Genomic DNA, 115,343 nt, shown 5'->3' on the forward strand with positions numbered 1-115,343 from the left:
TATTAACGCAGAAGAGGAAAATAAAGTATCTTGATGCATAGCAGATAACCGAAAGGGGGTGAGAGTATGACTATTTGTGGATCTAAAGAAGAATGTACGAGTAATCCTTGTAACGGTAGAACGCAAAAATATCGACACGATTATGCATGTAGCCCAGTAAGAAGAGATACAGTAACTTGTTCGACATTTGGTTACGCGTGTGATGGTGTTTGTTCAACTTGCAATACTTATGTAAGTTCTACCTATCTTTCATGTTGCTAGTATAAAAGGTCACTTCGGTGGCCTTTTCATTTCTTTTATGTCGTTTACGGGATAAAAAAGCGAGGGATCTATAAATGAAAAAATATAATTTAATATGGATTGTATTATTATTTTTGGCAGGTTGTCAAACTGCAAATAAAGGGCCTCAAGAAGAGCAATCCTTAAAGGTGCTTGCCTTTAATAGTCAAGCTTTTAACCAGACCTATGGAAACTTTTTCTTGGCAACACATCCAAACTACACATTAAATGTTGTGTCGATAATGGAGAGGCTTGAAAATAATAAAAATATAACAGATACCATTCAAGAGTTGATCACCACCGAAAATCCGGATGTAATAGCAATTGATATGGACTCTTATGCCATTCTTTCTGATCAAGATGAGCTATCCACTTTGGAAGGTTTTGTTCAAAAAGATAAATTTGATCTTACAACGTATACCCCTGCAGTGATTGATTTTCTAACCGATGATCAAAATCAGTTGCATGGACTTTCAGCAGCTTTTACAGGAAAAGCGTTATACTACAACAAAAAGCTCTTTGATCAAAATGGCGTCGCTTATCCGAATGATCAAATAACGTGGGATGATGTTTTTGAATTGGCACAGCGATTCCGAGGCGAAGATGGTCAAGAAGATCGCCAGATGGGTTTATATTATAAAAGCATATCTACACCTTTTATGATGGCGCTAACCATTGGTGAAAGCAGTGGGTTATCCTTTTATAATCAGAATACCTTTACATTGAGCTCCCCTTCGTGGGAGAAAATATTTGACGGGGTCACGAAGTGCTTCAAGAATCAGGTTTGCTATGATGGAAGTCAAAGCATAAGCAGCAACTCAACGGTAATTAGTGAAATGGAGAAACAGACCTACCCTTTCCTTGTAGGCAATATTGCGATGGCAATCGATGAATCGACTATGTATCAGACATTAATGAAGAATAAAAATGCTGATAATCAGTTCGAATGGGGGGTTGTACCCTTTCCAGCTAGTCTAGAGAACCCTGGCATGGGGAATGGAATATACATGAATACGATTTTTTCCATACCTAAAAACTCCAATAAAGTTGATCAGGCATGGGAACTTATAAAATATATTGCCAGCAACGATTATGGGAAGATTCTTCCTCAAATCAATGTTACAGAGCTGCCCGCTAGGGTTATTAGGGAAGAACAGGATGAAAACATAGCGGCATTTTATAAGCTTACTCGTGTAAATAACACATTAATTAATCAATTTCGCGAACTTCCACTTCCACTAATATCTAAATTGGATGAAATTGCACCCACATATATGTCTGACATTGTCGCTAGTGACATAAGCGTTCAGGATGCTTTAAAAGCATTTGAAGAAGAACTGAATGTGTCATTAAAACAGGCGAATGGTAAATGAGGCTTTTGAATAAATGAGGATTGATAGTAGCAGTGTTTAAATCTCCCGGAAGTGTCGGGAGATTTTTGTGTTTAAAATGAATGAAAATGATAAAAGGGGTGCTTGACGCTTGCGGGCGGTTTTTGATATAGTTCTATCAGTGAACTATTTCATTATCGAATATTTTATAGGGAAAGCATAAATGGAAAGGAGAAAGCAGATGGTAGAGCGAAAACTTATGCTGGACATTATTGCGCGCTATGAGGCGACCTATTTTGCCGTCAATCGTCAAATAAACAGCTTGTTCCGGGAAGCGATGCCGGAGGGGCTTACGGTCGAACAATATTCGGTGCTTCGTTATTTGCGGAAGCAGGGGAAGACGAACTCTTCCGAGCTTGCGGATACATTTTGCGTAGGACGAAGCTCCATTACGGCACTTACGACACGTTTATTCGATAAACAGCTCATTGAACGGCAGCAGGACCCAAAGGACAGGCGAGTTACGTATTTAATGCTAACGCCAGCGGGCAAGCAGTTGACCGATCAATCCGAAATAAAAATTCAAGAAATGCTGGCCTTGCATATTCAGCATTTTGATGAACAGGAAGCACTGCAGTTTATTACTACCTATGAGAAGCTGGCTAAAGTTATGTCTGGCACGTACGGGATAGAAGGAGGAGAAACAGAGCAATGAAGACGGTAATAAAGCTAAGATGGGTACTCATGCTCGTATGGCTGCTTGTCACAGTCGGATTAATGGTGAGCGCGCCGAATATGGAAGCACTCGTTCGTGAAAAAGGGCAAGTAGCTGTCCCGCAAGGGTATTCTTCCACGATTGCCGAGAAAATGATCGAGGAGATTGGCGGCAAGGATGCGGGCAATGGCTCTTCGACCGTGCTTGTGTTCCATGATCCAGATGGCTTGTCCGATGCGGACTTGGCTGCGGCCAAGCAAGGCGTGGAAAAGCTGAAGGCCGGGAAGGAACAATATCATATCACGTCGATTACGACGCATTTTGATACGGAAGAGCTTAAGAAGCAAATGCTGTCCGAGGATGGCAAGACGCTGCTTGTGCTTGTGAAGGTGGATACCTCAAGTGGCGATTTGTCCGGTATAAGAGAGGGACTATACGGCGCCGTTGCGGATGTGCCATTGACGCACTACTATACAGGCGGCTGGATTATCGGTGACGATGTCGCATCCAGCGCGCAAGAGGGCTTGAAGAAGACGGAGTTTATAACCGTTGGCTTTATTTTGATTATTTTGTTCCTCGTATTCCGTTCGGCCGTGGCGCCGATTGTACCTTTGCTGACGGTGGGCTTTACCTATTTGCTGTCCCAATCCATCGTTGCCTTTCTTGTAGAATATTTTGATTTTCCGCTTTCGAATTTTACGCAAATTTTCCTCGTTGCTGTCTTATTCGGGATCGGTACGGATTATTGCATTTTGCTGATCAGCCGCTTTAAGGAAGAACTGGCGCATCGGGGCGGAGATATTCAGGAATCGATTTTGGCAACCTATAAGACAGCGGGCAAAACGGTATTGTTTTCTGGCCTTGCGGTATTTGTCGGTTTTGCCTCTATTGGCTTTTCGACCTTCGTGCTGTACCGCTCGGCGGTTGCGGTAGCGATCGGCATTGCGATTTTGCTGATTGCGTTGTTTACGATCGTTCCGTTCTTTATGTCGGTGCTTGGCGCCAAGCTGTTCTGGCCGTCGAAAGGCTCGCTTGAGCATAAGGAGAGCGGGCTCTGGGGAGCGGTTGGCAGCTTCTCGCTGCGCAAGCCGCTTTGGGCGCTCGTTGTCGTTATCGTTCTGACGGTTCCTTTTCTAGTGGCGTACAAAGGCAATGTTTCCTTTAACTCGCTCGATGAAATTGGCGACAAATACGATTCGGTGAAAGCTTTTAACCTCATTTCGGAAAGCTTCGGGCCTGGTGAATCGCTGCCTTCGACGGTTGTGGTGAAAACAGCTGTACCGATGGATACAACGGATGGGCTGGCTACCATTGAACAAATTACCCGTGAGCTTTCGAAGGTGGAAGGCGTGGCGCTTGTTCGCAGTGCGACTCGCCCAACAGGCGAAGAGCTTGACGATCTCATGGTATCTGATCAAGTGGGCACGCTGAAGGACGGCCTCGACAAAGGCGAGGAAGGCCTTGGAAAAATAAGCAGTGGCCTTGCAGAAGCGAGCACCAAGCTGAGCGAAAATGAGCCAAAGCTTAATGAAGCAGCGGAAGGCGCAGGCAAGCTTGCTGCGGGAACGAAGGATTTGAAAAGCGGCATTGTACAGCTAGGAGATGGCTTGAAACGCATTCAGCAAGGGCTGAATGATGGCTCTGCTGGAGCAGGTGAGCTTGCTGAAGGCTTGAAGCAGGCGAAAACGAGCGCCGACCAACTGGCAGCAGCCAGCAAAGAGCTGTTGGCGAATTATGAAAAGCTGGAAGCAGGCGTAGGCCAGCTATCACAAGCCTACGGCGGCATTGCGGCTGGGCAGCAGCAGCTGGCAGGAGGGCTCGCTGATCTTCACAAAGGCATCAGCGGCTTGGGTCAGAAGTATCCTGAGCTGGCAGCCGATGCTGATTATGCGCAGGTGCTAGGCGCAGCTTCCCAGATGGAACAGACGGCGACAGTGCTCAGTGAGCAATTGACGCAAATGAATGGACAGCTGGGCGGCATTACAGATGGCCTGAAGCAGGCGAACGGGGGACTTTCCCAAGCTTCAGCTGGCCAAGGCGAGCTTGCGAAAGGCTTGGAGAAGCTGGCACAAGGCATTTCCCAGCTTCAGCAGGGTATTGCTCAGGCCGCGGCTGGCCAAGGCCAAATTGTAACGAAGGTTCCTGACATAACGAAGGGTGCTGACCAGCTGGCAAGCGGGCAATCCGATTTGCAAGCAGGCTTTGCCGATTTGAACGGTCAGCTCAGCCAGCTGACGGACGGACTTGATCAAAGCGTGGATGGCATCACGCAGGTAAGCGATGGTCTTGGGTCGGCGAAAAGCTATTTGAGCGAGCTCGGCTCCTCGCCAAACAAGCAGATGACGGGCTGGTTTATTCCAGAGGAAGCGATTGAGAAGCCGGAATTTCAGCAGGCTCTTGATGTTTATATGTCCGAAGATCGGATGAGCGCTAAATTCGATGTTATTTTTAGCGGCAACCCGTATGATATGGCGACAATGGCGAAAATCGAAGATTTGAATGCCGCAGTTGGTCGTGCGCTGCAAGGCACAGCTTATGCGCAGGCTGATTATGCGGTAGGTGGAGTGACGAGCTCCAACCATGATTTGAACAATATTTCGAATGAGGACTACTCTCGTACGATGATGCTGATGCTGGTCGGCATTACGATCATTCTGATTTTGTTGTTCCGCTCCATTGTTATGCCGCTTTATTTGATGGCATCGCTTTTGTTGACCTTCTATACGTCAATGGCGATAACAGAAGTGATTTTCGTTCGCTTGCTCGGCAACTCGGGCATCAGCTGGGCGGTTCCGTTCTTCGGTTTCGTTATGCTGGTTGCGCTGGGCATCGACTATAGCATTTTCCTAATGGACCGTTTCCGGGAATATCGCGATCTTTCGCCGACCCAGGCGATTTTGAAAGCGATGAAGAGCATGGGCGGCGTCATTATGTCGGCTGCGATTATTCTGGGTGGTACCTTTGCGGCGATGCTGCCTTCAGGTGTAATGTCCTTGCTGCAAATCGCGACACTCGTATTATGCGGATTGTTCATGTACGCGCTCATTATGCTGCCGCTGTTCATTCCAGTCATGGTGCGCATGTTTGGCAAAGCCAACTACTGGCCGTTTATGAATGAGAGCGAGCACGAGGCTCGTTATTCAACGACGAAGGATATTTCGCATCATTCCTAAGATTAAGATATGAACCATTCACTAAGCCTTCTTATCCACTGGATAAGGAGGCTTTTTGTGTATGGGCGGCAGTGAAATTGCTATTTTGGCAGATGCAGCGGGCGGCTCCTCGTTCAGAATGCGTTCAGAGGCAATTGGTATAATTAGGGCGATAATAATTGGATTTGGATAGGAAAAAGCATAAGGATAAGGAGAGGAAAGCGTGAAGAAGAAGGGATTCATAGGTTTATTGACCGCTATCATAGCAATCCATTTTATATTTGGCGGACTATATGGAACTGGAACGGTGCATGCAAGCTCCTTGGCCGGACCGCCGCTGGCGGCTATAGCCGGGCATGATTTTACGTATGGCGCTTATGTAGGGGCTCCTTATTATATTGGTATTCAGGATGGAGGCACGAAGGAGTATCATGCTTTTGTGCGATTCAACAAAACGGCGAGCGCACCTGCCGGTTACAAGGTTTACTTGCGAATTAATGTAGGCAATAACCTTGGTGGTGGAGATGAAGGTCTGGCCGTTCGTGGAACGCCTATCGCCAAAGTATGGGCATACAAGACGACGCTCCTTCCAACCAGTGTGGAGAACGCGCATACAGGCTGGCCTAGCATGAGTGATGTGCTGAATACACCCAGCAAGTACGAACTATTGGATAGTGTGATGAGTGGAATTGTCGCTGGAAAGCTGCTTTCCTTCGATGTCACGAATTATTTCAATAATGCTTCGAACGGAATGCTAACATTCTTTCTGACAGGCACAGAAAGCTTGAATGGAACCAACGTTGATCGGTATCGGTTTGATGCCGATCCGTATATTGTTTATGAACAAACCGTTGTGAATCAAGCTCCGACCGTGACAGACTATACGGAATCGGTAGATGAGGACGAATTCGTGACTGGTAACATTGCTGGCTCCGATAACGATGGCGACATGCTGACCTATTCGGTGTCGCAGCAGGCAGCGAATGGGACGGCAACGGTCGATGCGTCAACGGGGGCATGGGAATATAATCCGAATGCGAATTATCACGGTCAGGACGTATTTAAGGTGTTGGTTAGCGATGGCAAAGGGGGGACGGCGACAAGCACGGTTACGATTACCGTCAACCCGGTGAATGATCCGCCTGTTACGAGCGACGACACCGCGACAACCAATAAAAATGAGAAGACGACGGGTCAGGTGACGGCAAGCGATGTGGACGGCGATACGCTGACCTATTCCATTTCGCAGCAGGGGGATCGTGGTTCGGCAGCGGTCGATCCGGCGACCGGAGCATGGGAATATACTCCGATGGATGGTTATTATGGCCAGGACGTTTTCGAGATCGAGGTTAGTGATGGCAACGGCGGCATAGCAACGAGCACAATAAGTGTAACGATTGTGAACGTCAATGTAGCTCCGACAACGTCGGACGATACGGCCACGACCGACGAGGATACAAGTATGACTGGTCAGGTAACGGCAATGGATACGGATGGCGATATGCTGATCTATTCGGTATCGCAGCAGGCAGTGAACGGGACGGCAACGGTTGATGCGTCATCGGGGGCATGGGAGTATAGTCCGAATGCGAATTATCATGGCCAGGACGTATTCAAGATTGAGGTTAGCGATGGCAATGGTGGCACGGCAACCAGCACCATTACCGTAACTGTGACGCCGGTGAATGATCCTCCTGTTACGAGCGATGACACCGCGACGACCAATAAAAATGAGCAGACGACGGGTCAGGCCACGGCAAGCGATGTTGAGGGCGATACACTGACGTATTCCATTTCGCAGCAGGCGGCTCATGGTTCGGCAGCGGTTGATCCGGTGACTGGAGCATGGGAATATAACCCGGATGAGGGTTATCACGGTCAGGATGTATTCAAGATCGAGGTTAGCGATGGTAACGGCGGCATAGCAACGAGTACGATAAGTGTAACGGTTGTAAACATAAATGTAGCTCCGACAACGTCGGACGATACGGCCACGACTGACGAGGATACAAGTACGACTGGTCAGGTAATCGCAACGGATGCGGATGGCGACACGTTGATGTATTCGGTATCGCAGCAGGCAGCAAGCGGAACGGCAACGGTCAATCCGTCGACCGGAGCATGGGAGTATGCTCCGAATGCGGATTATTACGGCCAGGACGTATTCAAGATATTGGTTAGCGACGGCAACGGAGGTACGGCGACTAGCACCATTACCGTAACTGTGACGCCGGTGAATGATCCGCCGACAGCTGCGGATGATTCTGTAACGACTGATGAGGACACAGCGGTTACCGGACAAGTATCGGCAAACGATGTGGAGGGTGACACGCTGACTTATTCCATTTTGCAGCAGGCTACCCATGGAATCGCAACGGTTAATTCGACGAGCGGAGCGTGGGAATATACTCCGGACGCTAATTATTATGGTCAGGATGTATTTAAAATTGAAGTAAGCGATGGCAACGGAGGCACGGTGGTTAGTACGATATCGGTTACGATTACCCCGGTAAATGACGCTCCCGAATTGACGGGTATTGCCGCAACTCCATTAGAGCTATTGGATACGGAGACGGAGCAACCCTTTACTGGCGCATCGATAGAGGATGCGGATCCCGATCAGACGCTAACGGTCAGCATCGCACTGGATACTGCGGCAAAAGGCGAATTTACCGCTGCCTCCCTTCAGGCATCCGGCTTCAGTCTGGTTGGCAGTCAATACGAGGCAAGCGGAACAGCCGATGATCTGACTATAGCCATTCGCCAATTGGTATTTGCGCCGAAGGCGAACCGGGTTGCTCCGGGAACGACGGAGACCGTTGTTTTAACTGTGACGGTGGATGACGGGATAGCTGCGCCAGTTGTGGACAGTCAGACTTCTTTGGTTGTGACGTCGGTGAATGACATCCCGACGGTAAGTGCGATTGCCAATCAAAGCATAAGCAGAAATACAGCTACGCAGGCTCTAAGCTTTACCATTACTGATCCTGACGCAGAGCCGAGCGATTTTATAGTAACTGCAGAATCGAGCAATACTGCTCTTGTTCCGCTCAGCGGAATTACACTAGCGGGAGGCGGGAAGCAGCGCACGGTTACCGTGGAGCCGGCTCAAGGAATGCAAGGCTCAGCTGCCATTACGATCCATGTATTGGACAGCAGTCTGGCGGAAGGCACAACGAGCTTTACGGTGACTGTGGGGAACACCAAGCCTGTTGTAACGACGATTGCTCCTCAGCAAATAGATGAGGACGATGTATTGGGCTTGACACTGTCGGGTACGGATGAGGATCAGGATGCGCTGACCTTCCTAGTCGACGATCAGGCGGAGCACGGTCAAGCGGTTATTATCAATGGCAATCAACTCACCTACACGCCGAATCAGGATTTTAACGGGGACGACAGCTTTACAATAAAGGCCTTTGACGGGGTGGATGAATCCGATCCGGTTACGGTCCAGGTGACGGTCACGCCGGTGAATGATCGGCCGGTAGCTGAGAATGCAAGCTACGATGTAGAAAGTCTGACATCTTTGACCCAAAAGCTGCATGCAACGGATGTGGATGGAGATTCATTGACCTTCCGCCTGCTCACAACCGGTACGAAGTCCTCCAGCGTGACGATTATTAACGGCGATGAGTTTGTTTATGTGCCGAGTCCTGGTCAGCTAGGGACAGACAGCTTCACCTATGTAGCTTCGGACGGACAGGAGGAATCCGATCCAGCCGTTATTACAGTAAATATAACACCTTATGGAATTAGCGAATTAGGGGCGCTTTCGACCAGTACGGGCAGCCTTTCTCCTACTTTCCACAAGAATACGCTGAGCTACGAGCAAAATGTAGCTTATGCAGTTGAAGCAACGACGATTACAGCTGAAGCCTTTGATCCGCTTGCGACGGTAACGATAAACGGCCAATCGGCAGACAATCCGGTTACAGTGCAGTTAAGTGTCGGTCTGAATGAAATTCCGGTCACGGTTATGGCGGCTGACTCAACAAAGCCGTTCCGTACTTACCTGGTGAAAGTGACCCGCGCCCAGCAGGGCTCAGGCTCAACACCTTCAACAGGCACTTCCAGTCAGACGGGGACAGGATCAGCGGGAACTGGAATTTCGGTATACGTAGACGGAGTGAAGCAGGAACAGACGGCTACGGTGCAGACGTTCACCAGCAATCAGCTGCGCTATGCGACGGTAACGCTCGACAACGACAAAATCATTAAAAAGCTAGAGTCCGAATCCAATCGCGAAGTCACGATTCCGTATACAGAAGCGGCAGATAGCGTGAACAGCTTGCTGAATGGTCAACTGCTCAAGGTAATGACAGATAAAACGGCGACGCTTGAAATTCAAACGGCTTCAGCCTCTTATGTATTCCCGGCATCGCTTATCCCTGTTGATGCGATTGCCAAGGAGCTAGGAGCGCAGAACAGCTTAAAGGACATTATTTTCAGCATCACAATAGCAAAATCGGCAAAATCGGAGTCTGATCAAGTATATGCTGCGGCATCCGGCCAAGGTATGGAGATTGCAGCTTCGCCGCTGGAATTCCATATTACAGCTTCTTACAACGGAAAGCAGACGGCTGTCTCCACTTTCAGCGGCTATGTGCAAATGATGATTCCAATGCCGGAGGGCGCTGATGCGAGTCGTATTACGACAGGAGTCGTGCTGCATTCCGATGGACAGCTCTATCATGTACCAACCAATATTACGAAGCTGAACGGGAAGTATTATGCAGTGATCAACAGCCTGACGAACAGTACGTACTCCGTCATTTGGCATCCGCGGGAGATGCAGGATCTGGCGAAGCATTGGAGCCGCGATGAGGTGAACGACCTGGCCTCCCGCATGGTTGTACAAGGGACAAGCGAGACGGCCTTCTCTCCGGATGCTTCTATTACCCGCGCTGAGTTTGCGGCGATTATCGTACGTGGTTTAGGCTTGCGCCCAGCGGCTCTACAAGGGCAAAGTAAGTTTTCAGATGTACAGGCCGGAAGCTGGTATGCCGATTATACGGAAACAGCTGCGGCTTATGGTCTTATTACCGGCTATGCTGACGGCACATTTGGCCCCCTAAAGACAATTACACGCGAGGAAGCAATTGCGATTATCGCAAGAGCTGTAGCTTATACGAAGCTGAGTGCTTCGGGATCTATGGATAAGCTGTCCGCTTTCGTGGACCAGAATGAAATCAGCAGTTGGGCGAAAGATGCTATGGCCGCTGCGGTTGAGCTTCAAATTGTGACGGGGAATTCCGGACAGCTGCATCCGCAGGACGACATTACCCGTGCGGAGGCTGCTGCACTCATTCGCAGACTTCTGCTGCAGGCTGATTTAATCAACGGGTAGTCTGCTAAACAATCGGCACAGAACAAATAATCCGAGGAGGAAATTAAAATGGCAGATTCATATTTAGGCGAAATCAGGCTGTTTGTCGGCACGTACGCGCCGCAGGATTGGGAACTATGCAACGGGCAAGTGCTGCCGATTAAGAATAATGAGGCGCTGTTCGGCCTTCTCGGGGCAACCTACGGAGGGGACGGGCAAACGACGTTCGCCCTACCGGATTATCGGGGCCGGGTTCCCATTCATATGGGGACCAGCTCAACGGGCAGCAAATTTTCTCTGAAAGATAAAGGCGGTAAGGAGACGGTTCAGTTGACGCAGGCACAGCTGCCGGCCCATACGCATATGGCGGCAGCCCAGCAGTCCGCAGGCGATGAGGCGTCTCCGACAGGCCATTTTTGGGCGGCGAGCACGGTCAAGCAATATTTTGAAGGAACAGCAGCGCCTAACGCCGCGATGAACAAAACTGCTTTGTCCACGGTAGGCGGCAATCAGGCACATAACAATATGATGCCTTTCATGGCACTAACTTATATTATTTGTATGCGAGGCACCTATCCGATGAGGCAGTTTTAAGCATATAAGACAATAGCTAATCAAGAGGAGGAAGGCGTTTATGGAAGAATGGTTTCTTGGCGAAATACGTTTGTTTGCAATCGACTACGCTCCTGTAGGATGGGCCCAATGCAATGGACAAATACTTAAAGTGAGTGAGAACCAAGCTTTATTCTCGATAATTGGCAATAAATTCGGTGGGGATGGCCAAGCCACTTTCCAACTGCCAAATTTGCAGGGAAGGGCTGCCCTAAATCCAACAACAGACGAAGTATTCCCTGTATATTCGAACGGCGGAACAGAAACGCATGCCTTGACGATAAATGAAATTCCCCAGCACACGCATTCGCTGTCTGCCAGCTCAGCCACAAGTACAAAGGGCGCGGCTGCCTCCAATGTATGGAGTGAAAGCAGCGCAAAGGCCTACAGCAAGACGGCGAACGGGTACATGTCGCCTCAGGCAATCGGGATGACGGGCGCGGGACAGGCCCATTCCAATATGCAGCCCTACGTGGTCGCAAATTTTTGCATTGCAATGACAGGGACTTATCCACCGAAAAATTAATTAGAATCAGAAAGCGAGGCTTGACATGGACGCTTTTATTGGAGAAATTCGCTTATTTACAGGAAACTTCGCTCCGCTGGGCTGGGCCTTTTGTCATGGACAGCAGGTTTCTCTCCCGTACAATCAACCATTGTACTCGATAATAGGAGGTGCGTTTGGCTCGGACTATAAAACGTATTTTACATTGCCTGATTTGCGGGGCCTAGTGCCGATACATCAAGGCAGCGGGGTAGATCTGACTCCGAGGAAGTGCTATGAAAAGGGCGGCAGCATGACAGAAACGATTACCACCTTTGAAATGCCGAATCATACACATCAGTTGAACGCTCAGACATTGGGAAATACGACGGATACAATCAATAATATTTGGGCCACTACACCGCGGGGTACTACAGTTAGTGTGTATAATGAAGAACAGCCGAATGCCAACATGCATGTGAATGCTATAACTGCAAGCGGGGGGTCTCAAGCACACAATAATATACAGCCATACTTGGCGATAAATTATATTATCTGCCTGGATGATGGCGTGTATCCGGTTAAAGCTCAGTAGCAGCAGCGGAGAATAGGATAAAAAAGAAGCGGCCCTGCACAAACGCGTCGGCGAATGTGCGGGCCGCTTCTTCTTCATGATAAGTGGCAGAAGGTCGTAAGCTGCATCCTTTATGCCATTGTCTGCGAAAGCACGATGCCGCCGTAAGCGAAGGCGACGCAGATGACGATCGCCGGATGGATCTTCTTGCGCTCCATCGCCCAGTAGGCGACGGCGGCAATGGCAAGTGTCTGCCAAAGGCCGGCGGATTGCACGGCTGTGCTTGCCATTTGCCAAGTGAGCAGCAGTATCATGATGGCGACAACGGGTTGCACGAGCAGCGTCATCCCTTTGACGATGGGAGATTGGCGATGCTTTTGCAGCAGCTTAAGCAGAAAAATCAGCGCCACAGCCGAAGGTACAATCGTTGCTGCAAGCGCGATTGCCATGCCTGGAATGCCGTATACATCATAACCGACGAACGCGGCGATTTTCGTAGCAATCGGCCCCGGAAGGGCATTGCCAAGCGCGAGTATGTTTGAAAATTCAGCATCGGTTGACCAGTGGTAACGGTCCACGACCTCATGATACATGAGCGGAATGGAGGCAGGACCGCCGCCATAGCCTAAAATATTTGCGAGAAAAAAACCAATAATTAAATCCAACCAATCCATAGTGACTGCTCCTTATGCGCTCGCGCTCGTATTGTTGTCTTTATCGCGCCGATTGTTTCTCCACTTCTTCACCCATGCGGCAGCCTTGAAATGCATCGCCCCATAGAGAAGGAAGGCGGCAATAACGACCGCATCCTGAATATTCACGACCTGCAGCAGCAGAAAAGCGAGCGCACAGCTGATGAGCCCAGTTACCCAGCCCAGTCCCTTCACCGCACGGTTGCCGAACTCATATGCCATTACGCCAAGCATGACTGCGATAACGGGAATAACCGCGGCGATCATTCCCTGCACAACAGCCGAGCCGCTAAGAATTTGTACAGCGGACAGCAAGGCGATCATCGCGATGGCCGAAGGCAAAATATGAGCAAGTACAGCGGCGAGCGCGCCCAGCCAGCCTTGCAGCCGGTAGCCGAGATAAGCGGCCATCTTGGTGGCTATGGGTCCGGGCAATGCGTTGGCCAGTGCCAAAATTTCAGCAAATTCCTCATCATTAATCCAGTCGTAGCGGGTAACCGCCTCATGCCGAATTAAAGGAATAACAGAAGGGCCGCCCCCAAAGCCGAAAATGCCCGTTTTAAACATCGCCAAGGAAAGCTGTCCATATGCTTTGGCGCTTGTTGTCGTCTCCATTTTTTACAGCCTCATTCCCATTCTACTTTTGTAGCGATTGATTAAAACCTGGCAATCAACGCTCATGATGCCGGGCAGCGGGTACAGTTTTTCTTTCAAAAATAGCTCCATTTCCTGATTGCTGGTGAACAGGCCATGCATATGCAGCTTGCTGGGGCCTGTCATGTGATACAGACTAGTGACGACGGGCTCCTCGGATAAGCGATCGGCTACTTCATGCAGAAATTTAGGCTCCACCTCGACATTGAAAAAAGCCGATACCGTCACGCCAATTTTCTCCGGATTGATGACGGCTGTGAAGCGCTCTATAACGCCTTGCTCCAGCAGGGTGTTGATTCTGGCTTGCACAGCAACGCGGGATAAACCAATATCCTTGGCCAAGTCGGTGTAAGATATCCTTCCATTAACATGCAGGGCAGCGATGATTTTACGATCAATATCGTCAATGGCGTGCTCCGCCTGGGCGGGCGGCATTTTGGATTGCATATGAAAAGCTCCTTTTACTCCTTCGAGCGAGAATATCAAAACGTATGTGATAAGTTCGATTCGATTACGATATGAATAAATATATAACCAAATTCATTCCTTATCAATATGAAATTTGTCAATCGTGGGCAAAAAGAATTTTATAGTTGCCACTAGCCGAACTGCCATGTTACTTTAATACTCAATAGATCATGTCAGATAACTTGACTTATAAAGGGTGGAATAGCATGAACAAGCCGATAATCGGCACGAAGGCCATGGTTGTAAGCCCCCACCATCTGGCTTCGGCAGCAGGGGCGCGAATACTAGAGCAAGGCGGCAACGCCTTTGATGCTGCAATTGCGGTCAGCGCTTGTCTAGCTGTCGTCTATCCGCATATGACGGGACTTGGCGGAGACTCGTTTTGGCTCACATACGAACATAAGGAACAGCAGGTGAGAGCCTATAATGCTAGCGGGCGATCCGGCAGTTTTGCAACGCGCGAGGCTTATGCTGGCGAAGCTGCGATTCCGGTACGCGGGCCGCGCAGCGCTATTACAGTTCCGGGCATGGTGGACGGCTGGCATGCCGTGCATAGCCAATATGGGCGTCTGCCTTTTGCACAGGTGTTAGATATGGCTATTGGATATGCGGAAGACGGCTTTCCGATGTCGCCGGATCAATATGAAAATACGGTGCAGCATGCGGACATGCTGGCACAATTTCCAGCTACTGCGGCGGTATACCTGCCGCAAGGGCGCGTTGTTCAGGCGGGGGAGCGCTTTGTGCAGCGCGACCTCGCAGCGAGTCTTCGCGCTATCGCGGAGCAGGGGCGCGATGCTTTCTATAAAGGCGATATTGCGGAGCGGATCGCTGCTTATTTGCAGAGCAGCGGCGGGCTGCTGACCAAGGAAGATTTTGCCGAGCATGCGGGCGAATGGGTTGCGCCGCTTAAAGGCTCTTACCGTGGGCATGACGTGTACCAGGTGCCGCCGAACTCGCAAGGCTTTGTGGCGCTGATGGCGCTGCAAATGTTGGAGAACTATGATCTGAAAGCTTACGGGCATGGCTCATACACGTATTATCATCTTATGATTGAGGCGCTTAAGCTCGGCTTCCGCGACCGCAATTTATTTTTGTCGGACCCTGCTTTTGCGGAAATTCCGCTCGAACGCTTGCTGAGCTCTGCCTATGCGGCGGAGCTTGCAGCTTCTATTAAGCTGGATGAGGCCTGCTCCATCGATACGAAGCCTGTCGGCAATGATACGGCCTATGCGGCGGTCGTGGATGAGGAGGGCAACGCGGTTTCCTTCATTCAGAGCTTGTATTTTGAGTTTGGCTCAGGCGTTGTAGCTGGGGATACGGGCATTTTGCTGCAAAATAGAGGGTCCTTCTTCTCGTTGGAGCCCCAGCACGTGAACCGTTTGGAGCCGCGCAAGCGGACTTTCCATACGCTGATGCCCGCCATGGCGTGCCTGAATGGCAAGCCAAGCCATCTGTTCGGCACGCAGGGCGGCGAAGGGCAGCCGCAGACACAGGTGGCGATCCTTACGCGGATGATTGATTTTGGCATGAATCCGCAGCAGGCGGTGAATGAGCCGCGCTGGGTGTGGGGCCGCACATGGGGAGCGCAAACACAGGAGCTGAAAGTAGAGAGCCGCCTAGCAGACGAGGTTACGGAGCAGCTTGAGAAAGCCGGGCATGATGTTCGCCGCATGAAAGAGTTTGACGGCATTATGGGCCACGCCCATGCGATCACGATTAGCAAGGACGGCGTCCTTAGCGGCGGAGCTGATCCGCGCAGCGATGGCGCGGCAATTGGCTGGTAAGCGGCTCGACTCGGAAGTGTGTGCAAAACGTATGGCAAAGAGTAAAGCAGATCGGCTGTAATGGGCAGCCCATTTTTCAGCCGCGAGTGCGGAGTTGGTTGTAGGCAAAGATACCGAAATCGGCCTGATCGCTAGAATATAGGCGGAACAGGTTGGACAGGAGAGACAGCAATCATGCAGCATAAAATTATGGATACATTCCATGCTTTTATTAAGCCGGAGCTCACGCTTCCAGCAACTCATACAGGCAAACTAGATGGCCTCCGTTTTGCGGTTAAGGATGTGTTCGCGATTAAAGGGCATATAAGCAGCGCGGGCAACCCCGACTGGCTGCGCACGCACGAAGCGGCAGAGCATACCGCCTCAACCATAGAACGGCTGCTTGACGCGGGAGCGGCACTGACCGGAGCAACGCATACCGATGAATTAATGTACAGCATCAATGGGCAAAACGCCCATTACGGCACGCCGATTAACCCGCTTGCGCCGGGTCGCATACCGGGGGGCTCTTCCAGCGGTTCTGCCGTAGCCGTTGCAGCGGGGGCAGTGAATTTTGCGCTCGGGACGGATACAGGCGGCTCGGTTCGCGTACCCTCCGCCTATTGCGGCGTCTATGGTTTTAGGCCGACGCATGGCGCAGTTGCGATGGATGGCGTCATTCCTCTGGCTCCGAGCTTTGATACGGTAGGCTGGATGGCACGGGACAGCACGCTGCTGCTGAAGGTTGGCGAGCTGCTGCTTGCTGCGGAGGCGGCCACCCGAGTGGAGGGCGGTGCAGCTGCTGCTGCGGAATCGGATGCCGTGGAGACTGGTGAGCCGGCATTAGGAGTGGCGAGCGAGCGTGCAGAGGTGGCAGCGGACAAAACGGAAACAACAGACGCAGCGGACGCTGCGAATGTAAAGCTGTTCAGCCGCTTGCTGATCGCAGAAGATGCATGGAGCAAGGCGGATTCTGCTAGCGCACTACAGCTGAGACCACTCGTTGCTGAACTGGAGGCCGTTATCGCAAATACCGAGCGGCTGACGCTTGCCCCTGAAGGGCTGGAGCAATGGCTTGAAGCGTTCCGCACGATTCAAGGTTTGGAAATTTGGCAAACACATGGCGATTGGATTACGCGCGAGCAGCCTGCTTTTGGCCCGGGGATAGCGCAGCGATTTCGATGGGCAAGCACTTTGCGCAAGGAAGATGGCGAGCAAAAGGTAGAGGAACAGCGCAGCATTCGTGCCAAGCTGCGAGAGCTGCTCGGAACAGATAGCCTGCTTGTTATCCCAACCATTCCCGGAACGGCGCCGGACCGCGACATTAGTGGAGAAGCGGCAGACAAGCAGCGTGCTCTAACGATGCAGCTGTGCTGTATAGCAGGGCTGTCAGGCTTGCCGCAAGTAACGCTGCCGGTTGGCGAGGTGGATGGAGCGCCAATTGGTTTATCCATTATTGCAGGGGCAGGACAGGATTTGAAGCTGCTGCGATGGATAGCGCAGCATGCGGAATTATGGGAACGAAGCGAACAGCCAGGCAGCGGAAACGAAGGGGAGGCGGCAAAATAGATGAAGCTGGTGACGATCCATTACGAGGGTGTCGAGCAAGCGTGCATCAACATTGACGGTCGCTATGTGCGGCTCCATACGATTAATCAGTTGGAGCATACGCATTGGCCCATCAACGTGTTTGATCTGCTGCAAGAGGGGCAGCTGGATGCGTTGACGGCATGGTATAACGATGGAGGCAGCAATAAGCTTGCGCAGCTGGAATCAGTGCCAAGCGAAGCATTGGCAGTTGCGCCATTATACCGCCATCCCCGAAAAATTTGGGGTATCGGCATGAATTATGTGAAGGAAGCGGCCGAGCGCGAGATACTATTCGCTGAAGCTGATCCGGTCAGCTTTATGAAGCCGGATACGTCGCTTATCGGCCCAAATGCAGCAATTGAGCTGCCTGCCCAGCAGACGGAGCATGTGACGGCGGAGGCTGAGCTGGCAATCATTATCGGGCGTACATGCAAAAATATAACCGAAGCCGAGGCGCTGGACTGCGTAGCAGGTTTTGCCGTATCAGTCGATGTTACGGCAGCGGATATTCATGCCAAGCATCAGCGTTTCCTGACGCGGGCCAAAAGCTTTGATACCTTTTTTGGCTTCGGCTCGGAGCTGATTACGCGAGATGAAATCGCGGACTTGCCCCAGCTGGCAGTGGAAACCTGGCATAATGGCGAGCTTGTTCATGGCAATGTGCTGGCTAACATGATTTATCAGCCGGCATATCTCGTCGCCTTTCATTCGCAGGTCATGACGCTGCTGCCCGGCGATGTGATTTTGACAGGGACGCCTGGCGCAGCCGTCATTCGCGATGGCGACGTCATCGAGGCGCGTGTTGCCGGCTTTGAGCCGCTGCTGCATCCGGTCAAAGCGGGCTCGCCGCTTTTTTGACCCAGCAGGCCCTGGTTCGACCCGACCTGAGCTTAACAAGCTTAGGCTAGGCATTGCTAAAAACTCAAGCAGAGCGGCTGCTTGAGTTTTTTTGCGTACAGCCGCCGCTCCCCCTGCCTTTTTCGCCGCGTACCAGCAACTTTCAGCAAACCTTCAATTTCACCTAAGATTTACTTAATCTTCATACTTTAGCCTTAAGACTGGAATTGAAATCTGGTTTGAAGGAGGAGTCATCCAAATTATGAATTTGAAAAAGATGTGGAAGAAGGTTACGGTTACCGCTCTGTCGCTAACGATTGCCGTATCGGGTTTTGGAGCAATCGGGAGCAAGTCGGCGGTTTATGCTGCAGAGACGGGCATTGCGCAAAAATATGAGTCTCTATTTGAAGGGGACAAAATCATTAATGTGAACGTGACGATCGCGGACGACGATTGGGAAAGCATTTTGGCCAGCCCCTTGGATAAGGAGTATAAAAAGGTAACGGTAGACGTAGACGGCAATGTGCTGAGCAACGTAGGATTTTCGACCAAAGGCAATTTGACCTTGAAGGCCGTTGCCAGCATGACGGATTCCGACCGCTACAGCTTTCGCTTGAAATTCGACAAATACGATAAAGAACAAACGCTGCTCGGACTGGATAAAATGGTGCTGAACAACAGCTACGCAGATCCTTCTTTTTTACGTGAATATTTGCATTACGAAGCTTTGCGCTCGATCGGGCTGGATGCCCCGCTGACAGTGCTTACGAACCTGTATATCAATGGTGAATTGTATGGCTTCTATGTAGGTGTTGAAGCTATTGATGACAGCTATATGGAAAGAAATTATGGCGAAGATTACAACGATGGCGTGCTCTACGATACGGACGAGAAAAGCTATCTGCAATATGAGGAAGACGGCGACTATGAGACGCTGACGTATGAGCTTGGCACAGAGGATGATAAAGCATCGTTGAAAAATTTTATTAGCGTGCTGAATGATATGCCTGCTGGCGAGAAAGGGAATATCGAGGACGTACTCGATGTAGACTCGGCCTTGAAATACATTGCGGGCAACGCTGTACTGGGCAACTACGACAGCTATAATGGCGATAAGGGCCATAACTATATGCTGTACGGCGATGCAGATGGAAAATTCAGTGTCCTGCCATGGGATTTCAATATGTCATTTAACGGCTATTCCGGTGGCGGAGGCGGGGCCGGTCGCAATGCGGCAGCAGCGGGAACTGCGGGAACTGCGGGAACTGCGACCACAACTACGACATCCACGGCAACAACGACGTCCACAACGACGGCAGCTACCAATACAAATGCGACAACTGCCTCGGTTGATGTGCCTGTCTTGGGCATCAGCATGGACAGCGTCCCAATGATAGGGAATTTGCTGGAAGTGCCAGAGTATAAGGCCAAATATTTGACCTATGTAAATGAGCTGGTGGACTATCTGGGCGGAATCGAGGATCGCATTACCGAGCTGGCTGATATTATTCGGCCAAGCGTAACGGCTGATCCGACTAAATTTTATACGGTAGAGCAGTTTGAATCTAATGTAGCTTATTCTGCTACAGGCGGTGGAGCAATGGAAGGCATGACGCCTCCTGATGATGCTGGTATGACACCGCCGACGATGCCGGATGGCACGACTGCAGCTAGACCGGACAATGCGGGAACCGCGACAGGAAGCACTAGTAATACGACTGCGACAGATGCTGCCGCAGGCAATGGTACAGCAACTGGACAAGCTGCTGCTGGACAGGGTCCAGGTCAAGGAGCAGGCCAAGGGCAAGGCGGTCAAGGAATGGGCTCGATGGCGGCTGGGTCGCTGATGACTTTTGCGCTCAACAGACTGGCTAACTTGCAGGAGCAGCTGGGGCTGGCCGTGACGCCACTGCCGTCGACAACGACTCCAGTTACAGCAGCGGGAGCTATTTCCGTCCTTTTAAATGGCAGCAAAGTGAGCTTCGACAAACAGGAGCCGGTTAATCAATCAGGGCGGGTGCTCGTTCCGCTTCGCGGCATCTTCGAAGCCTTTGGCGCTGAAGTGAAATGGGATGCAGCAACGAAAAAAATTACAGCGGTCAAGGACGACCGCACGGTTACGCTCACGATTGGCAGCACGACGGCTTACGTGAATGGAACAGCGGTGACGCTGGATGTTCCCGCTTCGGTGGTGAACGGCCGGACGCTCGTGCCAGTGAGATTCATTTCCGAAGGGCTGGATATGGATGCAGCTTGGGATGCGGCTACTGCGACGGTGAAGATCACGAATAAAGCTTAGCGTAAAATAGCTATACAAAACGATATCTCTAAAAAAGAGGTATCGTTTTTTGGCTTGCAGAGGGTTTTTATAGGAAATCAGTCCGACAGTAATAGACAAAATATTGCCGAAACATCGTCCTTTCGAACTATAAGAAAAAGGGTTTATGGTATAAAATGTAGAATTTCCATATTTAACGCGCGGTCATGAATAAATTTGTTTGCAGAAACCAGCTTCAGGCAGAAAGAGGATAATAGGCGATGGGAAATCGATTTTGGGAGTTTTATCTGATTCGGTATTTGGCAGGAACTATATTTGGCGCACTGATTTTATTTATTCTAGCTATGAATTATCAGAACGAAATGAATCGGGCTTATTTTCCCAAAGCACACAACGATGATAGCAAACCCGATCTTAGCTACTTTTACAGCCTCTTGTTTGAAACAACGAGGGACATAGACATTAATGAGCTTGATTTGACCATCGGTGGCAATAAAGTGGAGTTGCAAAAGGCTGAGGCATTAACGGGATCAGGGGAAATTCGCTTGAAAACGGATGGTTTGACGGTGCTGGCCGCAATTATTATTGCTGTTTTTGGCTTTCTCTACATGTATATCGCCAGTATGTTGATTTTGATTTTGCATGCAGTACGGCTGATTATTTATCCGGGAATGCGAAAATTCAAAGCTTTGAGCAAGCTCTTTTATTTCTATGTGGAGTTAAGCCGTTTGCGTTCCGAAAGAGAAAGGAAGGTGACAGGAAAAGGGAAAGAGAAAGAGATCAGCGATGAATGGCAGGGCAGTCGTCATTTGAGCGAATATATTGAATCTTACAGGCATCTGCGCGAGCATGGCAACGCCTTTGCTATTCTCTTATCCGAAATAGTATTTGCTTTCTGGCTCGTTATTTGCTCGTTTTCGGCCTGGTCTATTATTGTTTGGGTTGCCGCAGGCTCTGTTGCTTGGTTTATCGGCAGTTATTTAGAAATTCGGATGGTGAAGGAACGCAGGAGCTTTTTGCCGTAGACTAACAATGAAATTGAGGAGAGAACGACGGCGTCGCGATATTTCTATAAAGGGGGCTCGCGTATGAAATGGAATGGGAGCATTAAAAAAATAGTGCCGATACTCGTGTTCATCTTGCTCGTATTATCCTGCATTCCAATTATGAAGCAGTTGTTTGGCATTCAGGAAGTGTATGCGGACTTCATAAAGCAGATGTTTAATAAAGAATTGGGGACGGGGAAACGTCTGCTTGGCATTTGGCATATGTTCCGAAGTATGGCTGGGCTTGTCATTTGGTTAATTGGTTTTTGGTATATACTGGCCACGCTATCCAAATGGGCCGAAGACCACGTCGAATCATATAAGAAATTTATTATCTGGTGGGCACCAGTACATAAAATTGTTATTAATATTTTGACTTACGCGATTCATTTTATTTATTACATATTGATTATCAGCATGAACAGTACGATTCTGCTGCTAGTCTCCGTGCTTTTAGTTATAGGGCTTTACAGTGTGATTCCAGCAATTTCTATATTGTTTCAACGGTCGATGGAGTTGCTGTTTTCCTTTTTCGCTCTCGAATTTAATGCCTCTGCATTTCTGGTGGATTCGGCTAAGCTGAAAGCGTCAGATATTTTGGGCTATCAATCGATTACGTTTTTCGTTATCTTATTTGCTTATTGCATTAAAATAATGACACAGTTCGTATACAGTCCACTGTTCTTAAAAATTGGTGGCCATCGAATTGTACGAAAGTTTCTGCGGTTAAACACCATTTTCAGCTACAATTACTTGCGCATAGTCGTATACACAATTGCTTTTTTGGCTTTTACGATTCAGTCTTCATTTAAGATTATGAACGAGATCAATAGTGTTTTTGCTACATTTATAATAGTCGATGTTATTATTTATACGTTTCTTAGTTGGGCGAAGGGTAGAGGCGTATATGCCGAGCAGGAGCTGGAGCGGTATTTCCATCATTTACATGCCTATTTTACGGAGGTGGAGCAGCAGCTTGACGACAAGCAGCTTTCCGGTCAAGGGGGCAGCGAACGGTTTGCAGCGATTACATTTATTGCTCAATACCCACAACTAGGGTTATGGGATAAGTTTAGTCTATATGTAAATCGGAATAGACGGCAGCGTTATTTCATTGCAAGAAAGGTGGCTGTGTTGCTGAAACACAGATATGCGAACAGACAGCAGATACTGGAGGCAGCGCAATCTGCCAAGCGGCATCTTCTAAGTGCCAGAGCGTATCGCCCAAACCCGGATTACGAGCTGCTCGCAATTAGGCTGGAGGAGATTAAGCTGGAAATGGAAGACAGGCTGCGGACGTATGCCCAATTCGACATACAGCAGGAGTATTTGGACAAACATCAGTTATTTCGGATTGAACCGGTGAAGTGGAAGAAACGCGACTGGTTTTTTCAAGGCTTGTGTATGCTTCGGAGCAAGCGGCGAATGAGAGAGCTTAACGAGCAATATCGGCAATATTTGAAAATGATTGAAAAAATGAATGACGATATCGATACACGATACGTAGAGGGGATTTCAGAACGATTGGATCGGATCGTGCATCGATAAATGTCGAATTAATTAAAACTATTGTAATTAAGAACAGTCTGCCGATATTAAGCGGCAGACTGTTCTGTATTTCTTATTCTGTTCTATTCCATCTCATCCCGAATCGACTCAATCAAGCCTTTCAGCTTGTTCGCCGACTTCTGGAACAGCGCCGTTTCTTCGTCCGACAGTGTCAGCTCCAGAACGTTGCGGATACCGCTGCGATCAACGACGCATGGAACGCCGATGTATACATCGGATACGCCGAGGTAGTTGTCGAGCAGGGTCGATACGTTCAGCACGGCGCCTTCATCTTGCAGAATCGCGGTACAGATGCGGTCGAGTGCCAGAGCGATGGCGTAATACGTCGCGCCTTTTGCTTCGATAATTTGGTAAGCGGCATCGCGTGTGCCGGTGAAAATCCGTTCTTTCTGTTCGTCGTTCAGTCCTAGCTCTGTACCCGCAACGTTCGACAGGCTCCATACCGGCAGCTCGGAATCGCCATGCTCCCCGATAATTGGGGCGTGGACGCTGCGCGGATCAATGTTCAGCTCTTCGCCAATCAGATAGCGGAAGCGTGCGCTGTCGAGCAGCGTGCCTGAACCGATGACGCGGTTAACGGGCCAGCGCGATTTTCGCAAGGAGAAGTAGCTCATGACGTCCACTGGGTTCGAGGCGATCAGCAGAATGCCATCGTCATTATATTTCAAGACCTCATCAATAATTTGGTCAAAAATCGCTACGTTGCGCTTCAGCAGCTGAATACGCTCTTCGCCTGGACGCTGGGCCACACCGGCCGTAATAATAATGATGTCCGCGCCTTTGCAGTCCTCGTAAGTGCCTGCCCATACCTTCGTGCCGCCAAGGAACGGCATGCCGTGGTTCATGTCGAGCGCATCGCCGATCGCTTTCTTCTCATTGGCATCGATAAGCACCAGCTCATCCATGCGATTGCGAAGCAGCAGTGTATAAGCGGTTGTTGAGCCTACAGCCCCAGCGCCAATGACAACAATTCTTGATTTTTTCATATCCGATCTCTCCCCGTCTAATGGTGTAGTTGCTTCTAGTTTTGCTTTTGCCATTACTCCTGAATTACTTCTGCAATTCCTTCTGTTCTTGCTCTTGCGCGTGATCCTCTTTGTCGAAATAAGGCTTGTTCACGAAATAATACATATATCCCATTAATACGCCGCCGCCAATCAGATTGCCCAGTGTGACAGGCACAAGATTGTGAATGACGCCGCCGTAAGTAATCGTGTCTGGATGGTCGACGACTAGTGCAATAGCAAAGGTGCACATGTTGGCAATGCTATGCTCGTAGCCCGAAATAAAGAAGCAGAAGACGAACAGCATCATGGAAAACATTTTTGCCCCGTCATGCTTCATGCCCATCGGGATAAAAAAGGCGAGACAGACTAGCCAGTTACATAAAATCGCCCGGAAAAAAAGCTCCATCGACGACGTATGCATTTTCGCTTCGACGACACTGAGCAGGAACGTATTGACCTTCTCGCTGTCGAACAGTCCGGTTGTCATAATGAGCAGGGCGAACACGGCTGCGCCAAGCAGGTTGCCAGCGTAGCTGGTCAGCCACATTTTGATGGCGTCGGTCCATTTGAGCTTGCGCCGGAGCGCGGTAAACGAATAATAAAACGTATTGCCGGTAAACAAGTCGCCGCCGCCGTATGCGATGAGAATAATCGCAGCTCCGAACGTTAGCGCGGCCATCGGATAAGCGAGTGGAGAATGCTCGGCGTAAAAAAAGTTACCCGTCTTAAAGGCGACTATAACGCCAAAGCCAATGAACATGCTGGCGAGCATGGACCTGGAAATATACCGGATGCGGCTTTGCTGAAAAATCATATGCTTCTTGTGTGCGAGTTGCTCGACCTTGCGTAGCGGTTCAGTTTCCATGAGCATTCACTCCTCTTGCTGCTTACTGAGGTTAGAATAACACAGGAGGGACACAGTCGATTGTGACATTCCTCACAGGTAAAGGCGAAAATTGTTACAGAAATAAGGGATTCCCGGCGGAGTGGACAACTACTGAGCTAATGATTATTCCTGTAATGGCAAAAATTAGGTAGTCTTCTTGTAGATGCAAACGGAGGTGCACATCTATTTGCATAAATATAGCGGCATTAAAGAATGAGGCTTCACCACAACCAAATTAAATGGAATAAAGGAGAGTTTATTCGATGAAAAAATGGATTGGTGCTCTATTATCTTTGGCCCTTATTATTGCAATTGCTGGTGTGCAGCCTGCCCCTGTATCAGCGGCAGAAGTTGTAAACGCTACCATTATTGTTCCTAAAAATACGACCTATGACGGCAAAGGCAAAGTTTTTGTCGCGAACCCGAGTACGTTAGGGGATGGCAGCCAGGCTGAGAACCAGAAGCCGGTATTCCGTCTGGAGGCAGGCGCAACGCTGAAAAATGTCATTATCGGCGCTCCTGCTGCCGACGGCGTTCACTGCTATGGCAGCTGCAATATTGAGAATGTGACATGGCAGGATGTAGGCGAGGACGCTTTGACTCTAAAATCTTCCGGTACCGTTAATATTACAGGCGGCGGCGCATATAAAGCCTATGACAAGGTGTTCCAAATGAATGCATCCGGCACGATCAATATTAAAAATTTCAAGGCCAATGACATCGGCAAGCTCGTTCGTCAAAATGGCGGCACCTCTTATTCGGTATCCATGAATGTTTCAAATAGCGATATTTCCAAGGTGAAGGATTCCATTTTGCGTACAGACAGCAGCTCCACAACGGGCAAAATAACAAACACGCGCTATTCTGGCGTGCCGACGCTGTTCAAAGGTTTTGCATCCGGCAAAACCAGTCAATCCGGAAACACGGCTTATTAGGCAATCCTTCCAAAAAAAGACGCGGCAATGCCGCTTAAGCTTTAGCTTAAGCCTTAGCTTGAACCTGAGCCTGAGCCTGAGCCGCAGAGCCTAGCGTTTGGAAGGATAGCCGTCCCCCGTAAGTAAGCCTGTTTATAAATCATCAACAGGGCCTGTGCCGAGATTAGGCGGCATGGGCTCTGTTTCCCATTTGGCGACAATGAGCATATCCAAATGTCTGGCGGAGCGCAGCAAATCCTGCACAATCGTTTTGCGGACGAGCATTTGCCACGGCGGCCGGCGCGATTGTCCAATAATGAGCTGGGTCGCTTGCAGGTCAGCCATCTGTTTCAGCAAAATTCCGCTAATTTCCTGGCGTCTATCTGCCGCACTTACCGCCAGCTGGCCGCCAAGCCGCTCGCACAGCTGCCGCAGCGCATGAAGCCGCTTTTGCTGCACCTCGGTTTGCTGAATTTTACGGCTGTGCACATAATGGACATGCCATTCTGCCTTCAAGCGGTGAGCGATGCGAAAGCCGCGGCGAATCAGCCTTTCCGCCTGATCACCTAAATCGATGCATACAAAAATCACCTCGCGCTTGCGCCAAGGCCCCCGAAGCGAAGGGCCGCGTTCCCACGACTCCAGCCGTTCATCGACATCATCCGCAATTTCGCGCAGCGCCAGCTCTCGCAAGGCAATCAAATTGCCGATTTTGAAAAAAGAGCCCAGCGCCTGCTCCACCTTTTCCTGCTTGTAAATTTTTCCGTCGCGCATGCGCTGCGCCAGCATTTGGGGCGTAACGTCAATGAGCTCGATTTCATTCGCCATTTGTAAAATCGCGTCCGGCACCGTTTCTCTCACCCGCACACCGGTCAACTGCTCCACCGCATCATTTAAGCTTTCCACATGCTGCACGTTTACGGTGGAAATAACGGAAATCCCGTGCTCCAGAAGCTGCAAAATATCCTCGTACCTTTTCTTGAGCAGGCTGCCGGGCACATTCGTATGGGCAAGCTCATCGATCAGCACAACCTCGGGGCGGCGCGCGATAACAGCCGTTGTATCCATTTCCTCAAGCCGCGCTGCCCCATAGGGAATAACTGCCCGGGGCAAAATCGCCAAGTCGCCGACCTGCTCGGCCGTTTCCTTGCGTCCATGCGTTTCCAGCCAGCCAATGACGACATCTACGCCTTTACGCTTAAGAATGTTACCCTCCTGGAGCATTTTGTACGTTTTCCCGACGCCAGGAGCGGCTCCGATATAAATTTTGAACGTGCCGCGTCGCATGCGCTGGGCCTGTTCCTCCATCTCGCGGGAGTCCAGACGATGAAAAAGCGCCTCCTGCCCGCCCCAGCGGGTTTTAACGGGCAAAATCCGCTCTCCCTCATGCTCCGCCCGATCCGTCATCACAAACACGTCGATGTTCCGTATTTTACGGAGCACGCGGTTGACGATAGAGCCTTGCAGACGCTCCTGCCATGCTTTCTTCTTGGAATGGCCCATCACAATGCGCGTCGCATGCTGCCGCGTTGCATATGCCACAAGTGCGGCAGGCAGCTTGCGCGCATGCGCCAGAGGGAGCTCCTCGAACGCGCCGCCGACCTTCGCCACCAGCTTTTGCATCGAGCGTTTGATCGTTTGCTGCTCCTTCGATAAGCTGCGGCCCGGCAGCAGAAAGGTGACAACGGCAAGCTCGCCATGCAGCCGCTTGGCAATTTGCTGGCCCCGGCGCACATATAGGGAGCCGTTGAAGTGATATTGCGCCGATACGACAATCCGCTCGGCTGCTCCTGATGGGCCGCTTAAGCCCAGCGCTTCGCGGTGCTTTTCCAGCGTTTCGTGAACACCCTCTGCCATGAGGCAGAGAGCGACTTCACGCAGAACAGCCAGATTGCCGGGCAGCCGCATAGCCGGATGGAGGGAGCTGCCGAGCAGTCCCTCTTCCATCCGGCTCAGCATCGTCTCAGGAGAGACATCAATGAGGCGAACCTCATCGGCCCATTCCAGCGTGTCCGCCGGAACCGTCTCCTCCGCGCGAATGCCCGTCATTTTGAAAATAACTCCGTCCTCGCCCTCCAGCTCGTAGACATTAATCGTCGTAATGATGCTGATGCCATGCTCCAGCAAATATTGAATGTCCTCCAGCCGCGTCTGGAAGCGGGCGCACGTACGGTTGCGATGGGCGAGGCCATCGACGAGCACGACCTCCGGGTTGCGGGCGAGCAGCGTCTCCAGCGGCAAATCCTGCTGCTCCTTGCCATCGCGCTGCCACTTAATGCTCGGGACATGCTCCAGCTCAGACTCAAGCGCGGTTTGATTCCTATTTGTACTTGGAGCTGGCGTTAAGGCGCAAATGACGACATCAATGCCCTGCTGCTTCAGCAGCTGGCCTTCCTGCAGCAGATGATACGTTTTCCCGGAGCCTGCGACCGAGCCAATGATGATTTTCAGGCGTCCCTTATGCAGCCGGGAGATAGAAGCCAATATCTCCTCTGGCGTCTTGCGTTGATACGGTGGCATTCTGCTCCCGCCTTCTTTTTTATTTGGCGATTCGTGTGGATAAAGCCAGATTCAGCTCCAGCACATTGACGCGCTTGTCACCGAAGAGGCCGAGCTCGCGTCCTTTCGTATGCGCGTGTACAAGTTCTTCAAGCTCTGCCTTCGGCAGTCCTGTCAGCTTGCTAATTCTTGCAATTTGTACGATAGCCGACTGCGGCGTAATATCCGGGTCAAGCCCGGAGCCGGAGTTCGTTATTAATGCAAGCGGCAGCTGAGCAATCGGCACCTCGGGATTATCCTGCTGCCACTGGGCGATAGATGCTTTCATGCGAGCCAGCAGCTCCGGGTTCGAAGGGGCATAGTTGTTAGAGCCGGAAGCTTCCGCCTTATAGTCAATGCTCGACACCCGCCCCTGAAAATAGCGCTGATCGGTGAAAGGCTGACCGATCAGCGACGAACCAACGACGTTGCCTGCGCTGTCCTTGAGCAGGCTGCCATTGGCCTGAGCCGGGAACAGCAGCTGCGCGGCGCCCGTGCTCACAAGTGGATACACGATACCGCAAAGGAGCAGAAACAGCAGGCTGGCGCGCAGAGACACCCCGATTACGGAAGATGGGGAGGGCGGCACTGATGAAGACGAAGCGGATGGCATAGGTGACGATGGACGTTTTCCTTTTAAAATAGCATGCATAGCACAATTCCCTTCTTTCTAATTAAAGGTTCGTTTCATTAATAGGCCGCAGCCGATCTGGAAGGCGTTAAATCCAAATATGAACCATCATGTCGATGAGCTTAATGCCGATGAACGGCGCGATCATGCCGCCGAGCCCGTAAATGAGCAAATTGCGGCTGAGCAGGCGGGCGGCGCTGAGCGGACGATAGGCGACGCCTTTCATCGCCAGCGGAATGAGCAGCGGAATAATGATTGCATTAAAGATGAGCGCGGACAAAATCGCCGACAGCGGCGAGCCGAGCTGCATCACATTCAGCGCCTGCATTTGCGGAATCGCCAGCATAAACATTGCGGGAATGATGGCGAAATATTTGGCTACGTCATTGGCGATGCTGAAGGTCGTGAGCGCGCCGCGCGTCATAAGCAGCTGTTTGCCGATCGAAACGACCTCTATAATTTTGGAAGGATCGGAGTCCAAATCCACCATATTGGCAGCTTCCTTCGCCGCCGTCGTGCCGCTGTTCATCGCCAGGCCGACATCGGCCTGCGCGAGTGCGGGCGCGTCATTCGTCCCGTCCCCCGTCATGGCGACGAGCTTGCCTTCCGCCTGCTCGCGCCGGATGACGGCGATTTTATCCTCCGGCTTGCTTTCGGCAATAAAATCGTCGACGCCCGCTTCTCTGGCGATAGTTGCCGCCGTAAACGGATTATCGCCCGTACACATAATCGTTTTGATGCCCATCGCTCGCAGCTGGTCGAACCGTTCCTTCATGCCCGGCTTGACCGTATCCTTCAAATAAATCAAGCCGAATATGTGCTGATCGACGGCGATAGCGAGCGGCGTGCCGCCTTCCTTGGCAATCCGCTCCGTCTCCTGAGCCAAATCAGCGGGTATGTCTCCTCCTTGGGCGAGCACCCAGCTGCGAATCGCTTCAACGGCTCCTTTGCGCACGAGCCGTCCATCAGCCAAATCGATGCCGCTCATCCGCGTCTCGGCCTGAAAGGGAACGAATTGACCGCCTTCGCCAAGCGCGGCATCGTAGGTTTTATCATGCTTTTTCATCCATTCCAGCACCGAGCGGCCTTCCGGCGTTTCATCCTGCAGGGAGGAAATAGCGGCCCATGCCGCTGCCTCATCTGCCCCAGCAGTGCCCACCGGATTGATTTCGCTAGCCATCCGATTGCCGAAGGTGATCGTCCCGGTTTTATCCAAAATCATCGTATTAATGTCGCCAGCTGCTTCGACCGCCTTCCCGGACATGGCCAGCACATTGAACTGGGTGACCCGGTCCATGCCGGCGATGCCGATGGCGGACAGCAGGCCGCCGATTGTCGTCGGAATGAGGCAGACGAGCAGCGCGATGAGCACGGGAATTTCCAAATTGACGTCCACATAAGCGACAATCGGGCCAAGCGTGACGACGACGATGAGGAAAATAATCGTCAGGCTTATCAGCAGCGTGTTCAGGGCAATTTCATTCGGTGTTTTCTGCCGCTTCGCGCCTTCGACGAGCGCGATCATCCGGTCGATGAACGTTTCACCGGGCTCGCTCGTGATTCGCATTTTGATGCGGTCGCTGATGACCCGCGTTCCGCCCGTCACGGAGTTGAAGTCGCCGCCCGCCTCCTTGATGACGGGTGCCGATTCGCCGGTAATAGCCGATTCATCGACGGAAGCGAGGCCTTCAATGACCTCGCCGTCGCCGGGAATCATTTCCCCTTGCGAGACGATAACGATATCCCCTTTGCGCAGCTCCGTAGAAGGGACGATTTGAATGCTGTCGCCCAGCAGCTTATTCGCCATAATTTCCTGCTTCGTTTTTTTCAGCGAGCCAGCCTGTGCTTTCCCGCGGCCTTCGGCTAAAGCTTCGGCAAAGTTCGCGAACAGTACCGTAAAGAGCAAAATAATAAAAACAGTCAAGTTGAAGCCGATGCGATCCTGCGAGTCGAAGTACCCTGGAAATAGGGTCATGAGCAGAACGATCAGCGTTCCAATCTCGACAACGAACATGACTGGATTTTTCATCATATGGACCGGATTCAGCTTGAGGAGGCTCATCTTTAGCGCCTCGGTCACGAGCGGTCCGGTGAACAGTTTTTTAGCACGTTGGTCATTCATAACGCTTACCCCTCATTTCCCTTTAACGGATCGTTAAAAACTCGGCAATTGGCCCTGTGACAATGACGGGCAGAAACGTGAGCGCGCCGATCAAAATAACGACGCCCATCAGCATAACGGCAAACAGCGAATTGTCCGTTCGGAACGTGCCAATCGTCTCCGGCACCCACTGCTTGCGGCTGAGTGATCCGGCTACAGCAAGCAGCGCAATCATCGACATATATCGGCCGAAAAACATCACGAGCCCGGTCGTTATATTCCAGAACGGCGTATTGTCGGCCAGCCCCTCAAACCCGGAGCCGTTGTTGGCGGCCGAGGACGTATATTCATAAAGCACCTGCGTAATGCCATGAAAGCCCGAATTGGATATAGCGCCTTGCCCCAGGTCGGTTAGAAAAGCCGCTGCCGTTGGCGCGAGAATAATAAACGGATGCACGAGAATGGCAATGGCAATGAGCTTCATTTCGCGCGGCTCTATTTTTCGTCCGAGAAATTCTGGTGTCCGTCCGACCATCAGCCCGCAGATGAACACCGTCAGCATCGCATACATCAGCATATTGACGAGCCCGACGCCTTTGCCGCCGAAGACGACGTTCAGCATCATTTGGGCAAGGGGAACGAGCCCGCCAAGCGGAGTGAGCGTATCGTGCATCGAATTGACCGAGCCGGTCGTGGCCGCCGTCGTCACCGTCGTGAACAGCGCGGACTGGGCGATGCCGAAGCGAACCTCCTTGCCCTCCATGCTGCCTTGCGAAGCGTCGATGCCGAGTGTGGCGATCAGCGGGTTGCCGCTTTTTTCAGCCGTATAGGAAATCGTAAGAAAGATCAGAAACAGCGCCATCATCGCCGAAAAAATAACCCAGCCCTGCTTGCTGCTTTTCGCAAACCGGCCATACATGAAGGGCAGCGCGGCAGGCAGTGCCCACATGGACAAAATCTCAATGACATTCGTCAGCGGGTTGGGATTTTCGAACGGATGGGCGGAGTTGACTCCGAAAAAACCGCCGCCATTCGTGCCAAGATGCTTAATCGACTCCAGCGAGGCGACTGGCCCGATGGCGATATGCTGAACCGCGCCCTCGAGTGTCGTAACGGTCAAGGTAGGGCTAAGCGTTTGCGGCACTTGCAGCGCCACAAGCAGCAGCGTAATGATAATAGCGAGCGGGAAGAAAATCCGCGTATGTGCTTTGACGAAATCCTCGAAAAAGTTGCCGAGCGTTCCGCCTTTGCTCGTAATGCCGCGCACGAAGGCGACAGCAACGGAAAAGCCGGTAGCGGCGGACGTAAACATCATCATCGTAATGACGGCCATTTGCGCAAAATACGTCAGCCCTGATTCGCCGCTGTAATGCTGGAGATTCGTATTGGTCATAAAGCTGATGACCGTATTTAGGACGAGTGTCGGCTCCATGCCGCCGATTCCATTCGGGTTAAGCGGCAGACCGCTTTGCACCCTCAGCAGTACATAGCTGACAGCTACGAGCACGAAATTGAGTGTAATAAAGCTGAGCGCATATCTTTTCCAGCTCATGCCTTGGCGATTTTTGAGCCCGATTACTGCATAAATGATCGCTTCGATTCGTCCGAACAGCTTGTCGGTACGGTTCGGAACGTTTGAAAACACGGAATATAAATAATGCCCAAGTGGCTTTGCGATCAGCATGATCATGCCGACGACTACCGCCATTTGCAAGACGTCCACAGCTGTTCCTCCCTTGCTATAAATGATGAAATGTTATGAGCTAAAATTTTTCCGGATGGAGCAAGGCGTAGACGAGATACACCAGCAAAGCTCCTGTAACGAGCAATATGACAATCATCCCCGTTCCTCCGTTTCGCTAATGGACCGATCGCACCAGCGTATAAATCCGGCAATCAGCCCGAAAGCTGCGATTAAGGTCAAAGCCATTCCGATATCCAGCATAGCTGCATCGCTCCTTATTTCGTTTTATCCCTAGTCATTTTGGAAAAAAAGGCAACAAAAAAGAAGCCTTGGGCAAAGAGGACTCTTCACCCGCAGCTTCCTTCATCCGGGCATCATACGCCCCTGATTCGCCTGCGATAAGTGTAAGTGTGGCCTCTCCCGTTGACGCTTGCGAGGTTAGCTGTCGGATTCGGGCGCGAGAGACGCCCTACGCTTGGCACTTATCGTGCCCTTGCGATTCACCCCGTGACGCTCCCTGCCATCGTCCATTGGACAACGACAGAGAGCCGTCGATGGTTCCCCCGTTTCTGCGGCAGTGCAGAACTCAGCGTTTGAAACAAAATGCCTGCCGATGTTGCGAGTGCTATTTTCGAAAAAAAGACAACAAAAAACCACAGAGGCGTATGACGCTCTGTGGCCTGATTTACAAGGTCACAATCGTTCACCATTCCTCTCTACACCTGCGCTTACGAGGTTAGCTGTCGGATTCGGGCGGTGAGAGTCGCCCTACATTTGCCTGGAGTTTCATGACACTCCTGCAAACGATTCACCCCTGCGCTGCCAGCTTCCGACTCTCACATCGGATGGCTGCAGTGCGTTTGGTTCCCCCGCTCTTCGCCTAATATGCGAAGACTCAGCGATCAAGCAAAAACGACTACGTCGTCCTTCTGGGACGAGCGAAGAGCTTTGCCCTTAGAAATATAGAGAAAGGATAACGAAAACATATACTTTCCTATATTTCAAGGTGAAACGGCTATCGCCTTCCTTTGGCGGCGCAGCGCGTTTCAGTCCGAGAAATATAAGCCTATTTATAAGTGCAAAACTTATAAATGCTTATATTTCAAAAAAAGGTTCATGCATGCTATGAATCATACTCCCCCGCCGCGATTGCTGTAAAGGAAGCTTACGCCGCAAAAGAGAGCGAATGCAGCAGATTAGCTTGATTTTAAACGCTTACAACGAGATTTATCTTTAGCAAGGTCGATTTATCTCGCGATTTCTTTAAAATATAGGAAAGCATATGATTTTTTTCTTCCTTTCTCTATATTTCATCGCGAAACGGTAGCTTTGCCGCCAAAGGACGGCTTCAGCCGTTTACGCTTGTTTACTCAAAGCACCCCCTCTTTCCAGAAAACAAGGAAACGAATATGATAAATAGCATGCTGACAGAATCAGGTGTTTGCGGCTGCTCGGCCGCGTATTTAAATAGCGGGGGGATGAACGATGTATAAAGTGCTGCTGGTAGATGATGAAGAAGAGACGCGCAGCGGGCTGCTGCACGAAATTGCATGGGAGCGCCATGGCTTTGAAATTGTAGATACGGCGGCGAACGGCAGGGAAGCGATGGAGCTGATTGAGCGTCTGGAACCGGACATCGTAGCGACGGATATTAGCATGCCGTATATGAACGGCTTGGAGCTGGCGGAATGGACGAGGAAGACGTATCCGCTGACGCGCATCGTTATTTTTTCCGGCTATGATGAATTTGAATATGCGAAGCAGGCGATCGGCTTGCAGGTGGATGAGTATATTTTAAAGCCATTTTCCGCGCAGCAGCTGCTTGAGGTGATGGACAAGGTGAAGGAGCGGCTGGACGATGAGCGCGAGAAGCGGGAAAATATGCAGCTTTTGCAGGAGCATTACCGTACGAGCCTGCCGGTCGTAAAGGAGCTATTCCTGTCGTCGCTGCTCACCCGCAAGCTTCCGCTGCGGCATATTGAGGAGAAGCTAGAGAAATATGAGCTGGATTTAGCGGGAGAGGCGTACATTGTGTCCGTGCTGCACACGCATGTATTGGAAGCGCTTCCCGGATTGCCGCTCCGCGCAGCGGAAAGCTCGCTTGCGGCCTCCAGCGATCTCGACCTCAAGCTGTTTGCCCTGCGCAATGTGGCGGAAGAGGTGTGGGGCAGACTCGGGCTGGGCAAAGTTTTTCTGCATCAGGATCGGGTGGCGCTGCTCGCAGTTGGACGGGGAGGAAGCGCGCAAGAGCTGATGGAGCGGACGCTGGGCGGGCTTGCTGAAATGCTGCAAAATATTCAGAAATACTTGCGTTTTCCCGTGACGATTGGGGTCAGCTCAACGCTGGCGGATGTCGCGCAGTTAAAGCAGGGCTATGAGGAGGCGCAGCAGGCGCTCGATTATCATAATTTGGTGGGCAGCAACCGGATCATCTGCATTGACGATGTAGAGACGCGCTATGTGGAGGAGCTGCAATTTGACGAGCTCAAGGAGCAGGCGCTCATTCGCTGCCTGCGCGTGGGCACGCATGAGGAGCTGGAGCAGCTGCTGGCTGCGCTTTTTGACGAGATTGAAGGCGTCCATGCCGCTTACCGGGAATACCAGCTTTACATGCTGGAGATGATGACGGCGGTCATGAAGCTGGTGAGGGAGGCAGGGCTGAACCTGTACGATATTGTGGGATACGAGCTGCAAATTTATGCGGAGCTGCAGCAGCTTAGCGGGCTGGCGGAGACGAGAAGCTGGTACATGTCGCTCTGCGAGAAAATTCGCCATCATATCGCCAGCCGCAGGCAAAGCTCCTACAAGCAGCTGGTCGAGGAAGCGGTGCGTTACACGAAAGCAAACTTCCATGACAGCGAGCTGTCGATTGCCCGGCTGTGCAGCCATTTGCATATTAGCGCGGGATATTTCAGCAGCCTGTTCAAGAAGGAGGTGAAGCTTACCTTCGGCGGTTATTTGCTTCAGCTTCGGATGGAGGCGGCGAAGGAGCTGCTGCGGGCGACGGAGCTGAAGACGTTCGAAATTGCCGAGAAGGTCGGCTTTTCGGACCCGAATTATTTTTCACTGTGCTTTAAGAAAAATGTCGGCGTCTCTGCCAAGGATTATCGCAATCAGGCGATGAATATGGATGCGCCATGAGGAAGCGCAGCATCCAGTTTCTCATTTCAGTGGCGCTGTCGGTATTTGCGGCTGCGGCGATTATAATGGTCAGCGTGCTGCTGTTCAACAAGTTTTCGCAGACGGCAGAGACGAATGCGCTGCGCAATACCCAGCAGGTCGTCGATCAGGTCAGCTACAATTTGGAGGATTATATCCAGGGCATGTCGGAAATTTACGGCGTTCTCCACGATACAATCAGCCGCAGCGGCGATGTGAACGAAGAAGAGCTGCGCAGCCAGCTGAATACGATCATCGGCATTCGGGGAGAAATTGTGTCGCTGGCCGTCATCGGGCATGACGGCGAGGTGATGATGAGCATTCCCGGCGTTGCGCTCAAGGAAAATTTGAGTCTTTACAATCAGCGCTGGTTCCAGAGCGCGCTTCAAACGCCGAACCATCTCAGCTACTCGCTGCCGCATGTGCAGAACATGTACAAAATGCAGTACAAATGGGTTGTCTCGCTGAGCAAAGGCATTACCGTAGTAAGGGGCGGGAAAACGGAGCATGGCGTGCTGCTGCTGGACGTCAATTTTAACAAAATCAATCAGCTGTCCTCGCGGGTTGTGCTCGGGAAGAAGGGCTACGTCTACATTGTGGACGAAAGTGCGGGCAATATGGTGTACCATCCGCAGCAGCAGCTCATCTACGCCGGGCTGAAAAGCGAAAACGTCGAGCAGGCGCTGAAATATACGTTCGGCAGCTTTCATGACGAATCCGGAGACGAGGATAAAATGATTACGGTGCAAACGATCGGCAACATCGGCTGGAAGGTGGTCGGAGTGTCCTTTACCGATGAGATTATTACGACAAAGCGCGAGCTGAACGATTATTTGCTGAATCTGCTGCTGCTTTTGCTTGTATTCGTCATTGCGCTGTCGTGGCTTATTTCGCGCATTATTGCCCGTCCGATCCGGCAGCTGGAGAAGTCGATGAAAAATGTCGAGCGCGGCGATTTCCATACGATGACGACCATTCGCGGGCCGCTGGAAGTAGAGCAGCTGTCCAGACGCTTCAATTTGATGGTAGCGCGAATCCGCGAGCTGATGCAGCAAATTGTTGTGGAGCAGGAGGCGAAGCGCAAATATGAGTTTGAGGCGCTGCAATCGCAAATTAATCCGCATTTTTTATACAACACGCTCAATACGGTCGTGCGCATGGTCGGCATGAACCGCAACGAGGAGGTGGTGACGACGATTACCTCCTTGTCGAAGCTGTTCCGCATCAGCCTTAGCAAAGGCAAGCCGATGATTCCGCTGGCGAGCGAGCTGGAGCATGCGCGGAACTATCTCATCATTCAAAATATCCGTTTCAAAAATAAATTCGATTATGTGTTTGACGTCGAAGAGGCCGCGCTGCCCAGCTTGTCGCTCAAGCTGATTTTGCAGCCGCTGCTGGAAAATGCCATTATGCACGGCATTGAGCCGTCTGTCGATAAAGGGTTGATTACCGTTCGGGCATGGATCGAGGCTGGGCAAGTGTACTTGCAGGTGAGCGATAATGGGCTCGGGATGAGCGGCGAGCAGCTGGCGGCGCTGCTCACGGGAGAGACCAACAGTAGTACCGCCAAGCCGTCTGGATATGCTGGAGACCGTAAGGCTGATCGTGACGGCACCATTGGAGGGGCTGCTCCAGAGGCTTCTAAAAGGTCAACCTCCGCCAATTTTGCATCGAGTTCTGCATCCAGTGCGGCTTCCGGCGCGGGCTCCGGCGTAGGCGTGCGCAATGTGCATGAGCGGATTCGGCTGTTTTACGGCGAGCCGTATGGCTTGCAGTTTGAGAGCGAGCTGGAGGAGGGAACGACCGTGACGATACGTTTCCCGTTCAAGCCAGCTGGCGCTGAAGCCGACGAGAGGAGTGAGGAAGGATGAGCGTAAAACGCAGGTTGGGACGGCTCACTATGCTGTGCATGGTGGCTATGGCTGCGCTGCTGCTGGGCTCCTGCACGACGCATCCGGCAGAGGACAGCGCCATTCAGCGCGAAAATATCGACATCAGCCTGCTGCTCAAGCGGCTGGACGGCGACTACTGGAACTCCGTCGTCATGGGCGCCGAAGCCGCATCGAAGGAGTTTAATGTGACGCTGCATATTTCCGGACCGGATAAGCAGGGCAGCCCGGAGCAGCTTTTGGAGACGGCAAAGCTTGCGCTGGTGCATCATCCTGATGCGGTCGTATTTGCCTCCGGAGACGAAGCGGTTACGACCGGCATTGTCGAGGCTAGCAAGGCAGCACGGATTCCGCTCATTGCGATTGACACGGAGACGGAGGAAGCGGGCATCAGCTCGAGCATCACGATTAATCATCATCAGGCGGGACGAGCGGTTGCCCTCAAAATGAGCGAGCTGCTGGCAGGCAAAGGCAGCGTCGCCCTGCTGACGGACGGCCTTGGGGACAACAACCAGCTGCGCCGCGAGGAGGGCATTAAGGAGGCGCTTGCCGAGGAAAGCGGCATGGCGCTTATCGGCATTGAGCCCTGCTTGGAGGCTGACGGCAACTGCCGAAGCGTCGTCAGCAGCTTGCTGGACGAGCAGCAGGTGGATGGCATATTGGCGCTTAATGTCCAAGCCGCCGTATCAGCTGCCCTTGAGGTGAAGCAGCGGGGGCTCGGCGGCAAAATTAAAATTGTCGCCTTTGACAGCTCCATGGAGCTGCTTGAGCTGCTGCAGGAGGATCAGCTGCAAGCGGTGCTGGTGCAAAATCCGTTCAGCATCGGCTATCTTGGCATCAAAAACGCCGTACTCGCTTTGCGGGGCGAGGAAGTGCCGCTGCATGTAGCGATGGAAGCCAAGCTGGTAAATAGCGACACGATGTTTTGGCCTGAAAATCAGCGGGTGCTGTTTCCCTTTATCCAGAAGTAAGGAGGATTTTAATAAAAATGATGAGGATTTTACATTCGTTTCCGGCCCCGTTTCAGCCATAATGAGGACACGAAAGAGAAACAGAGCTGCACACGCTCATCAGCATGAACTAAAAATGGGGAGGTCATGATGAAATGAAAAAGGTAACGGCTGCGCTGCTGATCGGCGCATTGACGGTAGCGGCAGGCTGCTCGGCATCAAACGGCAACGCAGGGGGAAGCGAGGGCGACCAGCCGAAGGTTGGGGTCGCGATTTACAAGTTTGACGATACGTTTATGACAGGCGTCCGCAACGCGATTACGGAAGCAGCGGCAGGCAAGGTGCAGGTGGATATCGTAGACAGCCAAAACTCGCAGCCGACGCAAAATGACAAGGTTGACCTATTCATCACGAAGAAGGTCAAATCGATGATCATTAACCCGGTAGACCGCACAGCAGCGGGCGTCATTATTGATAAAGGCAAAGCAGCGGACATTCCGGTCGTCTTCGTTAACCGCGAGCCGCTTGCGGATGATATGGCGAAATGGGATAAGGTGTATTTTGTCGGAGCGAAGGCGGAGGAGTCGGGCACGATGTCCGGCGATCTCATCGTTGATTACTGGAAGGCACATCCGGAAGCGGATAAGAATGGGGACGGCGTACTGCAATACGTCATGCTCAAGGGCGAGCCGGGCCATCAGGATGCCGAGCTGCGGACGAAGTTTTCCGTGCAGGCGATTGAGGATGCAGGCATCAAGGTCGAGAAGCTGGCAGAGGACACAGCGATGTGGGACCGGGTAAAAGGCCAGGAAAAAATGGCTGCGTTCATCGCTTCCCATGGCGATAAAATCGAAGCTGTCCTCGCCAACAACGATGATATGGCGCTCGGTGCGATTGAAGCGCTGAAGGCGGCGGGCTATTTTACAGGCGATAAATATATTCCGGTTGTCGGCGTAGATGCTACCGCTCCTGCGATTCAGGCGCTGGATGAAGGCACGCTGCTCGGCACAGTGCTCAACGATGCGGTGAACCAAGGCAAGGCGACGGTCGAGCTGTCCCGCGTACTCGCTGCTGGCGAAACGCCGAGCAAGGATAACACCGGCTTCGACATTACCGATGGCAAATACGTGTGGATTCCATACCAGAAGGTAACGAGCGAGAACAAGGATCAAGTGCTGAAATAGTCGCCTGAGAGGGCGAGCGGAATAAAGCGGTACGAAAGGAGCAAGGGAAGCATAAGGCTGGCGCTGCCCTTGCTTTTTTTAAACGGTAGCTTTGCCGTCAGAGGACGGCGACAGCCGTTTACGCTTGAAATATAGGAAAGCATATGGTTTTTCATCCTTTCTCTATATTTCATCGCGAAACGTAGCTTTGCCGCCAGAGGGCGACAGCCGTTTACGCTTGCAGCAAAACGAGCATTGCCTCCAAAGGCTGGCAGTGCCGTTTAAACACGGTTATTTACTGGATAACTTTAACTTAATTGTTTGTAAAGGGGTGTTATACAAATGCCAGAGCATCCGGCTTATGTGCTAGAGATGAATAACATCTCCAAATCTTTTCCCGGCGTGAAGGCGCTCGACGATGTGACGCTGAAGCTGCGCCCCGGTACGGTACATGCCTTGATGGGTGAAAATGGTGCAGGAAAATCGACGCTGATGAAATGCCTGTTCGGCATCTACAAGCCCGATGGCGGCGAAATTATGCTTGCCGGGCAGCATGTGCACATCAACAGCTCGAAGGACGCGCTGGCTCTCGGGGTGTCGATGATCCATCAGGAGCTGAACCCGGTGCCGCAGCGCGACGTCATGGAAAATATCTGGCTCGGGCGATTCCCGACCAGAGGTCTAGGGCCTTTGCAATTCATCAACCACCGCAAAATGCAGGAGGATACGGTGAAGCTGCTCAAAGATCTGGAGATGGATATTCATCCGAAACAAAAGGTAGGCGACTTGTCCGTATCGAAAATTCAATCGCTGGAAATCGCCAAAGCGGTATCGTTCCACTCGAAGGTCATCGTCATGGACGAACCGACCTCCTCGCTCACCGGAAATGAAGTGGAGCAGCTGTTCCGCATCATTAATGAGCTGCGGCGGCGCGGTGTATCAATTATTTATATATCCCACAAAATGGAAGAGATATTGCGTATTTCAGATGATGTAACCATTATGCGAGATGGCAAGCATGTCGGCACATGGGAAGCGAAGGAGCTGACGATTGATAAAATCATTACCCGCATGGTGGGCAGGGATTTATCGAATCGTTATCCAGAGCGGACGAACGTGCCGGGCGAGGTGCTGCTGCGGGCAGAAGGCTTGACCTCCGTGCATCCGCATTCGTTTAAGGATGTTTCGTTCGAGCTGCGCAAGGGCGAGATTTTGGGACTCGGCGGGCTTGTAGGAGCGCAGCGGACCGAGGTGATAGAAGCGCTGTTCGGGATGCGGGCGCTTAAGCGGGGCAGCATTCATCTGCATGGCAAAAAAATAAAGCTGAAGGCGCCATCGGACGCCATTCGCCAGGGTATTGCGCTGCTCACCGAGGAGCGGCGGGTGACGGGGATTTTTCCGGTGCTGACGATTGCGGAAAATACAGTCATTGCGAACTTGGGCAGGTTCAAGACGCCCTATGGTTTAATTAGCAATGCGCGGATAGGCGAAGTGTCGCAGCAGAGCGTAGAGAAGTTTCGGGTCAAAACGCCATCGACCAAGCAGCTCATTCGCAACTTGTCCGGCGGCAACCAGCAGAAGGTGCTGCTCGCCAGATGGCTGCTGACCGACCCGGAGGTGCTGCTGCTGGACGAACCGACGCGCGGCATCGATATCGGAGCGAAATATGAAATTTATTCGTTCATGATCGAGCTTGCCAAGCAGGGCAAAAGCATCATTATGATTTCCTCCGAAATGCCGGAGCTGATCGGCATGTCCGACCGCATCATCGTCATGCGCGAGGGGCGCATATCCGGCATCGTAGACGGCAAAGCGGCGACGGAAGAAGAAATTATGCGGCTTGCCGCACAGTAGTAGCGGGCAGGACAACTTGGAGGAGTGAATACGATGAATGCACTGGATGCAAAAGGAGTTAAGCATTTTTTCTCCCAAAATGCAATTTATATTATATTGGTTCTGCTTATTATTGGCATAGCAGTTGCTGACCCGAATTTTATCGGCATTACGACGCTGCGGGATATTTTGCTGCAATCGTCGACGCGGGTCATAATCGCTCTAGGCGTAGCGTTTGTGCTGATTACGGGCGGAACGGATTTGTCTGCTGGGCGGATAGTTGGCCTGAGCGCCGTCGTCTCTGCGTCGATGCTGCAAATGTCGGATTATCCGCGCAAGTTTTTCCCGAATTTGCCGGAGCTGCCGATTATCGTACCGATTATACTGGCGATTGTCGTCGGTTTGATTTTTGGCTTGATCAATGGCATTATTGTCGCAAAATTTCATGTACCACCGTTTATTGCGACGCTAGGCTCAATGGTTATCGTATACGGCGTAAACTCGTTTTACTTCGATATGAAGCCGAACCAGTCGCAGCCAATCGGAGGCTTAAGCAAGGAATTCAGCAAGCTGGGGACCGGGTATATCGGGCCGAACGGCACGTATTCGATCCCGTATATCGTCATCATAGCGATTGTTGTCTCGTTTATCGTCTGGGTCATCTTCAACAACACGCGGCTGGGCAAAAACATGTACGCCATCGGCGGCAATATCCAAGCGGCTAATGTATCGGGCATTAATGTATCGCGCAATTTGATTTATATTTATGCGATTGCTGGCGCGCTGTATGGGCTGGCAGGCGTGCTGGAGGCTGCCCGCACGGGGGGAGCCACGAACAATTACGGCAATATGTACGAGCTGGATGCGATTGCGGCCTGCGTCGTCGGCGGCGTATCGACCGCAGGCGGTGTCGGGCGCGTGCGCGGCATACTCGCCGGAGTGCTCATTTTCAGCGTCATCAACTACGGTCTGACCTTTGTCGGCGTAAGCCCGTACTGGCAGCTCATTATTAAAGGGATGATTATTGTTGCTGCGGTTGCATTTGATATTCGCAAGTATGTGGCGAAGAAGTAGGGGCGCGGCGATTTGACGAGGCAGTGGCAGGAGAAGTTTTTGCTTTCTAGGTGAGGAATGCGGTCTTGGGGCCGCATTCTTTTTTTTGTTATATACAGGTTTAATTCGTGTCGTAGAGCAGCAGTATTTTCTTTTAGCATTTCTTCAGATTCATTTAACGCTGTTTTCATCTTGCCTTCCTATACTTAGCTAAACTACAACGAGTAGGGTAGGTGGAGAAGGATGAGCGGAAATTCGAAATGGTTAAAATGGCAGCTTGGAGCCGCAGGCGCGGCGGGCATTTTTATATTATTCAGTACGGTGCAAAATACAGCGGCTTTTCAGGCGGCGCAAACAGCGGCGGCCGAAGGCAGCACAACCTCCGGAACGGAGCGGCAGGGCGATCAGCAGGATACGGTGGACCAGTGGATGTCCACGGGATCTAGCGACAGCGGCAGCGGCAGCTCGGATTGGAATAACGGCAGCAGCGGAAGCAGCTGGTCAGACAGCTCCAGCGAAAGTGGATCGGATAGCTCCAGCTCAGGCAATCGCGGCAGCGTGGACAATCGGAGCAGCAGTGGAAGCGGCAGCTCCAGCAGCTCGGGCGGCATGCGCTCGCAGTCAGGCAGGTCCTAACGATGAGCGGGCGGGGGACGATACGGTTTCGGGCGATGAATACGAATGTCGAGATTATACTGGATTATGCAGCGGATGAGCGCCGCACAACGGCCTATTATGCAGACCGCGCTCGCGACTGGTTTGAGGCAGTGGAGCAGCGGTTTAGCCGCTTCCGCCCGGATAGCGAGTGGTGCAGGCTTGGCCGCTCGGCAGGCAACTGGGTCGTCGTGTCGGACTGGCTGTTTGAGGTTATTGCAGCGGCGGAAGGCTATCGCCGTCTGACGGCAGGGGTGTTCGACCTGCGGATACTGCCGGGGCTGGAAGCGTCCGGCTATACGGAATCTTTCGAGCACGCGGCGGAGTTCCAGGCGGGAGCTGGCGGGGCTGAGCGGCGGAAGCTGAGCCCTGCTGGCGAGCTGGAGCTGGACTATGGCATGAAGGCGGTGAAGCTCGCCGGGAGAACGAGTATCGACGCCGGCGGCATCGCCAAAGGCTGGGCCGTGCAGAAGCTCGCCGATTGGCTGAGGCGCAGCAGGCGGATTCCGGCAGGCATCGTCAATGCCGGAGGCGATCTGTATGCGTGGAACAGCGGGGACGCAGCGGCGCAGCCAGCCATTATTGATCTCCAGCATCCATGGGAAGCTGGAGCAACGGTTGGGGAGCTGCTGCTCGCTAACGGCGCAGTTGCGACCTCAGGGAAGCTGGGCAGGCAGTGGGGAACGGGCAGCTCGGCCGCGCATCATTTGATCGATCCGCTGACGATGCAGCCAAGCGTCAGCGATGTCGTTCAGGCGACGGTTGCGGGTCCCGATGCCGTCGCTTGTGAAATATGGGCGAAGACGCTGTGCATCGCCGGCCGCGATCAAGGCTTGCGGCTGATGGACGAGCATGCGCGTGACTGTGAAGCCGTTATTTTCATGAGCGGCGGCGAGATTGTGAAATATGGTAAAAGCCGCAAGTCCGGCTTGGAGTGGAATATCCGTGAGCCGCTGCATAGAGCGGGAACCGCGGAGGCTAGGGGTAGAGCCAGCAGCGGAAGCGAAATCGAATGCGAAAAGGAGGAGTCAGCATGACAGAATGGATTTTGAGCTGGCCGACATGGCAAATGACGCGGGTGCTCGGCATTGGCTCTTACTTGATGCTGTTCGTCGGCATGTCGCTGGGCATGCTGTACAGCTATCCGTTTGTGAAAGGACCCGGCAAAGCCCGCGTGTACAATTGGCATATCCGTTTCACGAATGGGGGAACGCTGCTGGCGCTGCTGCATATGGCGGTGCTCGTCATTGATACGTACACGCCATTTACATGGGGCGAGCTGCTGATTCCTTTTACCGCGCATGATCATCCGGTGATATATGGCATAGGTACGCTTGCGCTTTATGGCATGCTCGTGCTGATTTTGACCTCGGACCTGCGTCCGAAGCTGAAGCGGAAAGTGTGGCTCGCTATCCATATGCTCGCCTACCCGATCTATTTATTGGCTTTGTTTCACGGCATATTGGCTGGAACGGATACACAGCTTGGCCTTGTGCAGTTCATGTATGGTGCGACGTTAATCGTTACTGTAGGCTTGTTTTTGGGAAGGGCGACTGTCAAGAAAAAGCCAGGCGCTGCGAAAAATCGGGGTGTCGTGGCAAAAAGCGGGTAACTTATCCTGTTTTTCCTGTAGGATCGTATAGGTTTAGACAGCTTGCGGAGAAGATAGTAGAATGAATGGGAACTGGTATGAACAGGCGGCTGGTGCGAAGGGCGACCTTCAAAGCTGCTGGATATGGAGGAAACCAAGTGAGCAATCTTCTAGTTATTTTCACGGGTGGGACGATTGGCAGCAAATCTGGCGCAGGAGCGATTAGCGTGCGTGAAGCAGGCTCCTATGCGATTATTGAAGGCTATCAATCGGGCCCCCGTTACCGCGAGTCTGTAAAGCTGGAATGCGTGCAGCCGCTGAATATTCTCAGCGAAAATCTGGTGCCAGACGATTGGAATGTGTTGATTGAAACGATCCGCAGCGCGGACTTGTCCCAATATGACGGCATTATCGTCACCCATGGCTCGGATACGCTTGCTTATTCGGCTGCAATGCTTAGCTATATTTTGTGTGATAGTCCCATCCCGATTGTGCTGGTGGCCAGCAACTATCCGCTTGGCGATCCGCGCAGCAATGGACTGCGCAACTTCGCCTCGGCCGTTGAGTTCATAGATGGCGAGAAGCTGAAGGGCGTCTACGTCGTCTATGAAAATAGTGCAGGCGAGGCTATCGTGTATTTGGGTACACGCGTCACGCAAGCGGTGTCGTTCACGGACCAATTGGAATGCCCGTATGACGTGCATTACGGCATCATGAGCGAGGGCAAGCTGATCGTCAACGAGCATCCTTACAACCCATCTGCACAGGAGCTGCGTTCTCGCAAGCCTGCCCCGAGCCCGTTCACCGCTGGCAAGGATAAGCTGCAATCGGGCCTGCTGTATGTGAAGCCGTTTTTGGGCATGACCTATGACTATTTTGATTTTGGGCAAAAAGCGCCGAAGGCTGTCGTTCACGATCTGTTCCACTCCAGCACGGCGAATACGAGTGCGAGCGAGCGCCATTCCCTGCTTGCATTCGCCGGGTATTGTGCCCAGCATAGCGTAGACTTGTATTTGTGTCCGCTCAAGGACAGCTCGGAGACGCTATACGCGTCGTCGGTCGCTTTGCAGCAGGCGGGAGTGGCCTTTATCGAAAATATGTCGGTGGATGCGGCGCTTATGAAGCTGACGCTTGCTTATTCCCTTTATGTCGATAAGCAGCAAATTCGCGAGTTTGTGATGAACACACCGCTTTTCTATGAGTTTGTAGCATCTCGCTGATGGACATGCTATCGTTGTTTGAGTAAGCAAAGCAAGTGGAAATATCCAATACGAAGGAGCTGATTGAACATGACGCAAGTGCAAATTGGACAACAGGTTGAGAATTTTACATTGCCAGCCTCGAATGGCAAGGACGTATCGCTGCAGGACTATAAGGGCAAGAAGCTGGTCATTTATTTTTATCCGCGGGATATGACACCGGGCTGTACGACGGAATCGTGTGACTTTAGAGATTACAATGGACAATTCAAGACGTTCAATACCGAAGTCATAGGCATCAGCCCTGACGATCTGGCGTCACATGATCAGTTCATTGCTGCTCATGAGCTGCCTTTCCTGCTGCTCTCGGATACGGATAATCAGGTTGCCGAGCAGTTTGGCGTATGGAAGCTGCGCAGCCGTAATGGCGAGGAATTTATGGGCATCGAGCGTTCAACCTTTCTGATCGACGAGGAGGGCAAGCTGGCGAAAGAATGGCGCAGTGTCGTCGTTGAGGGCCATGTGCAGGAAGTGCTGGAGGCGGCGAAACAGGCCTAACAGGCGCGGCAGGCAAACAGCATGATAGATGACAAGCGATTTTGTGAAAAATAAAGCGGCAGGCAGGATTAGAGCATTATGCTCTGATCCCGCCTGCCGCTTATTTGCGTCATTTCTGCGGTTCGCGGTCTGGCAGCTGGCTAACGTAGCTGTCGGAGAGCTGGAGCAGCTCCAGCGCGCGGTTGTATTCATCCTCGGTTGCTTTCTTGGCGCTTTCCATGCCATCGCCTGCGAGCGGGTGATGGGTGCCATCGTCGTAGCCGCTGCCGGACAGGAATAGCTCTTTGCTGCTGACAAAGGAGCCTGTCGGCAAATAATAGCGCTGTGGCAGCAGGTTATACGAGCTGCTGTTCAGCAGATCTTGGCCGAAATGAATTTGCTTATCCAGCGAAACACCAAGCAAGTTCGAAACCGTCGGCAGCAAATCAACCTGCCCGCCAAGCTGGTCAAACTCCTTCGGCGAGGTAATGCCCGGAGAAGCAATAATAAGCGGAATATTAATCATATCGGTATAGCTGTACTCATAACCGTAAATTTCTTCCATTAGCGCTTTATCATCGCGATCCAGCGAATAAATCGGCAAGCCCAGATGGTCGCCGTATAACACGATTAGGCTGTCATCCCAGAGGCCGCGCTGCTTGAGATCGTCAATAAATTGGCCAAGCACGTAATCCGCATAGTTCTGGGCGCGAATGTAGTCGCCGACGAACGTGCCCTCGTAACGCTCAGGCAGCTCCATTTTATACTTCGTATCCGGTATGGTGAAGGGGTGGTGAGCGGTCATCGAAATGACTTGAGCATAAAATGGCTGTTCCTTGCTATCCATTTTCTCCAGCTCAGCCGCTGTTTTCTTATAAAGCACCTCATCGGAAGCGCCGAAAAACACCGTATCGTCCTCACCGAAAAAGGCTTTATCATAATAGCGATTGAAGCCAAGCGCCTGATACAGCTCGCCACGGTTCCAAAACTCCACGACATTCGTATGGAACGTCGCCGTATCATAGCCGTTTTCCGTCAAAACCCGCGGCAGGCTCGGCAGCACCTTGCCAGCATACACTTGGGTAGCTGCGCCATTAGGCGGAATATAATAGGACGTGTTTACAATGAATTCAGCATCAGACGTATTGCCCTGACCCACGCCTTGGTAAAAATGCTTGAAATAATAGTTGTCCTTCGCCAGCTTATTCATATTCGGCGTAATTTCCTTGCCGTCAATGGTGAGGTCGATGAGGAAATTTTGGAATGATTCCAGCTGGATAATAATTAGGTTTTTGCCTTTGGCAGCCCCTTGCAGCTGCGGCGCAGCGACAGGCTCAAGCGTCTTGAGGCTGTTGATCTTCTCCTGCGTAATGGTAGAGGAATCAACAAGCTCGGGTTCTTTTTTGCCAAAAATCGTATAGGCCTCATAATTCAGGATGCCCATTTGCTCGGCTTTCACAATTTCATTCATGCTCGCGCTATTCGGCAAAATGTTGAATAGGCACAGGCCGAGCGATACCGCGAAGACGGTCGTTAGCATTCTTTTGCTCACACGAGTCTGGCTGGCGGTTTTCCAATACTGCGCCTTCTGCTTGCGAACGAGAAAATAAAACATAAGGATTACATCAATAAAGACGAGTAAATAATACGGGTCCATCAGTGAAAATACGCTGTTGCTAACCGCCGTTACCTGATTGACCTGCTTTAGGGCAGAGGTGGTGACGATGACGCCGTAATATTTATAGTACATCAGCACAGCAAAGAGAATGGCTGTTATTAGCAAATTCGCTGTTAAATAATACGTCAGCTTGCGTTTTGTTGCGAACCACTCAATGAGGCAAAAGACGATTAACGCAAATGGAACCTCCTTGAACAAGGTGCTCCACGACGGGCTTCCGAATACAACCATCCAAGTAAGAAAGCTTTTGAAAAGAACAATAATGGAGAAAACAATAATCGGTCTGGTGCTGAACAGACGTTTTGGTGCAGATAAAGTCAAAGTATCGCCTACCTTCCCTCGACAAATTAAGGCCGAGTCCCTCGTAAATTTACGATAAATTCATACTTATTATGCCTCTTCCTATAGTAGAATGTCAAAATGCAAAATTAGCCCTATGCCGCATATTCGCGGAGGAGGCTCACAAAAATTACATAGGAAATTTCGGCAACCTTTTAAGACAGATTGAAGTCTATTAGGTATAGTATAAAAAGAACAGACTAATCGTTTATTACCCTTTTTCCTGTAAATTAAACCATATAAGGAGTGCATCATGAAGAGAAAACGCAGAAGAGCGGTCGTTATTTTGTTATCTTTATGCCTAATTGCGATGGCTGTTATAGTAATTGTGAAGTTTGATAAAACGGCGGCTCAAGCGCCAGGTGATACAGCGGCAGTTGTTGCGCCAACAGTGGAAGCGAGTGCCGAGGTGGACGCTTCGCCATCCGTATCGCCGATCGAGGAAAGTACGACGCCGGAGGCGACAGAAACGGCAACAGCAGAAGAAACGCAAGAGGCAACGCCTGCTCCTACACCATCTCCGACTGTGAAGCCGACCCTAGAGCCGACAGCAACGCCGAAGGCAACAGCAAAGCCTTCCAGCGGCAGCTCTTCTGGCGATTTGGATGAAGGCTTAGCCGTTGTAGCAGAGCCGGAAAGCGTCACGGCGCTAGTGAATAAGCAAAACAAGCTGCCGGATGATTACGAGCCTTCCGAGCTGGTATATCCGGATGTGGCATTTATTTTCAGCGAGAAAATCGATAAGCGCAAAATGCGCAAAGTAGCGGCGGACGCTTTGGAAGAGCTGTTTGCAGGAGCGAAGAAGGACAAAATTTATTTAGCGGGTGTGTCGGCCTACCGTTCGCAAGCGACCCAAAAGGCGCTGTTCGACCGTTATGTGAAAAAGGATGGCCTGGAGAAAGCCAGAACGTACAGTGCTATCCCGGGGACGAGTGAGCATCAGACGGGACTTGCGATTGACGTGTCTGGAAGCGACGGCAAATGTGCAGCCGAAAGCTGCTTTGGCGGTACGGATGAAGCGGTATGGCTGGGCAAGCATGCCTATGAATATGGCTTTATAATCCGTTATCCTGAAGGCAAAGATAAAATTACCGGCTACAAATACGAGCCGTGGCATCTTCGTTATGTAGGCAAGGCGTTGGCGAAGGAATTGACGGATAACGACGAGACGCTCGAGGAATATTACAACGCCATTCCAGTAAGCAAATAATAGCGGAAATGCAGCGTTTACCGAGTCTGGGCATAAGCTCAGGCGGGTAGACGCTGCTTTTTTCTGTGAAAATATTGCCGCTTTGCTATCTGTTTGAGAACGATATCTAGATCTTTGCCTCGAATGTGCGGCAGTCTGTTTCCGCAGATTCGGACGCCCGCTTGCCGCGGTTGCTTGCTACAAAAATCGAAGCAGCTCCGCAGTGGTTGCCGGCGGTCAAGAACTTGCAGGAATTGACGAAAGCACAATACGTCCTTTGCCATTGACAGCTCACCTCCTCAGCTTTAGGATGGACAAATTAAGGATCAATTTATACAAGTGAAGGGAATGGATGATGATGGGGACCAGGCTTTATTACAATCATGATGCGGGAGTAGATGATCTCGTTTCTTTATTTCTAGTTTTGCAAATGAAAGAGGTAGAGCTAGTCGGTGTATCGGTCATCCCGGCTGATGGCTATTTGGAGCCCGGCATGAAAGCCAGCCGCAAAATCATTGACCGCTTCGGACGCGGCGATGCCTCGGCAAGCGTCGAGGTAGCGAGATCCAATTCTCGCGGGCGCAATCCATTTCCTGCGGAATGGCGGATGCATACCTTTTTCGTCGACGCGCTGCCGATCCTTAACGAGCCGGAGCAGATTAAGACGCGTGAGGCGGAGCTGCCGGCCCATCTTCATATGATTGAAGCGATTCGCGCCTCGGATGAGAAAACAACGCTGCTGTTCACTGGACCGCTGACGGATTTAGCCCGTGCATTAGATGAGGCCCCGGATATTGAAGCGAAAATCGAGAAGCTCGTCTGGATGGGCGGAACGTTCAATGAGAAAGGTAATGTGCAGGAGCCGGAGCATGATGGTACCGCAGAGTGGAATGCGTTCTGGGACCCGGAAGCGGTAGAGCGGGTATGGGCCAGCGAAATTCCGATCTTCCTCGTTGCTTTGGAAAGCACGAATAAGGTGCCGCTGACGGTGCCGATTCGCAATCGCTGGGCTTCGCTGCGCCGTCATGAGGGTATGGATTTTGTCGGGCAATGTTACGCCGCCTGTCCGCCGCTTGTATATATGGAGACGAATTCGACGTATTACCTGTGGGATGTTCTAACAACGGCAACGGTGGGCGATTCAAGCCTCGTCTCGATGAAGACGGTCCACAGCAAGGCGATCGCGCATGGCCCCAGCCAAGGGCGCACCATAGAAGCGGCGGATGGCCGTCCGGTCAGCCTCGTGTACGATGTGGAGCCGGAGCGTTTCTTCGACTATATAACGGAGCTGGCTTGCAGAGCTGAGATTAATCCGGCTTAAGAAGGCTGTCCAGCGGAAATTTTAGAAACAGGAAGGATACTTGGTTTGCTTTTGCTGCATTGTTTTTGCTGCATCTTACAATGTAAGAGTGACTGTGAATAAAACGTTTCAAGACTTGTCGTGCGGTTTATTAATATGAAGAGGCTTCCGAATTCATTTTAGAAAAAAGAAAGAGATGAGGCAGACGCGCTTCATCTCTTTTTTGCTTAAGTAACATGCTTAAGCGGCATATTTAAAATGTTTTTCTAGAAGCATGGTGAAAAAGGCGGAGCGGAATGAAAAGATTGGACTGGAGAAGCGTTAGCGTTCGTTTTTGCCCTTGAATGTCCACCTGTGGTGGCTCATTCGATGACATTCAAGGGCAATGACGATCGGAAGCCAATCTTTTCATGCAGCGCAGCCTCTTTTTTCACCAATGCTAGAACGACGCTTTAAATTAACGCTAGTCCATTTCATAGATCGAGCCCGATTTGCTAGCATAAAGCTCAGCGTAGACCTTCTCCGCATAAGCATCGGTCATGCCGGAAATATAATCCGCGACGAAGCGCGGCCAAGTCCAGTTTTGCTTATGCTGCTCATAATTGGCAATCCAGTCTGGCGGAATGATGAGCCGTCCGTGCTCGGGGATGCGGAAGCTCTCCCACAGTCTGCGGATCATAATTTCGCTGCGTTTTTGCAGTCGTTGGACGCGGAAATCTTTAATCAGCGTCACCCATGCCAGCTTCTTGAGAATTTCCATCGTCCGCAGCAGCTCCAGATCCTGCTGTCCATCCTTGACGAAGGTAACCTTCTTCCAGCCTGGTGTAGAGGAGTCAATAATGCCGACCTTTCCGGCAAAAACGCTGACCCAGCGCGCTTTCATCTCCCTGCGCGTGCGCGACGTTTCCTGATCGTACAGCGCATACAGCTCTTCCCATTGCTCCAAATAAGCGGCGAGCACCTTCTTCACCATCGCGGGAATGTCCACCTGATGCCAGCCAACCTCCATATTGCCTTGGTCCTCAACAATTTCCTGTACCAGATGGTCAATCAGGCGCTGATCTTCAAAAAACGTACGATTCATCTGGATTTTGCCTGCACGGATGCCATCCTCAATATCATGGGTGGAATAAGCGATATCATCGCATAAATCCATCAGCTGTGCTTCGAGGGTGGAACGGCCCTTGGGCATTTTCCAAGAATGGCGCAGCTGCTCAATATCTGCCCATTCGGAGCTGTACAGCCCTTTAAGACGTCCGGGCTCATCCAGCGAATAAGGGTATTTATTCGTAGCCAGCAGCACGGCTGCGGTCAGATCAAGCCCGCTGCCGCTGCCGGCGCGCTTCTCCAGAAACATGAGGATGCGGAAGTTTTGCGCATTACCTTCATAGGTCATGCCATGCTCTTCATGAAGCAGGTGATCGAGCACCTCTTCGCCTTTGTGGCCGAATGGCGGATGGCCCAGATCATGGGCCAGCGCCGCAATTTCGACGACGGCGGGATCGAGCATCAGGCCGGGATGTTCTTTTTTAGCTAAAAAGGCATATTGCTTGCCCAGTCTCCGCGCAACCTCACGGGCGATTTGGGAAACTTCAAGCGAGTGCGTCAGCCGCGTGCGGTAATAATCGCCAGAACCAGCGCCGAACACCTGTGATTTTCCCTGCAGCCTGCGAAAAGCGGGGGATTGAATCAAGCGGGCATAGTCCCGTTCATATTCGTCTCGTTCTTCACTGAAAGTTCCCAGCGCAGGTTCGTCCAATCGTAGCTTGCGTAAGTCCATTGTTGTTCCTCCCATGCCGCTCCAGCAGTTCTTTTGAAAAATTGTAGCATACTTTCATGTTTGAACATATACCGCCCATAGAGTATGATTTGATTAATTATAAAAAAATGTGCATGTTGTAAATGGCATAACGGGGGAGCTTTAGCGATGACTACGTATCAAGACTTTTATTTCATCTTCACCTTGCTGAATATATTGCTCGCTTTCGCCCTTGTCTTCTTGGAGAGACGCAACGTCAGCTCTACTTGGGCTTGGATTATGGTACTATCTTTCATTCCTGTATTCGGTTTTATTCTTTATTTGATTCTCGGCCAGCAGCTGCGCAAGCGCAAATTGTTCAAGCTGCTCGGAGACAGCCAGCGCATCATAGAAGATACCGTGGATCGGCAGAAGCTTCAGCTTCAGGATCGCAATACTGTTTTTCATGATGCCGAGACGAACGACTACCGGGATATGATTTTTATGAATTTGGTCAGCAGCTACGCCTTGTTCTCGCAAAATAACGCCATTCGCATTTATACCGAGGGCAACGAAAAATTCGACGCGCTGATTGCGGATATCTCCTCCGCAGAGCATCATATTCATCTGGTGTATTACATTGTGCGTAATGATGTGCTGGGCAACAGGCTGCTCAGAGCGTTGGTAGCGAAAGCGCAGCAAGGCGTAGAGGTCAAGTTTCTCTATGATCACATCGGGAGCTCGGGACTGCCGCGGTCGTTTTTCAACAAGCTGCGGGAAGCAGGCGGCAAAGCGCAAGCCTTTTTCCCCTCGCGCATTCCTTATGTAAATTTAAAGCTGAACTATCGCAATCATCGCAAGCTGGCTATTATCGACGGCATGACCGGCTATATTGGCGGATTTAATGTGGGAGACGAATATTTGGGCTTGGACAAGCATTTCGGCGAGTGGAGGGACACGCATTTGCGGGTGAATGGACATGCGGTGCATCAAATGCAGGCACAGTTTCTCATGGATTGGAATCTCGCGTCGTCAGGCACGGTGGAGCTGAATAGCAGCTATTTTCCGGTAATCAAAGAAGGCGGCGGCATTGGGATGCAGGTTGTAGCCAGCGGCCCAGATTCCGAGGATCAGCAAATTAAAGATGCTTATATTAAAATGATTTATTCGGCAAAACGGTCGATTTGCTTGCAGACGCCTTATTTTGTGCCAGACGAAAGCTTAATGACCGCCCTGAAAATTGCCGTCCAATCCGGTGTGAAGGTGCAGGTTATGATTCCGAAAAAACGCGATCATTTCTTTGTTTATTGGGCGACCCGCGCTTATATTGCCGAGCTGCTGGCAGGCGGCATTGAATGCTATTTGTATGAAAAAGGCTTCCTGCATGCCAAAACAATTGTCATCGATGGCAAGATCGCTTCGGTGGGAACAGCGAATATTGATATTCGCAGCTTTAAGCTGAATTTTGAGATGAACGCTTTTATTTATGAGGAAAGTACAGCGGGACAATTAAAGGAGATTTTCGAGGTGGATATTGAAAATAGTATCAAGCTACAGAAAGACGAGTTTGCAAAACGTCCGCTCTTTGAACGCTTCAAGGAGTCGATCAGCCGGCTGCTCTCACCGATTCTGTAGGCAGCATAAAGGGATTCCGCTTATCGATGATAACCGGAATCCCTTTAACTTTCTGACTCACTTCTATTCAATTTATTCAAACGCTCCATTCCAAAGTTCGCATTTCCATGTACAACTTCCATTCATTATTGCACTTGCCATAACCGAATGAACTCTCATTGAAAACCAAACTATCAAAGTTAAGTATTGCTTGAATTATTGGTATTGCTAGACTGGGTGACGGTGCAACCTTCTCGCTTGCTCATTATGGTGAGTTCCCGCATGTCCGGATGATCCTTGCAATCTCCTCTCCGTTTAAATGGGTGACATGCTTCGCTTACGCTACTCCAACGGGCTATCCCCTCTCGATTAGGATAGGTACATCATATCTTATTATTTGAAATTTGTAAATATTCAGAATATTACAATTCCTTATTTTTCGCAAAATGATTCCAAAGTCTTGAGCACTTGGATTCAGCTTGATTTTGGCAATAGGCCATAAGGGCATAGAGGTGGGGTTGACTGATTTTGACAACATAATTATACTTAGTCTAAATCAAAAATTGAAGGAATGAAGGCCTTATGGCAAAACTAAACTTAACGGTTCAGCGCAAGGCGATTTTGGACGTGATCCAGCAATCTCACGACCATCCGGCAGCAGCTGATATTATTGAACGTTTGCGGAGCAAAGGCTTTAACTTTGCTTACGGAACGGTATACAATTCGCTTCGTTATTTAACCGATGCAGGGGTGATCCGCGAGCTCAAGCTTGGTGAGGCGGTTAGCCGTTACGATGGGCGTACGGAAGAGCACCAGCATGTCATGTGCAGCAAATGTGGGCGTATTGAAGAAGTGATGATTGAGGTGCCGCAGGAATGGACGCGCCGAGTTGCGGAGGAAACGAGGTTCATTATTCACCATTCACATATTGTGTTAGAGGGGGTTTGCGAGTCATGCGCGAGCCAATCGTAACGAATGAGGACAAACAGACAGCTTTAAATGGAAATAAGCTTGCCGGGCTGAATCAGGACGGCTTTGAGCCGGGTTTCACGGAGCAGGCGGACGCAGATATGCTGCTGGAAGGTGCGGTCTGCTCCATGACGAAGCGGGTTATGGTTGTCAGTCCGTTCCCGCAGCGGGTGCATAGCCTTCTGCAGCTGCTTGCCGCAGATTGCTTTGATCTATTTACGCTGCACGATTTGAATAGAGCGTTCGTGCATAGTTTGCAGCCCGAGCTGCTGATCTATGATGCGACGCCGTATGTCCAAGGCCACACGGATGCGGTAGAAGCGCTGCAGGCTGCTTTGCAGCACACGGCCCATCTTAAGGGAGTGCCGATTTTGTTCCTCGCAGGCGCTTCGGCAGGGGTGATCCGCCATCTGCTGCCTGATGCCGCAGCTATGATTGAATGGCCGGCAGTGCCGCAGGAGGCCGTTAACCAAATCAACCGCATGATGGAGCAGCAGCCGCAATCGAGCCCAGTGGTCGTATCCGGCTACCATTATAAAGATCTGACGGTCGATCTGAAAAGAATGGCCGTTTTCCGCGGCGAGCAGCGCATTGATCTGACAAAGACAGAATACGATCTGCTGCTCATGTTTATTACGTCCGACGGCTCCGTGCTCTCACGCGAGACGATGTTCGATTCCGTATGGGGCAGCCAGTTTCTCGGCGGCAGCAACGTAGTAGATGTGCATATTAAGTCGCTCCGCAAGAAGCTGAAGGACAGCGCAGTAGCGCCGAAATATATTGTGACGGTGCGCGGCGCGGGCTATCGGCTGGCGGATGAGGCAGCTTCATCTTAATGAAAATACCACTGGGGGTATAGCAGCCCTCAGTGGTATTTTTTATATGAAATGGTGTTCATCCGATCTTCATCATACGTTCATCTAAAATTCATGACAGGCATCGTTTGGTCTCGCTATAATAAGGTTAAATATTTAGACCAAGTCTAAATCCAACTCGGAGGTAATAACGATGACCAATAAGACGAATGTAACGAATACGAATCATCAATCTAATGCGAACTACATGACGACCAATCAAGGCGCGCCTGTTGCCGATAACCAAAATTCGCGCACGGCCGGACAGCGCGGCCCTACGCTGCTGGAGGACTATCATCTGCTGGAGAAGCTGGCGCATTTTGACCGCGAGCGTATTCCAGAGCGGGTTGTCCATGCCAGAGGCGCTGGCGCGCACGGCGTATTCCGCGTAGAGAACAGCATGGCTGCTCATACGAAAGCTCATTTCTTGCAGGAGGCGGGAGTGGAGACGCCGGTATTTGTCCGGTTTTCGACCGTCATTCATGGAACGGGTTCACCTGAGACGGCGCGTGATCCGCGCGGCTTTGCGGTGAAGTTTTATACGCAAGAGGGCAATATGGACATTGTGGGCAACCATCTTCCGGTATTCTTCATTCGCGATGCGATGAAATTTCCGGATATGGTGCATTCACTGAAGCCGTCGCCGCAGACGAATGTGCAGGAGCCTGGCCGCTATTGGGATTTTATGACGCTGTCGCCGGAATCGACGCATATGCTGACATGGCTGTTTTCCGACGATGGCACGCCTGCGACCTACCGGGAAATGGATGGCTTTGGCGTGCATGCGTTCAAGTGGATTAATGCCGAAGGCAAGCTGACCTACGTGAAATACCACTGGAAATCGAAGCAGGGGGTGCGCAATTTCACCGCTGAGGAGGCTTCGGAGATGCAAGGGCGCGATTTTAACCATGCGACAAGGGATTTGCACGATTCCATTGCAAAAGGAGATTTCCCGGAATGGGATTTGCATGTGCAGCTGCTGCCTCCTGAGCATATGGAGCGCTACTCCTTTGATCCGCTCGATCCGACCAAGACGTGGCCGGAGGATATGTACCCGCTGCATAAAGTCGGTACGATGACACTTGATCGCAACCCGGAAAATTATTTTGCCGAGGTAGAGCAGTCGGCATTCTCGCCGAGCGCTTTGGTGCCGGGCATTGAGCCGTCGGAGGACAAATTGCTGCAAGGCCGTTTATTCTCCTATCCGGATACGCAGCGTTACCGTCTGGGCGCGAATTATTTGCATATTCCAGTCAACTGCCCGTATGCGCCTGCCCGCAACCATCAGCGTGACGGAGCGATGACGATGAAAGCCGATTCCTCCAGCGTCAATTATGAGCCGAACAGCTTGAGCACAAGCCCGCAGGAAGCTGGGCAGGACCACGCCGACCATGCTGTTCCTGTTCACGGCTTTGCCGGTCGCCAGAAAATCGATAAAACCGATGATTTTACGCAGGCAGGCGAACGTTATCTTTCCCTTGCGGAACCACAGCAGGACAACTTGGTGAAAAATTTGATCAATGATTTGGGGCAGACGAACGCGGATATTCAGCTGCGTGCCATTTGCAACTTTTTCCGGGCCAACGTGGAGCTGGGGATGAGACTGTCTGAAGGGCTGGGCGTAGATATTCGCAAGCATATGCCGCAGCGTTAAGCAGACTCAGGGTACAGCGGAAAAGGATGCTTTTATATGGAATAGAAGAATGAAGCAGCAGACAAATGGCAGAAAAAAGGCAAGAAAAACAGGCGGGTACCCTGATCAATGGGGGCTCCGCCTGTTTGCTTTTATTTATTTTCCTCCTGCATCAAGCAGTTGGGAAATTATGCTGCAGTTGCTAGTAAACAGCCGTTTTTCTCCCCCCAATGATGACCGTCAAGTCGACTGTTACTTCAAGCGTAGGCCTCTGTTTTATTTGCTTTACAAGCGATTCTTTCATTCTCCAGGACAATGGCGTCATAGCAATGAAAGGCTCAATCAGCGGCTGGTGCAAAAGAAAGCGGTAGTGCAGCCGCCGGCTGCCCAGCACTTCAAAATATTCGCTAAAACGCTCTATAGTCGCAAGATTATCGTAAACGTTCCTCTTAAGATTCGTGCTGTGACTGCTATCCGTGCTGTTGTATAGCAAGGAGCGCAGCTCCTTTAAATAATCAGGTCCAGGAAAAACTTTAATGACATTGCCTGTATCAGCAAGCAGCCGCTGGAACTCGGCATAATTGGAAGGTGATAGGATATTGACGATGAAATCAAAGGAGTGGTCGGCAAATGGGCTGTAAGCCAAGTCTGCGACGCACCAGAATGCTTCGCCGTTATTTTTCGAAGCAAGCGCTATTGCCTCCTTGGAAATATCTAGGCCTGCCGCCAGCACCGCAGTATCTGAATTGCGGCTGAGCTGCTGCTGAAGCACGGACAAATGCGAGCCTTCCCCGCATCCAGCGTCCAGCAGCCTGATAGGCCCAGTCCGATCCTGCCATGAGCCGTTTATGCTCTCGGAAATATGGGAGAGGACGGGAGCGAAGAAGCCGCTGTCCATCACCTTTTTCCGCGCCTCGAATAGCGTTTTTTCGTATTTTGTACGCACAGGGCGGCTTAGAAAATGGACATAGCCATGCTTCGAAAGATCGTAGCTATGCTTGCTGCTGCACACCAGGCTTCGACCGTCCCGCAGCTGCATGGAGCCTGTGCACATCGGGCAGCGGAGCAAATTGGAATAAGCGGGGGAGTTTAACGCCACCGCGAGCTTTTTTCTATTTTCACGCATTGCAAAAAGCACCTCATTCATTTGATTTGAGTAAATGAAAGTAGGCACAGATAAATAAACCTAGCTCCTTTGCACGAAAAAAGCTTGGCTCATCCTTCTGTACCTCTCATTAACGCAAACGAATGAATTTGATGATCATGCCGAGTTAACACTCCCACTGATGAATTTGAACGCAGAAGCTGCCGAAAGGCGCTTCCCTCAATAGATTATAGCAAAAAATCAACGAGCCTTCTCCTGATCAATATCGGGAAAAGGCTCATTTATTGGAGTGGACAGGTTTTTTGATGAGTACTCCACTAAGGAGCAATGCTTCCATCGCGAAGGGGCGGAAATCAAAATTCCTATTTTCACAAACTTTATAAAGGTGTTGTAATAAATGCGTTTTATGGTTAATATTGTTTCGGAAATGGCGATTATAAAAGAACGGGATGTGAACAGCGATGAGTACTGAGAACCCGTATGCCGGGCATGTAGTTCCAACCAATAATGATAGCGAGACTACAGGATCAAAGGTTTATACGCTAGTTTCTTTGATTGTTTTGGGTATCGGTTTATTGATGGCATTGGTTGGCTTTGGAAAAGAAATCATGATGAGCATGAAGGATTATAAACCGTTTGCTGGCACGACGGACTCGGCTTGGGTGGGGCTTCAACATTTGCGAGCTTTAATGGAATCATCTGAGTTTATGCATGTCGTAGGCAACACAGTCACCTTTAACCTGAAGTTTGCGGGCCTCGTATTTGTGCTTGGGGCTCTAGCGGGGTATGCCCTGCTTGCCTTGCCTTCCAAGGTGCGGCAGGGAGTCGTTATGCTGGGAGCCTTGATTGTTTTTGTGCCTGCTAGCGTCTACAGCCATTGGTGGATGTATGTGCTTGGCAGCGAGCCATTTTTGCAGGAATCGGTAATGAGCATTCTGCATCCGCTGCTCAGCGCTTTGAAATATGCGGGTATACCTATCGCTATCATCTTTGCTGCGGGTGAGGGCCGGAGCCGCAGGGATGCTTGGCTGCCAGTCAAAGGGGCAGGCCTGTTTGCCCTCTCATCGCTTGCCTTTATAGGCAGCGGTTTGTTTTCCATGACCTTTCTGTTGTCGAATCCGGTGACTATGGGCTCAACGGATGTGTTGGACATGTATATATTAAGATCAGGACTGATGCAGGCCAACTTCAGTTCCAGCGCCGCCGCCAATGTGCTGCAAATGCTGCTGTCAGCCGTGTCTTTGCTGCTCCTGTTCATTCCGCTGCGCCTGCTTTACAAGGCGACTTTCCTCGGAGAACGAGAGCTAGAGAAAAAGGTTGGTTATGCGGGACGCGCCATTACAGCAGCTGTGGTTTTTGCACTATTTACAATCATTTATTTTCTGCCTTACTGGGTGGAAGGCGGCTCGTTTGAGCCATTGCCAGAGCAGGGATGGCCGTCTTTTGGCTCCTCTATTTTATTATATTTCCTCATTTCGCTGGCAGGAGCGATTCCGCCGGCCGTGATTGCAATGGCGATGGCTGGGGCCTTTAGATCCAAGCAAAAAATAATCGTGTGGTCAGCTTCTATTGCCCTTTCAATTATTACCCTGTTAACCATTCAACCGTTTAAAATATCCAGTTATATGACCATTCGAGAGATGGGAATGTTGAATACGTTGTTTGCCGTTGTAACAGTCACCAGCTTCTCGGCAGCGGCAGTTTGGGCGGTCGCCGCTGTGCTGCGGCTGGAGGCCAAGCTGTCTATTCTCACGCTGCTGTCCGCTGCAGGCGGCATGCTGCTGCTTCAAACAGCACTGAATTACGGCAACTTCGTGCCTTCCTATCTGTACATTACAGATACTCATCGGTCGCCTGTAATGATGTTTATGCAAATGACACGAAGCGCGGAGATACTCAGCCAATCAGGAGAGGCAGTCATGAGAACAATTGGGGGGCTGTACGGCTATTGGATTGCCCTGCCGCCATTGCTCTTGTATGTGGCCGCGCATATGTTCCTTCCCAAACGGCAGCTGCTGCTCATTTTGTCAGGCGGGTTAAAAAAGTAGAAGCAGCTGAGAACGATTTTATCAAATAGGCAAACCATGCTGAAAATAAACCAAAGGCGAGCGGAGTGATCTCCGCTCGCCTTCTTTGCCCTTGCTTGCGGCTCTAGCCGCTGCGCTGGAACTGGCTCATATACAGCTCATAGTAGAAGCCCTGCTGTTCTAATAGCTCGTCATGCGTGCCGCGCTCTTTAATGCCGCCGTCCGCAATGACGAGAATTTGATCCGCCTGGCGAATCGTGCTGAGACGGTGGGCGATCACAAAGCTGGTGCGCCCTTCCATCAGCTTGCGCATGGCGGCCTGTATATGCATTTCCGTCCGCGTATCAATGCAGCTTGTCGCCTCATCCAGAATGAGGATGGACGGATCGGCAAGCACAGCGCGGGCGATGGTCAGCAGCTGCCGCTGCCCTTGGCTGAGGTTGCCGCCGCCAGCGGTGAGCGGCGTATCATAGCCCTGAGGCAGCTTGCTGATAAAGCTGTGGGCGTTCGCGAGCCGCGCTGCTTGCTCAATCTCCGCGTCGGAGGCGTCCAGCCGACCGTAACGCAAATTTTCACGAACGGTATCGGAGAACACATAGGCATCCTGGAGCACAATGCCAAGCTGGCGGCGCAGGCTGTTTCGGTCCAGCTCGCGAATATTGGCATCATCGATTGTAATTTTGCCATGGTCAATATCATAAAAGCGCGTTAGCAAATTAATGATCGTTGTTTTGCCGGCTCCGGTCGGACCAACGAGAGCGATCATCTGTCCAGGCTTGGCCTCGAGCGATACATGGCTCAAGATCGGATGGCCTTCGCGGTAGCTGAACGATACGTCGTCGAAGCGGACATGGCCGCTGCATGCTGCAAGCTGCTTGGTGCCATCGCCTTCGTATTCCGTATCGGTATCGATCAGCTCAAATACGCGCTCGGCGCTCGCCACAGCAGATTGCAGCAAGTTAAACTGATTCGCAAGCTCGTTCAAAGGGCGCTGGAATTGCTTCGAGTAGTTCAGGAAGCTGACAATGATGCCGACGGTCGTCCAGTGATGCAGCGCCATCCAGCCGCCAACGGCAGCGATAAGGGCAAAGCTGAGATTGTTCATGACGTTCATGAAGGGGCCGATTGTTCCTGAATAAATTTGCGCTTGAATGCTCGCATTCGTCAGCTCGCCGTTCATTTTATCGAATTGCTCCGCAGCCCGCTGCTCGCGGCGGTACACCTGCACCACCTTTTGCCCGGCTACCGTTTCCTCAATAAAGCCATTCAGCTCGCCCAAATGCTGCTGCTGCTTGGAGAAGAAACGGCGGGTGAAGCCCGCCACCTTCTTAGTGAACAACAGCACGAACGGTATCGTTACCATGCTAAGCAGGGTCAGCCATAGATTGAGCGACAGCATAATGGCGAGTGATCCGGCAAGCATGATGACGCTGGACAACAGCTGCGTGACGCTTTGGCTGAGCGTACTGGACACATTTTCAATATCGTTCGTTGTTCGGCTCATCAGCTCGCCGTTCGTCTTGCCGTCGAAGAAGCGAAGCGGCAGCAGCTGCAGTCGGCCGAACAGGTCGCGGCGCATGTCCAGCACCGTATTTTGGGATGCGCTCACAACCAGCTTCTGCTGAAGCCAGGTCAGCACAGAGCTGCCTGCATATACAGCAAGCAGCAGGAAGCATAGCGACAGCAGTCCGTCATAGCTGCGCGGAATGATGTATTGGTCGATGGCGTGGCCAATGAGATACGGCGCGGCGAGCGACAGTAGCGTTGCGCCTATTGTTGCAAGCAGCACGCTTATTAACGTTGTGCGGTAGCGGCTCAAGTAGTTCCAAATACGGCGCAGCGTCTGGAGCGTATTTTTGGGCTTGGCTTTTGCGGTTGGAATGCCCGGAGGACCGCCGCGCATCCCAAGGTTCGGCAGAGCCGGCGCTGACGCTGGCGGGCGCTCACTAGGAGAGAAATGCTTAGAATCAGCCATGAACGGTCGCCTCCTTGCCAGCCTGCGACTGGTAAATTTCTTGATAAAGCTCAGAGGTGCGCAGCAGCTCGTTATGGGTGCCCTCTGCGGCAATTTGCCCGTCATCGAGCACGATAATATGATCGGCGTCGATGACGGAGGAAATGCGCTGCGCGATCATAATGCTGGTGCGTCCGTGCATCAGCTGCCTCAGTGCCGCTTGGATCTTCGCCTCCGTTCCCATATCGATGGCGCTCGTGCTGTCATCGAGAATGAGCACCGATGGCTGGAGCAGCAGCGCACGAGCGATCGACAGCCGCTGCTTCTGCCCGCCGGACAAATTGACGCCGCGCTGGCCAAGCTGCGTGTCGTACCCTTCGGGAAGGCGGGTAATAAAATCATGCGCCGCCGCTGCCTTGGCGGCGGCAAGCATTTCGGCTTCGGTGGCCTCTGGCTTGCCGAAGCAAATATTTTCACGAATGGTGCCCGTGAACAAAATCGACTCCTGAAGCACGATGCCAATATGGCTGCGCAGGCTATTAAGCTCAATGTCGCGCACATCAACACCGTCCAGAAGCACGCGCCCTTGTGTGGCTTCGTACAACCGAGGAATCAGGCTGACTAGCGTAGACTTGCCTGATCCGGTTGCTCCAATCAAAGCGAGCTTCTGTCCCGGCTTAGCTGTAAAGCTAATGTCGCGCAGCTCATACGCCTTCTCTGCCGCAGCTATGCCCGCATAAGCGAATGAAACATGCTCGAACGCGACTTCTCCCGTTGTATCGTTATGTTGGGCAGCCGATTCGGCTGAGCGAATTTCCGATGACGTGTCAAGCACCTCCTGCACGCGCTGTGCAGAAACCTTCGCCGTCGAGAAGCGGACGAGCATCATCCCAATCATCGACAGCGACATCATAACCTGTGTCACATAATTAATAAAAGCAATTAAATCGCCGACGGGCAGCGTACCTTTTTGCACATCAAGACCGCCATACCAGAGCACGGCAGCAATCGCCGCATTCAAAATAAAAGTGAGAATCGGCATATTAATGGCGACCAATTGCATCGCCTTAATAGCCGAGCCCGTATAATCCCGATTCGCACGGCCAAACCGCTCGTTTTCATAGGTGGAGCGGACAAATGCTTTGGCGACCCGGATGCCGGTAAAGTTTTCTTGCAGCACCGTATTTACCGCATCCAGCTTCGACTGCATGCTCGCAAACAGCGGCAGAGTAGAGCGAATCAGCGCAAACATAACGATGAACAGCAGCGGAACGACAATGGCGAGAATGAGTGCCAGCTTCGGGCTAATAGTAATCGTCATAATAATGCTGCCGATGGCCAGCATTGGCGACCTGACAAAAATGCGCAGCAGCATCTGCACCATCGTCTGGAGCTGGACAATATCACTCGTAAGCCGCGTAATCAACGATCCGGTCTTAAGCTCATCCAGGTTTCGGAAGGAAAACGTCTGTACCTTGCGGAACAAATCGCCGCGCAGATCGGCTCCGAATTTTTGCGAGGCAATGCTGGAGTATACGGTGCAGCCAACCCCGCCAATCAGGCCAACTAATGCGGCTGCAAGCATATATAAGCCTGTTATTTTGATATGGCTTAAATCGCCTTTAATGATGCCTTCATCGACAATGCTCGCCATCAGCTTAGGCTGGAGCAGGTCCATGCATACTTCCAAAACCATCAGCAATGGGGCAAGCAATACAGCGACCCAGTGAGGTTTTAAATATCGCGCAAGCTTGAACATCGTCCACTTCCTCTAATCCTGATTTCCCTCGGCAGGGTTCATCGCGTTTATATTATCGCCAATTCGGTGCAGCATCCCTTTGAGGATTTGTTTTTCTTCCTCGCTGAAGCCTTGCAGCGACTGCTCCTCCAGAAGGTGAAGCGTCTCGCGCAGCTTGCCAAGCATCGCTTTTCCTTTGTCGGTCATAAAAATGCGCGACACGCGCTGATCACGTTGATCGGCTTCCCTGCGGACAATGCCGTTCTTCTCCATCCGGTTCAGCATCACGGTCAGCGTTGCCGCTTTAATATCAAGCTCCTGTGCCAGCTCGTTCTGGCTTCGTCCCGGTCCACGCTCCAAGGCGAACATCAGCGGCGGCTGCCCCGGATAAAGATCATAATCCTGGAGCTGGGCATGCAGCTGCTTCTGATGCTGACGGGTTAAATGGCGGAAAATCCGCGTAATATGGTCAGGCCCTCTGCGAAATGGCATAGCGGCACCCCTCTCTTTTTGAACATCATGCAGAAATTAGTTTGTCGACTAACTATATTTTAAAACGAGGCTGGAACCGCCGTCAAGCTTTATCCTTAGCGTCATGCAGCCTAATCCTAGTAATCATTGTGGTATTATAAAAAGTATTTTTGTATAAATTTGTATTGAATGTTATTGGTAACTATATTAAAATATGAATTGAGATTAACATAATTTCCTTATTTTATAACATAATTGATTGGAACCTAATAGGCAGATAAGGGAGGGGTATATTTTTTTAATGGGGAATAATCAGTTATGGTAGTTTTATGGGAATTTTACGGAAATGAAAAATCGAAAAAGATGGAGGAAAAGACAATGAAAAGAAAGTACGTGACTACGCCTTTTTTAGTTCTCATGCTGTTTTTCGTAATGGCTCTTCCTATTTCAGCCGAAGCCGTCACTTTTAATCAACCGGAATTGCTGCCCGCTGTTCAAGCAGAACCTGATTTAATCGGGGAAGTAGAAAGCATTCAAACCGATTGGGAAAGCGGTGTAGCGCTCAGTGCGTCCGATCTTTTGAAAAAACCGAATCCAGCGAATGCGGCAAGCCGCTTAAATTATAATGTGGAAGGAGATATCCTGTTCCATAGCAGCTCATTAACGGCGAGCAATCCGCAAAATTTTTATTTCTTTAGTTTGCCTACAGCACGCAGCATCATTTTTCGGACTCAATCTGCCAATGCCAGCTACCGTGTAGATTTGTACCAGATTGATTGGAGTACGGGAACGGCTTATCCGACAGGCATCGGCAATACAAGCGGCAATCTGACAGCTGCCAACAATTTGCCGGCTGCCGACTTTGGGCTATTAGTTACTTCTACGGGCACAGTAGGAGACACCTATACTATCCAGTCCAATGCTTCCGCTCCAAATGGCGCCATATCATATAATAGCGTTTCAAATCTTTTGCAATCCGTGGTATGGAAGTATTCGAATAATGATTTATATCTCAACAATAAGCAGGTTGCCAATACGACCAATGCTGCGAATACGAACCCGCAATTGGATTGGGAGAGAGAGTATTATTTTTCTTATGGAGGCAACTATCAATCACGCACTCATAGCATTTCAGATGCACGAGTGAATTATATTACAACGGCGGTAGACTATCATTCTACTTATGCAAGCTCCAACAATGCCGTACTTATAGTATTGAAGGAAGATACATTATTCACGTATCACTATTCGTCCTTCGCCTCTGGCCCTCCAACGCAGTATTTTCAAACCTTTGTTGATACGAAAGGGTATACAACGCCAAGACGATTTGGCTTGCTGGACATGCTCGGAAATCCCCAAATTTTAGTTTATGACTTGAATACAAACAAGGTTATTGATTTTGTCAGCGACTTAAATTTCTACTATGCTAATGGAATCGAGCCTGCGCCTACCGTTAATTACTATAACTAGATTCGTATAAATACTGCCTAGAGCTAGCATTGAATACAAGGCAGGCCATGACAAAAGCTATCCCCTACACCGTTTTTGAACGGCTTCAGGGATAGCTTTTTCTATTATTTGTTGAAGTACTATTTATCCCCATAATGTGTGCGAAAAGCATAAAATTCAATCATGCCATTTTGAATCCGATAGACTAATCGATTGGTATCATCAATGCGACGACTCCAATATCCGGATAGATCCCCGCGAAGCGTCTCTGGCTTTCCAATCCCTTCATAGCTCCATTTGTTGGATGGATTGCTTCAACCTTCTCAGGTTGGCCGGATTATAGAAAGGATCTGTTTGGGTTGTGATTTCAAAAGGAATTCCACCTTGGCGTATGGACTGACGAACAAAGATATTTACCGCCGTAGTCATATTCAGCCCCAAATCCGAAAATAGAGACTCCGCCTCTTTTTTGAGGTCTTCATCCATACGAATATTGATATTGGTTTGTGCCATTTTCAACACCTCTTTCTATTAATATTATTTACAGTGTATTATATATTATGTACATTATGAATACATTGTGCGCATTATTCTATCTTTTGATTAAAAATGATTGCCATGGTTTAACGGATTGAATGAACGCGCACCAGTTGAATAAGTGAGCGTTGATTGCATAGCTTTTTCTATTATTTGTGGTTTCAATGCTGTTGTTACAAATAAAGGCCCTATCTAATCATCCTCCTCCAGCAGCTCGGTCAGCTCGGCGCGGTATGCATCGTCTGCTGTTTTGTGAACCGTGCCGTATGGATGCTCGGCAGGCGCATAGATGCTGTGAATTTGGCCTGTTCGCGAATACGATTTTGGCGCCAAAGCGGGGCGTTTGTCTCACAACCGCCCTGGGTTCCTTATTTCTCTTGTCACAAATGAACGCCATCCGAGGTGTTGACCGCTTCATTCAGAACGCGCTAGAACCAGCGGTTTTAAGAGATTAGACAATATTTGCAGCGGCCTGTTTTTTGAAGTAGGATAAAGAAAGAAAAGGCATTCTTTTAAGAGCAAGGGGGAAAAGGGCGGTGCAGCTGTCTACTGAAACGATTCAGGTAGGCTTCATTATAATGTCGGCTATCGCAGGGCTTATGCTCATCTTATTGCGTATCCGGGCAGGCAAGCAGCCGACTACCCTTCGTAAAATCATTATCCCGCCAGTCGGCATGTCGACCGGTTTTATGATGTTCCTGGCACCTATGACTCATATTCCATGGGGCTGGGGGGTCGCGGCATTCGGGACAGGCCTATTGATATTTTCTTTTCCGCTGGTCGTATCGACCCGGCTGGAGCGTATTGATGCCGATATTTATGTCAGGCGTTCCAAAGCTTTTATTTTCATCATGCTGACCTTATTCATTATTCGAATGGCACTGCACAGCGTTGTGGAGCAATATATGTCGATTCCGCAGACGGGGGCGATGTTCTATCTCGTGGCCTTCGGCATGATTATTCCGTGGCGGCTGGCGATGGTCAATGATTATCTCAGATTGTACAAGCTTTCTTCATAGATGGAGTCGGATAAAGGGTAGAGCTGCCTAAGGGGGAATCGAAATGGACGGATCATTGACAGAACGTGTAAAGCTTACGCAAAAGAGGCTTCGGAAACGGACGATTACAGCCGTTCTTAATGAATTTGATCATAAAATCATGAGACTGGGCAGCGAGAAGCGCGAGGAAAAGTACCGCAAGATGTCGCTAAGCCCGTTTTCCTTTTTTCGCGGCAGCGCCTATTTATTTTATATGGATGTCACAAGGGAATGGTTTCCCTATCACACGCCGGCAGAGCGACCGACCTGGATTCAGGGCGATTTGCATTTCGAAAATTTCGGGGCTTTCCGCAACGAGCAGGGGACGCTTGTCTATGATGTGAATGATTTTGACGAGGGCTATTTGGGCTCGTATTTATATGATTTGCTGCGCATGTCGGTCAGCATCGCACTTGTGGGCCGCATGAAAGGCGAGTCGGAGGAAGCCCAGAAGGAGCAAATGGAAGCTTATCTGCGCGCCTATGTAAAACAAATGTGGAAATTCGTTAAGGGCAAGGATGATCCGGCTTCGTTCACGATGGATGAAGGGCGGGCAAGCGGCAAGGTCAGGAAGCTGCTTCGCAAGCTGCAGAAGCGCCAGGAGCAGCATTTTTTGGAAAAGGTTACGGCGCTCGTTCAGGAGCATCGCAAGTTCGCCCATACGGAAGAAATCGTCGCTCCAACGGAAAAAGAGCGTGCTGCGCTTCTTGAGGCTTGGCCGCAATATGTGGAAAGCCTGCATGCTGATGATGCGCAGGAGGCTGCCCATTATCACATTAAAGATATAGCGGTTAAGCATGGCTCTGGAACAGCCTCGATCGGGCTGGACCGTTTTTATGTACTGATTGAAGCGGGCAGCAGCGAGCAAGGGCACGAGGATGATATTGTGCTGGAAGTGAAAGAGGTGCGCGTTGCGGTTCCGGCTTATTTTCTGCCCTATGATGATTCGTTCTGGACAGCGTTTGAGCATCAGGGCAAACGCGTGACGATGACCCAGCAGGCGATGCACCATGAGGCTGATCCGTATCTCGGTCACCTGACGATTGGCAACAGGCAGTTTTATGTGCGTGAGCGCTCCCCTTATAAGAAGCGGCTCAAGCTCGAATCGCTGGAGACCGCTGAGGATATGCGAATCGTGACAGAGACGATGGGCAAGCTGACCGCGAAGCTGCATGCCCGTGCAGATCGGGATGTGCAAAGCGGCGTTCTGGATTATCACAGCGAGCAGGCAATCGTTAAAGCGATGGGCAGTGACGAAGAGGCCTTTAGCCGCTTCATTGCAGAGTGGGCGATGTCCTATGCGGATCAAGTGGAGCAGGATTATGGGCTGTTTGTAGATTGGCTGGGCAATAAGTCCAATGCGGACTAGCGGATAGTGTGCTCCGCAACAGCTGCCAAGCGTGGAGGCAGACGGGAAAACAGGTTGGAAGACAGAAAAATAAACCTACTAATAGGAGTGTGCATTCATGTCTATTTACACTTATCAAGCGGATACGATAACAGGAAAGACGGTTAGCCTGGAGGATTATAAAGGCAAGGTTGTTATTATTGCTAATACGGCAAGCAAATGCGGCTTTACGCCACAATATGCTGATTTGCAAAAGCTTTATGAGCAGTACAAGGATCAAGGTCTGGAAATACTCGGATTCCCGAGCAATCAATTTGGCGAGCAGGAGCCGGGCGAAAACTCGGATGTACAAAGCTTTTGCCAGCTGAACTACGGCGTAACCTTCCCGCTGTTCGCGAAGACGGATGTGCGGGATGAAACAGCACACCCGCTATTCAACTATTTGACGGCAGAGGCGCCGTTTAACGGGTTTGATACAACGGAAGCAAGCGGCAAAATGCTAAGCGCATTTTTGACCGAAAAGCTGCCGCATTTTATGGATGGAGACTCGATCAAATGGAACTTCACCAAGTTCCTCATTGACCGTGAAGGCCGTGTCGTCAAGCGTTTCGAATCGACCGAGGAGCCGCTCAGCATGAAGGAAGATATTGAGAAGCTGCTATAAAAATGCTGCAATAAAAAAAGGAAGCGGCCTTCGTCCTAAGTTTCATCGGACGGAGGTCGCTTCCTTATTAAAGCCAGGGAAAGACCTCTGAAAAGGTTTCATAGCGTCAATGATTTGGAGCTAGGCTGCCCGTGTCATTCTCCCTTTGATATCCCTCGCTCCTCCCAGCGAACAAGCCGGGGGTTCGCATCAAGAATCGAGGCATAGTGGGCAAGGCTGCGCCATTTGCCATCCGGGTCAAGCTGCATATGCCGCTCATATTTGCGAAGGCGCTCCTCCGCGCATCCTGCCCAGCCGAAATGCTTGATGCGCAGTTCGGTCTGCGCTCCGGGAAGCGCGCAGCAGGTAAGCGGAAGACGAGGCGCATGCTGCGCCCATTGCGGGTAGGCATAATGGTAGCCTGGCAAGTAGCGAGCGAGCGCCACCGTCGGACGTTGATGCAAATTCCACAAGGCATCCTCCCGGTAATGCGTTGCTGAGCCCCAGAAATCATACTTTCGAAAAGCAAACCAGTCGTACTCGCCCTGATTAATCAGGCTCCGCATCTCAGCCTTGGCAGCATCCTCATAAAATTCGTCCGCATCGACCGCAAGCAGCTAATCCGGCTCGGTTTCTTCGGCTGCGCGCCAGAGCATTTGGCGCAGCCACCATTCGCAGCCGAACAACCGCTCCTCGTTTTCTACCAGCTTCACGACTTTGCGGCTGGCGCTGCATATCGCGACGGTTGCATCGGTGCTGGCATCGTCCACAATGACAATTTCATCGACGAAGCTGGACAGGTCGGCAAGCAGCGTCTCCAAATAACGGCCTTCCTCATTGCGTACCTGCATGATAGCGGTGAGCTTATTGCCTGATATTTTGCGCGGAATACGAAATGGCTCCAAGCCGCTCATGGCTGAACCTCCCTGCCGTGATGGTGCGCCTGCTCCATTACGATGCTATCGAGCTTGGCGAGTTCAATGATGCTGCTAAGTGCTTTGTTGTTAGTCTCCGCCGCGATAAGGCAGCTGTGAATCGCTTCATGGCGCTTGCCCTGCAGCAGCAGCACCGTGCTGGTCATCAGTTGAAACTGCTCGCGTTCAGCTATGCTGCCGAGCGGTTCCTTCGCCAGCAGCAGGTAGGCACATTCCAGTCTGCCGCTTTGCAAATAAAGCTCCGCAAGCAGCCTGCGGGCTTCCGGCTCGGCTTGCTGTGGCTCAAGCAGGGCAATCGCGGAGCGATAATCATCGTTGAGCCGGTACAGCAGCGCCTCGGCTAATAGGCGCTTGCCACCATCCAGCCATCGGAGCAGCCGCTCGCCCTGCCGCTGCTCCTCTTCGGTGAGCGCAGTATACAGATAGGTGCGCACCGCATCATCCGTCAATCCCAGCTCGAGCTGCATGGCGGAACGAAACCGATAAATATGCTGCAGCGCCTGCTCGCGCCCATCCAGCACTGCTTGCTCGAAGGCGGCGAGCAGCTCGCTCTGCGCTCGCAAGCTTTCGCCGATCAAGTAACGGTATAACGCATGGGAAAAAAGCTGATCCGCCAGCCGCTCTTTTCCTGCAGCAGACGGGCCAGCCGCACGCGTCTTGTCGGCTTGCTCCTCATGCCAAATCGCGCGGTAGCGCTGCTGCAGCCGTATGAGCGTCTTCGAGGCATAGCCGTCCAAATGCCATTCAATCGCTTGTCTCGCCAGCAGATCGGACGTTTCGTCGGTGCCATCAAGCAGAAAAACATCGTCACGGCAAAAGGCCTGCTCCAAATAATATGCCTCCGTATAGGCAATGACGAGCGTCGCCCGCGCGCACAGCCAACTGCGGTAGGAGCGCCATCGCTCTTCTTCCTGGGGCTCTGAATCGGGAAAGTAGGCAATCAGGCAACGCGTTGCCAGCGGTGCTGCAATATGCGTCCAGCAAGGATGGAGCACTAGCGCGCAAGTGCTGTCCCAATCCAGCTCAGGCAGACGAGCGAGCGATAGGGGAGCAATTGCTGAGGTGATTGCCCAGTCAGGGAGCGCATCCTCGGCGACCATGTAGATTTGGCGCTGCTTTCCGAGCTTAGCCAGCCAATCGCGCTCCGCCGCCGGGAACGCTCCAAAACGGCTGTAGGGAAAAATAACGATCGGCTTCCCAGTCATGATGTCTTCACCATCCGTTCAGGTTGCCCCAGCCTCTGGCAGCGCACGCCGTGCCGCGAGCAAATACATGATTAATAGAACCTATGAAAACAAAGGTTGATCACATGCCATCTATTTTATTAACCAGTCGGATGATCTTATAATTTTGCGGGATTTTGTGTATTATAGAAAGATATCTATTTTTCGTGGGAAAGGTTGGTCACAATGGAAAACAACGTGGACACAAAGCTGTCATCCTCTAACTTTATAAAAAATATTGTGAGCGAAGATTTGAAGACCGGCCATGTCCAGGAAATCGTGACGCGCTTTCCGCCGGAGCCGAATGGCTATTTGCATATTGGACATGCGAAGTCGATTTGTCTGAATTTTGAGCTGGCTGACGATTTCAAAGGCAGAACGAATCTGCGCTTTGACGATACGAACCCGGTCAAGGAAGATACCGAATACGTCGATTCGATTCAAGAGGACGTGAAGTGGCTGGGCTTTGATTGGGACGAGCTTCGTTTTGCCTCGGACTATTTCGAAGAGCTTTACAATCGGGCGGTGCTGCTCATTAACAAAGGCAAAGCATACGTATGCGACTTGTCCGCCGAGCAAATTCGCGAGACTCGTGGAACGCTGACGCAGCCGGGACAAAACAGCCCTTACCGTGAGCGCAGCGCAGAAGAAAATCTCGATCTGTTTGCCCGTATGCGTGCCGGAGAATTTCCTGACGGCTCCAAGGTGCTGAGAGCAAAGATCGATATGGCTTCGCCGAATATTAATCTGCGTGATCCGGTGCTGTACCGTATCGCTCATGCCCACCATCACCGGACTGGCGATGCGTGGTGCATTTATCCGATGTACGATTATGCGCATCCGATCAGCGATGCGATTGAAGGCATTACCCATTCCATCTGTACGCTGGAGTTCGCCGATCACCGCCCGCTCTATGATTGGGCGGTCGCTGAATGCGAGATGCCGGCGGTGCCTCGTCAATACGAGTTCGCTCGTCTGAACGTTACTAATACCGTGATGAGCAAAAGAAAGCTGAAGCAGCTTGTGGATGAGGAAGTTGTAACTGGCTGGGATGATCCGCGCATGCCGACGATTAGCGGTCTGCGCCGCAAAGGCTTTACAGCGGAAGCGATTCGCGCCTTCTGCCGCGAAATCGGGGTTGCCAAGGCGAACAGCACGGTCGATGAGCGGATGCTGGAGCATTTTATCCGCGAGGATCTTAAGCTTAAGGCGCTTCGTACGATGGCTGTATTGCGACCGCTCAAAGTCGTCATTACGAACTATCCAGAAGGCCAAACCGAGCTGCTGGATGCAGAAAATAACGCCGAGAACGAAGAAATGGGCATGCGCCAAATTCCGTTTGGCCGCGAGATTTATATTGAGCAGGACGATTTTATGGAAAATCCGCCAAATAAATATTTCCGCCTGTTCCTTGGCAATGAGGTGCGTTTGAAGCATGCATATTTCATTACTTGCCAAGAGGTTGTGAAAAATGAAGCCGGCGACGTTATTGAGCTTCGCTGCACATACGATCCGGCAACGAAAAGCGGCTCGGGCTTTAACGCCCGCAAGGTGAAGGGAACCATTCACTGGGTTGAAGCGTCGCAGGCGGTGCCTGCGGACTTCCGCTTGTTCGAGCCTCTGATTACGAATGAAGCAGAAGAGGATGGCAAGCCATTCCTTGAATGCATCAACCCGAACAATCTGGAGCTGCTTCAAGGCTTCGTAGAGCCGAACATGAAGGATGCCGAAGGACAGGCGAAGTTCCAGTTTTTCCGTCACGGCTATTTCAATGTGGATCCGAAGGATACGACGCCGGAGAAGCTTGTTTTCAACCGCATCGTTTCGCTGAAAAGCTCTTTCGATCCAGCGAAAGCATAATAACAGCGGTCAAGCAATAGGATAAGCCGTGAATGCCTGCCTTATGGGTGGTGTTCGCGGCTTTTTGCTTTTTTTGAGCTGCAAGCAGGAATTTGTCACTTTTTGGTGAATTTTACCTAGTGGCTGCTGCGAAAAAAAGAAAGCACAAAAACATAACTAGGAGCTGAAATGATGAAAAAATTGGAAATTAAAGGGATAGGTACGGTCAGTGCTTTTAAAGCGACGGCGTATATGATGATTATTCCTTCTGCCCTTTTATTTTTATTAGGAATTGGCTTGTTAATGGTAGGGTTGATTACTGGGGAACCTACCGTCTTGATCCTCGGTATAACCTATACATTAATGCCGGTTTTTCTAATTGGTATCTACGGTGCAATTAGCATGCTTATTGCTTTGCTGTACGGCGTATTGGCCAAGAAATTCGGCGGCTTGGAGCTGATCGTCGAAGAGAAGACAGAGCTGGATTTAACGAAGGGGCCAGCAGGAAACGGCTATGCGCCGGGGCCGCAGTCCAATTTTAGCCCGTCCAGCAGCCCAATTAACAGCCCGTTCAACTCTGGAAGCGCGAACCCGCAATCCAATATGACGCCGCCTCCACTGCCCAATCTGCCTACAGGCCCTGATCAAAACAACAATACGTAGGTGCCGTTTGGATTCATTGCCTCTATTCGAAATAGGAGTCCGGAAATAGTTTCAACCATGAAATCCTTCTGATCTGCAAGAAGGATTTTGTTTTGTTCTCTTAGATGCTGGGTGTCCAGTTCAACCAATAAACGAAATAGGGGGATTACATTTGGATACAACGATCGTAAGAGAAGCACAGCGAGTGGCAGCTTTGGCGGCGAGGGAGGCGGGAGCGCTGCTGAAAAAGCTTTTTGAAAAGCTGGATTCCAGTGCCTTTCAGCATAAAGACGAATCTGGCGACTTGGTGACCGAAGCCGACCACAGGGCGGAAGCGATCATTTTGGGCAAAATTAAGCAGGCGTTTCCGGGACATCAAGTGATTTCGGAGGAGGCGGGGGACAACCGCTTGGCCAGTGACTGGCTGTGGTTGGTTGATCCGTTGGATGGGACGAATAATTTCGCGGTCGGGATGCCGTTATTTGCCGTATCCATTACGCTCATGTATCAGCGCGAAGCGGTTATGGCGGTCATTTATGAGCCGCTGACGGACCGCTTGTATGAGGCGGTGGCAAGCGGCGGCTTTCGCTGTAATGGGCGAATCATTCGAATGGGCGAGCCGCGTCCCTTCAAGAGAGCGACGGTCGGCTGGATTCAAGGGCATAAAGTACAGCAGGAGCAGCGGGCAGTAAGGCTGCGCCAGCATATTGATGCAAACACGAAGCGAATGATGCGGCTGTGGGCGCCTACCTTGCAATGGAGCATGCTGGCGAAGGGCGATTTGGATGCGATTATTTTGTACAACTCGGAGGGCGAGGATCTTTATTCGGGGATGCTTATGGTGCGCGAGGCTGGCGGCGTCATTACCGACTATGATGGCAGGCCATTCGCGGGCATGAGCAGTGAGCCATACCTCATTGCATGCCATCCGCAGCATTTGCCTTTTTTTCGCGGGCTTGTGCATAATGGTCTTGTTGGGAAGTAAGCGAAGCTGATTTACGAAACCGCTAGACCAAGCTGGCGGCAGCAGGAGGTTTAAGAAATGAATCTATCTATTCAAGCAGGATTAATAGGGCTTTGTATCGGGGATGCATTAGGCGTTCCCGTGGAGTTTTGCAATCGGAAGACGCTAGAGAAAGCACCTTTAACGGACATGGTCGGTTATGGCTCGCATCAGCAGCCGCCGGGCACTTGGTCGGATGATGCGTCCTTGACCTTATGTCTGGTGGAGAGCCTTGCCTATTGCAAAAGCGTAGAGGTGCATGATATTGCGAGCCGCTTCGTGGAATGGAAGCGGGGCGAGCGCTGGACGCCGCATGGCGAGGTGTTCGATATTGGCATAGCGACTAGCGAGGCGATCGACCGGCTTGCGCGTGGGGCAGAGCCTGAGTTGGCAGGCGGAATCGGCGAATACAGCAATGGCAACGGTTCATTGATGCGTATTTTGCCGATGGCCTACTGGATGCTTGAGGCTGACATAGAGGAACGATCGGCTGCGATTGGCAGGGTTTCGTCGCTAACCCACAGGCATCCTATATCGATTATGGCCTGCGTCTATTACACGGAGTATGCCGTGCAATTGTTGAAGGGTCACAGCCCACAGGAGAGTTATGCGGCAACGAATCGGACAATCCAGCTGTTTTATGCGGGCAACAGCTATCTGGATCGTTTTGAACGTCTGCTTAGCGGGCAGCTGGCAAGTCTGAAGGAGGACAGCATTGCTTCGTCAGGGTATGTCATGCACACGCTGGAAGCCAGCATCTGGAGCCTGCTGACGACCGACAGCTACGCCGCAGCAGTACTTCGCGCTATTAACTTGGGCGAGGATACGGACACGACAGGTGCGGTAACAGGCGGTCTTGCGGGCATCTATTATGGTCTGTCGTCCATTCCCTCGCATTGGCTGGAACAGCTTGCGCGAGCGGATGAGCTATTTCAGCTATGCGACAGCTTTAACGAAGGGCTTGCAGAGCCGAAGCGATAGGGCTATTTGGGGCTGGCTAGGCTTCCCCCGCCCCAAATATAAATAACCGCCGTCGATTTCCTTAGCTCTACCTAGGGGGCGGCGGTTTTGCGTATTAATGGCTCGTTGCTTTAGTAAAGCGATTGCGCGGCAGCGGCAGGTTAAAATGCTCCCGCAGGGTAACGCCTTCATATTCAGTGCGGAAAAGGCCGCGCTGCTGCAAAATCGGCACGACAAGGTCGACAAACAGCTCCAGCCCATCCGGCAGCAGCGGAGCCATGAGCATAAAGCCGTCAGCCGCCTGCTCGGCGAACCATTCCTCCAAAGTGTCCGCGATTTTCTCGGCGGTGCCGACGAGATGTTCCCCGCTGAACGAGCCTGTGAGAAAGGAATACACCTCGCGCAGCGTCGGGTTTTCCCTTGCAATAACCGGCTGGTGCTTGAGGTAGTCCGTTTTGTTCAGCTTAATGCGGTCGAGCCCGACCTCGCGAGCGCGTGATTCCAGCGTATAGCCAGAGAAATCGATTGCCTGAAAATAATCCGCCAGAAAGCCGATGCCCTGCTCCTCTGTAATCAACGCTTCAAGCTCCTTAAGCTTCGCCCGCGCTTCCTCCTCGGTATCGCCAATAATCGGCGCTATGCCTTGCAAAATATATATATCCTCAGGTGCGCGCCCCCATTTAGCAGCTTTCCCTTTAAACGATTGATAGAATGCCTGTGCTTCCTCCTTGCTGTGCTTGATAGAGAAAATGACTTCCGCCGTTCGCGAGGCGAAGTCCTGCCCGGCCTCAGAGTTTCCGGCCTGCACGAGCACAGGATGCCCCTGCGGCGAGCGGCTAATATTTAGCGGCCCTTCCACCGAGAAAAACTCGCCTTGATGCTGAAGACGATGCAGCTTCTCCTTGTGGAAAAACTGCCCTGATTCCTTGTCGCGGATGAAGGCATCGTCCTCCCAAGAATCCCATAACCCTTGCACGACCTCGAGAAATTCCTCCGCCCGCCTGTAGCGAAGACTATGCTCGAAATGCTCATCCCGGCCAAAATTGCGTGCCGTATTCCCTGACAGATCCCGTGTAGTGACGATGTTCCAGCCAACCCGCCCCTTGCTGATCTGATCGGCAGACAGAAGCAGCCGAGCCAAATTGAACGGCTCAATATAAGAGGTTGAGGCGGTGGCGACTACGCCGATATGCGTCGTGGCGCATGCTAAAGCCGTAATCAGTGTAATCGGCTCGAACCGGCTTAGTATGTTTGGATGAGACTGCTCATTAATCGCCAGGCTGTCCGCGATAAAAGCGATATCGAATTTCCCGCGTTCAGCGGTTTGGGCGAGCTTCCGGTAATAGTCGATGTCGATGCTGGCATCCGGCTGTGCATGGGGATGGCGCCAGCCCGCCACATGCATGCCAGTGCCAACCAAATAAGCGGATAATTTTATTTGCCGGCTTTTTCCCGCAGTTTGTTGGGACATGTCAAGCTCCTCCTCGATAAATATGTATAATATTAAGTGAACAGGGTGGAATAGTTTGTTTTAATTTATCACCTTCATTTTCTAGCGTCAATCCCGATTATTGCCAAAAAAAGAAGTTGACACCGCCAGGCAATTGCTTTAAATTTATAAATCAAATAGGAATAGTTGGTTTTTGGGCGATCAGCCCATAACTAGTTGACCAGAACACTGGAAACTAAACTCTCCACCGAGCAGATTGAACGGTGCTGAAGTTTGGTTTTTTTTATTTAAATATAGGAAAGTATATGATTTCGCCATACTTTCTCTATATTTCTCTATATTTCTCGGACTGAAACGCGCCGCGCCGCCAAAGGACGGTGACAGGTGACAGCCGTTTCACCTTATCAGGGAGGAGAGGAGTTTTTCCGCATGATCGTCATAAAGGATTTGCACAAAACCTATACAAGCGGAAGCAGCACGATTACCGCCTTGAATGACATTAATCTGACGATTGATAAGGGGGATATATTCGGCATTATCGGCTTTAGCGGGGCAGGCAAATCATCATTGATCCGCTGTCTGAACCGGCTCGAGGAGCCTGATTCGGGCTCGATCGAAATTGGCGGCAAGGTGCTGACGGATCTGTCTGGCAAGGAGCTGCGGCTGGCTAGGCGGAAGATTGGAATGATTTTTCAACAGTTTAATTTGCTGGATTCACAAAATGTGTTTCAAAATGTCGCGTTTCCGCTTCAAGTGGCCGGTTATCCAAAGCCGTTCATTCGAGAGCGCGTGCGGGAGATGCTGGAGCTGGTCGGGCTGACCGACAAGGAGCATATGTATCCGTCCCAGCTCAGCGGCGGCCAGAAGCAGCGGGTGGGCATTGCCCGGGCGCTTGTGAATGAGCCGGATGTGCTGCTCAGCGATGAGGCGACCTCGGCGCTTGATCCGCAGACGACCTACTCCATTTTGGAGCTGCTCCAGGATATTAACCGCAAGCTGAAGCTGACTATCGTCTTAATTACACACGAGCTGGATGTGCTTCAGCATATTTGCCGCCATATGGCGGTCATCGAGCATGGCTCTATCGTCGAGACAGGGACGGTCGACAAGCTGTTTATGAACCCCGTCAGCTACACCGCCCGGCGTTTCGTCAGCATCATCGATTATTATCGTGACAAACGGTCGATCATGGAGGGGCTGGGAGCAGGAATATGAGAGATGATCTGTTCGAGCTGCTATGGGAGGGACTGCTGGAGACGCTGTATATGGTTGCTTGGTCTTCGGTATTTGCTTTAATCATTGGCATTTTGCTAGGCATTACGCTAGTCGTCAGCGAGAAGGGCGGCATTTTGGAGGCGCCGATCATCAATAAAATCATTGGGACGGCGATTAATGGCGTGCGCTCGCTGCCCTTTATTATTTTAATCGTGCTGCTGCTGCCGTTGTCCCGGCTAATTGTAGGCACCTCGCTTGGCCCGACAGCAGCCATCGTCGCTTTATCGATTGGGGCCTCGCCGTTTCTAGGCCGCATTATTGAAAACTCCTTAAAGGAGGTGAGCGCGGGCAAAATAGAAGCGGCCAAAGCGATGGGAGCGACGCCGCTAACCATTATATTCCGCGTGCTGATTCCCGAAGCGCTTCCGGCGCTTGTGCGGGGGATGACCATCGCTGTCATTGCGATTACGGAATTTACAGCGGTAGCAGGAGCGATTGGCGCAGGGGGACTTGGCAGTCTGGCGATCCGCTTCGGCTATCAGCGGTTCCGCGAAGATATTTTAATTGCGACTGTTATCGTCATTATTTTGTTAGTGCAGGCGATTCAGCTGTCAGGCGATAGCGTAGCTAAAGCGATTTTGAAAAAGCGTCATCTAGGGTAGCTATAGCGGCCCTCAAACCTAAATAGAGAAAGCAGGAGAGTAACCATGAAAACGATGAAAAAAACGAAATGGACCTTTATATCCGCCCTTATTCTTATGTTCAGCCTTATTGTCTCTGGCTGCGGTACCGCAGCCAATAATGCCCCGGCAAGCTCGCCGGAAGCGAGTGCAGCCGCAAGCCCTGCCGAGTCGACCCAGTCGCCGGAGGCTTCCGCTTCGGCAGCCCCGCAAGAGGCAGTAACGCTTAAAGTAGGCGCTGCTCCAGTGCCGCATGCTGAGATATTGGAGTTCGTTAAGCCGCTGCTAAAGGAGCAGGGCGTTAATTTGGAAGTCGTTGTGCTCGATGATGAAGGCCAGCTCAATCCGGCGCTGTTTGAGAAGCAGATCGATGCGAACTACTTCCAGCACGTTCCGTATCTGGACTCGATTAAAGGGGAGAAGGGGTATGATTTTGCGGTAACCGCGAAGGTGCATGTCGAGCCGATTGGCTTTTATTCCGAGAAGCTGAAAGCGAAGGGTGACATTGCGGATGGCGCAACGATTGCGATTCCGAACAACCCTTCGAATGAATACAGGGCGCTGGTGCTGCTCGAGCAGCAAGGGCTGATCAAGCTGAAGGAAGGCTTGGAAAATACGTACGAGGCAACGCCGAAGGACATCGTAGACAATCCTAAAAATCTCAAGTTTGAGGAAGTGGATTCTGCAACTTTGCCAAGGGTATTGCCTGACGTAGATGGCGCCATTATCAACACGAACCTGGTTTTGGAGGCGGGCATTGATCCGAACAATGCGCTGTTCCGCGAGGATGCAGAATCGCCTTACGCCAACATTATCGTCGTCCGCAGCGGGGATGAGAACCGCGAAGAAATTAAGAAGCTGGATGCGGTGCTCGTGTCGCCCGAGGTGAAAAAGTTCATTCAGGACAAATACGGCGTGGCGGTTGTGCCAGCTTTTTAAAAATAAAAGAGGCCAAACGGCAAGCTAAGCTCGGCGAACCCTTGAAAAGTATGTTCCGTACCGCTGCTGCGGGAAAGAACATGCTTTTTTATTTAAACCAGCCCTTCTCCTTAAAACGGGTAATCGCCTCAATTCGATTGCTCACGCCCAGCTTATCCAAAATGACCGAAATATAATTGCGCACGGTGCCATTGGTCAAATAAAGCTGGTCGGCGATTTCCTTCGTATTTTTGCCGTCGGCGATGAGGCCGAGAACTTCCTTCTCCCGTTCGGTGAGCGGGTTTTCCTGCCCGTAGGCGTCGTCTACCAGCTCGGGCGCATAAATGCGGCGGCCTGTCATGACGCTGCGTATGGAGCTCGCCAGCTCCTCGCTAGGGCTGTCCTTGAGCAAATAGCCGCACACGCCGGCCTTTAGCGCACGGTCGAAATAGCCGCTTCTGGCAAAGGTGGTCAAAATGATGACCTTGCAGCCTAACTGGCGCATTTCTTCCGCTGCCTCCAGCCCGCTCTTGACCGGCATTTCAATGTCCATAATGCAAATGTCCGGCTTGTGAAGCTGGACGAGCGTGATCGCTTCTTCACCGTTGCCAGCTTTGCCAACCACGGTCATATCATCCTCCAGATCAAGCAGGGAAGCAAGTGCCCCCAGCAGCATCCGCTGGTCTTCGGCGATAACAATTCTAATCATAGCGTGGGCTCCTTTTCCGGCTTCTGGACGACATTGGGCGCTTTAATGACGAGCATCGTGCCGTCTCCGCAAATAATGTCCAGGCTGCCATTAATAAACTCCAGTCTTTCCTTCATGCCCCTAAGGCCATTTCCCCGGTAATAGCTGCGCGACTCCTTGCCGCCTGTAGCAATGCCCGTGCCATTATCCTGAACGCGGACAATGAGCTCTGTGCGGGTCGGTTCAATCTCGACCAGGCACTTGGTGGCGGAGCTGTGCTTGACGATATTAGTAACAGCTTCCTTGAGGCACATGCTGACGACATTTTCGGCAAGCAGTGAAGTGTCGGTATGCGCCGGATCGCCTTCTACAAGAAGCTGAATATCGGCAGCCTTCAAAATTTGCTTTACCCGAAAAAGCTCATCCTCAAGCCGTGTTCCACGCATTTCGGTGACAAGCTCCCGCACTTCCTTGAGCGCGGTGCGCGCCGTTTGGCGCACATCATCGATTTCCTCCTGCGCCTTGGCGGGGTTTTTCTGCATCAGCTTGCCCGCCAGATCGCTTTTCAGCCCTATAAGCGACAGCTTCTGTCCAATCGTATCATGCAGGTCGCGGGCGATCCGCTGCCGCTCCTCCAGCTTGACGAGCTCTGAAATCCGCTTGTTGGCATGCTCAAGCTCCCCTTCGAGCTTGTCCCGCTTGTTGCGGTTGTACGTATTGACCGGAAGCAGAATAACGCCGATCAAGCTAATGAGCACGAAGGGGAACTGTGCGAGAAAGACCGGATTTTGCACAGCCAGCCCAAAGTTGATGCTCAGGAAGGTCGTGACGATATGAATGGAATACAGCGTAAAGAAGCCGATGCGGTTCTGGATATTGCCGATAAAATAAGCGAGAAAAATCGAGAAATACACATAACCGAACATGAGCGTCATCGCAATGGAAATAATAATTTGGATGCTGGTCCAGAAATAAACCTGCCAGCCCTTGGATACGAAGGAAAGCATATAACAGATGAAAAATAAAACGATCATCACAATGCCGGACGTCGCTTGGTAGGGCGATGAGTTGCGGAAAATAAAGTAGAAGGGCAGGATGTAGAAAACGACCCAAACATACGGGCTGATTCCCGTATTTTTATGAAAAATATGATGCCATTTTTGCATATGCATCCCGCCTTTTTAAATCGCTGTTGCAGCAATAAGAGCTGCTTTGAAGCTATTTTAACATAAAAGAGGCTCGCGCATTTGGTTCCGCGCAGCCTCTTTCGTGCTTGTATCTTCGTACCTGCTAGCCTACGCGCCGAGTATCGAGCTTGGTGCTTGCCGCACGCGGCTTGCGCAGACGGTGCTTCAAGCCTTTAAAGCTGACGAACATTTTATTCTCTTCGTCCCACAGACGGAAACGCAAGGCAGTCAAGCTTGTTTTAAGAGTAATTGTCGTTGCCTGCTGAAGCGGAACGGAGGAGTTATGCGCATCCTCTAAATAATAGTTGGGAACCTTCGGGCTCAAGTGATGCACATGGTGGAAGCCAATATTTCCGCTCATCCATTGCAGGATGCGGGGAAGCTTGTAATAAGAGCTGCCTTCAACGGCTGCTTTCACGTAGCTCCACTCATCATCATGTTCAAAATACGTATCTTCGAACTGATGCTGGACGTAGAACAGCCAAATGCCGAAAAATCCTGATAAAAACATAACCGGCAGTTGAACCATTGCGAAGGCCTGCCAGCCCAGCAGCCAGCCAAGACCTGCATATAAAGCAACAATTGAAGCATTGATCAAATACGTGTTGAGGCGTTCCTGACGTCTAGCGCCTTTACGGTTGAAACGGTATTGGATCAGAAACACGGCAATCGGACCAAGGCCGAACATGACGACCGGATGGCGGTAAATCCGATAGAAAAGGCGGCGCAAAGGCGTTGCTGCAATATATTCATCTACGGTCATAATCCAAATGTCGCCAATACCACGCTTGTCGAGATTGCTGCTCGTTGCATGATGGATGGAGTGGCTGTATTTCCACTGTTGGAAAGGGACGAGGGTAATGATCCCTGTAATCGTGCCGACGATAGCATTTGCCCGTTTGCTCTTAAAGAAAGAACCGTGGCAGCAATCATGGCAAATAATAAAGGTCCTAATGACAAAGCCTGCAGTAATTAAGGAAAAAACGATCGTGAGCAAATAGGAGATCGGCATGACGGCATACGCCGCGTACCAGAAAAAGCCGAGTGGGAGTAAAGTATTGATTAATTGTTGTATGCTGGTTTTCATATTCACTTTTTCGTAAGGGGCAAGGCTCTTTTTCAAGCTCGCTTGCTTGGCTTTCTGATCCATAATGAAGCTCCTCCTTCAATAACGGGATGTACGTCCTTTGTTCAAGGTGCCTGCATCCTGCTAGCTATATTTATATTGTAAAGAGAAACGTCATGCGCCATAAGTCATAAACGTCAGTTCAGCTATATGACATATGTCATATGAAAGCGCGGCTGCATGCCCATAAATGCATGTTTTTAACAAAAATTTTGCAGGGAATGGAATGGATAGAGGGCTATTGGATGGATGGGAGCAAGGCGAATAGGCCGTGGCGATAGCGTTTGTATAAGAAAATTGTAGCGTATGTGCATTGTAGGCAGGACGGGCGATGGGCTACACTTGATCAAGTTGTTTGATAATGATAATCACTGATTTAGAGGGGAGTCGAACAGAGATGTTGCGATGGGGGAAAAAGAGGTTTAAAAGTAAAATGACGGCGCTCATGTTAGTGGCGTTAGCCGTTATCATAGCGCTCGCGGGTTGCGGTTCGCAAGGCGAGACAGCTGTTAATAAGGGGGCTAGCGATGCAGCGGCCACTGTTAGCCCATCTCCTGCGGCAGCGGATGAGCCGGCAGCTGCGGAGCAGGAAGCGGAAACGCGAGTGCTCCAGGACGAGTTTGGCGAGGTAACAGTTCCGGCGCATCCGAAGCGCGTAGCGGCACTTTATTTGGAGGACTATTTGACGGCGCTTGGCGTAACGCCAGTTGTCCAGTGGTATCACCCGCTTTGGGGAACGCAGGAATATTTGAAGCTGGATTTGCCGACGTTTGATATTACGGGCGATATTGAAGTGCTGCTTGATATGGAGCCGGACTTGATTATATTGGACGGCTGGGCAGACAAGGCCAAATACGATTTATTTTCTAAAATAGCGCCTACCTACCGGCTGCCAGAAAATATTTTGTTTGATTCTAAAGCGATTTTGACCACCATTGCAGATGTAATGAATATGAAGGAACAGGGAGAAACGGTGATTAATGCTTACGAGCAGAAAATAGCCGATGCCAAGGACAAGCTCAATACAGCGCTTGGCGATGAGTCCGTAGCGGTCATACGTTTGAATGTCGATGATAGTACCTTCGCGCTGTTCGGTGTGAACAACCGTTTTATCGGCTCTCTATACTCCCAGTTGGGTCTTACACCAAATACATGGTCGAAGGATATGGAGGAATTTCAAAAGATTTTAACAGAAGAAAGCTTACCGGATCTGGATGCCGACCACATTATTATTTTACTGTCCAACGGAACTTGGGATTCACCTGAAAATCAGGAAGCGCTGAAGCTTCTGGACAGCAGTATGTGGAAGGCTATTCCCGCAGTGAAGGCAGGGCATGTACACCGGGTGGAGAGATCGTATTGGCAATCTGGTGCGATAACAGCAAATTCGATGAAAATTGATGATATTTTGAAAATGTTCGTGAAATAAGCAGCGCCCTAGCAAGTGCGCTATTCAAGAAATAAAGAGGGAAGGCCCATCGGTGCATTGATGGGCTTTCTTTTTTCATTTATACTAGTTGTGAAAATCATTCTCATTTACTTCGGCATGTGCGGGCATAACGCGTGCTGTTTGCCAAAACATCCTAAGGGGGATATGAAGTGAGCAACGAGGAGAATAAGCCGCAGCTGCGCCATGCAATTTTCTATAGGCTGGCTGCGATACAATATAGGAACGTAAAAAATGGGCAGGAGCAGGTGCTGCCCACCGCTGATGAACATATCATCATGATAGTGACGGGTGGATCGGGAACGCTGTACGTGAATAGAGAGCAGCATGCTCTGGGCCATGGAGCCTGTTTTATTTTTGGCCCGGGTACGAGGATGGAGTTTGCAGCTGGTGGTTTTGAGGGCGGAGAAGAGGGGGTGTCGTTCTACTATATTGCCTTTGATGGAATTGGAGCGGAACCGGGGGAAGCCTCCTTTCCATGTCTGGGCGAGGTTTCCTGCAAGCCCTTCTCCTACTGCCTGAGTGAGCTGCAGGCGCTCCATGATAAGCGGGACGTGGAGGACGAGCTGGAGGCATTCCGTCATGATATCCGGTTTCAACAGCTTTTATTGTTCATCATGCAGCAAAACTTGCCTCTGCGCACAGAAAGCGGCGAAAGGCGAGCGATGGAACAGTCCATTGCCCATATTCGGCAAAACTTCCGGGAAGAGCTGACGGTAGACAAGCTTGCTGACCATGCAGGCATCGTGCGCTGGCGCTATTCCCGTCTATTCAAGAAGCTGACAGGCGAAATTCCGCTGCATTATTTGAATGTCGTACGTGTGGAGCAGGCGAAAAAGCTGCTGGCAAGCACGGATGAACGGCTGTTCAGCATCGCGCAAAGCGTCGGCTACAGCAATGAATATTATTTTAGCCGCCGCTTCAAGCAGTCGGTTGGCCTTACACCGGGCCAATATCGCCGCCATCAGCGGGAAAATATTCGGGTCTTTGCCCCTTTCATCGAGGATTATTTGCTGGCGCTTGGCGTTAGGCCCATTATGCAATTCACCCACGATCATTGGGGGCGGCAGGAATATCTTGGTCTCGATGATGTGCCAGAATTTAATGTGGTCACCGATAACGAAGCGACATTATCTGGCTTTGCGCCGGAATTTATTTTGATGGATACGGGCATTGAACGTTGGGGCATGGACAAGCTCACCAGCCTTGCTCCGAGCATTCAGCTTTCCTATAAAGGCGAGGAGTGGCGTACAACGCTGCACAGCATTGCGGATTTGCTCGGGAAGGCTGAGGAAGTAAGCCCTGTTATTGCTGATTATGAAAATAAAGCAGCAGCCGCAAAGGCGAAGCTGCTGCGGGTGGTGAAGCGGCAGACGGTCGCCTGTTTGCGTTTGTCAGCCGATAGAGTGCAGTTATATGGCGGTCCTGACCATGGCTACACCGGCCCGGTGCTTTACCGCGATTTAGGACTGAGCCCGCATTCGCTCGTAGAAAAACTGGCTAAAGGGCTGCGGTTCGTTGAGCTGACGATGGAGGAGCTGGCGCTGCTTGACGCTGACCATTTGTTTATTACAATTGATCCGACTGCGGGCAGGCAGATCGAGCTGCTGCATTCGCCTCTCTGGCGGTCGCTGCCCGCTGTGCGCAACGGCAGCGTGCATGAGGTCGATTTTTTGTCGTGGATGAATTATGGCGTGCTGTCCCACCATCGAAAAATCGACGATGTGCTGCGCGTATTGTGTTAAACTGGTGATATTATGACGCTAAGAGACTGCGACGAAATAAAGTACCGCTAATTTCCTCGCAGCTCCAAAGGAGAGCGGTTTATGGCAGAGGAAACGTATCGAATTCGCGATGCTGTGCAAGAGGATTTGCCCGGCATTGTAGCTATATATAATTCAACGGTTGTGTCGCGCCAGGTGACAGCGGATTTGGAGCCTTCAACGGTAGAAGCGAAGCAGGCTTGGTTTGACGAGCATGCGCCGGATACTCGGCCGCTTTGGGTGGTGGAAGAGGACGGAGAGCTGCTGGCTTGGTTCAGCTTTCAGTCGTTTTATGGCCGTCCTGCTTATCAGGCGACAGCCGAAATCAGCATCTACATAGCGGAGCAGCATCGTGCGCGCGGATTGGGAAGCATGCTGCTGAAGCATGCACTTGAGGCATGTCCGGCGCTGCATATTCGGACGCTGCTCGGCTTTATTTTTGCCCACAATGCTCCTAGCCTTGGCTTGCTCGGCAAGTTCGGCTTTGAGCAATGGGCGTACATGCCGAAAGTGGCGGAGCTGGATGGGGTGGAGCGCGATTTGGTTATTATGGGGCTCCGCGTTGGAGAAAGGACGAAAGGGGAAAAATGATGCAGCAAGGAAATTGGAAATATTGGTTTCGCGTATGGATTCATCCCCGTCAGACGGTTAGGCATTTTCTCAAACATCCGGGACCATTCTGGCCGCTTGTTGTAATTGCTTTATTCAGCGGCATCTTTCAGTTTTTGGATACCGGCGCGGATAATTCGTGGGGTAATCATATTTATTTGGGCTTGATATTGCTGCTGGCGGTTTTAGTTGGCGCACCGCTTGGAATCGGGGGATTATTTTTATCCGGCGTTTTGTATAAATGGGTGGGCTCATGGTTCGGCGGCACTGCCACCAGGCATCAGATGTACATTGCATTTGCCCGTGGCGTTTTGGCGCCTTCCGTATTAATCGGACTGCTTTGGATTCCGCAGTTTGTGCTATTAGGAAGAGGGAGCTTTACCGATACGCTTGTATATTCGGGTGGACTGGCCTCAGGGCTTGACCTTCCAGGCGGCGTGCTGATGACTCTTAGCCTGCTGTTCGCTATTATCAAAATTGTCTTGAGCATATGGGTGTTCATTATTATGCTGCATGCGGTCGGCGAGGCCCATCAGTTTTCGGCTTGGCGCGCACTTGGCGTTTCATTAATTATTACGGTAGCTATAATCGTACTTGTAATGATTCTTGTATTGCCTTTTTTAGTCATTGGCATAATCGCAAATTAGTGGATGCATTCGGCATCAAAATGTTTTATGCTGAATGAGGATGAATAAAGCGGACAAACGGCAGGGGCCGTTAATCGAAAAGAAGGGAGCTTGACTCATGAGTAAGTTCTGGAGCCCACTTGCGGCATCGCTAGTACCTTATGTGCCGGGCGAACAGCCAAAGGATAAGCAATACATTAAACTCAACACGAATGAAAACCCATATCCGCCTTCACCGAAGGTGATCGAGGCGATCCAAGCGGCGGCTAATGAGGATTTGCGCTTATACCCTGATCCGACGAGCGGAGCGCTGGTGCAGTCGCTGGCTGCTTATTTTAAAGTTTCCCCGAGCCAGGTTTTTGTAGGCAATGGCTCCGATGAGGTGCTGGCGTTTGCTTTCGCAGCATTCTTCGATCCTGCAAAGCCGGTGCTGTTTGCCGATATTACATACAGCTTCTATAAAGTGTATGCCGAGTTTTACGGGCTGCAGGCGGATTTAATTCAACTGGATGAGCAGTTCCGTATGCCGCTGGAGCAATTTAATATGCGTGAAAATGGCGGCATTGTCATTCCGAACCCGAATGCTCCGACAGCGATGCTTGTTCCAGTTGACGAGTTCCGCTCGATACTTGAGCATAACCGCGACCAAGTCGTCATCATTGACGAAGCTTATATTGATTTCGGCGGCGAATCGGCCGTTAAGCTAGTTGCCGATTATCCGAATGTGCTCGTCATTCAGACGTTATCGAAGTCGCGTTCGCTTGCCGGCTTGCGGGTAGGCTGGGCAATCGGAAGCGAGGAGCTTATCGACGGCCTTAATCGTGTGAAAAATTCATTCAACTCCTATACAATCGACCGCTTAGCGATTGCAGGTGCTGTTGCCGCTATAGAAGATGATGATTATTTCCAGGAGATTACGGCCAAAGTGAATCAGACTAGAGATCAGACGGCTGTGCGTCTGCGGGAACTCGGCTTTGTCGTGACCGATTCCACAGCCAATTTTCTATTCATTTCCCACCCTGACCAAGCGGCGGAACACCTTTTTCAAAAGCTGCGCGAGCAGGGCGTACTCGTTCGGTATTTCAAGCAGCCTCGCATTGATCAATATTTGCGGGTAAGTATTGGTACGGATGAGGAAATGGATGTTTTTCTTAACGTAATCGCTGATATTGTAAAGTCGTAATGACCGAGGAAAATCGCTCGTCGTTCGGCCCTGCTATGCGGAGGGTAATACTTCTTAGCTTAATTTTCTCGTTAATCGGCAATACTTTGTATTATGCGACAGCGTACAGCATGACGGTTTTGAATGGCGTAATTACTTTGCTGGTCCTGATTGGCGTACTTTATACGATAGCCATCGTTCGAAGCTTTAGCGGACGCTATTGGTATTTTCCGCTATTTATTCCGGTGCTTTGGGTACCCGTTACGGTCATTTTAACGTATGGGCTCGGGCTATTGTTCCCTTTATCCGATGAAGTGACATCCAGAGGTTTGCTCGTTATTTATATTCACGGGCTGAATTTATGCACGGTGGCCGCATCGGCTTTTATGGGAATGTTTGTTAAAGGCTTGCTTTACATTTTGGGTCGAATGAACAAGGAATAAAAGGCGAATAAGCCTATTTCCTTTTTATTAAATTTTCGTGCTATAATGGTGACAAGTGACTGGTTCGGATCTTTTTAGTTTGATGTATATTAATCGTCGTCAGTCTTATAAAATAGGAGGATTATTTTGAATAACAGAACAGAAAACAAACTATCCATTTTTGCCTTGGGCGGCGTAGGTGAAATTGGGAAAAATATGTACGCAGTACAATACGCTAACGATATTATTGTCATTGATTGCGGTTCCAAGTTTCCCGATGAAGAGCTGCTGGGCATCGATATTATCGTGCCGGACATTTCTTATTTAATCGAGAACAAGGACAAGGTCAGAGCGCTGCTTATTACGCACGGCCATGAAGACCACATCGGTGGATTACCTTATATTTTGAAGCAGCTTAGCCTGCCTGTCTACGCAAGTCGTCTGACAATGGGACTGATCGAAGGCAAGCTGAAGGAAGCTGGCCTGCTTGGCGCAACGGAAAGACATCTGATTCATGCGGAATCCGAGCTGAAATTCGGGACGCTAACTGCAAGCTTTTTCCGTACGAACCACAGTATTCCAGATTCCCTCGGTGTTGTACTGGATACGCCTGAAGGTGTCGTTGTACACACAGGCGACTTCAAGTTTGATCAGACGCCGGTTAATGATCACCATGCTGATCTTCACCGCATGGCTGAAATTGGCCGCAAGGGCGTGCTGGCGCTTCTATCGGAGAGTACAAATGCAGAGCGTCCGGGCTTTACGCCTTCGGAAAGAAACGTCGGAGCGAACTTCATAGACGCTTTCCGCAAAGCAGAGCGCCGTGTTATCGTATCGACGTTCGCATCGAACGTATACCGTTTGCAGCAAGTTATCGACGCGGGTGTCGCAACGAACCGCAAGCTGGCGATTATTGGCCGCAGCATGGTCAATATGATTACGATTGCTTCTGAGCTAGGCTATTTGAATATTCCAGACGGAATGCTTATTGAAACGAATGAAGTGAACCGTTATGCTGACAATCAGGTCGTCATTTTGTGCACGGGCAGCCAAGGCGAGCCGATGTCGGCGCTTACGCGCATGGCGCGTTCCAATCACCGCCAGATTGAAATTCTGGAGGGAGATACGGTCATCATTTCCGCAACGCCGATTCCAGGCAACGAGCGGAGCATTGGCCGTACTGTAGACGAGCTGTTCCGCCTTGGAGCGAACGTGATCTACGGTCAGGGCGCTGCTACAGGCATGCACGTATCTGGCCATGCCAGCCAAGAAGAGCTGAAGCTGATGCTTCACCTGATGGCTCCGAAATATTTTATTCCGATTCACGGCGAATACAGGATGCAGCTTCACCACAAGAAGCTTGCTGAAGCAGTAGGCGTTGCGAAGGAAAATATTTTCCTTGTCGATAACGGCGAGGTGGTCGAGATTGCGAATGGCCAAGCACGCAAAGCGGGCAAAGTTTCGTCAGGCAATACGTATATCGATGGCCTAGGTATTGGCGATGTCGGCAATATTGTATTGCGCGATCGCAAGCATTTGTCGCAGGACGGCATTCTCGTTGTCGTAGTAACGATCAGCAAGCAGGACAAAACGATTAAATCAGGTCCGGATATTATTTCGCGCGGTTTCGTCTATGTACGTGAATCGGAAGGTCTGCTCGACGAAGCAGGCCGCATCGTATCCCGCACCATTACTAAATCAATTAGCGATAATGTCAACCAATGGACGACGCTAAAATCTAATGTAAAAGACGCGCTCGGACGATTCTTATATGAGCAAACGAAAAGAAAGCCGATGATTCTTCCGATCATCATGGAAGTATAATCGGCGCCTAACCAGTCCACTTCACTTTGCTTAGTGAGCCGATCATTGAATAGATTCATGAACAAGAAGACCGTATAACCGGCCTGTTTCATCAGGCGGCTATACGGTCTTCTTTGCGTTCATTTTAGAGCTGCGGTCTTAATAACGTTCCAATACAAGCTGCGTTTTCAGTCCATCTGCCGGCACGAGCCAGCCGAGGTTGTTCAAGCTGTTAATGAGTGCGGTACGGTTCGTATTAGCGACGCTGTATTCATCTGTTTTGAAGGAAATTTCCACGATTGGCTCAATGCCTGTACCGGCAGCATTGCGGATTGGCCAAATTTCAACGTCTACCTCAAGGCCATTCCAAGTGCCTGTGTGCTTCGTTGTGAGGATAGGGCCGTATGCACGCGAGTTTTGCAGCTGCGTCTTGCCCCAATTGCTTGTCCCCCAGTTTTTCAGCTTGCCTGGCAGCTCGTCGAGCAGCATTTGGCGGGCGGCTGACTCGGATGGAAGTCCGAGCGCGCCGTTTAGCGATTGGCTTACCTTTTTATCGACGGACATGCTGAGCGTCTGCTTGCTGTAGCCCCAATCAATCTCCGCTTTGTAATTGTCATCCGAAATGTCAAAGCCTTCTGTGTTTGCAAGCGTCAGCGCCGCGTCAATATTGCCATTTTGCACAGCATAGCGTTTTTTGTATGTGAGCTCGTAGTTGTTTTTATCCTCTTTTTTGCGAAAACGTGCGTTCCAGCCTGCATCATCCAGACCAAGACTGTTGGTATCGAAATATTCCACATTGGTTTGTCTCGAAGTAGTCAGATTGAACTGGGAGGCAACAGCGGAACTCAGCGTCAAATTGCTGTTCAATACCTGCGTAGAATCCAGCAGCAGCTTGACCTCATAGGATGGGACCATATTCGCTTCCTGCTTTTTTGCCTGTACGGTGTCCGGTGCCTGGAATGCCGACAGCAGCAGCGTCGCACTCAAAACCATCGTTCCTGCTTTCGTTAACCAATGTTTCATTATCTCATCTCCTCTTCATAATGGACCTACAACCTTTACTTTAGGGAGCCATTGTTCGCGAGGAATCAAGCATGGAAACGGATTATGTTAATTTTTCCAATAATTAATGGATGGTGTCGGAGAATTTTTAAAGCTTCTATGGAGGGTATCAATAAATTGTTCGGTCAGCCGGGAGTCATAGCGATCCTTGTTATAGCAGCAATAAATCGAGCGCTGAAAACGGGTATTGGGGATTTTCCGCATAAGCAGCTGTCCCTTTCGAACCTCCTCCTGTACGGAAAGCTCCGAAATAAAAGCAATATGTCCGCCCTGCTGCACCGTCTGCTTGATGGCTTCAATCGAATCAAGCTCAATCGGCCCAATGAGGTCAATGCGGTGATTGTTCAGCCATCTCGTCGTCATTTCCCGCGTACTGGACTGCTCGCCATGAAGCACAAAATTGGCCGTAGCAATAAGACCCGGATTAAGCGTCTCATAAGCTGCGAGATGATGATTAGGAGCAAAAATAACGACCAGCTCATCTTCGCAAATGCTATGGGTGGACAAGGAGGGCTGCTCGAACGGCTCGGAGGAGATGAGGCCAAGATGGATGTCATGGCTCCACAGCTTTTCCTTAATAATAGGCGCTGGCTTCACCAGCACGGAAATTTCAATGCCCGGATGGTGTTTGGAAAAATTGCTCAGCACCTCCGGCAGCACATAGGTAGCCGGGACGTAGCTCGCTCCAATGGTCAGCTTTCCGCGGGCCAGGCTGCCATATTCCATAACGACGCGCTCGGCTTCCTGCGCCAGCTTATTGATGCGCACCGCATAATGAAGCAGCGCCTTGCCGGGTGCGGTCAGCAGCATTTTATCCGCCCGCGCCTCGAACAGCTTGACGCCCATTTCCTGCTCCAGGCTTTTCATATGATAGGTAATGGTCGGCTGCTTGAGATCCAGCTCGTGGGCAACAGGGGTAATTTTCTTATGCTTGTCGAGCAGCTCAATAATTTTCAGCTTCAATAAATTCACAGGCGGTTGCCTCCTACTATCGGATACTTATAAAAGTAGCATAGAAAAATTCGATGAATGTTAAAACAAATCCACTAAAAAGTTAATCTTTCATTTACACAGCTCAAATAAACAACGAATAGTCGGAGGCTATACTGAGGTCAAGCTTAAAGCCTAGCGGACAAGGAAGCCTCGGCTGCCTGCTCCGCCAGTCATTTAATAGACAGGCAGGTTAATGCATATGGGACATATCGTAATGAATCATTTGGAAAAGTCTTTCGGCGCTGTTCACGCGCTGCGGCCTTCCAGCTTATCGATTGCCAAAGGCAGCTTTACGACGCTGCTCGGCCCGTCAGGCTGTGGCAAAACGACGCTGCTGCGAATGCTCGCAGGACTTGAAACGCCGGATGGCGGCGAGATTCATGTGAATGGAGAGTGCTACTATTCCAAAGTGAAGCGGATTAATAGGCCGGCTCATCAAAGGCAATTCGGAATGGTTTTTCAAGACTTTGCGCTTTGGCCGCATATGACGGTGTTTGAAAATGTCGCCTTCGGCCTCCGTGCTGCCGGCATGAAGGCTGGACTACAGGAAGCGGTGCTGGGCGCGCTCCAGACCGTCCGTCTTGGGGGCATGGAGAAGCGTTATCCGCATCAACTGTCGGGCGGACAGCAGCAGCGCGTCGCATTTGCGAGAGCGATCGTTATGAAGCCGCAGCTCGTGCTGTTCGACGAGCCGCTCAGCGCACTGGATGCGCTGCTGCGCGATGAGATGCGGGCGGAGCTGCTCCATCTGGTGAAGGAAGCTGGCGTGACGGCGCTTTACGTCACCCATGACCAAACGGAGGCGATGAGCATGTCGGATGAGGTTGTCGTGCTGCAAGGCGGCGAAATTTTGCAGCAGGGGACGCCGGAGCAAATATACAGCGCCCCGGAGCATCCGTTCGTCGCCCGATTCATCGGCAAGTCGAATTGGCTGATGAAGGACAAGTGGATGCTGCGGCCGGAGCATGTGCGCTTTCGGGAGGCGGATGCGGAGGACCACCGCTTTGAGGCGGAGGTGCGGCATGCCAGCTACATGGGCGACCGCTATGAGGTAGAGCTTGAGATGCAGGAGAATCTGGGCATTTGGACGGCCTACTCTCCGTCGAGGCTGCTCGTTGGCGATAAGGTGCAGGTTTACGCCTCGCCGGAGCATGTGCATGAAGTGGTGTCCTAAACGAGTGGGTTACATGTTTTGACAAATAAAAAAATGAGAACAATCGGGAGGCCCTACCAATGAATTTAGCTAAAAAAGGCATGATGCTTGTTTTAACCGCATTTATGGGAGTCAGCTTGGCAGGCTGTGGAGCAGCAGCAAGCAATGGACAAGCAAGCAGTGAGGCGTCTGCGTCACCTTCGGCACCAGCCGCATCTGCAGCAGCAGAGCAGCAGCAGCAAACAGAGGTTAAACTGAGCGGCAGCGTAGTTGTATACAGCGCAGGACCAGAAGGGCTTGCGAACAAAATTAAGGAAGGCTTTGAAGCGAAGACCGGCGTGAAGGTTGAAATGTTCCAAGGCACAACGGGCAAAATTCTGGCCCGCATGGAAGCGGAAAAATCGAATCCAGCGGTTGATGTGCTTGTACTGGCGTCGCTTCCAGCGATGCAAGGACTGAAAGAGGAAGGCATGCTGATGAGCTACCCGGAAGCGGCTAATGCGGACAAGCTAATTGCCGACTGGTCGGATAAAGACGGACAATATTTCAGCTACAGCGCCTCTGCCCTTGGCATTGTGTATAATACTAAGCTTGTACAGACGCCTCCAGCTTCATGGGCGGATCTGGCTAAGCCGGAGTGGAATGGCAAGGTCAACATTCCAGATCCATCCTTGTCTGGCTCCGCACTTGATTTTATTTCCGGCTATTTGAGCGCATCGGGCGATAGCGGCTGGTCGCTTTTCGAAAGCTACAAGCAAAACGGCGTAGCGATGGCAGGAGCGAATCAAGAGGCGCTTGATCCAGTCATTACAGGAGCGAAATCCGTTGTAGCTGCCGGCGTCGATTACATGGCGTACAAAGCGAAAGCGGCTGGCGAGCCGGTGGATATTGTTTATCCAAAAGAGGGCAGCGTCATTAGCCCGCGTCCGGCTGCTATTGTCGGCACGACCAAAAACGCCGACAATGCCAAAGCTTTTATCGATTATCTGCTTTCCGATGATGCTCAGCAAATGGTTACTGGCGCGTATTTGCTCCCAGGCCGCTCGGATGTGGAAGCGAAGGATCGCGCAAGTGTGGACGAAATTCCTACCTTCAACGTGAACTGGCAGTGGATGAACGAAAATAGCGACAGCGTAACGACGAAGTTTACCCAATTGTTTAAATAAAGCGAACACCAGCCGCCTGATATCTGCTGCCTTAAGGCATTAGGTATCGGGCGGTGCTGGCAATAGGCAAGCTATAGGAAAGGCCAATAGACAGGCAATACACAAGCAATACAAGCAATAAACAGGTAATAGACGGGTGGTCTGACGATGCAATCCTCTTTATTCAAAAACTATGTTTGGCTCGGCATGGGACTGGCGCTGGCGCTTCTCGGCATGCTGGTGCTCGCGCCGCTGCTGATCGTATTCGGCACGAGCTTATATACGGACCAGAAGCTGGATTTGCTTGCTCCGCTGCAAATCATTAGGCAAAGCGAGCTTAGCGAGGTGCTGTTCAATTCGATTTGGCTCGGACTATGCGTCATCGCGGCTACGACGGTGCTAGCTTTCCCGCTGGCTTGGATCATGGCGAAGACGCCGCTGCGCCGCCACAAGTGGCTGGATATTGTGCTGCTGATCCCCTTCATGACGCCGCCCTACATCGGGTCGATGGGCTGGATGCTGTTCATGCAGACGAATGGCTATATGGAGCAGTTCATCCCGGCATCCTCAGCAATCACGCCTGCCTTCTTCAGTTTTGGCGGCATGGTGGCAATTATGAGCCTGCATTTATTTCCGTTTCTGTATTTGCTGCTGCGCAATGCACTGCTGCAAATCGGCGGCAGCATGGAGGAAGCGGCGGCGGTGCATGGCGGCGGCTTTCTGTACCGCTTGCGGCGCATCGTTCTGCCACTGCTGCTGTCAAGCTACGTCATGGGCAGCCTGCTCATTTTTGTAAAAACGATTGCCGAATTTGGCACGCCCGCCACCTTCGGGCGCAAAATCGGCTTTTACGTTATGACCTCGGAAATCCATAAATATATTTCCAGCTGGCCGATTGATTTTGGCAAGGCGACTTCACTTGCTTCGGTGCTGCTCGCGGCTTGTCTTGTGATGTGGTATATCCAAAGCACGATTAGCAGCCGCTACTCGTATCGTTTAGTCGGCGGCAAGGGCGCTATCAAGCAGACAGCGAAGATGAGCCGCTGGGGCCGGATATTGTGCTCGCTGTACATTGGGGTACTGCTCCTTGCCTCTATCGGTATTCCGTATTTTTCGATTATTACGGCATCGCTCTTGAAGCTGCGCGGCGTAGGCCTCGCATGGGACAATTTGACGCTCCAGCATTATGTGGAGCTGCTTACGCCAGGCTCTTCCAGTCTGGATGCGCTGCTTAACAGCTTCGGCCTGTCGATTGTCGCCTCCACGATTGCTGTCGTGCTGGGCACGTGGTTTGCCTTGACGGTGCAGCGCTCGCGTACGCCGGGGCAGAAGCTGGTCGATCTGTTCAGCTTGCTGCCGAATACGGTACCTGGCATCGTCATCGTTGTAGGATTGATATTGTTATGGAATGCGAAGTGGATGCCGATTCCGCTTTACAATACGTACGGCATGGTCGTGCTGACATATGTTATTTTGTTCCTGCCTTATACCGTGCAATATGTGAAAGCGAGCTACGGGCAAATCGACCCGATGCTGCTGCAGGCGGGACAAGTGTTTGGCGGACGCAGGCTTTATGTGCTGCGGCGGATTTTGCTGCCGCTGCTGCTGCCCGGCATGCTGGCGGGCTGGATGATGACGTTCACGATATCCAATCGGGAGCTGGTGGCGTCGCTGCTCGTCCTGCCGCCGTCGATGAAAACGTCGGCGACGTATATTTTTGCCCAGTTTGAGCAGGGAGAGGTGTCGATGGGGATGACGATGGCTGTTATCTCGGTTGGCGTCACGACGGTGCTGCTGCTGGCGATGAATGTTTTTAGCTCACAACAGAAAGTGGAATAGCTGATGATGCAACTGACCATTTGGGGTGGAGCGGGCGAGCACGGCCGCTCCAGCTATTTGCTGCAATATAAAGACGAAGCGGTTTTGCTGGATTGCGGCGGGAAAAAAGAAAGCGGAGGACAATATCCGCTTATTAGTCCAGAGGTGATTCCGCAGCTTAAAGCGGTATTTTTATCGCATGCGCATGAGGATCATTCCATGGCGCTGCCGCTGCTGTATAAGCACGGCTATGAAGGTGAAGTATGGACGAGCCGCGTGACGGCGCAGCAGCTTCCGGGTTATTATCAGGCGTGGAGCCGTTATGCCCGCTCGCAGGCCGCCGAGCTCCCTTATGGGGATGAGCATATTGCGGCTATCCGCTATGCCTATTTGGAGGAGCGATCCATCGCAGATGAATGGAGCAGCGTGTTCCCCGGGCTGCGCATAAAATGGGGCCGCAGCGGGCATTTGCCAGGCGCCGTTTGGCTGGCGCTCGATTGGCATGGCAAGCTGGTTTATTTTTCAGGCGATTATACGGCTGAATCGGGCCTGCTTGCGGCAGACGAGCCGCTGCTGTCAGCGATTGGCGAGGGCGGCGAAGGAGCGGATGCCGCCCGCCGCTCGATTTCTGAGACAAGCCGCATCGCCGATCTTGCGATCATCGATGCGGCTTACGGGGCGAACCCGGATTCGCAGGCGGTTCGGCTGGCGGAGCTGGAGCGGGCGACCGAGGAAGTGCTGCGGGCGCAGGGCTCGGTGCTGTATCCGGTGCCGACAAGCGGGAGAGGGCAGGAGCTGTTGGTATGGGCGAGCGAGCGTTTCCCCGAGGCGCAGCTTATTGTGGAGCGGGCGCTGATGGAGCCGCTCCACCAGCTGGCTGCGCTGCCGGAATGGCTGGGCGACGGAGCGCTGGCCCGTATGGAGGCGCTGCTGGCGAATGGCAGGCTTACGATTGTCGCCAATGAAGAGGAGCGGCTAAAGACGCTTGCTCGCAAGGGCAGCGCCCTGATTTTTACGAATGATGGCATGATGCAGTCCGAAGTTGCACGGTGGTATTATGAGCAGCTTTCGGGCGCCGCCCGCCATGCCGTATTGCTGACCGGACATCTTGCCGCAGGTTCTTATGGCGAAATGGCGCTGCGAAGCAGTGTTGGCAGCAGCGACAGCAGCGGGTGCCATGCCTCTGACTTCCCAATTCAGGTGCAGCATATCCGCTATAAGGTGCACCAAGGCTTGCCGGATGTCAGGCAGATGATGAAGCGGGTGCCTAGCCGCTCTGTCGTGCTGGCGCATGCCGTTAAGCCAAGAACCGATCAATTGCTTGAAGTGTTGGAGGAAGAGGGCTATAAGGGCGTGTATTCGCTGAGCCCGGGTGACCGGTTGATTTTTTAAATGAATAATGAAAAATGGAAAACAGCAGAGATTCACGGCGCCAAAATGTCGTAATGAATCGATGCTGTTTTTTTGCTGCCTGCTAAGGCTTTCATTCGTGTTGGAATTGGGGAATATTATTTACAAGTTAGATACAAGCTGGACATAGTCTTGAGATATTCGCTTTATATACTGTATTCATCAGGTAGGACGCAGCAGCGGCAAACAAGGAGGGACAGCAGCAACGTCCAGCTAGAGCGTCCAGTTATTGAAATTATAAAAAATAGAGATAAAACAAAAAAACGGAGTATTCAAAAGGAGATTATAAAAATGAAAAACAACATGAAAAAAGGAATCGTATCGCTGGTAGTTGTCGGAATGACGTTGACGGGCGCAGCGGGCGTATATGCTGGAGCGAGCCTCCAAAAAATCTCAGCATATTTGAACGGCAATATTAGTATTAAAGTCGATGGAGCTGCTTATACCCTCAAAGACGAGAACGGCCATAAGCTTTCGCCAATTATGTATCAGAATAAAATGTATTTGCCTGTCCGCTCGCTAGCGGGAGCACTTGATACACCGATTCAATATGATTCGAAAAATAATCAGGTGCTAATTGGCAAAGGGCAGCAAGCATCCGAGCAATATGTAGAGGTCAAATACAGCGATGCGCAAATCAAACTCATTAAGAAGGATTTTGCTGCATTTGATGGCTTTGAAACGGCATATGCGCCTAAGCAGATGGCAGCCGGAGATGCTTTTGTCAAATCGTTTGCCGGGGGCGACGGCGTTAGTGTGATTTTCAAGCATATGAACGTCAATGTATCTCCAAGAGACTACTCGGATGGTTATGAAAGCAAGGAGGTCGTGCTGTCGAACGGGGTAAAAGCGAAATGGTATACGCCGAGCGACCTGCCAATGCTGAGCTTCCAGCTCGATGACCGCACGATTACGATTAGCTCCCCAGATAAAGCGTTGACTGAAGCGCAAATGGAGAAAATCGCAGTTAGCGTAGCGAAGCTGTAAACTTAACCTAAGACGTAATTATCCCGTGTCACCTACAAATAAAAATAAACCACCTTTGTCGCTTCCATGCGGCAGAGGTGGTTTATTTTTATTGGCCCCCGGGAATTCGGCTTTCCGAAGGAGTCTTGACTTTTTAGCTGGGGCATTTTACAATAACATGATTCTAACTAACGTTCGTTAGGCAAAATCATTGCCGATTGAAAAGGGGAGATTGCGATGGCGGAAAAACAAGAGCGTGTGCCGCGAGCTACGGCAGAGCGTCTGAAGCAGGCGGCTCTGACGGTTTTCACGGAATATGGCTATGAAGGAACGTGCATGTCTGATATCGCCAAGGCGGTCCAGATTAAGACACCTTCTATATATGCTCATTTTGCGTCAAAGGAGCAGCTGTTTTTAGAGCTTTGCGCTGACGTGATGGCGGAAGAGGGCATGAAGTTTGATGCGCTTATCGGGCAGTCGCAAGGCAAGCCAGTTATCGAGCGGCTGCGCGAGGTGTATGATTTTTTCACGGATTTCCCGCATTTGACGGTCGGGCAGTGGTTTTTGAAACGAATGATGATGGTGCCGCCTAAACATTTGCAGCAGCAGTTCCGCGTTGATTTTTTGGCGCACGAGCAGCGGGTGGATGCTGTAGTTGGTGCGCTGCTCGTGGAGGGGCAGCAATCGGGCATTTTTTCTAAGCAGGAAGTGGATCATATGATTGCGGTTTTTTATACGCTGCTTGATGGCTTGCTGGTCGCCAACCAGATATATGAGCAGTCGGTGTTTGTTTCACGCAAGCAAGTCGTTTGGGAAATGCTAATGAAGAGCTGGACGACAGATTAAGCAAGGTGGATTTAACGGAGGGTACAGAGAGGGGTTTTTATGATGAAGGCTTGGCTTTATGTCATATTCGGGGGCATATTTGAGGTATTTTGGACCTTCGGTCTTAAATATTCGAAAGGATTTACAGACCCGCTAGTAAGCGTCATTACTGTTATTTTAATTGTTATTAGCTTTGTGCTGTTCGCCCGTTCGATGCAATTGCTGGAAATAGGCACAGCTTATGCGGTATTTACCGGAATTGGTACGGCTGGTACGGTCGTATTCGGCATTTTGGTATTAGGCGAGTCTGCGGATATTAAACGCCTGCTGCTGGTCGGTACGCTGATCATCGGCATTATCGGGCTTAAGCTCGTATCCAGTGAGAAGCCTAAGGAAGAGCAGGCGGCGAATGCAGAGGTCGAGCAGAGTGCGCAAGCGGCACAGGCAGCACCGGTCGTGCAGGGAAGGGGCGGAAAATAAGATGGCATGGATCTTTTTAATTATTTCCGGCCTTGGCGAGGTCGGCGGCGTAACATTCATGAAGCTGTCGGACGGCTTTAAACGATGGAGAGGAACGGTTGGAGCCATTATTTTCGGCTTCATCAGCTTCTACTTCCTGTCGCGGTCGCTTCAGGACATTCCAATCAGTACCGCTTACGGCATTTGGACGGGAATCGGCTCAGTCGGCAGCGTTATTCTGGGGATGATTTTTTTCAAAGAATCGCGCGACTGGCGTAAAATCTTCTTCGTCCTCATGATTATTGGAAGCGTCATTGGTCTCAAGCTGGTAGGTTAATAGTTGCGATATGGATAATAGTAGACAATAAACCTAAAGAAGGAGGGCGAACCTGTGTCGCTCTTCTTTTCTTTTCGCCGTTTCCGATTTAAAATAATAGAATAGAGTATAGACATGGCGAGAGAGGCAGGCATAGTGCATGGAAGAGAAACGGCTGAAGAAATGGATTGAGATGACAGAACGAACGCTGCTTGAAGGAGTGAGGCTCCAAAGCATTAACCATGGCGAGCCCATTCAAGTGGATGTATTGCCGGAAGGCTGGGAGCTGCTTGGAGCGGGCAATTACGCTGGCGTATTCGTCCATCAGGATGCGCAGGATATAGCGGTGAAGGTGTATGCGCCGGGCAGAGAAGGCTGGGAAGCGGAGCGGGAAGTTTATCGCCGTTTGGGCGATCACCCTGCATATTCGACCTGCTACCATGCTTCCACAAGCAATGGGCTGGAATATTTGATGCTGCGCAGGCTTGAAGGGAAGACGCTGTATAAGTGTGTGCTTGAGGGTGTGATCATTGAGGACCGCATTATTGCGGAAATTGATGCCGCTTTGGATTACGCTCGGGAGCAGGGACTGTTTCCGCATGATGTTCATGGCAAAAATGTCATGGTATCCAGCGATGACCGCGGCCTTGTCGTAGACGTATCCGATTTTCTTAAAGAAGAGCCTTGCATGATGTGGGATGATTTGAAAAAAGCGTACAACCGGATTTATATGCCGTTTCTATCCAAGCATTCTATGCCCGTGCCTGAGTGGGTCATGAATGGTGTGCGCAAAGGCTATCGCTGGGTGCGTGCTTCCTCCAGATAGCTGTGCGCGGCCGGGCAGCCGCATAGATAATGCGTGCCCGGCCCGCGCCTGTGCTTAAGGTTCGGAGTCGAAAGCGTCCAGCTGTTGCTGAGCGGCTTCAACGTCCTTCTTAAGTACATGAAGCCGTTTCAAATTGCCTTCCAGTGTAATTTTTGCCTTGATGCCGCTTGCCTTCAAATGAGCCTCCAATCGGTCAATGATATCCGCCCTAGAACCGCTTTCGGTTCTGATGGCAACCCACCGCCGCCACAGCAGCCCCATCTTATGCACCTCCGAGTTCTGCACAGATTATCCGTTCAAGCTATATATATTCCGGGTCCTCCCGCTGCCATGACAGATTTATTCAAAGGGCTGGAGGATAAGCTCGCATTTGCCGGAAGCGGCATTATAAGCTTTCCAGAAATGACATGACATAGTATACTAGGTGGATATGTATAATCATGACATCGTCCCGGTACGACCAAATAGATGCTGAAGGTGAATGTATAATGGAAGGCATGAACGCTTTAAAGCCTAGATATGAACAAATGTATCTTATGCTGCGCGAAAAGATCCAAATCGGAGATTATACGGTCGGTGACCGCATCCCTTCGGAGAAGGAGCTGATGGAGGAATTTTCAGTCAGCCGAATTACCTCCAAGAAAGCACTGGATATGCTCGTTCAAGACGGCTATATTATGCGTCAGCCGGGCCGCGGCTCGTTCGTCATCGAGCATGCAATTCAGGAGCAGGGCGAAGCTCCGCCTGCGCAAGATCAGGCAGCTCAGGCAATTGCTTCTGTGCGCACACAGCAGATTGTATTAGGGCTCATCATGGAGGATTTCAGCGATAGCTACGGCAAGGAAATGCTGTCGGAGATGGAGCGGACGGCGCAGGCGCTCGGCGTTTATTTGATGCTGCGCATCTCTTTTTCCCAGCCAGATGTAGAAGAGAAGGCGATTCAGATGCTGCGCCAATACGGCGTAGATGGCCTGATCATATATCCGACGCGCGGTCAAAACTTCAGCCCGGAAATTTTAAAGCTGGTCATCGACAAATTCCCGCATGTGCTGGTAGACCGTTATTTGAAATGGACGGATACAACGGCCATCAGCTCAGACAACGTAGAAGCGGCGCGAATGGGTGTCCAGCATTTGTTTAACTACGGCCATCGCCATATTGGACTGCTTGCTTCGCGGGTGACGGACAATGTGGCCATTGAGGAACGGATTGAAGGGTTTGTGCAGGCGCATGCTGAAGGCGGCATTTTGCTGGATCGCTCGTCTTGGCTGACCGATATGAACTGGACGTCCAATGACAATTCCAGCAGCCACCTTATCGATAAATATGTGAAAATCATTCAGCAGATGCTGCGCGAGCATCCGCGGATTACCGCATTGTTTGCAATGGAATATGAGCTGGCGCTCATAGCGAAGGAAGCGGTAGAGAAGATGGGTCTGCAAATTCCGCAGCAAATTTCGATTATTTGCTTTGACAGCCCGCAGAGCACGTCGGCGCTGTATCCATTTACGCATTTGGAGCAGAATGAGAAAGAAATTGGCCGCCTCGCTGTCAATAATGTGCTGGAACTGATCCAGGGCGCTACGCTCCCTAGCAAAATATCGCTGCAAGTAAAGCTTGTCCAAGGCAAATCGACAGGGCCCGCCCCACAATAAGCAAGCGTGCTGCTGGGCGGTTTAAGCGTGCTTTGCATATTTTTTAAGCTCGCGTGAGAAACTGAATGCAAGTATAGAGATAAAGCCCTTCTGTCAATTGAGACAGCAAGGGCTTTGTGCTTATCTTTTATTATAATTTAAGGACATGAATAGGGGGTTTGCCTAGCAAACAATTAACATGCTATTTGTTTTTAAATAATATAACATAGTATATTGACATACCATGAAATATAGATTAATATCGGTACATAAACAACTTGAAAGCGCTTATATAGAAAGGGATGCTTGAAATGACTGAAGTAATGGAAACGCTACCGACATCGGTGCAGTCGTTGATCCAGGAAGTAGAAGGGAAGCTCGGTTCGCGTACGAAGCTGGCCCGGATGTTTGCAAACTGTTTCTCCAATACGTTAACGACGACGTTGAAGCCTCAGCCTGACGGTGCTATTTTCGTCATTACGGGCGATATTCCAGCGATGTGGCTGCGAGATTCAGCAGCTCAGGTTCGTCCGTACTTAATTTTAGCGAATGAAGATGCAGAGATGGCACGTTTAATTGAAGGCGTTGTCAAACGGCAAATTCAACATATATTGCAGGACCCTTATGCTAATGCGTTTAATGAGCATGCCAATAGCAAGGGGCATCAAAACGATTTAACGGAAATGAGTCCTTGGCTATGGGAGCGCAAATATGAAATTGACTCGCTCTGCTATCCGATCCAGCTTGCTTATCTGCTGTGGAAGACAACGGGAACTACGGCGCATTTGGATGAGGCATTCAGTGAAGCATGCTTCAGCATTTTGCGGGTGTGGAGGACGGAGCAGAATCACGATGGGCAGTCGAGCTACCGTTTCCAAAGAACGGATTGTCCGCAGTCGGATACGCTGCTGAATGAAGGCAAAGGCACGCCAAGCGCAGTCACTGGCATGACCTGGTCAGGCTTCCGCCCAAGTGACGATGCTTGCGACTACGGCTATCTTATTCCATCGAACATGTTTGCTGTTGTTGTGCTGGATTATATGGCTGAAATTGCGGTGGAAGTGCTTGGCCATCAAGAGCTGGCGAAGCAAGCGGCTGCTCTCCGCCATGAAATTCAATCCGGCATTGAGCAGTATGCGACAGTCGAGCATGAGCAGTTCGGCAAAATTTTCGCTTACGAAACAGATGGCCTTGGCAGCTACAACCTGATGGATGATGCGAATGTGCCAAGCTTGCTGTCGTTGCCTTATCTCGGCTGCTGCAAGCTGGATGATCCGATCTATTTGAATACGAGACGCTTCGTTCTTAGCGAGGATAATCCTTATTACTTCGTAGGTACGGCGGCGCAAGGAATTGGCAGCCCTCATACTCCGGAAAACTATATTTGGCACATTTCACTGGCTATGCAAGCGCTGACTTCACAAGATGAGGCAGAGGTTGAGCGGCTGCTGAACGTGCTGGAGAGCACGGATGCCGGAACTGATTTTCTGCATGAAGGCTTTCATAAAGATGATCCTAGCGAGTATACGCGCGAATGGTTTTCTTGGGCCAATGCCTTGTTTAGCGAATTGATTTTGACGTATTGCGGCTTTAAGGTTCCATCGAGCATGAATGCTCGTTCAATATAGGAACAAATAATAAGCGTAACAGACGGACAATAAGGGGAGCGATCAAGATGGCAGGTAAAAAAACAATTCTGGCAGGTACGGTTGCAGCTTTAACTGTATTCACAGCAGCATGTTCGGGAAATGCAGGCACAAATGGCTCGGAGGGTGCAGAAGCAACTTCCGCAGCAGGAGCGACAAAGACAGTTAAAGTCGCTTATGGCAAATGGAATGAGACGGACAACTGGGGCAAGTGGCTGACTAGCGTGAAGGCGGATTTTGAAAAAGCCAATCCTGGCGTTACCGTTGAGCTGCAGCCAATTGAAGGCTCGCAATATGCAACTAAAATTCCACTGCTCATGATGGATGGGAAAACGGCGCCTGAGGTGCTTGCTGAAGATTCCTTCATGATTAATGCCGACAGCGAGGCCGGCTACCTTGAGCCGCTTGCTGTGGATTCATGGGAAGATTGGGGCAAATTCAACGAAGGTATTAAAGCGGCTGTAACAGCCACGGACAGCAAAGTGTATGGCGTACCTTTCTCCACTGACGTTCGCGGCTTGTATTACAACAAAGAGCTGTTCAAGAAAGCAGGACTGCCTGTGCCTTGGGAGCCTAAGAGCTGGGACGAAGTGCTGAGCGCTTCCCGCACGATTAAATCCAAGCTGCCAGACATTATTCCTTTCTGGATGAACTCTGGTAAAGCAGGCCAAGAAGCAACGACGATGCAAACGTTCGAAATGCTGCTTTATGGAACAGACGACACGCTTTATGAAGATGGCAAGTGGGTTACGCAAAGCCCGGGCATTTTGAGCTCGCTGAATTTCATTCACACCATCTACTCCGAGGGCATGGGGCCGAAAATGTCGCAAGTACTGACTGCACAAGCAGGTCAAGTACTGGAGACCGATCTGATGCCGAATCAGAAGGTCGCAATTGTCTTGAATGGCAACTGGTTGACAGGCAACTGGTCGGCAAGCGGCAGCAAGCCGTGGCCGGAAGCGCTTGATGTATATGGCTACGTGAAAATGCCGACAGAGAAAGGTCAAGAGCCTGGCTTCACTTCGATGTCTGGCGGCTGGACGCTTAGCGTTGGTGCGAAATCCACTGAAAAAGAGCTAGGCTTTGAATTTATTAAAATGGCAACTAATGAACAGCACAACAAAGAGTTCGCTATGCTGGACGGCGCTCTAACGCCTCGTACCGACGTTGCGGCTGATACTGAATACACGGGCCAGCCTGGTACGCTGTATGGCGTAGCTGCTGAATTTATTACGTACACACATGTTCGTCCTACTAATGCGAATTACCCGGCAGTATCGACTTCCATTCAAGAAATGGTTGAAAAAGTGGCATCGGGATCTCTTGCGCCTGAAGCTGCCATGAAAGAATATGCAAAAAGCGTAGAAAGAACAGTCGGCGCTGATAAAGTAGCGACGAAGTAGCACACAGCTGGGAAGCCGATTGTTGCTTAATGACAATCGGCTTGTCTTTTTCAAATTCAGTCAGGAGGATACCAGATGGAAGCGATAAACTCGCGATTTCCCAAAGCGAAAAGGAAAGGGAACGGCAGTGAACAGTGGAGAGCAGCGCTATTCTTATCGCCTAGCTGGCTGCTGCTTTTACTCTTTTTCTTCGTGCCGGCAGTATTAACTTTTTATTTCGCGTTTACGAATATGGCTTTGACAGGGGCCGCAGCAGCGAATACGCAGTTTGTCGGGTTCCAAAACTTCACGAATATGTTTCAGGATGCGACATTCCGCACTTCTGTAGGCAACACCATCCTCTTCCTCATTTTCTCGGCCGTTATTGGCCAGCAAGTTATGGGCTTTCTTATTGCCTTTCTAATGAATGGTAGAAACCGCGTATTCCGCAGCGTAGTCGGCTCCATCGTCATCTCGGGCTGGGTCGCGCCAGAAGTGGTATGCGCATTTGTATGGTTTGCTTTTCTGAATGATACGGGAACGGCTAATGCATTCATTCAAGGCATAGGCTTTGAGCCTATTGCTTGGCTGTACACATTCCCGATGGTATCCGTTATTATTGCAAACGTATGGCATGGAACAGCCTTCTCGATGATGGTATTCCAGGCTGCACTAGGCGACGTGCCTAAAGAGGTTGAGGAAGCAGCCATGATTGATGGCGCTTCGGCTTGGCAGAGACTTATCCGTATTACCATTCCAATGATTAGCGGTTCTGTTGTAACGAATATGGTACTCGTAACGCTTCAAACATTAGGCTCCTTCACGCTTATTTATGCGTTGACAGGTGGCGGTCCGGGAAATGCAACGGAGACGCTGCCAATCTATATGTATCATCAGGCCTTCGTCAACTATCAGCTTGGCTACGGCACAGCTATTTCGCTTGTTCTGCTGTTGATCGGTATTGTTGCCAGTCTGTTGTATATGAAGCTTCTTAAAGTGAAGCTGTAAGCCATGCGCAAAGCTTGGATAATGGTTTATTAAAAGGAGGACGCGAAAATGAGCAGCAACGTACGCAAGCGCCCCAGAATGAATCGGTTTATGGTCGGCCGGGTGCTTCCTTATATTATTTTGAGTTTTATCGCTTTATTGTTCCTGCTTCCAATGCTGTGGCTCGTATTGGCTTCGTTCGATGGAGCAGCTACCCTTGCTTTGAAGGTGCCGGATGAGGTAACGCTAAGCAATTATACGTCTACACTAGCGAGCTCTGACAATCAGCGCTCTTTCGGCAATGGCTTGCTGCTGGCTCTTGGACAAGCACTGCTTGTTGTAGCGGCGGCAGGGCTAGCTTCTTATCCGCTGTCACGTTATCAGCTGCGGTATAAACGTCCGTTCATGTATGTGATCCTGTTCGCAACAGGCTTGCCGATTACGGCAGTTATGGTTCCGGTTTATCAATTTTTCCTGTACATGCAAATTCAGGATTCCTTGTTTTTCACCATTTTGTTCTTGGCCGCATCCGCGCTGCCATATTCCATCTGGATGATGAAAAACTTCATGGATTCCGTGCCTTTGGAGCTGGAGGAGGCTGCTTGGGTGGATGGCGCGTCCATTTGGACGACGCTTCGCCTAGTTGTTGCGCCACTGATGCTGCCAGGTATTTTCACAGTCGGTATTTTCGCCTTTGCCGGCAGCTGGGGGAACTTCCTCGTGCCATTCATTTTGCTGCAAAGCCCGCAGAAGCTTCCTGCTGCCGTTACCATTTACCAGTATTTTGGGCAAAATGGCATTGTGCAATATGGCAAGCTGGCTGCCTTCTCAATCATTTACACGATCCCTGCGGTCGCGCTTTATGTGTTCGGCCAACGCTTTATGTCCCAAGGCTTTAGCTTTGGCGGGGCGAATAAGGGTTAATTTTACGGAGTAATAGTTTTAAATGAAAAAGCGGCAAGCCCCACCATTTATTTGGATGGGCTTGCCGCTTTTTTTGGTAATCGTAACATTAGCGTTCGTGGCGTTTTTGTTTCATGTTTAAGATTTCGGACTCAGTAAGACCGGATGCTTTAGCAATAATATGCGCTTCAACTCCAAGAGCTATAAGCTCGGAAGCGATTTCGATTGCTTTTTTTCGTTCGCCACGGGCTTCCCCTTCTGCTAAAGCACCTTCAATCATGGAAGCCTCATCGTGCAAATACTTTTGCCTATCCTCATACAAGCGACGCGCTTCTGTATCCTGACTAAGAAACTCAAGTGTATTCATAGCTTTCTTTAATACAGGATCGTTCATGGTGAGCACCTCCCAATTGGATTTATTCGTACTCTTTAGAAACAGCAGCCAATTGACCAATCCTCCATTTTCAACAGGTACTGCGAGGTCATCTAGCTTAGGCAATTCTAAAAAATGCAGTTCTATATCATCGATTAGGGAAATGCCACTGCGATCTTCTCGAAGATGAAACACGTTATGATACTGTTCGTTAGGCAAAAATGAGTAATTAAGAATATTGATTGTGACACATTTTTTGAGCAACTTATAAGATTGACCTTCTTGCAATTGTCCATTGTAGAGCTTACTCCAATAAAAAAGAGTGCGCTTCTCAGTGTCATATTTATTGAACAGTTGCATTTCAACATTAATAAGTTCACCTTCGGCAGTTTTGCCCCGAATATCTAAGATCGATTGTTTGTCTCGTGGAGCATCTTTTTCTGTATAGGGATTGAGAAGAGTAATTTCCGTTAATGGTGGCTTTCCTGCTTCTGTAAAGGTCCGGTTGAGGAAGGCAAGCAATACATCCCGGTTCTCTTCGCTACCAAAAATGCGTTTAAACAAGAAGTCATTTCGAGGATTAAGCAATTCCGCCATCAATAATCAACTCCGTTCGATACGTTAATATCTATTATATCACGTTGCGACAGGCTAGAGACATTATCGTCCCTTCAATCACAGGAATAGGTTGACCCACCCGTCATTTGTTGTTACTATTTTGTGGAAAATAGTTTTACTGCTATCGTTCATCACTTTTCTCAAGGTGAAACGGCTGTCGCCGTCCTTTGGCGGCGCGGCGCGTTTCATTCCGAGAAATATAAGCCTAATGATAAGTGTGAAACTTATACAAGCTTATATTTTAAAAAAGAACAGGAGGAACAAAAATGACTAAAGCTGCAATTAGCACAGAAGTAACGACGCTGCATAATGGGGTGCAAATGCCGCGGCTGGGGCTTGGCGTATACTTGTCGAAAGAAGGCGATGAGGTTGAGCACGCTGTACGTTACGCAATAGAGGCGGGGTATCGCAGCATCGATACAGCAAGCGCTTACAACAACGAAACCGGTGTGGGGCGTGCAATTGCCGATAGCGGTATTGCGAGGGACGAGCTGTTCATTACGACGAAGGTATGGAACCGGGACCAAGGCTATGAGACGACATTGCAAGCATTCGAAGCAAGCCGCAAGCGTCTAGGCCTGGATGTGATAGATTTGTATTTAGTCCATTGGCCAGTAGCCGGCAAATTTACGGAAACGTATCGCGCGCTGGAAAAGCTCTATAAGGATGGCTACGTTCGGGCCATCGGCGTGAGCAATTTTCTACTACCGCATTTCGACGAGCTGCTGCCGGGCTGCGAAATTAAGCCGATGGTCAATCAGGTGGAGTTCCATCCGCTGCTGACACAGCCGGAGCTGCAAAGCTTCTGCCGCGAGCAGGGTATCCAGCTTGAGGCTTGGAGCCCGCTCATGCAAGGGAATTTAGACGCGCCGCTGCTTCAGGAACTGGCTGGCAAATACGGCAAAAGCCCGGCGCAAGTCGTCATCCGCTGGGATCTGCAAAAAGGCGTCATTACAATTCCGAAATCCGTTCGAAAAGAGCGTATTATCGAAAATGGCGATGTGTTTGATTTTGAATTGACGGAAGCGGAGGTTGCGGCGATTGATGGGTTAAATGAAGGCCGTCGCTATGGCTCCAACCCGATGAATTTCAATTTTTAAAGGTAGCTTGGATGGCTTGTGCATAATAGATGAAGAGTCATCGCATCCTAATGTTGAATATTAGAGGGAACGGACTATTGACAGTTTGAACTGTAATTGATAAAATTACAGTACTAAACAGGGAGGCCGTTCACATTGAACAGCGAATTTACAATTGCCGTACACAGTCTTGTATATTTAGCTCATTTGCCGGAAAATATGGCAAGCAGCGAGATGATTGCCGTCAACGTAGGCACTCATTCAGCCCGCGTTCGCAAGGTGATGAGCGGCTTGCGCCGCAGCGGTTATGTGGATACGCGCGAAGGATCGGGAGGCGGCTATCGGCTGACGATTGATCCGAGTGTAGTAACACTTGCCGATGTTTACCGAGTGATGGCGCAAGGTTCGCTTATTCCAAGCTGGTGCTCGGGCGATCCGGGCATGGAGTGCGTCGTCGGCTCCAATATGAACCAGGTGATGTTCCGGATTTTTTGTGAGGCAGAGAAGCAACTGGAATCGCATTTCAGTCACACGACCATTCAGGATGTGCTTGGCCAGATTCATGCGTGTGAATAGGCAGCTGATTATAAAGACGGTGTGAGGGGTATTCCCTTAGCATACACAACTGGAGAGGATGATTGAAATGGCAGTAGCATTAACGAAAGACAACTTTTCATCTAACGTAGAGAGCGGCGTATCTCTGGTGGATTTCTGGGCGCCATGGTGCGGACCTTGCAAAATGCAGCTTCCAATCGTTGAAGAATTGGCAACTGAGCTTGCAGGCCAAGCTACAATTGCAAAAATCAATGTCGATGAAGAGCCTGAACTGGCTTCGCAATTCGGCGTAATGAGCATTCCAACCCTTATTTTGTTCAAAGACGGACAGCCCGTTGACAAAATGGTAGGTCTGCAAAGCAAAGATGCTTTGAAAGCAAAAATCAGCAATCAACTGTAAGACCTTTGGTCGCACATTGATTCAATGAAGGGAAGCTGCATCGCCGATGGTTCATCGGTGTGCGGCTTCTTTTTTATTGTGCAAAAATTCTTTCAAAAGACGCAACTTCCCTCAAAGCTTGGGCGTCTATAGGATATTCAGGAATGTATTGGAGGGGGAAGCAGGAGATGGGAAGCAAAAAAAGATTGATTGCATTTGTTGCGCTGGTCGCGATAACAAGCAGTGTGCCTACCGCCGCTTTTGCAAACGGAGCGAACGTGACGATTGATCGCCAGACTAATCTGGCAGACCGTATTTCCGGGGAGGGCTCCATGGAAGCTGCTGAGAATGTATCGGTTTCAAAGGATAAGGCTGAGAAGCTTGCGCGCGAGCTTGTGAGCATTCCGAAGGAATATACGCTGCAGGGCGCGTCTTTGGCGGTCACTGTGCTGGCGCAGGGCAAACGCAATGTGTGGGGGCTTGATTTCGTCAAGAAAGTAAATGGCAAGCATAAGGGCAGCATTTATGTGCAAATTGATGCTGACGGCGGCCAGTTGCTTGCTTTTAGCTCCTATTTAGAAAATGCCAGCTCCAAGCCGACGTATCCGCTCAAGGTAGAGCGTTCGGCTGCTCAGGATATTGCTGCTTCCTTCATGAAGCAAATTGCTGCTTCGTACGCAGACCAGGTGCGCTACAACCCCGAATACGGGGCTCAGGTGCTTCCCCCACTGACAGGCGAGGTTGTTCATAAAATTCGCTATGACCGAATCATTAATGATATTCCTTATGTAGACAACTATATTGAACTTGATGTGGACAGCGAAGGCCATATTACTAATTATAAATTGCAATGGGACGACACGCTGCAGTTTCCAAAAGCAGACTCGCGCATTACGCTAGCTGAGGCTAATGCCAAGCTTCGTGAGCTTGCTCAGCCCGAGCTGCAATACATTGTGCCCTATAGCCCGCAAGGCCAGCGTTCCCCAATGCTTAGCTACGAGATGGGCAGTCTGGCGATTGATGCACTAGATGGCTCGCTGATTAAGAAGCTATACGATCAGACAAGCAGCGTATCCGCTACTCCAATTGCTCCAGCAGCGCTTGGCGAAGCGCCCAAAGCAGGCAATATGACGGACAAACAGGCGATTGCGCTTGTAGAGTCGTCTTTCAAGCTGCCAACAGGCGCTGTACTGTCTAATTCGAGCTACAATGAGTACAACGACGATACAACAGGCCATAACGAATCGTATTGGAACCTCAATTGGACGACGAAGAGCGGATCTAGAGAGACCGGCTCTGTATCGGCCACTGTGGACAGCAAGACGGGGATTATTCGCAGTTATTATGCCTATTCTTACGATGGCGGGGATACTTCGGTAAAGCCTTCATTAACTTACGAGCAGGCGGAGAAGATTGCAACCGATACGGTGAAAAAGCAGCTTTCTTGGGCGGCTGACCAGCTATACGTTGTAAAGCCTGATCCAAAGCAGTACAGTGAGGCGCCAGCAGGCACGATTAATTCCTATTATATTTCCTTTGTCCGCAAAATTCAGGGAGCTACGGTGTCCTATGATCGGGTCAACGTCAATGTGGATGCCCGGACGAATGAAGTGACGATGTATGACGCCCAGCTCGCTTCCTTCAACTACCCGGCGCAAGCGCCAAAGGTTATTGAAAAAACGGAAGCGATTGAAAAATGGCTCACCTACTATCGTACAGAGCTGACTTATTATGTAGAGCGGGAATATTCCCTGCAAGGCCAGCCGATCCCTATTGATAAATACAACCTGATGCTGGCGGCCGGCGAGCTGGATTCCGAGCAGGTGGAAAGCAAGACGGATGTGAAGCTTGTTTACCGTCTTGTGCCGGCTGCGATTGATGAATCCGTATTCCTGGATGCCCAAAGCGGGCAATGGCGGAATCGCGAAAGTGGTGAGGTTACAGCGCTCGAGAAGCCTAAGGCGCTCGATGTCGAAGGCCACTGGGCGCAGCGGCAGTTGGAACTGATGGTTGCCTACAAGGCGCTGGATGTGAAGGATGGCAAGGTGCGTCCAAATGCGATTGTGACACGCGGCGAATTGATTAAAATGCTAGTGCTTGCTATGAACAGCGGCCGAGGGCCGATTGTGATGGCGAATGCTGAATCGGGTAGTGCGGCTTTTAGCGATGTAGCGGCGGGCTCAGGCTATTATGTATATGTCCAAAGCGCGCTTGAGCAAAATCTGATTGATATTGGCGACGGCACCTTTAATCCGGCGGGCGAGGTTGACCGTGAGGAAATGGCCGAGCTGATCGTGCGGGCATTGGGCTACAATACGCTGGCGGATT

General features: G+C 50.8%; 101 protein-coding genes and 2 riboswitches (2 of these 103 only partly in view). Of the genes, 70 read left to right on the top strand and 31 right to left on the bottom strand.

All coding sequences use genetic code 11. The features are described 5' to 3' along the window. The 8 genes from AC50X8_RS19330 to AC50X8_RS19365 all read left to right on the top strand — a co-directional run. Positions 1 to 34: the end of an ABC transporter ATP-binding protein gene (locus AC50X8_RS19330; protein ID WP_494880970.1), read on the top strand. It extends 1,784 nt beyond the left edge of the window; 34 of the gene's 1,818 nt are visible here — the last part of the coding sequence; the start codon falls outside the window, past its left edge; it ends in the stop codon at positions 32 to 34. Positions 35 to 335: 301 nt separating this feature from the next. Further along, on the top strand, positions 336 to 1,652 hold the full coding sequence (locus tag AC50X8_RS19335; protein WP_494880972.1) for an ABC transporter substrate-binding protein: 1,317 nt from the start codon (positions 336 to 338) through the stop codon (positions 1,650 to 1,652). A gap of 199 nt (positions 1,653 to 1,851) precedes the next feature. Further along, entirely contained in the window at positions 1,852 to 2,325 is a 474-nt protein-coding gene (locus AC50X8_RS19340) for a MarR family winged helix-turn-helix transcriptional regulator (protein ID WP_494880974.1), read from the top strand. Next, the gene (locus AC50X8_RS19345) at positions 2,322 to 5,498 is read left to right on the top strand and encodes an MMPL family transporter (RefSeq protein WP_494880979.1); all 3,177 of its coding nucleotides are present in this window, start codon (positions 2,322 to 2,324) and stop codon (positions 5,496 to 5,498) included. Before AC50X8_RS19340 ends, AC50X8_RS19345 begins: the two co-directional genes overlap by 4 nt. 202 nt (positions 5,499 to 5,700) lie before the next feature. Continuing rightward, positions 5,701 to 10,827, top strand: a complete 5,127-nt coding sequence (locus tag AC50X8_RS19350; RefSeq protein ID WP_494880982.1) for an Ig-like domain-containing protein — start codon at positions 5,701 to 5,703, stop codon at positions 10,825 to 10,827. A gap of 48 nt (positions 10,828 to 10,875) precedes the next feature. Then, positions 10,876 to 11,400, top strand: coding sequence for a phage tail protein (locus AC50X8_RS19355; RefSeq protein ID WP_056036562.1), 525 nt, complete (start codon positions 10,876 to 10,878; stop codon positions 11,398 to 11,400). A gap of 40 nt (positions 11,401 to 11,440) precedes the next feature. After that, the gene (locus tag AC50X8_RS19360; RefSeq protein ID WP_494861103.1) at positions 11,441 to 11,944 is read left to right on the top strand and encodes a phage tail protein; all 504 of its coding nucleotides are present in this window, start codon (positions 11,441 to 11,443) and stop codon (positions 11,942 to 11,944) included. Between the two features lie 25 nt (positions 11,945 to 11,969). Then, positions 11,970 to 12,497, top strand: a complete 528-nt coding sequence (locus tag AC50X8_RS19365) for a phage tail protein (protein WP_494880986.1) — start codon at positions 11,970 to 11,972, stop codon at positions 12,495 to 12,497. Positions 12,498 to 12,607: 110 nt separating this feature from the next. Here the strand turns inward: AC50X8_RS19365 and chrA are convergent, their stop codons facing one another. The 3 genes from chrA to chrS are packed head-to-tail and all read right to left on the bottom strand — an operon-like array spanning position 12,608 to position 14,269. After that, positions 12,608 to 13,150 carry a chromate efflux transporter ChrA gene (gene chrA, locus AC50X8_RS19370; RefSeq protein ID WP_494880988.1) on the bottom strand — a complete coding sequence of 181 codons (543 nt, stop codon included), beginning with the start codon at positions 13,148 to 13,150 and terminating at the stop codon, positions 12,608 to 12,610. Positions 13,151 to 13,162: 12 nt separating this feature from the next. Continuing rightward, complete coding sequence (chrB, locus tag AC50X8_RS19375; protein WP_056036574.1) at positions 13,163 to 13,783, bottom strand: chromate efflux transporter ChrB; 621 nt, start codon at positions 13,781 to 13,783, stop codon at positions 13,163 to 13,165. 3 nt (positions 13,784 to 13,786) lie between these two features. After that, the gene (gene chrS / locus AC50X8_RS19380) at positions 13,787 to 14,269 is read right to left on the bottom strand and encodes a chromate efflux transcriptional regulator ChrS (RefSeq protein WP_494861100.1); all 483 of its coding nucleotides are present in this window, start codon (positions 14,267 to 14,269) and stop codon (positions 13,787 to 13,789) included. A gap of 227 nt (positions 14,270 to 14,496) precedes the next feature. On the opposite strand from chrS, the gene ggt reads away from it, so the two are divergent. From ggt to AC50X8_RS19410, 6 genes are all read left to right on the top strand, one after another. Further along, positions 14,497 to 16,077, top strand: coding sequence for a gamma-glutamyltransferase (ggt, locus tag AC50X8_RS19385; protein WP_494880990.1), 1,581 nt, complete (start codon positions 14,497 to 14,499; stop codon positions 16,075 to 16,077). A 174-nt stretch (positions 16,078 to 16,251) separates the two neighbouring features. Next, positions 16,252 to 17,625 (top strand): amidase family protein, encoded by a 1,374-nt coding sequence (locus tag AC50X8_RS19390; protein WP_494861096.1) that lies wholly within the window; start codon positions 16,252 to 16,254, stop codon positions 17,623 to 17,625. Beyond that, on the top strand, positions 17,626 to 18,504 hold the full coding sequence (locus tag AC50X8_RS19395; protein ID WP_494880992.1) for a fumarylacetoacetate hydrolase family protein: 879 nt from the start codon (positions 17,626 to 17,628) through the stop codon (positions 18,502 to 18,504). Between the two features lie 241 nt (positions 18,505 to 18,745). Continuing rightward, positions 18,746 to 20,782: a CotH kinase family protein gene (locus tag AC50X8_RS19400; protein ID WP_494880994.1), complete on the top strand. Its 2,037-nt coding sequence runs from the start codon at positions 18,746 to 18,748 to the stop codon at positions 20,780 to 20,782. Positions 20,783 to 21,021: 239 nt separating this feature from the next. Continuing rightward, positions 21,022 to 21,786 (top strand): hypothetical protein, encoded by a 765-nt coding sequence (locus AC50X8_RS19405; RefSeq protein WP_494861090.1) that lies wholly within the window; start codon positions 21,022 to 21,024, stop codon positions 21,784 to 21,786. Between the two features lie 63 nt (positions 21,787 to 21,849). Beyond that, positions 21,850 to 23,355 (top strand): hypothetical protein, encoded by a 1,506-nt coding sequence (locus AC50X8_RS19410; protein WP_494880996.1) that lies wholly within the window; start codon positions 21,850 to 21,852, stop codon positions 23,353 to 23,355. An 83-nt stretch (positions 23,356 to 23,438) separates the two neighbouring features. Here the strand turns inward: AC50X8_RS19410 and AC50X8_RS19415 are convergent, their stop codons facing one another. After that, entirely contained in the window at positions 23,439 to 24,362 is a 924-nt protein-coding gene (locus AC50X8_RS19415; RefSeq protein WP_099518115.1) for an L-lactate dehydrogenase, read from the bottom strand. Between the two features lie 64 nt (positions 24,363 to 24,426). Beyond that, entirely contained in the window at positions 24,427 to 25,248 is an 822-nt protein-coding gene (locus tag AC50X8_RS19420; RefSeq protein WP_494861085.1) for a formate/nitrite transporter family protein, read from the bottom strand. Positions 25,249 to 25,532: 284 nt separating this feature from the next. On the opposite strand from AC50X8_RS19420, the gene AC50X8_RS19425 reads away from it, so the two are divergent. Continuing rightward, positions 25,533 to 26,204, top strand: coding sequence for a pectate lyase (locus AC50X8_RS19425; protein WP_056036605.1), 672 nt, complete (start codon positions 25,533 to 25,535; stop codon positions 26,202 to 26,204). A 132-nt stretch (positions 26,205 to 26,336) separates the two neighbouring features. Here the strand turns inward: AC50X8_RS19425 and AC50X8_RS19430 are convergent, their stop codons facing one another. The 5 genes from AC50X8_RS19430 to kdpF form a co-directional block, all read right to left on the bottom strand. Beyond that, the gene (locus tag AC50X8_RS19430; protein ID WP_494880997.1) at positions 26,337 to 28,703 is read right to left on the bottom strand and encodes a histidine kinase; all 2,367 of its coding nucleotides are present in this window, start codon (positions 28,701 to 28,703) and stop codon (positions 26,337 to 26,339) included. A 19-nt stretch (positions 28,704 to 28,722) separates the two neighbouring features. Beyond that, the gene (gene kdpC, locus AC50X8_RS19435; RefSeq protein ID WP_494881105.1) at positions 28,723 to 29,334 is read right to left on the bottom strand and encodes a potassium-transporting ATPase subunit KdpC; all 612 of its coding nucleotides are present in this window, start codon (positions 29,332 to 29,334) and stop codon (positions 28,723 to 28,725) included. A gap of 106 nt (positions 29,335 to 29,440) precedes the next feature. After that, positions 29,441 to 31,474, bottom strand: a complete 2,034-nt coding sequence (gene kdpB, locus AC50X8_RS19440) for a potassium-transporting ATPase subunit KdpB (RefSeq protein WP_056036610.1) — start codon at positions 31,472 to 31,474, stop codon at positions 29,441 to 29,443. 22 nt (positions 31,475 to 31,496) lie between these two features. Continuing rightward, positions 31,497 to 33,176 carry a potassium-transporting ATPase subunit KdpA gene (gene kdpA / locus AC50X8_RS19445; RefSeq protein WP_494881002.1) on the bottom strand — a complete coding sequence of 560 codons (1,680 nt, stop codon included), beginning with the start codon at positions 33,174 to 33,176 and terminating at the stop codon, positions 31,497 to 31,499. A gap of 40 nt (positions 33,177 to 33,216) precedes the next feature. Further along, the gene (gene kdpF, locus AC50X8_RS19450; protein ID WP_081418871.1) at positions 33,217 to 33,294 is read right to left on the bottom strand and encodes a K(+)-transporting ATPase subunit F; all 78 of its coding nucleotides are present in this window, start codon (positions 33,292 to 33,294) and stop codon (positions 33,217 to 33,219) included. A 255-nt stretch (positions 33,295 to 33,549) separates the two neighbouring features. Then, positions 33,550 to 33,739: riboswitch (cyclic di-AMP (ydaO/yuaA leader) on the bottom strand. 108 nt (positions 33,740 to 33,847) lie between these two features. Beyond that, positions 33,848 to 34,048, bottom strand: a riboswitch (cyclic di-AMP (ydaO/yuaA leader). Positions 34,049 to 34,622: 574 nt separating this feature from the next. Between kdpF and AC50X8_RS19455 the strand changes: the two genes are divergently transcribed. From AC50X8_RS19455 to bcp, 11 genes are all read left to right on the top strand, one after another. After that, entirely contained in the window at positions 34,623 to 36,278 is a 1,656-nt protein-coding gene (locus AC50X8_RS19455; RefSeq protein ID WP_494881007.1) for a response regulator, read from the top strand. Then, a complete protein-coding gene (locus AC50X8_RS19460) occupies positions 36,275 to 38,167 on the top strand; it encodes a cache domain-containing sensor histidine kinase (protein WP_056036614.1) in 1,893 nt (630 codons plus the stop codon). Before AC50X8_RS19455 ends, AC50X8_RS19460 begins: the two co-directional genes overlap by 4 nt. Then, complete coding sequence (locus AC50X8_RS19465) at positions 38,164 to 39,156, top strand: substrate-binding domain-containing protein (protein WP_056036616.1); 993 nt, start codon at positions 38,164 to 38,166, stop codon at positions 39,154 to 39,156. The genes AC50X8_RS19460 and AC50X8_RS19465 overlap by 4 nt, the downstream gene beginning before the upstream one ends. A gap of 134 nt (positions 39,157 to 39,290) precedes the next feature. Continuing rightward, positions 39,291 to 40,319, top strand: coding sequence for a galactose ABC transporter substrate-binding protein (locus AC50X8_RS19470; protein WP_056036619.1), 1,029 nt, complete (start codon positions 39,291 to 39,293; stop codon positions 40,317 to 40,319). Between the two features lie 321 nt (positions 40,320 to 40,640). After that, positions 40,641 to 42,152: a sugar ABC transporter ATP-binding protein gene (locus tag AC50X8_RS19475; protein WP_099518125.1), complete on the top strand. Its 1,512-nt coding sequence runs from the start codon at positions 40,641 to 40,643 to the stop codon at positions 42,150 to 42,152. A gap of 33 nt (positions 42,153 to 42,185) precedes the next feature. Further along, a complete protein-coding gene (gene mglC / locus AC50X8_RS19480; RefSeq protein ID WP_056036623.1) occupies positions 42,186 to 43,205 on the top strand; it encodes a galactose/methyl galactoside ABC transporter permease MglC in 1,020 nt (339 codons plus the stop codon). A gap of 222 nt (positions 43,206 to 43,427) precedes the next feature. Then, complete coding sequence (locus AC50X8_RS19485; RefSeq protein WP_494881010.1) at positions 43,428 to 43,820, top strand: hypothetical protein; 393 nt, start codon at positions 43,428 to 43,430, stop codon at positions 43,818 to 43,820. A 2-nt stretch (positions 43,821 to 43,822) separates the two neighbouring features. Next, a complete protein-coding gene (locus AC50X8_RS19490; RefSeq protein ID WP_494881012.1) occupies positions 43,823 to 44,875 on the top strand; it encodes an FAD:protein FMN transferase in 1,053 nt (350 codons plus the stop codon). Beyond that, positions 44,872 to 45,450, top strand: a complete 579-nt coding sequence (locus AC50X8_RS19495) for a ferric reductase-like transmembrane domain-containing protein (RefSeq protein ID WP_494881014.1) — start codon at positions 44,872 to 44,874, stop codon at positions 45,448 to 45,450. Before AC50X8_RS19490 ends, AC50X8_RS19495 begins: the two co-directional genes overlap by 4 nt. A gap of 137 nt (positions 45,451 to 45,587) precedes the next feature. Further along, positions 45,588 to 46,649: an asparaginase gene (locus AC50X8_RS19500; RefSeq protein ID WP_494881016.1), complete on the top strand. Its 1,062-nt coding sequence runs from the start codon at positions 45,588 to 45,590 to the stop codon at positions 46,647 to 46,649. A gap of 69 nt (positions 46,650 to 46,718) precedes the next feature. After that, entirely contained in the window at positions 46,719 to 47,186 is a 468-nt protein-coding gene (gene bcp / locus AC50X8_RS19505) for a thioredoxin-dependent thiol peroxidase (RefSeq protein WP_056036633.1), read from the top strand. A gap of 109 nt (positions 47,187 to 47,295) precedes the next feature. Here bcp and AC50X8_RS19510 read toward each other — a convergent pair whose 3' ends face one another. Next, complete coding sequence (locus tag AC50X8_RS19510) at positions 47,296 to 49,164, bottom strand: LTA synthase family protein (RefSeq protein ID WP_494861064.1); 1,869 nt, start codon at positions 49,162 to 49,164, stop codon at positions 47,296 to 47,298. Between the two features lie 271 nt (positions 49,165 to 49,435). Here AC50X8_RS19510 and AC50X8_RS19515 point away from each other — a divergent pair, with 271 nt between their 5' ends. Next, positions 49,436 to 50,392, top strand: coding sequence for a M15 family metallopeptidase (locus AC50X8_RS19515; RefSeq protein ID WP_494881018.1), 957 nt, complete (start codon positions 49,436 to 49,438; stop codon positions 50,390 to 50,392). Positions 50,393 to 50,498: 106 nt separating this feature from the next. Here AC50X8_RS19515 and AC50X8_RS19520 read toward each other — a convergent pair whose 3' ends face one another. Then, a complete protein-coding gene (locus AC50X8_RS19520) occupies positions 50,499 to 50,666 on the bottom strand; it encodes a DUF1540 domain-containing protein (protein ID WP_494881020.1) in 168 nt (55 codons plus the stop codon). Between the two features lie 60 nt (positions 50,667 to 50,726). On the opposite strand from AC50X8_RS19520, the gene AC50X8_RS19525 reads away from it, so the two are divergent. Then, a complete protein-coding gene (locus AC50X8_RS19525; RefSeq protein ID WP_494881022.1) occupies positions 50,727 to 51,692 on the top strand; it encodes a nucleoside hydrolase in 966 nt (321 codons plus the stop codon). A gap of 442 nt (positions 51,693 to 52,134) precedes the next feature. Here the strand turns inward: AC50X8_RS19525 and AC50X8_RS19530 are convergent, their stop codons facing one another. Next, on the bottom strand, positions 52,135 to 53,451 hold the full coding sequence (locus AC50X8_RS19530) for a deoxyguanosinetriphosphate triphosphohydrolase family protein (RefSeq protein ID WP_056036644.1): 1,317 nt from the start codon (positions 53,449 to 53,451) through the stop codon (positions 52,135 to 52,137). A gap of 147 nt (positions 53,452 to 53,598) precedes the next feature. On the opposite strand from AC50X8_RS19530, the gene cls reads away from it, so the two are divergent. The 4 genes from cls to AC50X8_RS19550 all read left to right on the top strand — a co-directional run bounded on the left by cls (position 53,599) and on the right by AC50X8_RS19550 (position 58,500). Continuing rightward, the gene (cls, locus tag AC50X8_RS19535; RefSeq protein ID WP_494861060.1) at positions 53,599 to 55,044 is read left to right on the top strand and encodes a cardiolipin synthase; all 1,446 of its coding nucleotides are present in this window, start codon (positions 53,599 to 53,601) and stop codon (positions 55,042 to 55,044) included. Positions 55,045 to 55,605: 561 nt separating this feature from the next. Then, complete coding sequence (locus tag AC50X8_RS19540; protein WP_056036648.1) at positions 55,606 to 55,995, top strand: Fur family transcriptional regulator; 390 nt, start codon at positions 55,606 to 55,608, stop codon at positions 55,993 to 55,995. Beyond that, positions 55,977 to 56,828 carry a winged helix-turn-helix transcriptional regulator gene (locus tag AC50X8_RS19545; protein ID WP_494861058.1) on the top strand — a complete coding sequence of 284 codons (852 nt, stop codon included), beginning with the start codon at positions 55,977 to 55,979 and terminating at the stop codon, positions 56,826 to 56,828. Before AC50X8_RS19540 ends, AC50X8_RS19545 begins: the two co-directional genes overlap by 19 nt. A gap of 172 nt (positions 56,829 to 57,000) precedes the next feature. Continuing rightward, the gene (locus AC50X8_RS19550) at positions 57,001 to 58,500 is read left to right on the top strand and encodes a catalase (protein WP_494861056.1); all 1,500 of its coding nucleotides are present in this window, start codon (positions 57,001 to 57,003) and stop codon (positions 58,498 to 58,500) included. Between the two features lie 181 nt (positions 58,501 to 58,681). Here AC50X8_RS19550 and AC50X8_RS19555 read toward each other — a convergent pair whose 3' ends face one another. Next, on the bottom strand, positions 58,682 to 59,605 hold the full coding sequence (locus tag AC50X8_RS19555) for a methyltransferase domain-containing protein (protein WP_494881024.1): 924 nt from the start codon (positions 59,603 to 59,605) through the stop codon (positions 58,682 to 58,684). A gap of 440 nt (positions 59,606 to 60,045) precedes the next feature. Between AC50X8_RS19555 and AC50X8_RS19560 the strand changes: the two genes are divergently transcribed. Beyond that, positions 60,046 to 61,632, top strand: coding sequence for a hypothetical protein (locus AC50X8_RS19560; protein ID WP_494881026.1), 1,587 nt, complete (start codon positions 60,046 to 60,048; stop codon positions 61,630 to 61,632). A 103-nt stretch (positions 61,633 to 61,735) separates the two neighbouring features. Here AC50X8_RS19560 and AC50X8_RS19565 read toward each other — a convergent pair whose 3' ends face one another. The 3 genes from AC50X8_RS19565 to AC50X8_RS19575 are packed head-to-tail and all read right to left on the bottom strand — an operon-like array spanning position 61,736 to position 65,795. Beyond that, on the bottom strand, positions 61,736 to 63,586 hold the full coding sequence (locus AC50X8_RS19565; RefSeq protein ID WP_494881028.1) for an ABC transporter ATP-binding protein: 1,851 nt from the start codon (positions 63,584 to 63,586) through the stop codon (positions 61,736 to 61,738). Then, positions 63,579 to 65,324 (bottom strand): ABC transporter ATP-binding protein, encoded by a 1,746-nt coding sequence (locus AC50X8_RS19570; protein ID WP_494881030.1) that lies wholly within the window; start codon positions 65,322 to 65,324, stop codon positions 63,579 to 63,581. Before AC50X8_RS19570 ends, AC50X8_RS19565 begins: the two co-directional genes overlap by 8 nt. 12 nt (positions 65,325 to 65,336) lie before the next feature. Further along, a complete protein-coding gene (locus tag AC50X8_RS19575; protein ID WP_056036661.1) occupies positions 65,337 to 65,795 on the bottom strand; it encodes a MarR family winged helix-turn-helix transcriptional regulator in 459 nt (152 codons plus the stop codon). A gap of 357 nt (positions 65,796 to 66,152) precedes the next feature. Between AC50X8_RS19575 and AC50X8_RS19580 the strand changes: the two genes are divergently transcribed. Then, positions 66,153 to 67,244 (top strand): hypothetical protein, encoded by a 1,092-nt coding sequence (locus AC50X8_RS19580; protein WP_494881032.1) that lies wholly within the window; start codon positions 66,153 to 66,155, stop codon positions 67,242 to 67,244. Positions 67,245 to 67,363: 119 nt separating this feature from the next. Here AC50X8_RS19580 and AC50X8_RS19585 read toward each other — a convergent pair whose 3' ends face one another. The 3 genes from AC50X8_RS19585 to AC50X8_RS19595 form a co-directional block, all read right to left on the bottom strand. Next, positions 67,364 to 67,504, bottom strand: coding sequence for a Txe/YoeB family addiction module toxin (locus tag AC50X8_RS19585; protein ID WP_494861523.1), 141 nt, complete (start codon positions 67,502 to 67,504; stop codon positions 67,364 to 67,366). Positions 67,505 to 67,508: 4 nt separating this feature from the next. Further along, entirely contained in the window at positions 67,509 to 67,736 is a 228-nt protein-coding gene (locus tag AC50X8_RS19590; RefSeq protein ID WP_494861043.1) for a type II toxin-antitoxin system RelB/DinJ family antitoxin, read from the bottom strand. Positions 67,737 to 67,952: 216 nt separating this feature from the next. Then, positions 67,953 to 68,093 carry a hypothetical protein gene (locus AC50X8_RS19595; protein ID WP_494881034.1) on the bottom strand — a complete coding sequence of 47 codons (141 nt, stop codon included), beginning with the start codon at positions 68,091 to 68,093 and terminating at the stop codon, positions 67,953 to 67,955. 203 nt (positions 68,094 to 68,296) lie between these two features. On the opposite strand from AC50X8_RS19595, the gene AC50X8_RS19600 reads away from it, so the two are divergent. The 3 genes from AC50X8_RS19600 to AC50X8_RS19610 all read left to right on the top strand — a co-directional run bounded on the left by AC50X8_RS19600 (position 68,297) and on the right by AC50X8_RS19610 (position 70,809). Beyond that, complete coding sequence (locus AC50X8_RS19600; RefSeq protein ID WP_235533186.1) at positions 68,297 to 68,779, top strand: CcdC family protein; 483 nt, start codon at positions 68,297 to 68,299, stop codon at positions 68,777 to 68,779. Between the two features lie 43 nt (positions 68,780 to 68,822). Next, entirely contained in the window at positions 68,823 to 70,166 is a 1,344-nt protein-coding gene (locus tag AC50X8_RS19605; RefSeq protein ID WP_494881036.1) for a DUF2252 domain-containing protein, read from the top strand. A gap of 97 nt (positions 70,167 to 70,263) precedes the next feature. Further along, positions 70,264 to 70,809, top strand: coding sequence for a glutathione peroxidase (locus AC50X8_RS19610; protein WP_056036666.1), 546 nt, complete (start codon positions 70,264 to 70,266; stop codon positions 70,807 to 70,809). Positions 70,810 to 70,943: 134 nt separating this feature from the next. Here the strand turns inward: AC50X8_RS19610 and AC50X8_RS19615 are convergent, their stop codons facing one another. The 3 genes from AC50X8_RS19615 to AC50X8_RS19625 are packed head-to-tail and all read right to left on the bottom strand — an operon-like array spanning position 70,944 to position 72,928. After that, a complete protein-coding gene (locus AC50X8_RS19615) occupies positions 70,944 to 71,354 on the bottom strand; it encodes a hypothetical protein (protein WP_494881038.1) in 411 nt (136 codons plus the stop codon). A 51-nt stretch (positions 71,355 to 71,405) separates the two neighbouring features. After that, complete coding sequence (locus AC50X8_RS19620; protein ID WP_235533188.1) at positions 71,406 to 71,702, bottom strand: glycosyltransferase; 297 nt, start codon at positions 71,700 to 71,702, stop codon at positions 71,406 to 71,408. Then, a complete protein-coding gene (locus AC50X8_RS19625; RefSeq protein WP_494881040.1) occupies positions 71,699 to 72,928 on the bottom strand; it encodes a hypothetical protein in 1,230 nt (409 codons plus the stop codon). Before AC50X8_RS19625 ends, AC50X8_RS19620 begins: the two co-directional genes overlap by 4 nt. A gap of 204 nt (positions 72,929 to 73,132) precedes the next feature. On the opposite strand from AC50X8_RS19625, the gene AC50X8_RS19630 reads away from it, so the two are divergent. The 4 genes from AC50X8_RS19630 (at position 73,133) to AC50X8_RS19645 (ending at position 77,411) form a co-directional block, all read left to right on the top strand. Beyond that, positions 73,133 to 74,806 carry a glutamine--tRNA ligase/YqeY domain fusion protein gene (locus AC50X8_RS19630; RefSeq protein ID WP_494881042.1) on the top strand — a complete coding sequence of 558 codons (1,674 nt, stop codon included), beginning with the start codon at positions 73,133 to 73,135 and terminating at the stop codon, positions 74,804 to 74,806. A gap of 171 nt (positions 74,807 to 74,977) precedes the next feature. Beyond that, the gene (locus AC50X8_RS19635) at positions 74,978 to 75,448 is read left to right on the top strand and encodes a hypothetical protein (RefSeq protein WP_056036671.1); all 471 of its coding nucleotides are present in this window, start codon (positions 74,978 to 74,980) and stop codon (positions 75,446 to 75,448) included. 151 nt (positions 75,449 to 75,599) lie between these two features. Next, a complete protein-coding gene (locus AC50X8_RS19640; protein ID WP_494881045.1) occupies positions 75,600 to 76,412 on the top strand; it encodes an inositol monophosphatase family protein in 813 nt (270 codons plus the stop codon). A 57-nt stretch (positions 76,413 to 76,469) separates the two neighbouring features. Beyond that, a complete protein-coding gene (locus AC50X8_RS19645; RefSeq protein WP_494881047.1) occupies positions 76,470 to 77,411 on the top strand; it encodes an ADP-ribosylglycohydrolase family protein in 942 nt (313 codons plus the stop codon). A gap of 94 nt (positions 77,412 to 77,505) precedes the next feature. On the opposite strand, the gene AC50X8_RS19650 is transcribed toward AC50X8_RS19645, so the two are convergent. Next, on the bottom strand, positions 77,506 to 78,861 hold the full coding sequence (locus AC50X8_RS19650; protein ID WP_494881049.1) for an LLM class flavin-dependent oxidoreductase: 1,356 nt from the start codon (positions 78,859 to 78,861) through the stop codon (positions 77,506 to 77,508). 408 nt (positions 78,862 to 79,269) lie between these two features. Between AC50X8_RS19650 and AC50X8_RS19655 the strand changes: the two genes are divergently transcribed. Genes AC50X8_RS19655 through AC50X8_RS19665 form a run of 3 tightly spaced genes read left to right on the top strand, consistent with a single transcriptional unit; the run spans position 79,270 to position 81,674 of the window. Then, entirely contained in the window at positions 79,270 to 80,055 is a 786-nt protein-coding gene (locus AC50X8_RS19655) for a methionine ABC transporter ATP-binding protein (RefSeq protein WP_056036678.1), read from the top strand. After that, positions 80,052 to 80,717: a methionine ABC transporter permease gene (locus tag AC50X8_RS19660; protein WP_056036680.1), complete on the top strand. Its 666-nt coding sequence runs from the start codon at positions 80,052 to 80,054 to the stop codon at positions 80,715 to 80,717. The genes AC50X8_RS19655 and AC50X8_RS19660 overlap by 4 nt, the downstream gene beginning before the upstream one ends. Positions 80,718 to 80,771: 54 nt before the next feature. Continuing rightward, entirely contained in the window at positions 80,772 to 81,674 is a 903-nt protein-coding gene (locus AC50X8_RS19665; protein ID WP_056037080.1) for a MetQ/NlpA family ABC transporter substrate-binding protein, read from the top strand. 88 nt (positions 81,675 to 81,762) lie between these two features. Here the strand turns inward: AC50X8_RS19665 and AC50X8_RS19670 are convergent, their stop codons facing one another. The 3 genes from AC50X8_RS19670 to desA form a co-directional block, all read right to left on the bottom strand. Next, positions 81,763 to 82,362: a response regulator transcription factor gene (locus AC50X8_RS19670; protein ID WP_056036682.1), complete on the bottom strand. Its 600-nt coding sequence runs from the start codon at positions 82,360 to 82,362 to the stop codon at positions 81,763 to 81,765. After that, a complete protein-coding gene (locus tag AC50X8_RS19675; RefSeq protein ID WP_056036684.1) occupies positions 82,359 to 83,507 on the bottom strand; it encodes a sensor histidine kinase in 1,149 nt (382 codons plus the stop codon). Before AC50X8_RS19675 ends, AC50X8_RS19670 begins: the two co-directional genes overlap by 4 nt. Positions 83,508 to 83,631: 124 nt before the next feature. Beyond that, entirely contained in the window at positions 83,632 to 84,678 is a 1,047-nt protein-coding gene (desA, locus tag AC50X8_RS19680) for a Delta(5) desaturase DesA (protein WP_494881051.1), read from the bottom strand. Between the two features lie 409 nt (positions 84,679 to 85,087). Between desA and AC50X8_RS19685 the strand changes: the two genes are divergently transcribed. The 7 genes from AC50X8_RS19685 (at position 85,088) to AC50X8_RS19715 (ending at position 92,507) form a co-directional block, all read left to right on the top strand. Then, the gene (locus tag AC50X8_RS19685) at positions 85,088 to 86,083 is read left to right on the top strand and encodes an ABC transporter substrate-binding protein (RefSeq protein ID WP_494881053.1); all 996 of its coding nucleotides are present in this window, start codon (positions 85,088 to 85,090) and stop codon (positions 86,081 to 86,083) included. Between the two features lie 170 nt (positions 86,084 to 86,253). After that, complete coding sequence (locus tag AC50X8_RS19690; RefSeq protein WP_494881056.1) at positions 86,254 to 87,846, top strand: helix-turn-helix domain-containing protein; 1,593 nt, start codon at positions 86,254 to 86,256, stop codon at positions 87,844 to 87,846. Between the two features lie 81 nt (positions 87,847 to 87,927). Beyond that, positions 87,928 to 88,455: a GNAT family N-acetyltransferase gene (locus AC50X8_RS19695; RefSeq protein ID WP_056036687.1), complete on the top strand. Its 528-nt coding sequence runs from the start codon at positions 87,928 to 87,930 to the stop codon at positions 88,453 to 88,455. Beyond that, a complete protein-coding gene (locus AC50X8_RS19700; protein WP_056036689.1) occupies positions 88,455 to 89,120 on the top strand; it encodes a YIP1 family protein in 666 nt (221 codons plus the stop codon). Before AC50X8_RS19695 ends, AC50X8_RS19700 begins: the two co-directional genes overlap by 1 nt. Before the next feature lie 97 nt (positions 89,121 to 89,217). Beyond that, on the top strand, positions 89,218 to 90,282 hold the full coding sequence (gene hisC, locus AC50X8_RS19705; RefSeq protein ID WP_056036691.1) for a histidinol-phosphate transaminase: 1,065 nt from the start codon (positions 89,218 to 89,220) through the stop codon (positions 90,280 to 90,282). A gap of 110 nt (positions 90,283 to 90,392) precedes the next feature. Continuing rightward, entirely contained in the window at positions 90,393 to 90,704 is a 312-nt protein-coding gene (locus AC50X8_RS19710) for a hypothetical protein (RefSeq protein ID WP_494881062.1), read from the top strand. A 126-nt stretch (positions 90,705 to 90,830) separates the two neighbouring features. Beyond that, positions 90,831 to 92,507: a ribonuclease J gene (locus AC50X8_RS19715; RefSeq protein ID WP_046231290.1), complete on the top strand. Its 1,677-nt coding sequence runs from the start codon at positions 90,831 to 90,833 to the stop codon at positions 92,505 to 92,507. A 138-nt stretch (positions 92,508 to 92,645) separates the two neighbouring features. On the opposite strand, the gene AC50X8_RS19720 is transcribed toward AC50X8_RS19715, so the two are convergent. Together AC50X8_RS19720 and AC50X8_RS19725 are read right to left on the bottom strand one after the other, a co-directional pair. After that, positions 92,646 to 93,509, bottom strand: coding sequence for a hypothetical protein (locus AC50X8_RS19720; RefSeq protein ID WP_494881067.1), 864 nt, complete (start codon positions 93,507 to 93,509; stop codon positions 92,646 to 92,648). 87 nt (positions 93,510 to 93,596) lie between these two features. Beyond that, the gene (locus tag AC50X8_RS19725) at positions 93,597 to 94,520 is read right to left on the bottom strand and encodes a LysR substrate-binding domain-containing protein (RefSeq protein ID WP_056036697.1); all 924 of its coding nucleotides are present in this window, start codon (positions 94,518 to 94,520) and stop codon (positions 93,597 to 93,599) included. Between the two features lie 220 nt (positions 94,521 to 94,740). On the opposite strand from AC50X8_RS19725, the gene AC50X8_RS19730 reads away from it, so the two are divergent. The 9 genes from AC50X8_RS19730 (at position 94,741) to AC50X8_RS19770 (ending at position 103,459) form a co-directional block, all read left to right on the top strand. Next, the gene (locus AC50X8_RS19730; RefSeq protein WP_494860990.1) at positions 94,741 to 95,715 is read left to right on the top strand and encodes an ABC transporter ATP-binding protein; all 975 of its coding nucleotides are present in this window, start codon (positions 94,741 to 94,743) and stop codon (positions 95,713 to 95,715) included. A 59-nt stretch (positions 95,716 to 95,774) separates the two neighbouring features. Beyond that, positions 95,775 to 96,860 (top strand): ABC transporter substrate-binding protein, encoded by a 1,086-nt coding sequence (locus AC50X8_RS19735; protein WP_494881069.1) that lies wholly within the window; start codon positions 95,775 to 95,777, stop codon positions 96,858 to 96,860. A 147-nt stretch (positions 96,861 to 97,007) separates the two neighbouring features. Next, the gene (locus AC50X8_RS19740; protein WP_494881071.1) at positions 97,008 to 98,678 is read left to right on the top strand and encodes an ABC transporter permease; all 1,671 of its coding nucleotides are present in this window, start codon (positions 97,008 to 97,010) and stop codon (positions 98,676 to 98,678) included. Positions 98,679 to 98,681: 3 nt separating this feature from the next. Next, positions 98,682 to 100,049: an MBL fold metallo-hydrolase gene (locus AC50X8_RS19745; RefSeq protein ID WP_494881073.1), complete on the top strand. Its 1,368-nt coding sequence runs from the start codon at positions 98,682 to 98,684 to the stop codon at positions 100,047 to 100,049. Positions 100,050 to 100,358: 309 nt separating this feature from the next. Next, positions 100,359 to 101,054, top strand: a complete 696-nt coding sequence (locus AC50X8_RS19750; protein ID WP_056036707.1) for a stalk domain-containing protein — start codon at positions 100,359 to 100,361, stop codon at positions 101,052 to 101,054. 216 nt (positions 101,055 to 101,270) lie between these two features. Next, a complete protein-coding gene (locus AC50X8_RS19755) occupies positions 101,271 to 101,879 on the top strand; it encodes a TetR/AcrR family transcriptional regulator (RefSeq protein ID WP_056036709.1) in 609 nt (202 codons plus the stop codon). Between the two features lie 39 nt (positions 101,880 to 101,918). Next, positions 101,919 to 102,338, top strand: a complete 420-nt coding sequence (locus AC50X8_RS19760; RefSeq protein WP_081418852.1) for a DMT family transporter — start codon at positions 101,919 to 101,921, stop codon at positions 102,336 to 102,338. 1 nt (position 102,339) lies between these two features. After that, the gene (locus AC50X8_RS19765) at positions 102,340 to 102,654 is read left to right on the top strand and encodes a DMT family transporter (protein WP_056036712.1); all 315 of its coding nucleotides are present in this window, start codon (positions 102,340 to 102,342) and stop codon (positions 102,652 to 102,654) included. A gap of 139 nt (positions 102,655 to 102,793) precedes the next feature. Next, positions 102,794 to 103,459 carry a serine/threonine-protein kinase gene (locus AC50X8_RS19770; RefSeq protein ID WP_081418853.1) on the top strand — a complete coding sequence of 222 codons (666 nt, stop codon included), beginning with the start codon at positions 102,794 to 102,796 and terminating at the stop codon, positions 103,457 to 103,459. Between the two features lie 54 nt (positions 103,460 to 103,513). Here the strand turns inward: AC50X8_RS19770 and AC50X8_RS19775 are convergent, their stop codons facing one another. Continuing rightward, positions 103,514 to 103,720: a hypothetical protein gene (locus AC50X8_RS19775; protein WP_056036713.1), complete on the bottom strand. Its 207-nt coding sequence runs from the start codon at positions 103,718 to 103,720 to the stop codon at positions 103,514 to 103,516. 179 nt (positions 103,721 to 103,899) lie between these two features. Between AC50X8_RS19775 and AC50X8_RS19780 the strand changes: the two genes are divergently transcribed. From AC50X8_RS19780 to AC50X8_RS19800, 5 genes are all read left to right on the top strand, one after another. Beyond that, on the top strand, positions 103,900 to 105,114 hold the full coding sequence (locus AC50X8_RS19780) for a GntR family transcriptional regulator (RefSeq protein WP_494881076.1): 1,215 nt from the start codon (positions 103,900 to 103,902) through the stop codon (positions 105,112 to 105,114). A gap of 290 nt (positions 105,115 to 105,404) precedes the next feature. After that, the gene (locus tag AC50X8_RS19785) at positions 105,405 to 106,721 is read left to right on the top strand and encodes a glycoside hydrolase family 125 protein (RefSeq protein WP_056036718.1); all 1,317 of its coding nucleotides are present in this window, start codon (positions 105,405 to 105,407) and stop codon (positions 106,719 to 106,721) included. 47 nt (positions 106,722 to 106,768) lie between these two features. Next, positions 106,769 to 108,142: an extracellular solute-binding protein gene (locus AC50X8_RS19790; protein ID WP_056036720.1), complete on the top strand. Its 1,374-nt coding sequence runs from the start codon at positions 106,769 to 106,771 to the stop codon at positions 108,140 to 108,142. 75 nt (positions 108,143 to 108,217) lie between these two features. Further along, a complete protein-coding gene (locus AC50X8_RS19795; protein WP_430160309.1) occupies positions 108,218 to 109,129 on the top strand; it encodes a carbohydrate ABC transporter permease in 912 nt (303 codons plus the stop codon). Between the two features lie 48 nt (positions 109,130 to 109,177). Continuing rightward, on the top strand, positions 109,178 to 110,032 hold the full coding sequence (locus AC50X8_RS19800) for a carbohydrate ABC transporter permease (protein WP_414811837.1): 855 nt from the start codon (positions 109,178 to 109,180) through the stop codon (positions 110,030 to 110,032). Positions 110,033 to 110,120: 88 nt separating this feature from the next. Here the strand turns inward: AC50X8_RS19800 and AC50X8_RS19805 are convergent, their stop codons facing one another. Then, a complete protein-coding gene (locus AC50X8_RS19805; protein WP_056036724.1) occupies positions 110,121 to 110,981 on the bottom strand; it encodes an Rpn family recombination-promoting nuclease/putative transposase in 861 nt (286 codons plus the stop codon). A 123-nt stretch (positions 110,982 to 111,104) separates the two neighbouring features. Between AC50X8_RS19805 and AC50X8_RS19810 the strand changes: the two genes are divergently transcribed. From AC50X8_RS19810 to AC50X8_RS19830, 5 genes are all read left to right on the top strand, one after another. Next, complete coding sequence (locus AC50X8_RS19810; protein WP_494881078.1) at positions 111,105 to 111,272, top strand: hypothetical protein; 168 nt, start codon at positions 111,105 to 111,107, stop codon at positions 111,270 to 111,272. After that, a complete protein-coding gene (locus AC50X8_RS19815; RefSeq protein WP_494881079.1) occupies positions 111,269 to 112,102 on the top strand; it encodes an aldo/keto reductase in 834 nt (277 codons plus the stop codon). The genes AC50X8_RS19810 and AC50X8_RS19815 overlap by 4 nt, the downstream gene beginning before the upstream one ends. 135 nt (positions 112,103 to 112,237) lie before the next feature. Next, entirely contained in the window at positions 112,238 to 112,657 is a 420-nt protein-coding gene (locus AC50X8_RS19820; protein WP_046231306.1) for an RrF2 family transcriptional regulator, read from the top strand. A gap of 67 nt (positions 112,658 to 112,724) precedes the next feature. Next, positions 112,725 to 113,036: a thioredoxin gene (trxA, locus tag AC50X8_RS19825; protein ID WP_056036730.1), complete on the top strand. Its 312-nt coding sequence runs from the start codon at positions 112,725 to 112,727 to the stop codon at positions 113,034 to 113,036. A gap of 167 nt (positions 113,037 to 113,203) precedes the next feature. After that, a protein-coding gene (locus AC50X8_RS19830; protein WP_494881082.1) for an S-layer homology domain-containing protein crosses the window boundary here: on the top strand, positions 113,204 to 115,343 show its 5' portion. The gene runs 209 nt beyond the window's last position; only the first 2,140 of its 2,349 coding nucleotides appear in the window; the start codon lies at positions 113,204 to 113,206; the stop codon falls past the right edge of the window.

It is taken from the genome of Paenibacillus sp. JT22N15 (assembly GCF_059383755.1).

Bases quoted from the DNA above. Each gene is read 5' to 3' on its own strand.
- AC50X8_RS19565 (WP_494881028.1), bottom strand. From the start codon at position 63,586: ATGGCTGATTCTAAGCATTTCTCTCCTAGTGAGCGCCCGCCAGCGTCA.
- AC50X8_RS19760 (WP_081418852.1), top strand. From the start codon at position 101,919: ATGATGAAGGCTTGGCTTTATGTCATATTCGGGGGCATATTTGAGGTA.
- AC50X8_RS19360 (WP_494861103.1), top strand. From the start codon at position 11,441: ATGGAAGAATGGTTTCTTGGCGAAATACGTTTGTTTGCAATCGACTAC.
- hisC (WP_056036691.1), top strand. From the start codon at position 89,218: ATGAGTAAGTTCTGGAGCCCACTTGCGGCATCGCTAGTACCTTATGTG.
- AC50X8_RS19540 (WP_056036648.1), top strand. From the start codon at position 55,606: ATGGCAAAACTAAACTTAACGGTTCAGCGCAAGGCGATTTTGGACGTG.
- AC50X8_RS19670 (WP_056036682.1), bottom strand. From the start codon at position 82,362: ATGATTAGAATTGTTATCGCCGAAGACCAGCGGATGCTGCTGGGGGCA.
- AC50X8_RS19650 (WP_494881049.1), bottom strand. From the start codon at position 78,861: ATGTCCCAACAAACTGCGGGAAAAAGCCGGCAAATAAAATTATCCGCT.
- AC50X8_RS19815 (WP_494881079.1), top strand. From the start codon at position 111,269: ATGACTAAAGCTGCAATTAGCACAGAAGTAACGACGCTGCATAATGGG.
- AC50X8_RS19555 (WP_494881024.1), bottom strand. From the start codon at position 59,605: ATGCGTGAAAATAGAAAAAAGCTCGCGGTGGCGTTAAACTCCCCCGCT.
- AC50X8_RS19720 (WP_494881067.1), bottom strand. From the start codon at position 93,509: ATGAAACATTGGTTAACGAAAGCAGGAACGATGGTTTTGAGTGCGACG.
- AC50X8_RS19575 (WP_056036661.1), bottom strand. From the start codon at position 65,795: ATGCCATTTCGCAGAGGGCCTGACCATATTACGCGGATTTTCCGCCAT.
- trxA (WP_056036730.1), top strand. From the start codon at position 112,725: ATGGCAGTAGCATTAACGAAAGACAACTTTTCATCTAACGTAGAGAGC.
- AC50X8_RS19470 (WP_056036619.1), top strand. From the start codon at position 39,291: ATGAAAAAGGTAACGGCTGCGCTGCTGATCGGCGCATTGACGGTAGCG.
- AC50X8_RS19490 (WP_494881012.1), top strand. From the start codon at position 43,823: ATGAGCGGGCGGGGGACGATACGGTTTCGGGCGATGAATACGAATGTC.
- AC50X8_RS19635 (WP_056036671.1), top strand. From the start codon at position 74,978: ATGAAAAAATTGGAAATTAAAGGGATAGGTACGGTCAGTGCTTTTAAA.
- AC50X8_RS19340 (WP_494880974.1), top strand. From the start codon at position 1,852: ATGGTAGAGCGAAAACTTATGCTGGACATTATTGCGCGCTATGAGGCG.
- AC50X8_RS19665 (WP_056037080.1), top strand. From the start codon at position 80,772: ATGAAAAAAACGAAATGGACCTTTATATCCGCCCTTATTCTTATGTTC.
- AC50X8_RS19525 (WP_494881022.1), top strand. From the start codon at position 50,727: ATGATGGGGACCAGGCTTTATTACAATCATGATGCGGGAGTAGATGAT.
- AC50X8_RS19700 (WP_056036689.1), top strand. From the start codon at position 88,455: ATGCAGCAAGGAAATTGGAAATATTGGTTTCGCGTATGGATTCATCCC.
- AC50X8_RS19400 (WP_494880994.1), top strand. From the start codon at position 18,746: ATGAATTTGAAAAAGATGTGGAAGAAGGTTACGGTTACCGCTCTGTCG.
- AC50X8_RS19605 (WP_494881036.1), top strand. From the start codon at position 68,823: ATGGACGGATCATTGACAGAACGTGTAAAGCTTACGCAAAAGAGGCTT.
- AC50X8_RS19655 (WP_056036678.1), top strand. From the start codon at position 79,270: ATGATCGTCATAAAGGATTTGCACAAAACCTATACAAGCGGAAGCAGC.
- AC50X8_RS19795 (WP_430160309.1), top strand. From the start codon at position 108,218: ATGGAAGCGATAAACTCGCGATTTCCCAAAGCGAAAAGGAAAGGGAAC.
- AC50X8_RS19475 (WP_099518125.1), top strand. From the start codon at position 40,641: ATGCCAGAGCATCCGGCTTATGTGCTAGAGATGAATAACATCTCCAAA.
- AC50X8_RS19580 (WP_494881032.1), top strand. From the start codon at position 66,153: ATGAAAAGAAAGTACGTGACTACGCCTTTTTTAGTTCTCATGCTGTTT.
- AC50X8_RS19790 (WP_056036720.1), top strand. From the start codon at position 106,769: ATGGCAGGTAAAAAAACAATTCTGGCAGGTACGGTTGCAGCTTTAACT.
- AC50X8_RS19515 (WP_494881018.1), top strand. From the start codon at position 49,436: ATGAAGAGAAAACGCAGAAGAGCGGTCGTTATTTTGTTATCTTTATGC.
- mglC (WP_056036623.1), top strand. From the start codon at position 42,186: ATGAATGCACTGGATGCAAAAGGAGTTAAGCATTTTTTCTCCCAAAAT.
- AC50X8_RS19765 (WP_056036712.1), top strand. From the start codon at position 102,340: ATGGCATGGATCTTTTTAATTATTTCCGGCCTTGGCGAGGTCGGCGGC.
- AC50X8_RS19420 (WP_494861085.1), bottom strand. From the start codon at position 25,248: ATGGAAACTGAACCGCTACGCAAGGTCGAGCAACTCGCACACAAGAAG.
- AC50X8_RS19430 (WP_494880997.1), bottom strand. From the start codon at position 28,703: ATGCCACCGTATCAACGCAAGACGCCAGAGGAGATATTGGCTTCTATC.
- AC50X8_RS19775 (WP_056036713.1), bottom strand. From the start codon at position 103,720: ATGGGGCTGCTGTGGCGGCGGTGGGTTGCCATCAGAACCGAAAGCGGT.
- AC50X8_RS19745 (WP_494881073.1), top strand. From the start codon at position 98,682: ATGATGCAACTGACCATTTGGGGTGGAGCGGGCGAGCACGGCCGCTCC.
- ggt (WP_494880990.1), top strand. From the start codon at position 14,497: ATGAACAAGCCGATAATCGGCACGAAGGCCATGGTTGTAAGCCCCCAC.
- AC50X8_RS19410 (WP_494880996.1), top strand. From the start codon at position 21,850: ATGAAATGGAATGGGAGCATTAAAAAAATAGTGCCGATACTCGTGTTC.
- AC50X8_RS19800 (WP_414811837.1), top strand. From the start codon at position 109,178: ATGAGCAGCAACGTACGCAAGCGCCCCAGAATGAATCGGTTTATGGTC.
- kdpC (WP_494881105.1), bottom strand. From the start codon at position 29,334: ATGCCATCCGCTTCGTCTTCATCAGTGCCGCCCTCCCCATCTTCCGTA.
- chrA (WP_494880988.1), bottom strand. From the start codon at position 13,150: ATGGATTGGTTGGATTTAATTATTGGTTTTTTTCTCGCAAATATTTTA.
- AC50X8_RS19405 (WP_494861090.1), top strand. From the start codon at position 21,022: ATGGGAAATCGATTTTGGGAGTTTTATCTGATTCGGTATTTGGCAGGA.
- AC50X8_RS19685 (WP_494881053.1), top strand. From the start codon at position 85,088: ATGACGGCGCTCATGTTAGTGGCGTTAGCCGTTATCATAGCGCTCGCG.
- AC50X8_RS19425 (WP_056036605.1), top strand. From the start codon at position 25,533: ATGAAAAAATGGATTGGTGCTCTATTATCTTTGGCCCTTATTATTGCA.
- AC50X8_RS19625 (WP_494881040.1), bottom strand. From the start codon at position 72,928: ATGACTGGGAAGCCGATCGTTATTTTTCCCTACAGCCGTTTTGGAGCG.
- AC50X8_RS19485 (WP_494881010.1), top strand. From the start codon at position 43,428: ATGAGCGGAAATTCGAAATGGTTAAAATGGCAGCTTGGAGCCGCAGGC.
- AC50X8_RS19730 (WP_494860990.1), top strand. From the start codon at position 94,741: ATGGGACATATCGTAATGAATCATTTGGAAAAGTCTTTCGGCGCTGTT.
- kdpB (WP_056036610.1), bottom strand. From the start codon at position 31,474: ATGAATGACCAACGTGCTAAAAAACTGTTCACCGGACCGCTCGTGACC.
- kdpF (WP_081418871.1), bottom strand. From the start codon at position 33,294: ATGATTGTCATATTGCTCGTTACAGGAGCTTTGCTGGTGTATCTCGTC.
- bcp (WP_056036633.1), top strand. From the start codon at position 46,719: ATGACGCAAGTGCAAATTGGACAACAGGTTGAGAATTTTACATTGCCA.
- AC50X8_RS19590 (WP_494861043.1), bottom strand. From the start codon at position 67,736: ATGGCACAAACCAATATCAATATTCGTATGGATGAAGACCTCAAAAAA.
- AC50X8_RS19735 (WP_494881069.1), top strand. From the start codon at position 95,775: ATGAATTTAGCTAAAAAAGGCATGATGCTTGTTTTAACCGCATTTATG.
- desA (WP_494881051.1), bottom strand. From the start codon at position 84,678: ATGGATCAGAAAGCCAAGCAAGCGAGCTTGAAAAAGAGCCTTGCCCCT.
- AC50X8_RS19495 (WP_494881014.1), top strand. From the start codon at position 44,872: ATGACAGAATGGATTTTGAGCTGGCCGACATGGCAAATGACGCGGGTG.
- AC50X8_RS19695 (WP_056036687.1), top strand. From the start codon at position 87,928: ATGGCAGAGGAAACGTATCGAATTCGCGATGCTGTGCAAGAGGATTTG.
- chrB (WP_056036574.1), bottom strand. From the start codon at position 13,783: ATGGAGACGACAACAAGCGCCAAAGCATATGGACAGCTTTCCTTGGCG.
- AC50X8_RS19545 (WP_494861058.1), top strand. From the start codon at position 55,977: ATGCGCGAGCCAATCGTAACGAATGAGGACAAACAGACAGCTTTAAAT.
- AC50X8_RS19395 (WP_494880992.1), top strand. From the start codon at position 17,626: ATGAAGCTGGTGACGATCCATTACGAGGGTGTCGAGCAAGCGTGCATC.
- AC50X8_RS19345 (WP_494880979.1), top strand. From the start codon at position 2,322: ATGAAGACGGTAATAAAGCTAAGATGGGTACTCATGCTCGTATGGCTG.
- AC50X8_RS19710 (WP_494881062.1), top strand. From the start codon at position 90,393: ATGACGGTTTTGAATGGCGTAATTACTTTGCTGGTCCTGATTGGCGTA.
- AC50X8_RS19465 (WP_056036616.1), top strand. From the start codon at position 38,164: ATGAGCGTAAAACGCAGGTTGGGACGGCTCACTATGCTGTGCATGGTG.
- AC50X8_RS19560 (WP_494881026.1), top strand. From the start codon at position 60,046: ATGAGTACTGAGAACCCGTATGCCGGGCATGTAGTTCCAACCAATAAT.
- chrS (WP_494861100.1), bottom strand. From the start codon at position 14,269: ATGCAATCCAAAATGCCGCCCGCCCAGGCGGAGCACGCCATTGACGAT.
- AC50X8_RS19675 (WP_056036684.1), bottom strand. From the start codon at position 83,507: ATGCAAAAATGGCATCATATTTTTCATAAAAATACGGGAATCAGCCCG.
- AC50X8_RS19645 (WP_494881047.1), top strand. From the start codon at position 76,470: ATGAATCTATCTATTCAAGCAGGATTAATAGGGCTTTGTATCGGGGAT.
- AC50X8_RS19570 (WP_494881030.1), bottom strand. From the start codon at position 65,324: ATGTTCAAGCTTGCGCGATATTTAAAACCTCACTGGGTCGCTGTATTG.
- AC50X8_RS19455 (WP_494881007.1), top strand. From the start codon at position 34,623: ATGTATAAAGTGCTGCTGGTAGATGATGAAGAAGAGACGCGCAGCGGG.
- AC50X8_RS19785 (WP_056036718.1), top strand. From the start codon at position 105,405: ATGACTGAAGTAATGGAAACGCTACCGACATCGGTGCAGTCGTTGATC.
- AC50X8_RS19750 (WP_056036707.1), top strand. From the start codon at position 100,359: ATGAAAAACAACATGAAAAAAGGAATCGTATCGCTGGTAGTTGTCGGA.
- AC50X8_RS19415 (WP_099518115.1), bottom strand. From the start codon at position 24,362: ATGAAAAAATCAAGAATTGTTGTCATTGGCGCTGGGGCTGTAGGCTCA.
- AC50X8_RS19550 (WP_494861056.1), top strand. From the start codon at position 57,001: ATGACCAATAAGACGAATGTAACGAATACGAATCATCAATCTAATGCG.
- AC50X8_RS19335 (WP_494880972.1), top strand. From the start codon at position 336: ATGAAAAAATATAATTTAATATGGATTGTATTATTATTTTTGGCAGGT.
- AC50X8_RS19620 (WP_235533188.1), bottom strand. From the start codon at position 71,702: ATGAGCGGCTTGGAGCCATTTCGTATTCCGCGCAAAATATCAGGCAAT.
- AC50X8_RS19740 (WP_494881071.1), top strand. From the start codon at position 97,008: ATGCAATCCTCTTTATTCAAAAACTATGTTTGGCTCGGCATGGGACTG.
- AC50X8_RS19610 (WP_056036666.1), top strand. From the start codon at position 70,264: ATGTCTATTTACACTTATCAAGCGGATACGATAACAGGAAAGACGGTT.
- AC50X8_RS19355 (WP_056036562.1), top strand. From the start codon at position 10,876: ATGGCAGATTCATATTTAGGCGAAATCAGGCTGTTTGTCGGCACGTAC.
- AC50X8_RS19530 (WP_056036644.1), bottom strand. From the start codon at position 53,451: ATGGACTTACGCAAGCTACGATTGGACGAACCTGCGCTGGGAACTTTC.
- AC50X8_RS19390 (WP_494861096.1), top strand. From the start codon at position 16,252: ATGCAGCATAAAATTATGGATACATTCCATGCTTTTATTAAGCCGGAG.
- AC50X8_RS19630 (WP_494881042.1), top strand. From the start codon at position 73,133: ATGGAAAACAACGTGGACACAAAGCTGTCATCCTCTAACTTTATAAAA.
- AC50X8_RS19615 (WP_494881038.1), bottom strand. From the start codon at position 71,354: ATGCGGAGCCTGATTAATCAGGGCGAGTACGACTGGTTTGCTTTTCGA.
- AC50X8_RS19770 (WP_081418853.1), top strand. From the start codon at position 102,794: ATGGAAGAGAAACGGCTGAAGAAATGGATTGAGATGACAGAACGAACG.
- AC50X8_RS19805 (WP_056036724.1), bottom strand. From the start codon at position 110,981: ATGGCGGAATTGCTTAATCCTCGAAATGACTTCTTGTTTAAACGCATT.
- AC50X8_RS19365 (WP_494880986.1), top strand. From the start codon at position 11,970: ATGGACGCTTTTATTGGAGAAATTCGCTTATTTACAGGAAACTTCGCT.
- AC50X8_RS19660 (WP_056036680.1), top strand. From the start codon at position 80,052: ATGAGAGATGATCTGTTCGAGCTGCTATGGGAGGGACTGCTGGAGACG.
- AC50X8_RS19780 (WP_494881076.1), top strand. From the start codon at position 103,900: ATGACATCGTCCCGGTACGACCAAATAGATGCTGAAGGTGAATGTATA.
- AC50X8_RS19460 (WP_056036614.1), top strand. From the start codon at position 36,275: ATGAGGAAGCGCAGCATCCAGTTTCTCATTTCAGTGGCGCTGTCGGTA.
- cls (WP_494861060.1), top strand. From the start codon at position 53,599: ATGACTACGTATCAAGACTTTTATTTCATCTTCACCTTGCTGAATATA.
- AC50X8_RS19755 (WP_056036709.1), top strand. From the start codon at position 101,271: ATGGCGGAAAAACAAGAGCGTGTGCCGCGAGCTACGGCAGAGCGTCTG.